Annotated in this window: 87 protein-coding genes and 1 pseudogene (2 of these 88 only partly in view); 64 read left to right on the forward strand and 24 right to left on the reverse strand. The window is 40.9% G+C overall.

Annotated features, from left to right (window positions below; all coding sequences use genetic code 11):
• The 4 genes from PP2015_RS19450 to PP2015_RS19465 all read left to right on the forward strand — a co-directional run.
• Positions 1-177, forward strand: partial view of a sugar MFS transporter gene (locus PP2015_RS19450; RefSeq protein WP_058032158.1) — the final stretch only. It extends 1032 nt beyond the left edge of the window; the window shows 177 of its 1209 coding nt (coding positions 1033-1209); its start codon lies off the left edge, out of view; its stop codon occupies positions 175-177.
• Positions 174-1172: a carbohydrate kinase family protein gene (locus PP2015_RS19455; RefSeq protein ID WP_058032159.1), complete on the forward strand. Its 999-nt coding sequence runs from the start codon at positions 174-176 to the stop codon at positions 1170-1172. Before PP2015_RS19450 ends, PP2015_RS19455 begins: the two co-directional genes overlap by 4 nt.
• A 7-nt stretch (positions 1173-1179) precedes the next feature.
• A complete protein-coding gene (locus PP2015_RS19460; protein ID WP_058032160.1) occupies positions 1180-2376 on the forward strand; it encodes an AGE family epimerase/isomerase in 1197 nt (398 codons plus the stop codon).
• A gap of 358 nt (positions 2377-2734) precedes the next feature.
• The gene (locus PP2015_RS19465) at positions 2735-3199 is read left to right on the forward strand and encodes a hypothetical protein (RefSeq protein ID WP_058032161.1); all 465 of its coding nucleotides are present in this window, start codon (positions 2735-2737) and stop codon (positions 3197-3199) included.
• A gap of 84 nt (positions 3200-3283) precedes the next feature.
• On the opposite strand, the gene PP2015_RS19470 is transcribed toward PP2015_RS19465, so the two are convergent.
• From PP2015_RS19470 to PP2015_RS19505, 8 genes are all read right to left on the reverse strand, one after another.
• Complete coding sequence (locus tag PP2015_RS19470; RefSeq protein ID WP_058032162.1) at positions 3284-3904, reverse strand: hypothetical protein; 621 nt, start codon at positions 3902-3904, stop codon at positions 3284-3286.
• Positions 3905-3998: 94 nt separating this feature from the next.
• Positions 3999-4817: a lamin tail domain-containing protein gene (locus tag PP2015_RS19475; RefSeq protein ID WP_058032163.1), complete on the reverse strand. Its 819-nt coding sequence runs from the start codon at positions 4815-4817 to the stop codon at positions 3999-4001.
• 348 nt (positions 4818-5165) lie between these two features.
• Entirely contained in the window at positions 5166-6485 is a 1320-nt protein-coding gene (locus PP2015_RS19480; protein ID WP_058032164.1) for a sensor histidine kinase, read from the reverse strand.
• A complete protein-coding gene (locus tag PP2015_RS19485; RefSeq protein ID WP_058032165.1) occupies positions 6485-7819 on the reverse strand; it encodes a sigma-54-dependent transcriptional regulator in 1335 nt (444 codons plus the stop codon). Before PP2015_RS19485 ends, PP2015_RS19480 begins: the two co-directional genes overlap by 1 nt.
• Positions 7820-7892: 73 nt before the next feature.
• Positions 7893-9116 (reverse strand): ABC transporter permease, encoded by a 1224-nt coding sequence (locus PP2015_RS19490; protein WP_058032166.1) that lies wholly within the window; start codon positions 9114-9116, stop codon positions 7893-7895.
• Positions 9117-9118: 2 nt separating this feature from the next.
• The gene (locus PP2015_RS19495; protein ID WP_058032167.1) at positions 9119-10477 is read right to left on the reverse strand and encodes an ABC transporter permease; all 1359 of its coding nucleotides are present in this window, start codon (positions 10475-10477) and stop codon (positions 9119-9121) included.
• A gap of 14 nt (positions 10478-10491) precedes the next feature.
• Entirely contained in the window at positions 10492-11187 is a 696-nt protein-coding gene (locus PP2015_RS19500) for an ABC transporter ATP-binding protein (protein ID WP_058032168.1), read from the reverse strand.
• A 35-nt stretch (positions 11188-11222) separates the two neighbouring features.
• On the reverse strand, positions 11223-12491 hold the full coding sequence (locus tag PP2015_RS19505) for an efflux RND transporter periplasmic adaptor subunit (RefSeq protein WP_058032169.1): 1269 nt from the start codon (positions 12489-12491) through the stop codon (positions 11223-11225).
• Between the two features lie 178 nt (positions 12492-12669).
• Between PP2015_RS19505 and PP2015_RS19510 the strand changes: the two genes are divergently transcribed.
• Positions 12670-13044 (forward strand): hypothetical protein, encoded by a 375-nt coding sequence (locus tag PP2015_RS19510; RefSeq protein ID WP_405127350.1) that lies wholly within the window; start codon positions 12670-12672, stop codon positions 13042-13044.
• A gap of 68 nt (positions 13045-13112) precedes the next feature.
• On the opposite strand, the gene PP2015_RS19515 is transcribed toward PP2015_RS19510, so the two are convergent.
• The gene (locus PP2015_RS19515) at positions 13113-13643 is read right to left on the reverse strand and encodes a GNAT family N-acetyltransferase (protein ID WP_058032170.1); all 531 of its coding nucleotides are present in this window, start codon (positions 13641-13643) and stop codon (positions 13113-13115) included.
• 6 nt (positions 13644-13649) lie between these two features.
• Positions 13650-14816: an MFS transporter gene (locus PP2015_RS19520; protein WP_058032171.1), complete on the reverse strand. Its 1167-nt coding sequence runs from the start codon at positions 14814-14816 to the stop codon at positions 13650-13652.
• Between the two features lie 102 nt (positions 14817-14918).
• Between PP2015_RS19520 and PP2015_RS19525 the strand changes: the two genes are divergently transcribed.
• From PP2015_RS19525 to PP2015_RS19560, 8 genes are all read left to right on the forward strand, one after another.
• Positions 14919-15809: a LysR family transcriptional regulator gene (locus tag PP2015_RS19525; protein ID WP_058032172.1), complete on the forward strand. Its 891-nt coding sequence runs from the start codon at positions 14919-14921 to the stop codon at positions 15807-15809.
• A 549-nt stretch (positions 15810-16358) separates the two neighbouring features.
• Positions 16359-19517: a glycosyl hydrolase family 18 protein gene (locus PP2015_RS19530; RefSeq protein WP_058032173.1), complete on the forward strand. Its 3159-nt coding sequence runs from the start codon at positions 16359-16361 to the stop codon at positions 19515-19517.
• A 70-nt stretch (positions 19518-19587) separates the two neighbouring features.
• Entirely contained in the window at positions 19588-21039 is a 1452-nt protein-coding gene (locus PP2015_RS19535) for a lytic polysaccharide monooxygenase (protein ID WP_319593342.1), read from the forward strand.
• A 277-nt stretch (positions 21040-21316) separates the two neighbouring features.
• Positions 21317-23782, forward strand: a complete 2466-nt coding sequence (locus PP2015_RS19540) for a glycosyl hydrolase family 18 protein (protein ID WP_058032174.1) — start codon at positions 21317-21319, stop codon at positions 23780-23782.
• 924 nt (positions 23783-24706) lie between these two features.
• Complete coding sequence (locus PP2015_RS19545) at positions 24707-27895, forward strand: glycosyl hydrolase family 18 protein (RefSeq protein ID WP_058032175.1); 3189 nt, start codon at positions 24707-24709, stop codon at positions 27893-27895.
• Between the two features lie 155 nt (positions 27896-28050).
• Positions 28051-29652, forward strand: coding sequence for a lytic polysaccharide monooxygenase (locus PP2015_RS19550; protein WP_058032176.1), 1602 nt, complete (start codon positions 28051-28053; stop codon positions 29650-29652).
• 25 nt (positions 29653-29677) lie between these two features.
• Positions 29678-32320 carry a glycosyl hydrolase family 18 protein gene (locus tag PP2015_RS19555; protein ID WP_058032177.1) on the forward strand — a complete coding sequence of 881 codons (2643 nt, stop codon included), beginning with the start codon at positions 29678-29680 and terminating at the stop codon, positions 32318-32320.
• Between the two features lie 112 nt (positions 32321-32432).
• Positions 32433-35207 (forward strand): Ig-like domain-containing protein, encoded by a 2775-nt coding sequence (locus PP2015_RS19560; protein ID WP_058032178.1) that lies wholly within the window; start codon positions 32433-32435, stop codon positions 35205-35207.
• A 114-nt stretch (positions 35208-35321) separates the two neighbouring features.
• On the opposite strand, the gene PP2015_RS19565 is transcribed toward PP2015_RS19560, so the two are convergent.
• Entirely contained in the window at positions 35322-36293 is a 972-nt protein-coding gene (locus PP2015_RS19565) for an integron integrase (protein ID WP_058032179.1), read from the reverse strand.
• A gap of 707 nt (positions 36294-37000) precedes the next feature.
• Here PP2015_RS19565 and PP2015_RS19575 point away from each other — a divergent pair.
• The 29 genes from PP2015_RS19575 (at position 37001) to PP2015_RS19730 (ending at position 55154) form a co-directional block, all read left to right on the forward strand.
• Positions 37001-37348 carry a hypothetical protein gene (locus PP2015_RS19575; RefSeq protein ID WP_157599119.1) on the forward strand — a complete coding sequence of 116 codons (348 nt, stop codon included), beginning with the start codon at positions 37001-37003 and terminating at the stop codon, positions 37346-37348.
• Between the two features lie 98 nt (positions 37349-37446).
• The gene (locus PP2015_RS19580) at positions 37447-37722 is read left to right on the forward strand and encodes a hypothetical protein (protein ID WP_157599120.1); all 276 of its coding nucleotides are present in this window, start codon (positions 37447-37449) and stop codon (positions 37720-37722) included.
• A gap of 121 nt (positions 37723-37843) precedes the next feature.
• Positions 37844-38146 carry a hypothetical protein gene (locus PP2015_RS19585; protein ID WP_058032182.1) on the forward strand — a complete coding sequence of 101 codons (303 nt, stop codon included), beginning with the start codon at positions 37844-37846 and terminating at the stop codon, positions 38144-38146.
• A 480-nt stretch (positions 38147-38626) separates the two neighbouring features.
• Entirely contained in the window at positions 38627-38890 is a 264-nt protein-coding gene (locus PP2015_RS19595; protein ID WP_058032184.1) for a hypothetical protein, read from the forward strand.
• Positions 38891-38995: 105 nt separating this feature from the next.
• The gene (locus tag PP2015_RS19600; RefSeq protein WP_058032185.1) at positions 38996-39253 is read left to right on the forward strand and encodes an Imm32 family immunity protein; all 258 of its coding nucleotides are present in this window, start codon (positions 38996-38998) and stop codon (positions 39251-39253) included.
• Between the two features lie 113 nt (positions 39254-39366).
• The gene (locus PP2015_RS19605) at positions 39367-39798 is read left to right on the forward strand and encodes a ribonuclease E inhibitor RraB (protein ID WP_237113209.1); all 432 of its coding nucleotides are present in this window, start codon (positions 39367-39369) and stop codon (positions 39796-39798) included.
• 123 nt (positions 39799-39921) lie between these two features.
• Complete coding sequence (locus tag PP2015_RS19610; protein WP_058032186.1) at positions 39922-40413, forward strand: hypothetical protein; 492 nt, start codon at positions 39922-39924, stop codon at positions 40411-40413.
• Between the two features lie 541 nt (positions 40414-40954).
• Positions 40955-41461, forward strand: coding sequence for a hypothetical protein (locus PP2015_RS19620; protein ID WP_058032188.1), 507 nt, complete (start codon positions 40955-40957; stop codon positions 41459-41461).
• Positions 41462-41890: 429 nt separating this feature from the next.
• Positions 41891-42331, forward strand: coding sequence for a hypothetical protein (locus PP2015_RS19625; protein ID WP_058032189.1), 441 nt, complete (start codon positions 41891-41893; stop codon positions 42329-42331).
• Between the two features lie 111 nt (positions 42332-42442).
• Entirely contained in the window at positions 42443-42874 is a 432-nt protein-coding gene (locus PP2015_RS19630; RefSeq protein WP_227009259.1) for a ribonuclease E inhibitor RraB, read from the forward strand.
• A gap of 120 nt (positions 42875-42994) precedes the next feature.
• Positions 42995-43525 carry a hypothetical protein gene (locus PP2015_RS19635; protein ID WP_058032190.1) on the forward strand — a complete coding sequence of 177 codons (531 nt, stop codon included), beginning with the start codon at positions 42995-42997 and terminating at the stop codon, positions 43523-43525.
• A 123-nt stretch (positions 43526-43648) separates the two neighbouring features.
• Positions 43649-44038, forward strand: a complete 390-nt coding sequence (locus tag PP2015_RS19640) for a hypothetical protein (RefSeq protein ID WP_058032191.1) — start codon at positions 43649-43651, stop codon at positions 44036-44038.
• Positions 44039-44155: 117 nt separating this feature from the next.
• Positions 44156-44377 (forward strand): hypothetical protein, encoded by a 222-nt coding sequence (locus PP2015_RS19645; RefSeq protein ID WP_058032192.1) that lies wholly within the window; start codon positions 44156-44158, stop codon positions 44375-44377.
• A 117-nt stretch (positions 44378-44494) separates the two neighbouring features.
• Positions 44495-44884 carry a hypothetical protein gene (locus tag PP2015_RS19650; RefSeq protein WP_058032193.1) on the forward strand — a complete coding sequence of 130 codons (390 nt, stop codon included), beginning with the start codon at positions 44495-44497 and terminating at the stop codon, positions 44882-44884.
• Between the two features lie 105 nt (positions 44885-44989).
• On the forward strand, positions 44990-45655 hold the full coding sequence (locus tag PP2015_RS19655; RefSeq protein ID WP_058032194.1) for a hypothetical protein: 666 nt from the start codon (positions 44990-44992) through the stop codon (positions 45653-45655).
• A gap of 116 nt (positions 45656-45771) precedes the next feature.
• Entirely contained in the window at positions 45772-46128 is a 357-nt protein-coding gene (locus tag PP2015_RS19660; protein WP_058032195.1) for a hypothetical protein, read from the forward strand.
• 108 nt (positions 46129-46236) lie between these two features.
• Positions 46237-46752, forward strand: coding sequence for a hypothetical protein (locus PP2015_RS19665; protein ID WP_058032196.1), 516 nt, complete (start codon positions 46237-46239; stop codon positions 46750-46752).
• Positions 46753-46878: 126 nt separating this feature from the next.
• On the forward strand, positions 46879-47442 hold the full coding sequence (locus PP2015_RS19670) for a GNAT family N-acetyltransferase (protein ID WP_058032197.1): 564 nt from the start codon (positions 46879-46881) through the stop codon (positions 47440-47442).
• 513 nt (positions 47443-47955) lie between these two features.
• Positions 47956-49710, forward strand: coding sequence for an ATP-dependent nuclease (locus PP2015_RS19680; protein WP_058032199.1), 1755 nt, complete (start codon positions 47956-47958; stop codon positions 49708-49710).
• Positions 49711-49834: 124 nt separating this feature from the next.
• Complete coding sequence (locus PP2015_RS19685) at positions 49835-50290, forward strand: hypothetical protein (RefSeq protein ID WP_128724213.1); 456 nt, start codon at positions 49835-49837, stop codon at positions 50288-50290.
• 108 nt (positions 50291-50398) lie between these two features.
• Positions 50399-50821, forward strand: a complete 423-nt coding sequence (locus PP2015_RS19690; RefSeq protein ID WP_058032201.1) for a hypothetical protein — start codon at positions 50399-50401, stop codon at positions 50819-50821.
• A gap of 102 nt (positions 50822-50923) precedes the next feature.
• A complete protein-coding gene (locus tag PP2015_RS19695) occupies positions 50924-51409 on the forward strand; it encodes a hypothetical protein (protein WP_058032202.1) in 486 nt (161 codons plus the stop codon).
• 126 nt (positions 51410-51535) lie between these two features.
• Entirely contained in the window at positions 51536-51967 is a 432-nt protein-coding gene (locus PP2015_RS19700; protein WP_058032203.1) for a hypothetical protein, read from the forward strand.
• Positions 51968-52081: 114 nt separating this feature from the next.
• Positions 52082-52462 carry a hypothetical protein gene (locus PP2015_RS19705; protein ID WP_058032204.1) on the forward strand — a complete coding sequence of 127 codons (381 nt, stop codon included), beginning with the start codon at positions 52082-52084 and terminating at the stop codon, positions 52460-52462.
• 124 nt (positions 52463-52586) lie between these two features.
• Positions 52587-52844: an Imm32 family immunity protein gene (locus PP2015_RS19710; RefSeq protein ID WP_058032185.1), complete on the forward strand. Its 258-nt coding sequence runs from the start codon at positions 52587-52589 to the stop codon at positions 52842-52844.
• Positions 52845-52960: 116 nt separating this feature from the next.
• Positions 52961-53323 (forward strand): S1 RNA-binding domain-containing protein, encoded by a 363-nt coding sequence (locus PP2015_RS22175; protein WP_058032205.1) that lies wholly within the window; start codon positions 52961-52963, stop codon positions 53321-53323.
• A gap of 111 nt (positions 53324-53434) precedes the next feature.
• Positions 53435-53830 carry a hypothetical protein gene (locus PP2015_RS19720; RefSeq protein WP_058032206.1) on the forward strand — a complete coding sequence of 132 codons (396 nt, stop codon included), beginning with the start codon at positions 53435-53437 and terminating at the stop codon, positions 53828-53830.
• Between the two features lie 67 nt (positions 53831-53897).
• Entirely contained in the window at positions 53898-54317 is a 420-nt protein-coding gene (locus tag PP2015_RS19725) for a hypothetical protein (protein WP_058032207.1), read from the forward strand.
• 120 nt (positions 54318-54437) lie between these two features.
• Positions 54438-55154 carry an SDR family NAD(P)-dependent oxidoreductase gene (locus tag PP2015_RS19730; protein ID WP_083496694.1) on the forward strand — a complete coding sequence of 239 codons (717 nt, stop codon included), beginning with the start codon at positions 54438-54440 and terminating at the stop codon, positions 55152-55154.
• A 103-nt stretch (positions 55155-55257) separates the two neighbouring features.
• Here PP2015_RS19730 and PP2015_RS21745 read toward each other — a convergent pair.
• Positions 55258-55862 (reverse strand): annotated as a pseudogene (locus tag PP2015_RS21745) (IS110 family transposase); the annotation flags it as partial.
• A gap of 124 nt (positions 55863-55986) precedes the next feature.
• On the opposite strand from PP2015_RS21745, the gene PP2015_RS19735 reads away from it, so the two are divergent.
• The 7 genes from PP2015_RS19735 to PP2015_RS19765 all read left to right on the forward strand — a co-directional run bounded on the left by PP2015_RS19735 (position 55987) and on the right by PP2015_RS19765 (position 59520).
• A complete protein-coding gene (locus PP2015_RS19735; protein WP_058032208.1) occupies positions 55987-56274 on the forward strand; it encodes a hypothetical protein in 288 nt (95 codons plus the stop codon).
• A gap of 120 nt (positions 56275-56394) precedes the next feature.
• On the forward strand, positions 56395-56847 hold the full coding sequence (locus tag PP2015_RS19740) for a hypothetical protein (protein ID WP_058032209.1): 453 nt from the start codon (positions 56395-56397) through the stop codon (positions 56845-56847).
• Between the two features lie 377 nt (positions 56848-57224).
• Positions 57225-57527, forward strand: coding sequence for a hypothetical protein (locus tag PP2015_RS19745; protein WP_058032210.1), 303 nt, complete (start codon positions 57225-57227; stop codon positions 57525-57527).
• Between the two features lie 124 nt (positions 57528-57651).
• The gene (locus PP2015_RS19750; RefSeq protein WP_058032211.1) at positions 57652-58257 is read left to right on the forward strand and encodes a hypothetical protein; all 606 of its coding nucleotides are present in this window, start codon (positions 57652-57654) and stop codon (positions 58255-58257) included.
• A gap of 73 nt (positions 58258-58330) precedes the next feature.
• A complete protein-coding gene (locus tag PP2015_RS19755) occupies positions 58331-58555 on the forward strand; it encodes a hypothetical protein (protein ID WP_058032212.1) in 225 nt (74 codons plus the stop codon).
• Between the two features lie 121 nt (positions 58556-58676).
• Complete coding sequence (locus PP2015_RS19760) at positions 58677-59075, forward strand: hypothetical protein (RefSeq protein WP_058032213.1); 399 nt, start codon at positions 58677-58679, stop codon at positions 59073-59075.
• An 88-nt stretch (positions 59076-59163) separates the two neighbouring features.
• Positions 59164-59520, forward strand: a complete 357-nt coding sequence (locus PP2015_RS19765; RefSeq protein WP_227009260.1) for a hypothetical protein — start codon at positions 59164-59166, stop codon at positions 59518-59520.
• Between the two features lie 907 nt (positions 59521-60427).
• Here PP2015_RS19765 and PP2015_RS21975 read toward each other — a convergent pair.
• The 4 genes from PP2015_RS21975 to PP2015_RS19785 all read right to left on the reverse strand — a co-directional run bounded on the left by PP2015_RS21975 (position 60428) and on the right by PP2015_RS19785 (position 85068).
• Complete coding sequence (locus PP2015_RS21975) at positions 60428-80545, reverse strand: non-ribosomal peptide synthetase (protein WP_058032214.1); 20118 nt, start codon at positions 80543-80545, stop codon at positions 60428-60430.
• A 106-nt stretch (positions 80546-80651) separates the two neighbouring features.
• Positions 80652-82394: a carbamoyltransferase family protein gene (locus tag PP2015_RS19775; protein ID WP_058032215.1), complete on the reverse strand. Its 1743-nt coding sequence runs from the start codon at positions 82392-82394 to the stop codon at positions 80652-80654.
• Positions 82395-82471: 77 nt separating this feature from the next.
• A complete protein-coding gene (gene fabD, locus PP2015_RS19780; protein WP_058032216.1) occupies positions 82472-83584 on the reverse strand; it encodes an ACP S-malonyltransferase in 1113 nt (370 codons plus the stop codon).
• Positions 83585-83598: 14 nt separating this feature from the next.
• Entirely contained in the window at positions 83599-85068 is a 1470-nt protein-coding gene (locus PP2015_RS19785; protein WP_083496695.1) for a PfaD family polyunsaturated fatty acid/polyketide biosynthesis protein, read from the reverse strand.
• Positions 85069-85346: 278 nt separating this feature from the next.
• On the opposite strand from PP2015_RS19785, the gene PP2015_RS19790 reads away from it, so the two are divergent.
• The 3 genes from PP2015_RS19790 to PP2015_RS19800 all read left to right on the forward strand — a co-directional run bounded on the left by PP2015_RS19790 (position 85347) and on the right by PP2015_RS19800 (position 88021).
• Positions 85347-86111 carry an alpha/beta hydrolase gene (locus PP2015_RS19790; protein WP_171041644.1) on the forward strand — a complete coding sequence of 255 codons (765 nt, stop codon included), beginning with the start codon at positions 85347-85349 and terminating at the stop codon, positions 86109-86111.
• A 255-nt stretch (positions 86112-86366) separates the two neighbouring features.
• Complete coding sequence (locus tag PP2015_RS19795) at positions 86367-87230, forward strand: GNAT family N-acetyltransferase (protein WP_058032217.1); 864 nt, start codon at positions 86367-86369, stop codon at positions 87228-87230.
• 347 nt (positions 87231-87577) lie between these two features.
• Positions 87578-88021: a DUF3291 domain-containing protein gene (locus PP2015_RS19800; protein ID WP_058032218.1), complete on the forward strand. Its 444-nt coding sequence runs from the start codon at positions 87578-87580 to the stop codon at positions 88019-88021.
• Between the two features lie 4 nt (positions 88022-88025).
• Here PP2015_RS19800 and PP2015_RS19805 read toward each other — a convergent pair whose 3' ends face one another.
• Complete coding sequence (locus PP2015_RS19805; RefSeq protein ID WP_058032219.1) at positions 88026-89546, reverse strand: tetratricopeptide repeat-containing sulfotransferase family protein; 1521 nt, start codon at positions 89544-89546, stop codon at positions 88026-88028.
• The gene (locus PP2015_RS19810; RefSeq protein WP_227009284.1) at positions 89547-91991 is read right to left on the reverse strand and encodes a TonB-dependent receptor; all 2445 of its coding nucleotides are present in this window, start codon (positions 91989-91991) and stop codon (positions 89547-89549) included.
• Between the two features lie 344 nt (positions 91992-92335).
• Between PP2015_RS19810 and PP2015_RS19815 the strand changes: the two genes are divergently transcribed.
• From PP2015_RS19815 to PP2015_RS19825, 3 genes are all read left to right on the forward strand, one after another.
• A complete protein-coding gene (locus PP2015_RS19815; RefSeq protein WP_058032573.1) occupies positions 92336-92875 on the forward strand; it encodes a manganese efflux pump MntP in 540 nt (179 codons plus the stop codon).
• Positions 92876-93003: 128 nt separating this feature from the next.
• Positions 93004-94227: a glycerophosphodiester phosphodiesterase family protein gene (locus PP2015_RS19820; RefSeq protein ID WP_058032220.1), complete on the forward strand. Its 1224-nt coding sequence runs from the start codon at positions 93004-93006 to the stop codon at positions 94225-94227.
• 75 nt (positions 94228-94302) lie between these two features.
• The gene (locus PP2015_RS19825) at positions 94303-94578 is read left to right on the forward strand and encodes a hypothetical protein (RefSeq protein ID WP_058032221.1); all 276 of its coding nucleotides are present in this window, start codon (positions 94303-94305) and stop codon (positions 94576-94578) included.
• Between the two features lie 61 nt (positions 94579-94639).
• Here the strand turns inward: PP2015_RS19825 and PP2015_RS19830 are convergent, their stop codons facing one another.
• Positions 94640-97276 carry a TonB-dependent receptor plug domain-containing protein gene (locus tag PP2015_RS19830; protein WP_405127379.1) on the reverse strand — a complete coding sequence of 879 codons (2637 nt, stop codon included), beginning with the start codon at positions 97274-97276 and terminating at the stop codon, positions 94640-94642.
• 315 nt (positions 97277-97591) lie between these two features.
• Here PP2015_RS19830 and PP2015_RS19835 point away from each other — a divergent pair, with 315 nt between their 5' ends.
• Positions 97592-99952, forward strand: coding sequence for a type III PLP-dependent enzyme domain-containing protein (locus PP2015_RS19835; protein ID WP_058032223.1), 2361 nt, complete (start codon positions 97592-97594; stop codon positions 99950-99952).
• 58 nt (positions 99953-100010) lie between these two features.
• Here the strand turns inward: PP2015_RS19835 and PP2015_RS19840 are convergent, their stop codons facing one another.
• Positions 100011-100592, reverse strand: a complete 582-nt coding sequence (locus PP2015_RS19840; protein ID WP_058032224.1) for a TetR/AcrR family transcriptional regulator — start codon at positions 100590-100592, stop codon at positions 100011-100013.
• A gap of 133 nt (positions 100593-100725) precedes the next feature.
• Here PP2015_RS19840 and PP2015_RS19845 point away from each other — a divergent pair, with 133 nt between their 5' ends.
• Complete coding sequence (locus tag PP2015_RS19845) at positions 100726-101769, forward strand: alkene reductase (RefSeq protein WP_058032225.1); 1044 nt, start codon at positions 100726-100728, stop codon at positions 101767-101769.
• 104 nt (positions 101770-101873) lie between these two features.
• Here PP2015_RS19845 and PP2015_RS19850 read toward each other — a convergent pair whose 3' ends face one another.
• The 4 genes from PP2015_RS19850 to PP2015_RS19865 form a co-directional block, all read right to left on the reverse strand.
• Positions 101874-103331, reverse strand: a complete 1458-nt coding sequence (locus PP2015_RS19850; RefSeq protein WP_058032226.1) for a serine hydrolase domain-containing protein — start codon at positions 103329-103331, stop codon at positions 101874-101876.
• Positions 103332-103487: 156 nt separating this feature from the next.
• Complete coding sequence (locus PP2015_RS19855) at positions 103488-104540, reverse strand: hypothetical protein (protein ID WP_058032227.1); 1053 nt, start codon at positions 104538-104540, stop codon at positions 103488-103490.
• A 227-nt stretch (positions 104541-104767) separates the two neighbouring features.
• Positions 104768-105955, reverse strand: coding sequence for an NO-inducible flavohemoprotein (hmpA, locus tag PP2015_RS19860; protein WP_058032228.1), 1188 nt, complete (start codon positions 105953-105955; stop codon positions 104768-104770).
• 14 nt (positions 105956-105969) lie between these two features.
• Positions 105970-106218, reverse strand: a complete 249-nt coding sequence (locus PP2015_RS19865; RefSeq protein WP_058032229.1) for a hypothetical protein — start codon at positions 106216-106218, stop codon at positions 105970-105972.
• A 240-nt stretch (positions 106219-106458) separates the two neighbouring features.
• On the opposite strand from PP2015_RS19865, the gene PP2015_RS19870 reads away from it, so the two are divergent.
• From PP2015_RS19870 to PP2015_RS19890, 7 genes are all read left to right on the forward strand, one after another.
• Complete coding sequence (locus PP2015_RS19870; RefSeq protein WP_058032230.1) at positions 106459-108621, forward strand: ATP-binding protein; 2163 nt, start codon at positions 106459-106461, stop codon at positions 108619-108621.
• Between the two features lie 175 nt (positions 108622-108796).
• Positions 108797-108967 carry a hypothetical protein gene (locus PP2015_RS21980; protein ID WP_157599122.1) on the forward strand — a complete coding sequence of 57 codons (171 nt, stop codon included), beginning with the start codon at positions 108797-108799 and terminating at the stop codon, positions 108965-108967.
• A 15-nt stretch (positions 108968-108982) separates the two neighbouring features.
• Complete coding sequence (locus PP2015_RS21985) at positions 108983-109135, forward strand: hypothetical protein (protein ID WP_157599123.1); 153 nt, start codon at positions 108983-108985, stop codon at positions 109133-109135.
• 236 nt (positions 109136-109371) lie between these two features.
• Positions 109372-112161: a collagenase gene (locus tag PP2015_RS19875; RefSeq protein ID WP_058032231.1), complete on the forward strand. Its 2790-nt coding sequence runs from the start codon at positions 109372-109374 to the stop codon at positions 112159-112161.
• A 215-nt stretch (positions 112162-112376) separates the two neighbouring features.
• On the forward strand, positions 112377-113030 hold the full coding sequence (locus tag PP2015_RS19880; RefSeq protein WP_058032232.1) for a DUF5034 domain-containing protein: 654 nt from the start codon (positions 112377-112379) through the stop codon (positions 113028-113030).
• A gap of 165 nt (positions 113031-113195) precedes the next feature.
• Entirely contained in the window at positions 113196-113807 is a 612-nt protein-coding gene (locus tag PP2015_RS19885) for an FMN-binding negative transcriptional regulator (RefSeq protein ID WP_058032233.1), read from the forward strand.
• A gap of 243 nt (positions 113808-114050) precedes the next feature.
• Positions 114051-115343 carry the 5' portion of a prolyl oligopeptidase family serine peptidase gene (locus tag PP2015_RS19890; protein WP_058032234.1) on the forward strand. 888 nt of this gene lie beyond the right edge of the window, so 1293 of the gene's 2181 nt are visible here — the first part of the coding sequence; the start codon lies at positions 114051-114053; its stop codon lies beyond the right edge, outside the window.

Here is a 115343-nt window from a genome sequence, read left to right on the forward strand (position 1 = left end):
GGCTTATTATGCCAAGCCATCGTTGGCGGTGCGGTTTTCCCACTGCTTCAAGCGGTTGTCGCTGATAAGTTCTCTGTACAACTGAGCTTTTTAGTGCCTGTATTCGCTTATGTCTACATCCTATTTTTTGCTATGAGCCAATATAAGGGTCGAGCGCAAGAGGTAAGTGCAGCATGAGCGGAGTGTTATGTTATGGCGAAGCGCTGATCGATTTTTTACAGTTTCAAAGTCAAGAACAAGATGGCTTAACCATTAACGATTATCGACAATTTCCCGGTGGTGCGCCTGCCAATGCTGCGGTGGCTTTGGCCAAACTTGGTGGGCGGGCGCAATTTGCCGGGCAAGTGGGGAGCGATCAGTTTGGTGAGTTTTTAATTCACAGCCTTACGCATTACGGTGTTGATACTCAGTTTACTTTAAAGCACGAGACTGCACCGACGCCTCTGGCCTTTGTGCATCTAGACGCAAGTGGTGACAGAAGCTTTACCTTTATGCGAAAAGATAGCGCTGACCTTTTGCTCACACCCGAGCAAGTCACTGAGGCGTGGTTTGCAAATAACCGAATTGTGCATTTATGTAGTAATACTTTGACTGAGTCAGGTGCTGCGGTAACCACGCAAACTGTGCTTGAACAAGCAAAAGCGTTGAACTTACAGGTATGTTTTGATGTGAACCTGCGCGCCAACCTTTGGAAAGATCAGCACATTGATATTGCGTTGGTGAACCATTTGGTGAAACAAGCCGATATCGTCAAGTTTGCCAAAGAAGAGTTTGAGCTGTTATCTCAAGGTAACCCTGAGCAGTATTTATCTGATTGTTTAGCAGCAAATTGTCAGCTTATTTTGATCACTAATGGCGGTGATGAGATTGAGTATGTGAGCACACAATTCCGCGGTTTTGTGACTCCAGCGAAAACGCAGGTAGTTGATACCACAGCAGGTGGCGATGGATTTATTGGCGCGATTTTATACTTGCTCAGCGAAACCATCCAACTTGAAAGCTTATTGCATAGCGAAGCACAAATTCAAGCCGCTGTGGCTTTTGCCAGTTGCGCAGGCGCCATTGCTGTTTCTACGCAAGGTGCTTTTCCTGCATTGCCAAGCTTCACACAAGTCAGCGATTTATTTAACGAACAATTTAGTGGCACATACGATGCTGCCTTTTTAGAGTAAAACACACGTGAATTTTTATAACTCAGAATTTTTAACAACACACAGTCAATCGATCGTCGACTTTTATAAAGACCGTTGTGTCGACAACGACCTTGGTGGCTATTTTCAAAACTACTTAGACGATGGCACAACATTTAACAATGGATTTCGCCAGCTTGTCAGTAGCACACGTATGGTTGTGAACTTTTGTCGTGCGGCAAAGCTGTTAAACAACGACGAATACTTAGCCATTGCAAAGCATGGATTGGACTATGTGGAGCAACAACATTGGCGTGAATCGTCAAAAGCTTATGCATGGACTTTGCAAGACAACCAACCGCAAGACATGACACAACAAGCCTACGGTTATGCGTTCGTATTGCTGTGTTACGCCCATTGTTATAAAGCCGGTGTCATTGACTCTGATGCAAAGATAAATGAAACATTCGAATTACTAGAGTCGCGCTTTTGGCAAGCAGAAGAGGGGATCTACGCCGATACCATTTATGATGATGGCAGATTGTGTGATTACCGTGGTCAGAACGCCAATATGCATATTTGTGAAGCGTTAATCGCAGCTTATGGTGCGACTCATTCACCTGTATACCTTGAAAAAGCACAACATTTGGCCAATCGTTTTTGCTTTGAGCTCTCAGCACAAAGCTTAGGTTTAGTGTACGAGCACTTTACACCTGAGTTAGAACCAGATCTTGAATACAACAAAGACGACCCGAAAAACCTATATCGTCCATGGGGTTTCCAGCCTGGTCACCAAACAGAGTGGGCTAAGTTACTGATGCAACTCAATGCCTTTGAAGCACGCCCTGAGTTTGTTGAAAAAGCACAATACTTATTTGATGTGGCATACAGCAAAGCATGGGATACCTTTCACGGTGGTTTGGTGTATGGTTTTGATACTGAATACCAAACCTGCGACAGCGACAAATACTTCTGGGTACAAGCCGAAAGCTTTGCAGCGGCGGCTATGTTGTTTGGTGAGACTAAACAGCCACAGTATCTAGAGCAATACACTGCACTTTGGGATTATTGTTGGCAGCACTTTGTAGATCATGAGTTCGGTGCTTGGTTCAGAGTACTGACTGGTACAAATCAAAAATACAGTAATCAAAAGAGTGAAGCGGGTGCTAAATGTGATTACCACACGCTGGGTGCTTGTTTTGATGTGCTGGAGTTTTCTTTTATACCAATCCGCTTAAGTAAGTGATCTATTTTGAGGCAAGAAAACCTCGTTGATAGCAAGGCAAATATTTCGTTATTTAGTTGTTCTAAATGAGAAATCTTTAACGCCGCTATCATCAGGCTTAATCCCTTAAAATGATTAAGTGTTATTGCGGATTGATATTAATTAAAAAAGTAAGACTATTTATCTAAATTCTCCTTGAAATAGGGTTTTGCGCTTTTGCGTCGTGCAGACTCCTACTCGAAGCATCTTTGCTTTTGATTGCAACATCTTCGGTGTTCATTAAAGGCTTAGGTGCTTTTTTACTCTGTTTTACATTCGTGACTTGCACACTAAAACACCATCGGATACCGTGTATATAAAAATAAGCGGGGGGACTATTGTGAAATTTTCAGAATTAAAAGTGTCAGATAAATCACTTATGGGGCTGGTACTCAGTCTGACTGGCTTACTCTTGATAGGACATTTTAGTATCGAAGAGCCCGTATTGCCCGATTATCTCGTGATTTGTATGGCAATTTTGTTAGCAGGTCAATGCTATCGTTTTCATCCTAAGTATAAACAAGATAACGCTTTAACCAATCAGATCCGTCGTGATGACGACGTGCTTAAAATAAAGAATAAATCGTTACACACAGTTATTAGCACTCAAAAAAGCCAAAGTATTAAGATTGCACGTATCTCAAAAGTTACTGTAATTGATGAAGGGCTTTCCATTATTATTGATGGCAATGGTGCAGGCTTTGATTTTTTCTTGAATGACAATGCCAAAGACATTGCTGAGCATCTTAAAGCCTTGCTATCGCCACAAGAGCAAGCGAAGATTGAGTTTGAAGTGATTAGTTAAAATTCTTGAGAAACGAAAAACGAAGCTTCAATGTAGGCGAGGGTTTACCCCTCGCTTTGTTATTTTTATATGGTTGAAAACAGCTTAAAGACTAGAGTTCTTCACTTTATCCAAAGCTAAATTAAATTTTCTATCGTTACTGTCTATAGCTTTTTCTAATTCGGGCAGTGACTTTTCACCTTTTTGATAGTCAATTTCTAGACGCAGTGCCTCAATCGTATACGTTAATAAAACAAGATAAATTTGCGGTTGATTGCCATTGCTTATTTTCTGTAAATTAAATTTATACTCGTTTAAATCTATCAGAGTTTCTTCTGAAAGCGTTCTGTTTACCAGACTTTGCCTCATAAACGTGTTTAGGTAATCAGGAAATGGTAAAGGGTTTTTATCAAAAAAGTGTGTACGTGTTTCATCTTCCTCTGGCAGGTCTAAGTAAAACTCATACAGATCTTCAGAGTAATCATGAGAACTCTCAATGGCGGCGATGGTGGCTTGCATGAGCTTAATCACATGATCTTTTTCTTTTTGCTCTTCTTCTATATTGGCAAATGCCATTGCTAATAGCACACCAAATAAGGTGGCAATTAAGGTAAGGAAAAAATTTATACCTGTAGAAAAACGGTTGATGGTATCTTGGTACTTGGGCACAAATGTGAGCATGCCAAGTACAATCAGTAGAATGGTTAAAAAGGTGTATAAAATCATATCCCTGAGCTCGATTTTTATTATGTGCTTGCATCATAACATGGTAAAAAAAAGGGGGCTAATGCCCCCCAAAATCACTATGAAGCTTAGGGAGTTATGCAAAGTGATATTCGTTAACACGCTGCTTATTTTTATCTAATAATGCAACGGTGCTTGTTGATTGTTGAAAAATAGGAGTTGAGCTGTCAAATGAGTAACAACCAGGTTCATTATGGTTAGCATAAATTTTTAGTTCAGAGCAGGGCTCCATTTTTGACATTTGACCAAAAGTAAATTCAGGCCCATCTTTTACACAAATGCTCCAACCTGATAAATCTACCCAAGAAGTACTTAAGTTGATTAACTCAATGTGATCTTTGTCTTTATTTCGGTTTATGTTTGTATCATGACTGATGTGAGAAATAATGATTGACTCATGCGCTTTGCGACCATTTATCCAAGAGCTCACTACACTGCCTTCTGCATCTATTAATTTGATATGGCAGCCAAGATGATTGAAAACAGGACTAAGCTTGTTAAACATAAAAGTGCTTTGCTGCTGCTCAACTTTGATTATTTGACTTGGTTTTATGTAGCTGTTACGTGGAAATGTGAATAAAGTCTCACCAGTTTCAGCTACTTCTAAACGCCAGCTCTCGAGATCGATAATAGCTGGGCCTGTATTCTTTAATTCAATACTTTCATTTGAGCTGGAAGAGTTCACATATTCAATTTGAACTTGAAGTGGTGCCATTAGTTTAAAGCAACTATGCCAATAGGATTGGATCGCCCCATGCGCGTGTCGCTGGTTTTGAAGATTAGGCAAAGAATTTAATGTATTGGATTTGATTTTTTGATGCACTTTGTCGAGCGCCGAGCGAGCATCTATTTGCCAAATTTCATTGGCCATATTTTGTCTGGTTTCAAAATTCACAGTTAGCTCCTTTAATCGCTTATGAATATTTTCATAAGCCGTAATACATTAAAACTAAGCACTACACTTATCCGGCGGTAGTTTTGCTTTGATTCTGGTTGCTTCCTTTTCGATTAATTAATACGTGAAGTTAGTTAATTTATCAGAACAATCTAATTGTTGTTTCAGTCGTCTTCAAACGCATTATGGGGACTAATTTATCCTAGATTGAAACAGATTTATACTACTTAATGAGATTTTTATGCTTAATTTTATTACATCCCATTACAAATTTGCTTACATTGCTTTATGAATATATTCATATTTTGATGTTTATCAAAGAGTTATAAATTTTTTAATATTTTGCTTCTAAAATCTTAATGGAATGTCAAATTCAACCATAATTCCACCGTTTGTACGATTTTTAATCTTCAATTGACCTCGGTGTGCATTGATCACTTCCGAGCAAATACTCAAACCTAGTCCACTTCCTCCCTGTTTTGTTGAAAAAAACGGTAAAGTTACTTGGCTAATTTTGCCCTGAGTGATCCCTTGGCCCCTATCGACCACCGCAAAGCGAACTCGGTTATAATCTTTAACGACTTTAATACCAATATCAGACACTTTTGAACCAGATTCGTGGGCATTCTTAAGTAGATTTATTAACACTTGCTCTAGTTGTAATACATCGAAATAAGCGTGTTTGCATGGTAAGTCTGCTAATAGTTCAAAAGCATATAGCTTTTGCACGCTTTGAAGCGTTGCAGCTAGGTTTTGTTTGCTGATATTAGGTTTTGGCAAACGAGCAAATTCGGCATATTTTGCAATGAATGCGTTGAGGTTGGAGGCTCTTTGGTTAATAGTTTGCAAAATATCAGGGAGTAAATCTAGGTGCGTATTTTTTTCTAAAATGGCTTCTGCAGATGATGTTAGCGAAGAAATTGGAGCCAATGAGTTGTTTAGCTCATGGCTAATTAAACGAATGGCATTTTTCCATAGTTGTAGCTCTTCTTTGCCAATTTCTAAAGATAGGTCTTTACATAAAACTAGCTGGTGGAGCTGATGGTTATAGGTGACGGTTTGGTTGGCAATATAATAGCTTTGTTTTAAATCATTGTGTTCAAAACTGACAATGCCAGAGCCTTGTTCAAGTAAAAATGAACGTATTGGTGAACTGACGTTTTCAAGTAAGCCATATAGCTCTTTACCTTTGAGCGAACCTGCAACTTGTAATAGCTCGTTTGCTTGTTGGTTGTGATAGACCACTTGTTTAAACGGGTTAAAAAGCACAATAGCCATAGGCGATGCTTGAACAATACTGTCTAGTAAGTGCTCTTTTTGGCTTAAAGTTTGCCTCTGTTCAGTAAGGTTACGAGCAAGATCATTATATAAATCTAGTATTGGCGCGAGGTGTTTATCGCCATCAGGGTGAATACGAATTGAAAAGTCGCCATCTTTGAAGCTCTTGATACCATCGTGTAATGCATCCAATTGTTTTTGTTGAAAGCTGACAAAATAAAACAGAGAAGTTGATAAGCATATAAAAGATAAGGCAAACGCTAAACCCGTCAGCCAAATGCCTTGATACCCGAATTGTTCGCCCGCTGCATAAATGAACCAAAACAATACAAAACAGCCCAGCAGAGAGTAGCCAGTTTTGTGTAATAAACTTATCTCATTATGCTGCATTATTTTAATCCGAATTTTTCCATGCGACGATAAAATGCCTGACGGCTCAATCCTAAGCTTCGTGCCGCTTTAGCTATAATGCCCTGATGTTTGTCCAGTGCACTTTGGATATCTTGCAAACTATATTCTACTTTTTCTTGAATCGGTACTTTTAAAAGTGTAATCCCTAAGTCTTTACTTTCAATAGTGTTGTTTTGACACAGTAGTGCAGCTCTACCTAGCACATTTTGTAGCTCTCGCACGTTGCCAGGCCACGAGTGTGCCATCAATGTGTGTTCTGCGCTGGTACTGAGCGTTTTATCTGAATTAAGGAATGATTGTACTAACAAGGGAATATCGTCTTTTCTTTGGGAAAGAGGCGGGAGTTTTAACTCAATCATATTGAGTCGATAGTATAAGTCTTCTCTAAACTCACCGTTGGTGATGGCTTGAGGCAGGTTGGTATTAGTGGCACTGATAATACGCACTGAGACTTTACGAGTTTTGGTACTGCCTACACGTTCAAATTCGCCACTTTGTAATACCCTAAGTAATTTTTGCTGCCCTGATAGTGGTAAGTTGCCAATTTCGTCTAAAAATAAAGTCCCACCATTGGCTGCTTCAAAACGACCTTCTCTGGCTTTGGTTGCACCAGTATATGCGCCAGCTTCTGCACCAAATAATTCTGCTTCGATTAAATCAGCAGGTAATGCACCCGCGTTTACTTTTATGAATGGAGCATCTTTGTATTGGCTATTGGCAACGATAAGTTCAGCGACCTTTTCTTTACCCGCACCATTTGGTCCAGTAATTAAAATGGGTGCATCTGAATGGGCGACTTGAGTGGCCATTTCAACGAGGTTGATCATGCTGTTATCAGCGAATACCATGCCAGCCAGGTCAAAGTTGTCGTGTAGGTGTTGTAAGCGGGCTCTTTGTTTGACGTGACTATTTAGTTGCTGTTGTTGTAATTGATAGCTTTCTCGTAAATTTTGCACGGTTGTAAGAAGCTTTTGATCTTCCCAAGGTTTGGCAATGTAATCGGCAGCGCCATCTTTTATTAGCGCAACTGCCATTTCAAGGTTAGTCCAAGCAGTGAGTAGAATGATAGGGAGGTCAGGATCAAAATGTCGAATTCGGTGGTAGAGTGCTTCGCCTTCTTCACCAGAAGTGGTATCTCGTGTGAAGTTCATGTCTTGGATCACGAGATCAAAACCACCTTGTTGCAGTTTTGTTATGCCTTCTTCTGGGCAAGTTGCACCATCGCATTCAATGTCATTAATTAAAAATAAAACCCTGAGTGCTTTTACTACATCAGGGTTGTCGTCGATGATCAGAACCTTGCTTTGCTGCATACTTTTATACTTTTTATTTTGATGTAAAAGAGAGACATTGAGTCTCTCTTTTTACGTTTAATCTTTTACTGAATTAATTGGCTTTCGTCACTTGCGCAGGTGCAATTAACGTTGCTTTTCTGGCTGGTAAGTAAGCCGCAAAGCAAGTTAATAACCAGACAAACAGGGTAACAGCTATACCCACCATTACGTTAGGTGTTCCTTGTACCCCAAGTGTTTGTAATAATGCCATATTTAGCCACAAAGATAAAAAGAAGCCTATTACCAAACCAACCAGTGCCAGTAGCGAGTTTTCGATGAGCAGGCTTTTGAGTACCATGCTTTTACTCGCGCCAAGAGCTCTTAAAATCCCTAAGTTTTTATGACGCATTTTGACCGAGAAGGTAACGAGCGCGATAATTCCTAATGAAGTGATAAGTAAAGCGACCGCACTGATAGCAAACATCACAAATGCAAAGCTACTTCTGCCATCCCATAAACGTTTTTTGGCACGCGCTGAGAATTCGACACGCGATACAATGCGTCCCGGCTCTTGATAAAGTAATGACTCAATTGTTTCTAAGACTTTCTCTGAAGTATTCGGTACAACACGAATAATGTAGTTTATTTCGTTGTTACGGCCGTAAATGGCTTCAGGAATAACCATACCGTGATACCAAACTTGCTCGTAAGTCGCGCTTTCTCCCAGCATTTTATCTTCGAACGTTCCCACTACTTGATATGGTGTTTTTGAACCATTCAAATAGACGGTTTGACCCAAAGGCGAAGCTCCTTCGAAGAGCGTTTTTGCTAAATCATCGCTGATAAGTGCAACGCTTGCTGGCGTAGTTGCGGCATCACCAGTGACAAACTCGTTTGCGTAGAAGTCACGACCACTGTTGATATTGAGCATTAAAGAATCAACGCCTTGTTGGTCTACACCAAATAGCGCAATGGAATGATCTTTGGCATTTTCGTCAAGATTATCGCTATACACAACATTGCTCGAGCGACGCGTATCAATAACGTTTTCTTCACCGCTATACGTTGCTGATACAACTTCAGGGAGTGCTCGAATGGCGGTTAAGTCGCGTTCAATTAATTGGCCTTTATCGATCTGTTCATCATAAGCATGGGTAACCACATTTAAGATTTGTTTTTCTTCAAGCTTTGATGGAATTAACCAGTTTTGTAGTGTTGCATAACTAATGAAAGCACTATTACTGACGATCATGAGTGTAATGGCAACTTGGAAAACAATCAGTATCGAAATGCTTTTTTGTTTTAGAATTAATTTTAAAATATGTTTTAAAGACATGACTACCCCCTAAGCTGCGATGCTGGTGAAATACCGCTGATACGGTAAACTGGATATAAACCTGCAATTAAGATAGCGGCATAAATGAATGCACCGGACGTCAATGCAAAGCTGTAATCCATACTGAAAAAGTGTTTAACCAAGCTCGGATCGGCTGAGTAGTCCATCTGATACATGTTAACTTGGAACATCAGCTCAAGGCCTAAATGGGCGAATAGAACCCCCGCAATTATGGCTGCAAAGGCAATTAAACTTATTTCAATAAGGTGTATTTTTACGATATACCAACGGCTAGCACCAAGCGCACGATAGAGCGAAACCAGTTTGTTTTTAGATTGGTATTTCGCAAGCAAAATGCCAACGGTATTCACTAAGCAAATCGCAAATAGTAAATAAGAAAACTGAAGGTAGACCTTTTCCCAACGCATGAATTGCCCAAATTCATTCAGTAGTAACTGTAAATCGTTCAACTTGTACTTATCTTCGTGCGGAAAACGGCCAAGTTTTGCTTGTTGTTGTGTGTAATTACGTGCCCACAAAGTTGCTGCAGCGAGTTGTTGCTGGTGGTTTTGCTTATCGAACTCAATCCATGTGTGAAGGTAGCCGCATTCAGCCGACTTAAGTGCCGAAATATTATGTTGGCGATATTCACTGCGTTGGTTTTCTTCTTTTGTCTGACAAGGCATGTAACCTGCTCGAGGCAAGTTCATTCTCTCTGCTGTTGCCAAAGGCACAATCGCTAAATCGTTATAGCGGTTGCTAAAGCGCATGTTTGAAATACGACGCTTGTGCTGAGATAAATCCATTACACCGACAATCTTTAAAGATTGTTTATCGATTTTGATAAATTGGCCTACCGAGTTTTCTCCTGAGAAAAAGTGGTCATTGACTTTTTTATCGATCACGATAACGTCACTCTCCGATTGTGCTTCTAACCAAGGTGCACCGAAAATAAAAGGCACATTAAAAACACTAAAGTAATCGATATCAGAAGCAGAGGCCGTGGCTATCATGGGTCGTGCGCTATCGAGTTGCTCTGATTCTAAAATAAAGCGCGTGTCATAGTTAAATGACAAGTGCTTATATTCAAGAGATGCATTTTTAAGTGCTTGAGCATCTTGAAACGTCAATGGCGGATAGCGAAACTGGTTTCGAATCTCAAAATCGCTATCCATATAGTTGAGGCTAAAGTGATGCATCTGCGGCGCTTTGTCGGTTAGCACACTGTTGCCGCTTAACTTCACTGTGGTACTCATGGTGAGAAGTAATGTAATACCGATCACCAAATTGACTATCATTAAAATAGTGAGTTTACCTTTTTGTTTAACGCCTTGCAGGGCGAGTTGAAATAAGTCTTTCATGTCGCACCTATGCTCTAAACAGCTAAATCAGTAAGTTGGCTTTTGTTGATGTCGGTTAACTGGCCATCGAGTATTTGAATGTTGCGATGTGCGCGTTGGGCCAGTTCATTATCGTGCGTTACCATCAGTAAGGTTGTTCCTTGCTGATTAATCTCTTGCAGTAAATCCATCACTTGGCGCGCCATATGGGTATCAAGGTTGCCTGTTGGCTCATCGGCTAATAAGAATCTCGGTTGTCCTGCAAGTGCACGTGCTATCGCAACACGCTGCTGCTGACCACCACTTAATTGCGCAGGAAAGTGCTTCCCGCGACTAGCAAGACCGACCATTTCAAGGGCGTTTTCGATGCGTTGCTTACGCTCATGGCTTGGTAAGCCTCTAAAAATTAAAGGCACTTCAATGTTGTCGTAAAGGTTTAATTCGCTGATCAGGTTAAAACCTTGGAAGATAAAGCCAATTTTTTCGTTTCTGATTTTAGACAGCTGGCTGTCGTTTAATGTACTGACATCCTGTCCGTCCAAAAAGTATTGGCCTTTATCAAAAGGTTCGAGCAAACCGGTTAAGTTTAAGAAAGTGGTTTTACCTGAACCTGAAGGGCCTGTGACAGCGATGAAGTCCCCTTCATTTACCTCAAAGTTGACATCAACCAAGGCGTGGGTTTCGATAAGCTCGGTGCGATAAATTTTGCTGATGTTCTGCATTGATAACATGATATTTTCCTTTTTATTAATTATCCAGGCTCAGGTTAATTACTAAGCATGACGTTTTGTTGGTTTTGAAACGCAGCAAGACTTGAGATGATGAGCTTATCTCCGGCTTTCACGCCCGATGTTAACTCAACTTCGTGAATACTTTTAGCGCCAATGCTGATTGATTGACGTTGTGCTTGTCCTTCGTTTATTAAGTAGGCAATTTTGCCAGCGCCAGTTTCGACAAAGGCGCCACGTTTGATTTTTAGGACATCTTGTTTTTGTGACAAAATAAGTTGTGCACTGACACGTTGATTTTGTCTAAGTTTTTCTGGTTGTTGGTCAAAGCGAATGCGACCTGCGACACGTCCTTGTTCAACTTCGGGAGAAATAGCGACCAGAGTTGCAGGGTAAGTTTGTTGATTAATTTGAATGTTTGCAGCTAAGCCAATCGCCAGTTCATCCGCTAAGTTCTCTGGAATAAAGGCTTCGACTTCTAGTTCTGATAAATCAACCAAAGACATCAACTCAGCATCTCGTTGCACATGCTGCTTCTGTTGTACGTTTACAGTACCCACTATGCCACTTAGGGGTGATTGTATAGTTAAAGCCGCCACTTGACGCTCTAGCTCTTGTGTTAAGTGCTGTTGACGCGTCAATGCTAATTCGGCAATTTTAAGCTCAAAGTTAAGGCTTTTTTGCTCTAAATCGAGTGCTTCAATCGCATGTTTTTTATTAAGCTCTGCACGCTTTAGCGCAACGATTTTTTCTTCGAGCTCTAATTTTGAAATGATCTGTTTTTTAATACTAGCATTAGCACGCTCCATGGCACTCGATGCAGCTTCTAGGTCAACACGTGTTAGTTCAGCACGCTGCTGGGTATCGAGTAAGCGTTGCTCAGTGGTGATTTTCTGACGATTAAACTCTGTCTCTAATCGCGCCAAAGTTGCTTGTTCTTGCAGTAACTGATTTCTTAGTTCAGGGCTGTTTATACTCAGTAAGTCTTGCCCTTTATTAATTTTATCGCCGGCTTTGACATGTAAAGTGACCGTACCCGGTGCAATGGCATACACTGCTGGATTAATTGCTGCCAGTGTTTTACCTTCTACTCGAATGTCTTCGAGCATGTCGCCGCGTTCAACGATAGCAGTTTGAATAACTGATTGTGAAACAACTAAATCAGTGCTTAAAAGTTGACTAAATTTCGGCACTGAATAAGCCGTTAATGCTGTTGTGGCCAGTAAGCCTGATGCAAGCAATAACCATTTTTTACCATTTCGACGTGGTGCTACTTGCTTGTCTTGTCCTTGGGTGTCTCTTATCACAGCTGTCCGCCTTAAAAATAATACCTGAATGATAGTTAGGTATTACAAACAATGTGCCAACAGTTAAATCTTTGAAATTAATGGGTTTTTTTGTTTTATGTATATTCAAATTTAATATCGGACGGTCAGTCGGACAGATTTCGGACGGGTGTTAAACTGTCCGCACACATTTATGGACATGCGTTATGATCAAGACAGCCCTCAAAGCCGTACTTTGATGGCTAAGTATTTAAAATTAATATTATTCAGTGACGAAGTGATGAGAAATAGAGTGAGACGTGCTCCAAAACCACAAGACAATGCTTATATTCAAGAGGTACTAAGTGCCTTGAAAGCCAATCCTGAAAAAATAGAGATATTGGCGCGTAATTGTGATGAGTATAAGCAGCAAATGCATTTGAAACGCGGGTTTTTAAGGGCAATTGAGCGACTTGAATGGGTGATCCATGCCAGTAAAGATATCGAACAATTTGAAAAATCGATACTGGCAGATGACTATATCGGCGAAGTGATCAGACGCTATCCGCTCTTGTTTAAGGGGATAAAGAGTTAAAGTTATAAAGAGTTAAATGCTAAGGGCATAAAGCGGCAAAGGAAATAACGGTGATATAAGCCAGAGGCCTACATCACTTCATGCTTTAACACGCCATAGGTAAAGCAGTCCGTTGTACCAGAAGGAAGGGTCATATAACTTCTGAGTCTTCCTTCTCTTTTCATCCCCAGCTTTTCCATTAACTTCCAAGAGGCAATATTATCAACGGCGCAAATCGCATTAAGCTTGTTAAGTTCAAACTGAGTAAATACTTCTTTGATTAAGGCGCTTGAGGCTTCAAACGCATAGCCTTTACCATGATGTTGACTGGCTAAACGGTATCCAATCTCGCCACATTGATGATCTACAGAAACAAACTTGAACATCAACTCACCAATCAATTTAGCACTTTCTTTACACTCAATCGCAAGTATGAGTCTTTCACCTTCCTTGCCAGCCCAAGGCAGTTGAGCTTGCGCGATCCGCGCTTGTGCATCAGCAAGGGTCGCGGGCTTGCCAATATAGCGAGAGGTATAGGGGTCACTTCTATGCGCTAATACCGCCTCTAAATCAGAGACTTTAAGTCGGCGGATAATCAGTCTTTTTGTTGTGAATTCCATTTCTTTTTATCTCTCACATAGGGTTAGGTTTAATGATAGTTTTTTCCAGCAAAACCATAAGACCATTGAACAAGTTAGCACGATAAGGGGCAATATGTGTTGGCTGCTAAATAAAATAACATTAGTTAACCAAGCTATAGCCGTAAAAAATAGTAACTCTATCGCGCCTACTAGTGCATTGGCTGAGCCGGCTTTTTCTGGTTGTAGTAAGCCAATGATGTGCATGTAACTCGGAAAATATGCACCAAATACCATCATAACTAGCGTGTAAGCAAATAGCATAACTAACGCACTGATATGGCTAAACTCGAAAATAAACGCAGCTATTGGCAGCGCAGGCCATAACAATTTGACGATTTTCATATAGCTCATACGCTTTTGCATTATTTTTGCCAAAGAAGATCCTACTAGCAACCCCGCCATGGGTAACATCATCGCATAGCCAATTTGCTCGGTATTAAATTGAAACTGTGCCTGTAAATAAAAAGGTAAATACAGCTGAATGGTTAAATATAAGTAAGTAGGTAACCACTTAAAATTTGCCAGTAAGATTAAATTTTTATCTTGTAACAGTGATTTATATAAACTTGCCAACGCTCGAGGTCTAATAGAATGAGCATCGTTTTTTTGTGATTTAGGAAGGATCACAAAGCCTAACCACAACACCAGTGCAAAATGCAGCACCATGATAAAAGAGAGGCCTTGCCAATTAATAAGCTGCGCGAGTGTACCTGCTATCATGGGCGAAAGTATTGCAGTGATCGACGCTGCCATTGCAAGGCTTGCCATCGCACTTTTTAATTTTGCACCAGTTAAATACTGCGCTAACAAGGTTCGACTGATCAAAACTGGTGAGGCTGAACCTATTCCTTGTAAAACTCGGCCTAGCAAAAATTGCCAATTTGACTCTGCAAAACCACATATTAACGTGCCTGCTACTAAGATGAGCTGCCCAGCGATTAGAATGTGTCTGTCACCATATTTATCTCTTAGAGGTCCAGCAATTAACTGAGTTAGCCCAAGCGTGATGAAAAAGCTGACTATCACTGCTTGGCTGGCGCTGGAGCTTAACGCCAGATCTTTAGCTATGTCTGGCAAAACAGGCATATAAAGTTGGCTTGCAAACTGAGAGCAAGACATCAATAGAACCGCTAGAAATACAATTGAAGACATAACTTTTCTTAAAAAAATGAACAGACGCACAAAATACTGAGTTTTTACTTTCTTAAAAATAGGGTAATAATAAAAATACTAGTTCCTGATAGGAAACAATAAATGGATTGGTTATCTGCAGTAAAAAGTTTCGAACTCGTCGCCAACACTAAAAGCTTTACATCGGCTGCCGAGCAACAAGGTATTTCGGCCTCAGCGGTAAGTAAACGGATTGATTGGTTGGAAAAACAATTAGCAACCAGCTTATTTGTGAGAACTACTCGGCAAGTGAGCCTAACCGAATCAGGACATGGCTTTTTACAAAAGGCTTCACCTTGGCTTGAGCAATTTGATGCCATGCTGGAGTCAGTAAAAAGTGCCCATGAAGCGCCTCAAGGCGTGCTAAAAGTCGCTGCAACCCAAGCGGTTGGCAGTTCGTTGTTAATGCCAAATATAGAAAGGTTCTTACAAAAATACCCTAAAATGTCGGTGCAATTAAACGTGCTTATTCCAGGTAATGATCCTGATTTAAGTCATGATTTAGTGATCACTCGCTATCATGAAGAGTTCGATTCTGTGTCTCATAAAGGCACGCACTTAATTGATTATCAAATGAGTGTGTTTGCTGCACCAAGCTATTTAGAAAAACACCCACCTATTAATACAGTAGAAGACCTAGCTCAGCATAAGATGTTGCTCAATAATTATTACCAGCAAAAGGGCGGCATTTTACTAGAAAATGGCGAGTTCGTTTCTTTTACCAACTATAATTTTGTGTCAGAAAATCTTGATGCAATTCTGAAAGCTGCCATACAAGGTATGGGCCTAATATTCATTTCTCCAGATTATGTTGAGAGAGAACTAGATATGGGCGTGTTAGCACCTGTTTTACCCAACGTAAAAAGCGAAGTGAATCGTTTGTGGGCTTATTATCCAAAGACAAGCTTTACACCTTTGAAGACAAGGTTGTTTATCGATAATTTGAAGCAGCAAATGAAAGGGTTTAGGTTGTAAAATGAATTTTTTACCAAAGGTATATTCCTTTCATTGTTAAATTTACAACTAAAAAGATATTAATCTTTAAAATAGTCCATATTTAGATTTATTGCACTAATATTAACGAACTGTGAAAAGTGAAAATGTGACTATTTTTAACTCTCTTTTCTAACTTTATTTATCATGTAGAGTGTAATTTATTGATAATATTAATTCTTTATCTTTGTTGTTAAATTATACCTACCTGGTAGGATGAGTTTATTCTGTAAACAATTCTATTCGATTTGGATTGTTTCTGTTTATGGTAATTTCATTTTACCTATTTCTCACCTCAATATATCTATCTGTAAAATATAGGAAATTTCATATAACTTTCATATTTGAACGCTTTTTGTGCAGTTTTAACTCTAGTGTAGAATATTTTTTGAGCGTTCAGGTTGCCTAATGTTAAAACTTTGTAATTTTAAATTTATGTTCTAGACTGATTTCGATCCGTTAACGGGTACATCTGTAACTTATAAGTTAACTTAGTTAAAAAAATACAACAGATTTAATCAGGAACAAGTTATGAAGGATTTGAATTTAATGCGAAAAGGTTTTAAACCTTCGGCATTGGTTTTAGCGATACTCAGCGCACCTGCCTTTGCAAGTGTGGATTGTACAAATATTCCTCAGTGGGAAGCTGGTAAAGCTTACTCTGAAGGCATGCAAGCTCAGCAAGATAAAGTAGCTTATAAGTCTAATTGGTGGAACAAAGCAGAACCTAAATTACGCTCAGGCGATTGGCAGGAGTGGACTAAATTAGGTAACTGCCAAACCGATGTACCTGTTAATGAAGCCCCAAAGGTGACTTTATTAAGCCCTGCGAATGGTAATTTGCTGAATGAAAATGACAGCGTTGCCATTTTGGCGGAAGCCAGTGATACCGACGGTCAAGTTAAGCAAGTTGAAGTCTATTTAGACGGTCAATTATTAACTACGCTCAATACTGCACCGTTCGAATTTAATTGGACGGCAGTGGTTGGTGAGCATGTATTTTATGCGATTGCACAGGATGATGACGGTGCGCGAACGGAGTCGGCACGTCACTCTGTGACAGTTCAGAAGAAATCAAACGAGAACCGAGCTCCAGTTGTCAGTTTAGCGGCGACTCTCCCATCAGAGTTAGAAGTCGGCTCGCAAGTAACATTTAATCTGAGTGTGTCAGATGCTGATGGTCATGCCGTTTCGCAAACACTGACAGTTAACAATGAGGTGGTTGTAAATAGCACAAAAGGGACTGAGCAATATGTTTGGACACCAACAGTTGCGGGCACATACACATTCACGTTGACTGCTAAAGATGAGTTGGGCCTTGCAGCAACACCCATTGAGCGTGTTTACATTGTGAAAGAAAAAGGTGACCCGATTACAGGTCATGAAAATTGTCGTCCAGCAGGTCTATATCAAGCGCAAGGTGTACAACCTGCTTACTGTGATATTTATGACACAGAAGGCCGAGAAAAAATGGGTGCAGATCACCCTCGTCGTGTTATTGGTTACTTCACAAGTTGGAGAAATGGTGCGAACGGACAACCAAGCTATTTAGTAAAAGACATTCCTTGGGATAAGATCACCCACATCAACTACGCGTTTGCACACGTAAATGCCGCGAATGAACTAAGCATCGGCGATCCAAATGCAGCCGGAAACGCGGCTACCAACATGACTTGGCCGGGTGTTGAAGGTGCAGAGATGGATCCAAGCCTGCCGTACAAAGGTCATTTCAACTTATTAAATAAATACAAAAAGCTACACCCTGATGTGAAGACGATGATCTCTGTTGGTGGTTGGGCTGAAACAGGTGGTTTCTTCGATTCAAATGGTAATCGTGTAAACAGTGGTGGTTTCTATACTATGACTACGAATGCTGATGGCAGTGTAAACCATGCTGGTATCGACGCATTCGTAGCAAGTGCGGTTAAATTCATCCGCGAGTATGGCTTTGATGGTGTAGATATTGACTACGAATATCCTTCATCAATGAAAGACTCAGGCCACCCTGATGACTTCCCAATTAGTAATGCCCGTCGTGCAGGCTTAAATGCTTCTTACGATGTGTTAATGCGTAAACTTCGTGAAGCATTAGATGCGGCCAGTGCGCAAGACAATACTCACTATATGCTCACCATTGCATCACCATCTTCTGGTTACTTACTGCGTGGTATGGAAACATTCCAAACTGCTAAATACCTAGATTTTGTGAACATCATGTCTTATGACTTACACGGTGCATGGAACGATCATGTTGGTCATAACGCAGCGCTTTACGATACAGGTAAAGATTCTGAGCTGGCGCAGTGGAATGTGTATGGCACTAAAGAATTCGAAGGTATTGGTTACTTAAACACTGATTGGGCTGCGACTTACTTCAGAGGTGCGTTACCAGCAGGTCGTATCAATATCGGTCTACCTTATTACACCCGTGGTTTTAGAGACGTTCAAGGTGGTGAAAATGGCCTTTGGGGTCGTGCTGCGTTACCAAACCAAGCTGATTGTGCGCCAGGCACAGGTGTTGGTGAGAAGAACAAATGCGGTAATGGTGCGGTTGGTATCGATAACTTATGGCATGACACCGTTGATGGCATTGAAGTACCAGCGGGTAGTAACCCTCTTTGGCATGTTAAAAACTTACAAAATGGCATTACGCCAAGCTACTTAGGTGTTTATGGTCTAGATCCGGTAAATAACCCTGAAGACAAAATGGTGGGTACTTATACGCGTCACTATGACAGCGTTGCCATTGCGCCTTGGCTATTCAATGCAGAAAAGAAAGTGTTCTTATCGATTGAAGACGAAGAGTCAATGAAGACCAAGCTTGATTATGTGGTCAATAAAGAGCTTGGCGGTGTAATGTTCTGGGAACTTGCGGGTGACTTTGACTACGATACGCAAAAAGGCGAGTACTTCATGGGTAGTACTATGACGCGTCTTGCTTATGACACTTTCAACCAAGCATCAACTCCATACGGTGCACACTTAGGTGATGGTGCATTTGTACCGGCAGCCAAAGCCGTTGATATTAAGTTTGAGGCGAAGAACTTCCCTGTTGGCGATGATAACTACCCAATTCGTCCAACGTTCGCGTTCACTAACAACTCACAAATTGATTTAACTGGTGCAACGATTTCATTCAATATTCCAGTATCTACCTCTGCAATCTTTAAGTCAGATTGGAATGCGCAGAAGAAGTTAGGTATCAAGATTGATACGAATAACTCCAATGCTGCGGGTAATAATATTGGTGGGTTTGAGAATGAATTCCACCGAGCTTCAATCACACTAACCAATGAGTGGGGCGGTGCAGCTGAATCATTTAAGCCGGGTGAAACCGTGAATGCGCAAGTACTTTACTACATACCTATTACCGGTCCGGTTAACTTCACGATTGAAAAAGATGGTGCTTCGTATGCGTTTGCTAGCGAGTATCCAAAACTACCAATCGCGACAAAGCCAGATACAGGTAACCCAGGTAACGGTGACCCAGGAAATGGTACGTGTAATGGGGTAGATGTTACTACCATTAACACTTATCCGAACTGGCCGCGCACTGATTGGGCGGGTAACCCAAGCCACGCCAACGCAGGCGATTACATCATACACAACCAAGTCGTTTTCCAAGCAAATTGGTGGACATCGAAAGAGCCTGTTGAAGGCGGCGATTGGAAAAAAGTGTGTGCTTTGTAAGCCAAACCTTTAACTAGAAATTATTTAACCAGAAATCTAAGGGGCTGCTTGCCAGCCCCAAGGAACTATCATGAAAAAAATAATGTTATCGGCTATTGCTGTTGCAATGGGCCTAGGGTTTGCTGACTCTGTTTCAGCCCACGGTTACATGGACAGCCCTAAAGCCAGGCAAGCAATCTGTGAAGAACAAGGCGGGTTTTGGTGGCCAAAAGACGGCAGTAATATTCCAAATACTGCCTGTCGTGCAGCTTACTTAAAAAGTGGGCAAGTGCAGTTTATACAATTACATGAGTTTGCAGCTAATGTGCCTGACTACTTAAATCAAGCGGCAGTTGAAGCGGCTGTGCCTGATGGTGAATTATGCTCAGGTGGCGATGTAAATAAAATCGGCATCAACACACCTTCTGTAGATTGGCAGCGAACTGTTGTTAAACCTAATGCAAACGGCACCATTAAAATTCGCTACCGCGCTACGACACCTCACAACCCAAGTTTTTGGAAATTTTATATTTCAAAACCTGGCGTTGATATTCATGCGCAGCCATTAAATTGGGCTGATGTGGAGCTTGTTCAAGAGCATGGCAATGTGGATTTCTTTGTTGCACCAGATGGAAAGCGATATTACGAAATGGATGTGGCTATTCCAGAGAAGTTCAATGGTGAAGCCATTTTATTCAGTCGCTGGCAGCGTAACGATGTAGTGGGTGAGGGTTTTTATAACTGCTCAGACATTACAATTGAACGAGTGACAGATCCTAATCCAATTGAATGGCATGTGGCGGGTTACTTCATTAAACAAGGGCAAGAAGCCAATGCTGGCGATACAGTTTGGTTGCGTTTATTTGATGTGAACGGCCAAGAGCTTATTCAGCAACAATTAAAAGTTGCCGCTGATATGCCTAATTGGCAGCAGCAATTGGCAGAGCAAGTCAGCCTAGACTTTGCCCAATTGATCCAAATTGGTATCAAAGATGCGCAAGGAAATGTGCAATTTGATGGTCAAAACCTGCTTTCAAACCAAGTGTTTGTGACGGATAAAAACCACACCTTTAACTTATCCATTGTCGCGGCACCTAAAAATACACCGCCTACAGTACATACTCCGTCGGCACTGACGCTGGACGAAAATACCAGTGCCCATCTTCATGTGCATGCCTTTGATGATGAGCAGCCAACACTTAGTTTTGTTTGGGAATTACCTGCGCCGCTAACGTTCACAGGCAGTGGCTCAACCATCACAGTGAATGCGCCAGAAGTGACTGCCGATCAGCAATTTACAGGTTCAGTCAGCGTATCAGATGGTGAGTTAAGTAAAACAGTGCCATTGACTGTCAATGTGACAAATAAAGTCACGACACCACCTGATGGTTCAAAAGACACATGGCGCGCTGACAAGGTCTATACCGCAGGTCAAACCGCTATTTATAAAGGTAAAACATATCGTGCCAAATGGTGGGTAAGAGGGCAAAAACCTGATAGCTCTCAAGCGTGGGAGCTACTTACAAAGTCGGGTGGTAATTAAGAAGTTTGTGAGAAATACAGTTTTCTTAGGCAAAACCACAGAGAGTTATGAAAGAAAAATTATAAAGCATGTTGTTAGACGCAAGGGCAACGCCCGAGCTCAAACAACATAAGGAAACAACTTTAATAACCATTAGAACGACCCAAAGCGCTGAGATGCTCGTTTTTGACAAGCAAATATGAATGAGAGATGTGCGAGCGCATCACTACTTTAGTGCTTGTTAACTAATTCAGTGTTGAAACGTGGCGGGAAACACAACAATTGAAGGAACTAAACTATGTTTAAAATTTTAACTTCAGCAGTCGCAGTCGCGGCAGCCATGAGCGCAGCAACAGCGATGGCGGCACCGGCAACACCAAGTCTTAATTGGGAGCCGCAAAACTATTCGTTTGTTGAAATTAACCTCGATGGTCGCGGTTCATACAAACAGCTGGTTAAAACCAAAAAAGAAGTCCAAATCAACATAAAATGGAATGCATGGTCTGGCTCTGCAGGCGACACTTATAAAGTTTACTTTGACGATCAAGTTGTTCATCAAGGCCCAGTTGCTGCAGGCGCAAATGGTGGCACAATTTCATTCCCTTACACAAAGTCTGGTCGTCACGATTTACGTGTTGAGCTTTGTGACGCAACAGGATGTTCTAAGTCAGCTGCAAAACCGATTGTCATTGCAGATACAGATGGTGGTCACCTTGCGCCATTGGCGATGAATGTTGATCCAAATAACAAAACGTATCCGAAACAAACAGACACTGTGGTTGGTGCTTACTTTGTAGAGTGGGGTATCTACGGTCGTGACTATGATGTAACTAAGATCCCTGTCGATAACCTAACGCACATTCTTTATGGTTTCATTCCAATCTGTGGTGAGAATAGCTCACTAGGTGAAATTGAAAATGGTAACAGCTTACGTGCGCTTCAGCTTGCATGTGGCGACTCAAAAGATTACGAAGTCGTAATTCATGATCCATGGGCTGCAATACAAAAAGCATTGCCTGGTATCAACAGTAAAGACCCAATTCGTGGTACTTATGCACAGTTAATGGCGCTTAAGCAACGTAATCCTGATCTTAAAATCCTTCCTTCTGTAGGTGGCTGGACACTTTCAGACCCTTTCCATGGCTTTACGGTTAAAGCAAACCGTGACGTATTCGTTAACTCAATGAAAGAGTTCTTAACAACGTGGAAATTCTACGACGGTATCGACATTGACTGGGAATTCCCAGGTGGTGGCGGTCCTAATGCTAACCTAGGTAGCCCTGAAGATGGTGCCGCTTATGTTGCACTTATGAAAGAGCTACGTGCCATGCTTGATGGTCTAGAGGCCGAAACAGGTCGTAAATATGAGTTATCTTCAGCGATTGGTACAGGTTACGACAAGATTGAAGACGTTGATTACAAGCAAGCTGCTCAGTACATGGATTACATCTTCGCGATGACCTATGACTTCTTTGGTGGTTGGAATAACGTAACAGGTCACCAAACTGCACTTTACTGTGGCTCACATCTAAGCGCGGGCGAGTGTAATGGTACAGGTGTTGATGACCAAGGTAATCCTCGTAAAGGCCCTGCTTACACAATTGATAATGCAATCAAGTTATTGCTTCAACAAGGTGTACCAAGTAAGAAGCTAGTCGTAGGTACGGCCATGTACGGTCGTGGTTGGGAAGGTGTTTATCCACAAAATGCGACGATTGCTGATAACCCAATGACAGCACCGGGTAATGGCAAATTAACAGGCACCAAAGCGCAGGGCGTTTGGGAGGCAGGCGTCATTGACTATAAAGGTGTTAAGTCTTACATGATTGGTGCCAACGAGCAGGGCGTGAATGGCTTTGAAGTAGGCTATGACGAGCAAGCACAAGGCGCATACGTGTGGAACCGTAGTACAGGTAAATTAATCACTTATGATAGCCCACGCTCTGTAAAGGCAAAAGGCCAATACGTTCGCGCTAACAACCTAGGTGGTTTATTTGCATGGGAAATCGATGCAGATAACGGCGATATCTTAAATGCAATGCACGAAGGCTTAGGTGCAAGTGATACGCCAGTAGATCGCGCACCTGTGGTTGACCTTGTTTCTGAAGTGACAATCGACTCTGGTAAATCTGCTACTGTTTCAGCGACAGCGACTGATCCAGAAGGTAAAGCGGTGTCTTTCCAATGGTCTGCAGATCCAGCATTAACGCTAACTGGGAATGGCGCAAGTGTGTCTGTTGCTGCCCCAACAGTCACAGTAGACAGCGTTTATACCCTAAGCCTTAAAGTGTCAGACGGTAAAAACGAAGTAAACCGTCAAGTTAAAGTGATTGTTAAAGCACCAGCTTCAGATAACAAAGCACCAGTAGTGGGCACTGTTGCTGATGTCACTGTTGATGAAAAAGCATCGACTTCACTTTCTGTAACTGCCAATGACCCTGAGAACCAAGCACTGACATACACTTGGTCAGTACCAGGTCATACAGTAACGGGTTCTGGTAGCTCAGTAACATTAACGGCTAACGAAGTGACTGCAACTGAAACAGTACAAGGCACAGTGAGTGTGAGCGATGGTGTTAATACGGTTTCTCGTACTTTCAACGTCACAGTCAATAACCTTGCAGATACAGGTAAAACAACTTGGGATGCCAATACAGTTTATGTTGGCGGCGACTTAGTTTGGTACGAAGGTACACAATACAAAGCGCGCTGGTGGACTCGTGGCGAAAACCCAAGCACTAGCTCTGTATGGACAAAGCTGTAACTTTATTACCAATCCTCTTTATTTAGTCATTTATTTTGAGGGTTGGTATGGCATATAGCTAACGCATAGATTTATCTTTTGGCAAGGACGCCTTTTTTATTTTGAATCAACACTCCATGCTCTGCTTAATCTGTAAAAACCTCAGATTAAGCAGGCATTTTTTTTCTTATACTTTCTGTGTTTCTTAACATATCCAAACGAGGATATGGTTTCGCCTTCTACAAATAGCGCCCGAACATTATTCTTCATTTTTCTTATCCCACCTTAATTTCTTGGCTGAAATATAGACACTTTAAAATTTGAATATTAGAGGGAGTAAGTATAAAGAATTGTTTTTCAATTCTGCCAGAACTGGAAAAACTCAATTACTTTAAAGAGTATTGTTATCTCTTATTTATTTTTGCGAAATTTTTAACAATAAAAAGATAGTGAAAATGTATTAAAACCAGCTTTTTAAATAAGAATCAATATCAAATTTTTAACAGTTTTGGCTAAGCCCTTCTTTTCAAAACATTTAGTCAAATTACTAGTTTATGGTTTAAGTTGAACTAAAAGTATTAAAATAATTTATTTTAATAGTCTTTTTATATTATTTGTTGCTGGTATGCTCAGTGAGTTTCGTAAAGTAAAGGTAACGATTTTTTGTAGTTTTTAATCAGTTATTTCTTCAGCGTATAACTTCAAGAAAAATTATATCTATATGTTATATATGACTATTTTAACAGTATTGTCATTTTTGATTGTTTTTTGACTCATCCTTTATTGCTAATCACTGCTTTTTTAAAATTCAAAAAATCACAAATGTTAAAGTTTTGTGATTCAAAAATTGTGTTCTAGACTTTTTTTGCCCCTCAAATGGGTAAATTAGTGATTTTCAAATTAGTTGATTGTGTAAATCACAATAATTAAAGTCAGGAACAAAATATGAAACATTTCAATTTAGTGCGCAGGGGATTCAAGCCTTCAGCCTTGGTGTTAGCCATGCTGAGTGCACCCGCTTTTGCCGCTGTAGATTGTACAAATATCCCTCTATGGGGATCAGGTAAAGTTTACACTGGTGGTCAGCAAGTTCAGCAAGATGATGTTGCCTACAAAGCTAATTGGTGGAACCGCTCTTCACCAAAAGCACGTTCAGGTCAGTGGCAAGAGTGGACTAAGCTAGGTGCTTGTGGTTCTGCTGAGCCAGAAAACCAAGCGCCATCGGTGAAGCTTTTAAAGCCTGCGGCAGATCTCTCTGTGCAAGAAAACGAAGAAGTCACGCTCGACTTTAGTGCACAAGACAGTGACGGTGTAATTAAACATGTTGCGATTTACCACAATGACTCATTGGTCACGGTATTAAGTAATGCACCATATACTTTCTTTTGGAAAGCCAAAGCGGGTACTCATGAATTTCATGGCGTAGCACTAGACGATGACGGTGCAACGGCGCGCTCTGTTAGCCGTAAGATCACGGTGACGGCAGAACCACCAAAAGACAAAAACAATGTGCCTGTTGCAAGGCTTGCCGCTCAGTTACCGAGTGAGTTAGAAGTCGGCAGTGAGATTGTGTTCACCCTGGTAGCCAGCGACTCAGATGGTGACAAGTTTACACAAACGCTCAAACTAAACGGTGAAGTGCTTGCAACAAGCACTGAAAATGAACACCAAGTTGTGTGGAAAGCCACCTCGGCTGGCCGCCAAGTATTTAGCCTAGTTGCTGAAGACGAACACGGTTTAGCGTCTGACATCATCAGCCGTACCTTTGTGGTGAAAGACACCACCGACGGTGATGTGTCTCATGAAGACTGTCGTCCAGCCGGTTTATATCAAACACCAGGTGTGACGCCTGCATACTGTGATATTTACGACACAGAAGGCCGTGAACAAATGGGTGCCGATCACCCAAGACGTGTGATTGGTTACTTTACAAGCTGGCGTCATGGTAAAAACGGCCAACCAAGTTACCTAGTTGATGATATTCCGTGGGACAAGATCACCCATATTAACTACGCGTTTGCCCATGTGAATGACAAAAACGAAATCAGCATTGGTAACCCAAATGCCGAAGGCAATGCTGCCACTAATATGACGTGGCCGGGTGTTGAAGGTGCAGAAATGGACCCATCTCTGCCATACAAAGGTCACTTTAACTTACTGAGCAAATACAAGAAAAAACACAAGCATGTGAAAACGCTTATCTCGGTAGGTGGTTGGGCTGAAACCGGCGGTTACTTTGACGAAACGGGTAAACGCGTTAACAACGGCGGTTTTTACACCATGACCACCAATGAAGATGGCAGTGTTAACCAAGCTGGTATCGATGCGTTTGTTAAAAGCTCAGTTGAGTTCTTAAGAACCTATGACTTTGATGGTCTAGACGTGGATTATGAATACCCGTCATCAATGAAAGACACAGGTCACCCAGAAGACTTTGCGATCAGTAACGCACGTCGTGCAGGTTTAAACAACTCGTACCAAGTACTGATGAAAGACCTACGTGAAGCCCTTGATAAAGCAGGTGAGCAAGACGGTAAACACTACATGTTAACCATTGCTGCACCGTCATCAGGTTATCTTCTACGCGGTATGGAAACATTCCAAACGGCTCAGTATTTAGACTTTGTAAACATCATGACGTACGACCTTCACGGTGCGTGGAATGATCATGTTGGCCACAATGCGCCACTGTACGACACAGGTAAAGACACAGAGCTTAAAACCTGGAATGTATATAACACCAAAGAATTTGGTGGCATCGGTTATTTAAATACTGACTGGGCGGTGAATTACTTCCGCGGCACTATGCCAGCGGGACGCATTAACATTGGTATTCCTTACTATACCCGTGGCTTTAAAGACGTACGCGGTGGCGAAAATGGCCTGTGGGGTCGTGCCCCTCTACCTAACCAAAGTGATTGCCCGAAGGGCACTGGCATTGGTGAAAAGAACAAGTGTGGTAACGGCGCCATTGGTATTGATAACTTATGGCACGACATTGAAAACGGCCAAGAAGTTGCAGCAGGCTCTAACCCACTTTGGCATGCTAAAAACCTAGAGCATGGCATTAATCCAAGCTACCTAGGGGTTTATGGTCTAACGCCTGAGTCAGATCCAGATGATGTGTTTAAAGGTGACTATGTGCGTCATTATGACGACGTTGCGGTGGCACCTTGGTTATACAACGCTGAGAAAAAAGTATTCCTTTCAATGGAAGACACGGAGTCGATGAAAACCAAACTCGACTATGTAGTTGAAAAGGGCCTCGGCGGGGTGATGTTCTGGGAGCTGGCAGGTGACTTTGATTACCACGCTGACAAAGGCGAATACTTCATGGGGTCAACCATGACGTCTTTAGCGTATAACACCTTTAATCAAAGTGGTGTGGCATATAGCACCAACCTGGGTGACAACGAGTTTGCTGCGCCAGATAAAGCTGTCGACATTCGTTTTGTCGCCAAAGACTTCCCTGTTGGCGACCAAAACTACCCAATTCGTCCAACTTTTGCGTTTACCAATAACTCAGAGCTGGATCTGACTGGTGCAACGATTACATTTAACGTCCCGACGTCGACGTCACCGATTTTCAAATCGAACTGGAATGCACGCAAAAAGCTGGGCATGGCAGTAGAGCACGATGCGTCAAATAGCACGGGCAATAACATTGGCGGCTTTGAGAACGAATTCCACCGTTTCTCAATTACCTTCAAAAACCAATGGGGCGGTCAGCTTGAGTCATTTAAGCCGGGCGAAACGGTCAATGCACAAGTGATGTACTACATGCCAATTACAGGCCCTGTGAACTTTGTGGTTGAAAAAGACGGCAGTAAGTATGCCTTCACCTCTGAATACCCAGAGTTACCTATTGCGACTAAGCCTGACACAGGCAATGGCGGCGGTAACGGTGGTGGCAGTGATGACAACACCCCGCCAGATGGCAAAACCTGTGAAGGTGTCAATGTAAACAACATTAATACATACCCGAATTGGCCTCGCACAAATTGGGCGGGTCAGCCAAGTCATGCAGTCGGGGGCGATCTTCTGATCCACAACGGCGCAGTTTACAAAGCCAAGTGGTGGACCAACGGCACGCCAAGTGACGGTGGCGCATGGCAAAAAGTATGTAGCCTTTAACCCGTTAGGGTTCCCAACGGGGAGTGGCCGTTAGGCCGCTCCTTTATCAAACGTTTTCAACATGAATGATTGACAGGTTGCGACTGAATAGAGTCTGCGACGTGAGCAAAGTCATGTTTAAAGCAATTGGAATCGACAACAAAAACGAGTAAACCATGAAAAAACAACTCACCTTATGCGCCGTTGGCGTCGCTTTAGGGGCGGGGCTCATTGGCAAAGTCAATGCGCACGGTTATATGGATTTTCCTAAAGCCAGACAAACAATTTGTCACGAGCAAGGTGGATATTGGTGGCCAGAAGATGGCTCTAATATTCCAAATGCTGCTTGTCGCGTAGCATATTTACAGTCAAAACATGAGCCGCTTATTCAGCGCCATGAGTTTTCTGTTAACACTGCGGATTACAACAACCAAAGCGCGGTTGAAGCCAATGTGCCTGACGGCACGCTATGTGCGGCAGGTAATGCCAGCAAGGCGGGCATTAATATTCCCTCTGCAGATTGGCAAAAAACCGAAGTGGTACCCAATGGCGAAGGCAAAATTAAGATCCGCTACCGTGCAACCACGCCACATAATCCAAGTTTTTGGCAGTTTTATTTAACTAAACCGGGCGTGGACTTTAAAAATAAGCCACTGGCATGGGGCGACTTAGAGCTGGTGCAAGCGCACGGCAATGTTGACTTCTTTATGGCACCAGATGGACATCGTTACTACGAAATGGACGTTGCTATACCAGAACGTTTTGAGGGCGATGCTATTTTGTATAGCCGTTGGCAACGTGACGATGTGGTCGGTGAAGGTTTCTACAACTGTAGCGATATAACCATAAAGCGCGATGATGCCTCAACACCAGCCCCTGATACTTGGTTTGCCTTTGACTACTTTGTAAAACAAGGGCAAGAAGCACAAAACGGTGACACCATTTGGGCACGTCTATTTGACGAAAATGGCCGAGAGCTAATTCAAGAAAAGTTCGATGTGACTGCTGCGAATGCCAACCAGTGGCAGGCTGAATTTGCCAACAAGCTGGTATCTGGCTTTGACAGCTTGCTCCGCATTGGTGTGCAAAATGCCAGTGGTGAGATTGTATTTGATGCTGAAAACATCAAGAGCAATCAAGTTTTCTTAAGCAATAAGACACACAGCTTTAATCTTAAAGTACACAAAAAGCCAACCAATACCGCACCGACTGTGCATACGCCAGCACCGCTGACGCTAGAAGAAGGGCAAAGTAAGCATCTGCATGTGCATGCTTTTGATGACGAGCAAGCAATACTGAAGTTTGACTGGCAGCTACCTGCTGCTGTGCGTTTTACAGGTCAAGGCTCAACCATCACAGTGACTGTGCCGCAAGTGGATGCAGACACGCGTTTTGACGGCAAAGTAACGGTTTCAGACGGCATTATCAGTAAAACCGTGCCGCTGGTGATTAACGTTACGAACAAAGTAGACAAGCCAGAACCTACACCACCAACAGGTAAAGACACATGGGATGCGAACAAGGTTTATACCGCAGGTAATACAGCCGTTTATAAAGGCAAAACTTACCGCGCCAAATGGTGGGTACGCGGCCAAACGCCAGATTCTAGCCAAGCTTGGGAATTAGTCCAAAGCGGTGGTGACGATACCAATTCATACAACTCCAACAAAGCCTACCAAGGTGGCGCCATTGTGACCTTTGAAGGTCAGCGTTATCAAGCTCGCTGGTGGACGCGCGGTCAAACACCGGGCCAAAGTTCTGTTTGGAAAAAACTCTAATAATACTCAGTAAGGTAAATACACTATGTTTAAATATTTAACCACAGCTGCCGCCGTAGGTGCAGCTTTAGCAAGTGCCGCATCATTTGCCGCACCATCGACGCCAAGCATTAACTGGAAGCCACAAAACTATTCGTTTGTCGATGTAAACATCTATGGTCGCGGTTCTTATAAGCAACTAATTCAAGCCAAAGACGTTGTTGACATCCAAATTGAATGGAACGCATGGTCTGGCAAAGGCGGTGACAGCTACAAAGTATACTTTGACGATAAAGTGGTGAACGAAGGCACCTTATCGGCAGGCACAACAGGCGGTACTATTCGCTTCCCGTATCATAAGTCTGGCCGCCACCAACTGCGTATTGCCCTATGTGATTCAAGCGGCTGTGCTATGTCTGCGTCTAAGCCAATTGTCATTGCCGACACAGACGGCGGTCACTTAGAGCCACTTAAACTCAACGTTAACCCTAACAATAAAAAGTTCGACACCGATCCAAATACGGTGGTTGGCGCTTACTTTGTAGAGTGGGGTATCTATGGTCGTAAATTCGATGTGACTCAGATCCCAGCTGACAACATTACTCACCTACTTTACGGCTTTATTCCTGTGTGTGGCCCAAATGACTCGCTCTCAGAAATTGAAAACGGCAACAGCTTACGTGCCCTTGAACTGGCATGTGGTGGCTCAAAAGATTACGAAGTCGTTATTCACGATCCGTGGGCGGCAGTACAAAAAGCACTACCGGGTGTGAGCAGCAAAGATCCAATTCGTGGTACTTACGCGCAGCTTATGGCACTGAAAAAGCGCAATCCTGATCTGAAGATTTTACCATCGGTAGGTGGTTGGACACTCTCTGATCCATTCTTCGATTTCGACAAAAAAGAAAACCGCGACACCTTTGTTAGCTCAATGCGCGAGTTCTTAAAAACGTGGAAGTTCTACGACGGTATCGACATCGACTGGGAATTCCCGGGTGGTGATGGTGCAAACCCAGATCTAGGCTCTGAAAAAGACGGCGAAGTGTACATCATTCTAATGAAAGAGCTACGAGAGATGCTTGATGAGTTAGAAATCGAAATGGGTCGTGAGTTTGAACTGACCTCTGCCATTGGTACAGGTTACGACAAAATTGAAGACGTAGACTACAAACAAGCTGCGCAGTACATGGACTACATTTTTGCCATGACCTACGACTTTGCAGGCGGCTGGAACAATGTAACGGGCCACCAAACTGCGATTTACTGTGGCTCTCACATGAGTGCAGACGAGTGTAACGGCACAGGTGTAGACGAAAACGGTGAGCCAAGAAAAGGCCCTGCCTACACGCTAGATAACGCAATCCAATTACTACTTAAGCAAGGTGTGCCAAGCGACAAGCTGGTAGTGGGCACTGCTATGTATGGCCGCGGTTGGGAAGGGGTTTACCCACAAAATGCTGAAATTGAAGGCAACCCAATGACCGCCCCTGCGAATGGCAAGCTGAAAGGCTCAACATCACAAGGCGTTTGGGAAGCGGGTGTGATTGATTATAAAGGCTTAAAAGCCCACATGATCGGTCAAGACGAGCAAGGTATTAACGGGTTTGAAGTAGGGTACGATGAACAAGCAGAAGCCGCTTATGTTTGGAACCGTCAAAAGGGCACATTGGTTACTTATGATAGCCCTCGCTCTGTGCGTGCCAAAGGTCGTTATGTACGTGAGCATAATTTAGCTGGTTTATTTGCATGGGAAATCGATGCAGATAACGGCGATATCTTAAACGCTATGCACGAAGGATTAGCGGGAGAGGTTGTGCCGCCTAAGCCGAAAAACAAAGCTCCAATTGTGACGCTTGTTGAGCAGATCACTTTAAACGCGGGGGATGTTCATGTTTTAACTGCTACCGCGACAGATCCAGAAGGGAAAGCCGTGACCTTTAGCTGGCAAGGCGATGCAGCGCTTAATCTTCAGTCTGAAAATGACAGCGTAATCATCGCGGCGCCTAAAGTAACCACAGACTCAGTTTACACCGTTAACCTAAGCGTAAGCGACGGCGTTAACACAGTTAATCGTTCAGTCAAAGTGACTGTAAAGGCTCCTGTTGTTGAAAACAAAGCACCTGTTGTGGGCTCAGTTGCCGCGCTAACGTTAGACGAAAACACGTCAAAAACACTGAGCGTAACGGCCAATGATCCTGAGGGCAAAGCGCTGTCTTATACATGGCGTGTACCGGGCCACACTGTGGTTGGTAATGGTGCAAGTGTGACACTTAAAGCGGGCGAAGTGGCTAAAACCACCACTGTAAAAGGCAGTGTTGCAGTGACTGATGGCAAGCACACAGTGACACGCGAATTCAACGTAACCATTAATAACGTTGAAGTAACTGAGCCAACTCCACCGGGTAACGATGACACAACATGGGATCCGAACAAGGTTTACACAGGCGGTAACACGGTTAAGTACAAAGGCGTTGAATATCGTGCACGTTGGTGGACTAAAGGTGCAATACCAAGTAATGGCGGTGTTTGGGCCGAGATCATCCCAGATGACGGTAAAGTACGCGCATGGCGTAGCGACCTAGTTTATACCGGTGGCGATAAGGTTGAGCATAATGGTGAAACCTACCAAGCTCGCTGGTGGACGCGCGGTCAAACTCCAGGCAACGGCGGCGTATGGCGCAAGCTTTAATCTTCCTTAATAAAATAATGATTAGTCAGAACTAAGTTCATTCTAGGTGCATGGATGCACCTAAATAACCTGAACTCAGGTTAAGTAATAAAGACATAAAAAGAGAATAAAAATGTTAAAAATGAGTAAGGTGGCCTTTTTTGTGGCTGCAAGCATGGGTGCAAGTGCATTAACCAGTGTGACTGCAATGGCCAGCGAGCCGGTAAGTCTTCATAACAATAAACAGTTACAAAACAGCTTAAAGTCTCAGTTATCGCAAAATGATAGTTTTTTTAGAGTAGCAAGCTCGTCGTCTCAGAGTGATTTTGAATTTAGAACACACACAAAATCTGCAGATGGTAAACATTTGCGCCGCAGCCAATATTATAAAGGTGTGCGTGTTTATGGTGGTGAAATTGTCACTCACCATGAAGAGAAAAATGTGTTCAGTGCTTGGTTTCAAACTGAGGGCGAAATAAAGTCAATTAGTGGCTCGGTGATCACAAAGCCAAGCATAGATACAGTTATTCCGAGCATCGACGCTGATAAAGCAATCGCGTTTGCTAAAGAGCAAATTAAAGCACTTATTTCATCATCTGATGAGCAAGCTGAGCTGATTATATTCCCGCATAACGGCGAGCTTAAACTGGCTTACTTAGTCACCATTTTGGCTGAAACACAAGATGCACCAACGCGCCCTGAGTTTACCATTGATGCGCATTCAGGTGCGGTATTAAATCGCATTGAAACCTTGCACCATACCAGAGTGGGCTCTGGACCCGGCGGTAATGAAAAGATCGGCCTACATCACTATGGAACTGATAAACCCCATTTTCATGCCAAAGAGTTAGGCAATGGCCAATGTGAGATGTCGCATACAGATATTCGAGTTATTGACATGGAGCACGGCACGACAAATACAGAAACGTTTCAGTTTCCTTGCTATGAAAACACCCATAAAAGCGTAAATGGTGCGTATTCACCACTCAATGACGCAATGTATTATGGCCAAGCCACCATAGATCTATTTAAAGATTGGCTTGATAGCCGCGCCCTAACTGGTGATTTGGTGATGCGTATTCATTATCGTGAAGATTATTTGAATGCCTTTTGGAATGGTAAAGAAGTGACCTTTGGTGACGGCGACTTAGCCAACTATGGTGTTTACCCATTCACATCATTAGGGGTTGTTGCCCACGAAATCGGCCACGGCGTGACGCATCAAAACTCAAAGTTGGTTTATAGCAATATGTCGGGCGGTGTGAATGAAGCCTTTTCTGATATGACCTCAGAAGCGCTGGAATGTTACATGAACCAAAAGCCGGATGGCAGCTGTGAAGTTGACTGGTTAATTGGCGCAAGTATTTTCAAAAACCGCACTGCACTGCGTTATATGGCGAACCCTGAAAAAGATGGTCACTCAATTGGTCATGCAGATAAATTCAAACCGGGCATGGGTGTGCACAGTAGTTCAGGTGTGTTTAATAAAGCATTCTATTTATTAGCAAATACGCCTGACTGGGGTGTAAAAAAAGCCTATGAAGTGATGTATAACGCCAACAAAAACTTTTGGGTTTATAACGGCAACTTTGAGTCACTTGCCTGTGGGGTAACGGCATCTGCAAAAGACTTAGGTTATGACACCAAAGCCATTGGTGAAGCCTTTAAGCAAGTGGGGGTTTTTGCTTGTACTGAAAACAAAGCGCCAACGATTACCCTGACTAGCCCTAAAGTAAACGAGCGCTTTATTGTGGGCACAGACGTGACCATTACTGCAAATGCACAAGACGATTATGGTCGTGTTGAAAAAGTAGAGTTTTTTGTAAACGGTCGACTACATGCAACTGACACTCAAGCGCCATTCGAAACCAAGTTTACTTCAAACAATACCGGTCAGTTCGTAGTGGCTGCTCGTGCAACAGACAACGATGGAGCCATGGCTGATGCGCAAACGGTTAGCTTTACTCTAATCGATCCGAGCCAATGTAATACTGCACCTTGGCAGGGCGGTCGCGTATATACGTCGGGCCAAAAAGTCTCATTTGATGGCTTTGAATACGAAGCCAAGTGGTGGAACCGAGACCAAAATCCGGGTAGCAACTCAGGGTCATGGGGCGTATGGAAAAAAGGCCTAGAGTGTGGCGGCGTTACTGACAAGCCAAATCAAGCGCCGAGCGTGCAATTCATCAGCCCACTAAACAATATTGAGGTTGAACAAGGGCAAAGCGTTAACTTTAACCTCGATGCAAAAGACAGTGACGGCGATGTTAAGTTGGTTGAAGTAACCATTAACGGCCAGTTGCTAACTCGTCTAAATAGCGCGCCTTATCAATTTAACTGGAAGGCAAACAAAGCAGGTAGCTACCGCTTTAGCGCCATTGCAAAAGACGACAAAGGTGCAACGACAACTGCCAAAGCTGTCACAGTGGTGGTAAATGAAAGCAAAGAGCCAACGCCAACGGCACCAGAGGTGATGCTGTTGTCACCAAGCCAAGGCCAAACGGTAAAACTTGGTGAGCGTTTATCACTCACTGTTAGCGCAAATGACAAAGATGGTGACCTTAAACAAGTTGCTTACTTTGTGAATGGAAAACAAGTGAGTGTAAGTACACAAGCGCCTTACGCGGCAAGCTTCACAGCCAACCAATTAGGTAATGTGAGCATTTACGCTGTGGCGACTGATGCAACGGGTTTAAGCACACAGTCAAAGGCAAACACCATCAATGTGGTTGATAGCAGCAGTGATTGTGCAGTCGCCGAGTGGAGCAATAACAAAGTGTATACCGCGGGAAATAAAGCAAGCTTAGACGGTGAGTTATATGAAGCCAAGTGGTGGACACGTGGTCAAAACCCTGCCCAATACTCAAGCCAATGGGCGGTTTGGAAAAAGTTAGGCGCGTGTAACTAAGCTTTACAGCGAATACAAATAACCTTTTTCAACTGAGTTTATTTTGGCCCGTGTTGGGCAAGCGCAACGGACTGCGCTTTTTTGCTATTAAAGACATCAAGTAATAAGTACAGACTACAAAATAGCTGATATGGGGCTTTCAACACTGTTCGCCCCTCTTTGCAGTACATGGGTATATATTTGCGTCGTTTTCACATCACTATGACCCAGTTGTTCTTGAACCGTTCTAATATCTGCCCCGCTCTGTAATAAATGGGTCGCAAATGAGTGGCGTAGTGTGTGACAACTGACATTCTTTTCTATTTTCGCTTTTCTAGTCGCAACTTTTATTCCCTTACGCAAACTCGACTCATCAATATGATGTCTTCTCAATGCAGATTGCTCATGAGGGTCATAACTTAGGCTGTTAGAAAAGAATAGATAATGCCACAACGGATCTTTAGGTGCATTGGGGTATTTTTTGGCAAGTGCATGTGGTAACCAAACCCCTTTGTATGCTTGATTAGTTATATCATTGTATGCTGTTTGCTTGGCTTTTTCTATTTGTGTTTTAAGCGCAGGAATAAGTGCTGGAGCAAGGGTGACTCGCCGATTTTTGGCGCCTTTACCTTGCCAAACTTTCACACTTAGATAATCGAAATCAATATCTTGTACACGTAATCTAACTGCTTCCATAACCCTTAAACCACTGCCATACATGAGCTGGCAAGGTAGTAAAATTGAAGGCGTGAGATTCGCAAGTAACCGTTTAATTTCATCTTGTGTGAGAACGACTGGTAATTTTCTGGGGCGCTCACTCATATTAAATTGCAATTGCCTTTCAAATGGTAACTTCAAAAACTCTCGATATAGAAAGACTAATGAGTTTAGTGCGGTTGCTTGTGTACTTGCGGCAACATTTCTGTCGTTCGACAAAAACTCTAAATATTGCTCAACGTGGCTTGCAGTAAGGTCTTTAGGATGTTGCTTTTTATGAAACAGAATGTAGTGATACACCCAATAAATATACGTTTTAATTGTACGCTTAGCATACCTGCGGGTAACCATGTAGCGCTCTAAAGCATTTAGAAACGGAGAGTTTGACATAGGGTTCAAAGTTTTTGATATGTATAAATAAACAGTAGTCAAAGGGTTGTAAGATGCAAGTTTATTTACAATGCCTGTTTATTCCGCAAGAAAAACGTAAGGTGTTGAGTCTGTTTCAGAAACAAGATATTGTTTGGCGAAATTAACAGGAATGATTCCCGATTTTGTACTGATAAATTAAGGAATTTTTCCTATGAAAAAGCTGTTAGTATTCAATGGAGATTGACATTAAATTTCACCAATATATTCCCAGAATAGAAAATTTAAATGAGCAACAAAGGTGTGACTTTTACCGTTGGTTGGCTCACTCCTTGACAGTTTCTATAAGGGTTATAATTTGTGATAAGACTCTGCCACAGAGTGAAATTCTTAATCGTGTGAAGTGGCTTAATGAAATTGAGCATAGGGCTATCACCAAAACTTATGTAAGACCATTCGATATAGAAGATACATTGGACTTCTTTGACATGATCAACGATTACGTAGATAAAAATAATAATATCAGCTCTCAGCTACATCATTGTTTTACAAAATCATTGAACCAGTTGAACAAATGAATACTAACAAGTTAATTAAACAGAGGACGCAAAACAGTAGGCTTGCGCTCCTTCGTCGCTTATTTTAGCCTACTATTTTTCGCCGTTTATTAAGGCGTTATCTTTCCTCAGAGGTTGCCTGTGAAATATGTCTTTTTGATTTTTTGTTTTATGAGTTTCGGAAGTCTTGCATGTAGTGAAGCTCGTAACGTCTCTCTGATTAGCCTTATCGCAAACCCTGAAAAGTTTGATCAAAAATGTATTTGGGTAAGTGGGTATCTTCATACGCAATTTGAAGATTCTAGATTGTATCTAAGTAAAGAGCATGCTGATCGATTATTTACTGAAAATTCGATTTGGGTTGATGGAACAGAAGGTGAACTGAATGCTAAATGGGTATCTCTCAGAGGAGTCTTTAACTTTAATGAGAAAAATAACTTTTTACCGTTAGTAGCCACATCTAAAGTCGTCTTATCTGAACAAGTATTTGATGGTTCTAAAAGACTAACGGAAAGATAACAAGTTAATTATTTGGGAAATGTTTACACTGTCGCTTCGCTCCAAAACGTGCAAAAATTCCCAATATTAAAGCGTTATATACCTTTAGAGTTATGCATTTGAAAATTGATATCTTGCGTAAAAATTACAATTTGGAAATCGAATCGCCATTTACCTTATTTATAGATGGTAATACCGTTGTTTTTGATGCTCTCATCAAAGGTTATGGTGCAAAAAACGGAATGGTAATTGATGCAGACGGTAGCAAATTAATCAATTTAAACTCTGAGTTATCTGCTTTAAACTATGGCTTTTCGTGTTTAAATCTAAATGCTTCCGATATCGCTGATGGTTTTGATGAAATCCTCGGTGATTGGGGTGCAAGCGGTATATAACAAGCAAATAAACAGGGACAAATAACAGCTTGGCTTTTGTTCACTACGTTCACTATTTTAGCCAAGCATTATTTGCCCGTTATTAGGGCGTTATACGTTCCTATAGCTCGGTGTTAATTAAATGTCTGAAGATGCAATCAAAATCGCAAAGAATTTGCTAGAAAGCGATGAAAACTACTTAGATAACGTAATTGCTCTTTGGCGTATTGGTAACGAAAAATATGGGCAATGTTGGGATACTGAATATCATGTATTCGGTGTTATTGAGTCAGAAACAGACCATTTGCCTTTAAAGCATGTTCGCCCTAATTGCTCAGCTGATTTTCTTATAAAAGCAGACGAGGAGCTAGCTGAGACAATACGATATTATCGTTCCGATGTGGCTAATGCCTGTCGTAAAATAATCAGTAGTAAAAACGTATAACAAATTAATTAAACAGTGGACGCAAAACAGCAGGCTTGCGCTCATTCTTCGCTTATTTTAGCCTGCTATTTTCCGCCGTTTATTAAGGCGTTATATAACAATTGGAGTTGTGAGAAATGTTTAAAGCCTTATTTATAATCAGCATCGTTCTGATTTTTTCGGGCATAGCTCTATTTGTTTATGATACTTATCTGTACGAGGTAGTATTAACAGAAGTAGCTAAATCGGACGACCTCTACATGGTTGTTGTACCGAGTGATTCATTCTCTATTGTTGATTATTGGGCGCACTTTTTAATTTCTGGAAGTTGCTTATTTATTTTAATTAGAGTTAAAAGTGCTATGAGTAAGTAGTTTGTTATATAACAAACGCTTTAACCAAAGGACGCAAAACAGCAGGCTTGCGCTCCTTCGTCGCTAATTTTAGCCTGCTATTTTGCGCCGGTTAAGCGAGGCGTTAGGCTACATCAAGGTTGAATGCATGGACTGGAACTATTTAATCATTTTCTCAATTTGCTTGAGCCTATTTTTTATAATGGTCAAATTGTCAGAAATTGACGCAAAATTAAAAATTCTCTTATCTCAACAAGAGATCGATTGGTCTCAACAATTTAATGAAGAAATACATACTGCAATTTTAGGTGGAGACCTACCTAAAGCGGCAAAATTACTTAGAAGTGAAACAGGCTTATCTCTTGTTTACTGCTTAGATATAGTCAAAAAACACGGTAAAAGTTCTGCCTAACAAGCAATTAAACAGGGATAAAAAACTTGCGGGCTATTCGCTTCGCTCAATTTTAGCCACAATTTTTTACCCGTTAATCGGGCGTTATATGCCAAAAGGGTTCGGATGTTAACTTTAGAAAAAGACGAAAAAGCTGAACAAGTTTTCATTCATGCATCACCAGAAAAGCTTCGCTGGTTAGCATCTCGATTAGAGGCTATTGCAGCGCAAGCCGAAAAGTCTGGAAATGCACATGATCATCTAATGACAGAAGATTGGGGTGGTCATGAGTTAACCAATGAGTTAATTGGTAACCCCGAGTCTCGAGAGATTATTAATCACCTTGTTATTTACGGCCATAAAATAGAGACAACAGGCATATAACAAAGCAAATTAAAAAGGGCGGACAAAAGTCAGTTGGCTTTGTTCGTTCCTCACAATTTTAGCCAACTAATTTTTGCCGTTTATTTGCGGCGTTATAAGTTTAGGAGAGTTCAGTGCCAAAATTCATTATTGTACTTTTCTTATTAAGTTTTAGTTTGAGTGCTCAAGAGAAAGTTATGGATAACATACCAAATAAAAATATCACGATTGAACAGCTTGATGAGATGTTCAGTAATATCGCCGAACAAGGTCAATGGGATTTATCGCAGCCATTACTTTGGGGTTACTTTTTCACTGATAATGATCTGAACAAATTAGAATTAGCTATGCCTAAAATACAGGCTATGGGTTACTCAGTCGTCGGAATATTTCAGGCTGAAAAAGAAGATGTGAATGAACCAGACTTATTTTTCCTTCATGTTGAAAAGCCAGAAATCCATGATAGTAAATCACTAGATAAAAGAAACGATGAGTTTTACATATTTGCTTATCAAAACGGCTTAGATTCATACGATGGAATGGATGTTGGGCCTGTTGCGCAATAAACTTATAACAAGTGCCTAAACCAAAGGACGCAAAACAGCAGGCTTGCGCTCCTTCGTCGCTAATTTTAGCCTGCTATTTTTCGCCGGTTAGGCAAGCGTTATACAACACTTTAAATCACCAGTATGAATCAAATTCTTAAATATTTAGCTCTACTCGTAAGTACATTAAGTTTAGTGAGTTTGTTCCAACAATTTTTTACGGTTGGTCTTTCTGGAGTGTTCTCAAGTATCTTGGAGTATTATCGGTTAGTTGCATCAGGGATATTTAAAATCTTTAATATTGATGTGCCTCAAATTCTTTTGGATTTGTGGACACTCTCTTTCATTACTTCGGCTGCATATATTAGAACTGAGAATATAGAAAAAAGCCGTCTGCTTCATAAAATAGATACAACTTCACTATATAAGCACTGGAAAATAATTTACTTTTTTATCTTAGGCTTTACTTTCATAGGTTTGGCAATTTTGTTCTCAATGTTAAACCCCCAAACTTACGTAGACGAAATGAATGAGTCACCTAACGATCTTATAAAAGGAGCTGTTTTAAACTTGGCTTTAGTTGCTAGTGCATTAGTGTTATTTTTCGCGCTGAATGCTTATGCACCATCTTTGTAGGTGTTGTATAACAATCGCATTAAGGGTGGACGCAAAAAGCTTGGCTGCGCTCATTCTTCGCTTAGTATAGCCAAGCTTTATTGCGCCACTTATGCGGGCGTTAGGTTTACATGAAAGTTGAGAGCTCAGCAAAAATTTATCAACAAAAGCGAGTTAAATTTTTACCTGTTTTAAAAACTTGTACTGCAGTTTTTATATTTGTTCTGGTGTTTCACTTCGTTTCTGACACTGAGCATATTTGGATGTTTGGACTAGCTTTTATATCGGTTGTAGTCGCGATATTCGTACAAATGTTTCTAAACACTTGCCCTAAATGTGGTGCGGCTCAATTTAAATATCTAAACTTCAATGGTAAGTTGGTTAGAAGTCAGAGTTGGGATTTAAATCCTTGCGAATGCCCTTTGTGTAAAGAAAAGCTTAAGTAAACCTAACAAACGCTTTAACCAAAGGACGCAAAACAGCGGGCTTGCGCTCCTTCGTCGCTAATTTTAGCCTGCTATTTTGCGCCGGTTAAGCTAGGCGTTAACTTCCTCGGTGGATTATGCGTAAAATTTTAATACTGTTGTTATTTTTCACTGCTGGAACAATTGCAAAAGAGGCTCCGTATAAGCATTCGATTGCTGGCTTTGAATCAGAATCAGAGCTAAAACCATTCTATTTGAAAGTAAAAGCCGCAATACTCTCAAAGAATTACGAGGCAATCGCCGCAATGCTTTCATTTCCTACTTCGCTTTATGTTGACGGTGTTCCTACGAGGGCTATATCAAAGGAAGAATTCATTATAAATGGCGATAAAATTATCAATGAAAGAATTTTGCGGGCTGTCTATTGCTCAACGTACGAAACTCTTTGGTCAAATTACAGTGGTGTAATGCTCGGACAGGGTGAGCTATGGTTCAATAAAATCAAAGAGAAAGATGAAGACCCATGGCAAACTGTAATTTGGAAAATTAATAACAAACCCAGCTTTGGTAGCAGCTCCCGTAGTGATTCTGAGTGCTTTTTCTCAGAGGAAGTTAACAAGCAGTTTAATAGTGGACAAAATTAAGTTGGCTTGGTTTCGCTCCGCTTCACATTTTAGCCAACATAATTTTGCCCATTAACAGGGCGTTATGCGTCACTTTAAATCACTGTCTTTGAAACGGTTTTTGCTTCAAGTCTTTTCTTCAAATCAGCTTTTAGGTACAGTGGCGTAATTAAGTTTTAAGTTGGTCTTGGCTTTTCGTTTTTCAATTTTAGCTGTGACCAGAAAGGTCATTCACCAGTCGAACGCTTCTTTGCAATTTCGGGTTTGGTGGGTGTTTTTTGATTTTAAGTTTGGCTTATTGGTGCAGGCGCAAGCGCTTCTAAATTTGAGTGTCAACGCATAACAAAGTCGTCAACGCGGACAAAAAAACTGTTGGCTGTTACGCTTCGCTTCACATTTTAGCCAACAATTTTTTGCCGGTTACAACGGCGTTAGTTGCCTAGGAAAATTTTGAGAATACTTTTACTTTTATTGAGCCCATTTGCTTCTTTAGCGTCACAAGAAAGCGAGGCTCCTGAAACAGTATGGGTTGAGTCACCTAAGCATTTTAACTGCAATCCTAGTGAAATCAGCTTCAAAGATAGTATTTCTATTTCTCTGGGTGAGAGCTCATTTGATGAGTTAGCTATATTTCGAGAATCAGATAAGACGTGGTTATTTTTGGTAGTTGGTGGTGCTCCTGCGGAAATGAATAGTTTAATGTCACCTTCTGAGCTGAAATCAACAAAAGTGTTGAGCTTAAACTCCGAAACCACAGGTTTTCGCTGGGAGTATAATGGTTACAATGAAAAAATATTCACAGTTTCTGGTAAATATACAGTATATAACAGTGATACTTTAGAGAGTGAAGTTGGCGGCTATAAGTGCGACATTGTTGTAACCGGCAACTAACAAGTTAATTAAACCGTGGACGCAAAACAGCAGGCTTGCGCTCATTCTTCGCTTAGTTTAGCCTGCTATTTTTCGCCGTTTATTAAGGCGTTATAAGTTTAGGAGAGTTCAGTGCCAAAATTCATTATTGTACTTTTCTTATTAAGTTTTAGTTTGAGTGCTCAAGAGAAAGTTATGGATAACATACCAAATAAAAATATCACGATTGAACAGCTTGATGAGATGTTCAGTAATATCGCCGAGCAAGGTCAATGGGATTTATCGCAGCCATTACTTTGGGGCTACTTTTTCACTGATAATGATCCGAGTAAATTAGAATTAGCTATGCCTAAAATACAGGCTATGGGTTACTCAGTCGTCGGAATATTTCAGGCTGAAAAAGAAGATGCGAATGAACCAGACTTATTCTTCCTTCATGTTGAAAAGCCAGAAATCCATGATAGTAAATCACTAGATAAAAGAAACGATGAGTTTTACATATTTGCTTATCAAAACGGCTTAGATTCATACGATGGAATGGATGTTGGGCCTGTTGCGCAATGAACTTATAACAAGTGCCTAAACCAAAGGACGCAAAACAGCAGGCTTGCGCTCCTTCGTCGCTAATTTTAGCCTGCTATTTTTCGCCGGTTAGGCAAGCGTTAGTTTTCAAAGGAGCTTTGTTTGCACCTAAAGGATAAAATTGCAATTTGGTTCTCTGCCGTTGCTATTATAATTTCTGTATTCACTAGTTATTTTCAATTTTTCCATGAGAAAAGCGAGTTGGTAATACACTCTTCGATGCTTGGTTTTATTCCTAACAAAAGTATTGAGTATGATCTTACTTTTACTAATACAGGTACTCTTCCAATTGCTATAACAAGAATTTGGGGAGTTGACTCCATAACCTCAGATTTTGAAAAATGGACTTATGATTTAGATTTAGTGAAACCCTTTGTTATTCCTCCGCAATCAATAGTACAAAAAAGAGTTACACATGAGCCGCATGTTAACCGCCATAGAAATCAATTTCATACTGGATTAAGTGTGACTATCATCGAGTCTGACAGCATAGAAACTCACAAAATAATTTGGCAAAACTCTCCAATTCCAAACAATTGGAATTTAATGGGCAAAGGTGTTTTTAACGGTAAAGTTGTCTTAACGGACAATAAAAAAGAAGTAGTTGTTAAGCCTGAAAAAATTGAAAACTAACAAGTTACTTAAAAGGACGCAAAACGCTTGGCTTGCGCTCCTTCGTCGCTAATATTAGCCAAGCATTTATGCGCCCATTAGTAAGGCGTTATACGACTATTTAGTTTGGCGTAAATTTAGAAAATGGATTTAAAAAAATTAGAATGTAATTTAAAAGGCTGTGCCAAAATTTATGGCTATGCATTAACTATTGTTGTACCTATGGCAATAGTAAAAGCTTTCTTCAATGGTGCTAATGATTTAGCTTTCATATTTGGGCTTATTTTGGGATATATCCCAATATTGGCAATCAAAGTGTTTTTCTATACGTTTGTTGAAGGGTTGCCTTTTCATAAATTTTCAAAAGGCATTCTTTGGTCTTTTTTAAGTGCAATTGCACTTGTTTCAGGTATTGGAATTTTTAGTGCAATTGAGCCTCCCATTTTTTCTTTTGGCGAATTTACAACATATATTGCGCTGTTCACAGTTTTACTTTTTTTCAACTATTTTATGTTACCTTGGAAAAAAGAGTAGTCATCGTATAACAAGCAATTAAACAGGGATTAAAAACAGCGGGCTCTTCGCTTCGCTCAATTTTAGCCCACTATTTTTAACCCGTTAATCGAGCGTTATGTGCCTCGGAGAGTGGCTGTGCTAACTATCCAAATTGAAAATTTCGAAAACTTGAAAAAAGTGTCAATGACGAAGGCGATTAATAAAAATACTCCATTAACTCTCAGAGAGTCAAAGGCGATAACTGATAAATTACTATTGGATGGTTCAGTAAAAATTAGGGTAGAGCCTTCGTATAACTTAGTTGGTTTAACTTCAGATTTAGCTATGGCAAATATTCGTTTTACCTTAATTGAGTAAGCGGCACATAACAAGGAAAATCAAAAGTGCGGACAAAAAACAGTTGGCTTTGTTCGTGCCTCACAAATTATAGCCAACTAATTTTTGCCGTTTATTTGCGGCGTTAGGTTTACTAGTTTGAATATAATTATCAAAGGGTTAAGAAATGCAATCCTTACAGGTTGGGGGTTGTCTTTTGCATATTTTTGGTACTTAGCAGATTTTAATGTGCTTTTCTTTCATTTACTTTTCGCTTCAGTTCTAGGTGGTTTAGTAAGTGTATCAGCGTTAGTCTTTTATGTGCTGCCTATACACCTTTGGTTGAGCCGTAACGAACTTGTTGGTTTACATCACTATTTAATGGTCGGTCTTGTTCCTTCTATTATATTTGTATTTATACCTTCTTTTACGGACGCAACGGGCAGGTTAATTATTGAATCAATAATAACTTATGCAGTTTTCGGTGTTACTTTAACAACAGTTTTCTGGTTTTCTGTATGTTATCGTAAACCTAACAAAGCAAATTAAAAGTGCGGACAAAAAACAGTTGGCTTTGTTCGTGCCTCACAAATTATAGCCAACTAATTTTTGCCGTTTATTTGCGGCGTTATGTTGCAAAAGGAGTCTCCAGCATTGGAAGCTATATCAACTAAAAATTTAAACTCAATGCCAGAAGTATTGCAGTTAAAAAAGCTACTTCAATCACTCGCAATGCTAGATGCAATTATGTCCCCTGAATGGGATGAACGTTTTTATTCATTCAATTCAAATTGGGACGTTAATGAGCAAATGGGTTCGATGAGGAATGGTTGTGGTGATGACTTCTATGTACTATTCAATCAAGAGGGCTGCTTTATTAAAGGTTTTGACCATGAATCTTCAATGTCATCTTGGGGTACTGATGGGCAAGTTCCATGGCCTGGTTTATTAAAAGGATTGCCTTCTGAATTCGTTACTGCCTCTAAAGAACCTGCTTTCTCAATGGATAATATTTCATTTTGTATTTGGAAACTTCATTCGGCAGACTATTGGGGTAAAGGTGACTTCGAATTTGCAGATGACGAAGATCCTGATGGTTCAGAAAATCTTTTAGAAATCTTTGACTGTAACCCTGAAACATATAGGGTATTTGCTCAAGATTATTATGAATTAGATCTGGATGTTACAACTATTGCAAAGATTTATAACCATTTACCTTTAACCGAAGAATTGGTTAAAGAATTAAATCCTGAAGTATCAATAAAACAGCTAAAAAAAGATATTTCAGAAATTGGCTACCCTTGTGTTAATGCAACATAACAAGGCAAATCAAAAAGTGCGGACAAAAAACAGTTGGCTTTGTTCGTACCTCACAAATTTTAGCCAACTATTTTTTGCCGTTTATTTGTGGCGTTATGTTGCATAAGAAAGTGTCGATGAATAATCAACTTTGCCAGAATTATCGAAAGAAAACTTTGGATACTTTAAAGTTGATCTCGTCTAGAACTGAACAACTCGACTATCAAAACAAAGTTCCAATTGCTCACGTATCGGCAGAGCTATTTTGTTCTTGGGAGTCATGCTACCAAGATGTAAAAGATCGAGATTGGTATCAGAGCACTTTCTCCAAAACAGAATTTGAAGTTTTAAAACGTTTTGACGTAATCTTCGAACAAGTTTGCTCTGAAACTGAACAAAATGTTCCTTACATTACAGAGTTTATTCAAACAAAGCAGTGGCTTACTTTATCAAAAGCGGCTAAATTGGCTCTTACGGAGTTGGCTGCAACATAATAAGTTAATTAAACAATGGACGTAAAACAGTAGGCTTGCGCTCCTTTGTCGCTTATTTTAGCCTACTATTTTTCGCCGTTTATTTAGGCGTTAGGCATATCTTTAAATATGAGAGTCATCTTTTTAATATTTTTATCCTTGTTAACTTCAAATGTTAGTGCATCTAGCTCTGAAAGGTTTCATTTTAAAGAGTGCAGATATTCGATTGCGTTGAGTAATGATTGGCGTTTCAGTAAAAAGCCTAGCTCTAAAAATAATTGTGAGTTAGAAGTTGTTAACTCAAATATAAATGCAAGTATATCAATATCAATCGGCTATAAAGAGTATTTAATTTTACTTAGTGAGCAAGGATTTGACTATTTCAATAATGAATGGGTTACAGTAGGGCGACAAGGCTCAAAGGAGAGAGCAGAAAAGGTAACTCTAAAGCATTGGCATGGTTTCAAAGGTATTGTCGCTTCGGGATGCCATAACGCAAAAGGTTATATAGGTATTTGCTCGAGAGAAATATTAGTACTGCGTGAATCCGATATCGTTGATGGTAATTCTCTAATTGTAAGCAGTTCATTTGAAAACTCCGTTGATCTAACAAAAGTTTATAATAGTATTCAGCCCGAGTATTAATATGCCTAACAAGTTAATTAAACCGTGGACGCAAAACAGTAGGCTTGCGCTCCTTCGTCGCTTATTTTAGCCTACTATTTTTCGCCGTTTATTAAGGCGTTAGGCAACACAAGGAGAGCTCTCTGTATGATTCAGATTATTGAGCCCAAAACAGAGCGACTAAAGCTTCGTCAGTGGGTTGCCAGTGACCTAGAACCATTTTTTGCTATGTCCTCAGATCCCCAAGTAATGCAATACTTTCCAAATTCACTAAGCAAGGCAGAGAGCGACTCCATCGCAGAAAAGTGTCAATCACTAATTACTGAAAACGGATGGGGTGTTTGGGCTGTTGAACTCATCGAAACCAAAGAGTTCATAGGCATTGTCGGTCTGCATGTACCATCCGAAGAATTACCGTCCTCACCATGCGTAGAAGTTCTTTGGAGGCTTGCGCAACCGCATTGGGGACGAGGATATGCCACTGAAGCAGCAACGGCTGCTCTTAAAGTAGGTTTTGAAGAACTTGAATTACAAGAAATCGTTTCTTTCGCAGTTCTGAATAATACTTCCTCCCGCGCGGTAATGGAGAGGATTAACATGATTGATACTGGCGTGACATTCAATCATCCAGATGTTCCAGCTCCTGCACATTTGAGAAAGCATTGCTTATACAAAATTTCTCGAGATAGTTGGGTGAAAAATGTTGCCTAACAAAGGTTTTCAAGTCGGACTCGTAACAGTTTTCTCTGTTCAACTTCGTTTCACATTTTAGCAAACTGTTTCTCGCCACTTAAAACGGCGTTAGTGTTCTTGGAGTTTTAGTTGAGAATTAGAGCTAGCCGACAACTCAGAGAGGAAATGTTCAAAAGAGTGCTCATCGCATTAACTTTGTTCGGCGTGGCAATATATATTTTGTCATCACCGGATGGAGTTTGCTTTGAAATATTCTTTAAAGAGTTGTGTAATTCTGAAGATAAGTCGGTTGTTCTCACATGGATTCTAGTTGCTGATTCTGTGTTGCTTGCTTATGTCATGTCGCCATTTGTTAAGTATGGCGCACTGAAATTCTTGATAAAGTCAAAAAACGAACACTAACAAAGCAAATTAAAGGTGCGGACAAAAAACAGTTGGCTTTGTTCGTACCTCACAAATTTTAGCCAACTAATTTTTGCCGTTTATTTGCGGCGTTAGCACTCTCTCAAATTTTTGGCATAAGGATAATGAATGAAGCTTGTATCTCTAAAAATGAATAACTTTCGCGCCATTAATGGCGAAGGAAATGTAATCGAATTCAAAGATAATAATATTGTTTTTCTTTTCGGAAAAAATAATATTGGGAAATCTAGCGTGTTACATGCCTACAAGTACTTTACATCACCTTCTCAAAAAGCCTTGATTACAGATTTTTATGAACAAGATACAACCAAGGAAATCGTAATAGAAGCTACTTTTCTTAAAGAAGGTAGTGATATTGATAATTTCAATGAAAAGGGTTTGGATAAATGGGTGGATGCTAATGGTTTAGTCAAGTTTAGAAAAGTGTGGAGCGAAGTTGATAAAGCTGCAACTAAAATGACTTATAGCATTGAGGAAAGTGATTTTGTTGCCGGTGGGTTTGGAGGATTAGAACCTATTCTGACAAACGCTACGCCGAATATTATTTTTATTGAGGCTATGCCGAGTGTCAAATCATTAACTGATTGGTTAGAAAAAGAAATAAAAAATAAGTTACTGAAAAAATTAAAAGATAATCATCAAGCTGAATATAGTAGTGCTCTTACGGCTATCAAGTCGTTGCAAGAAAAAGTTGAGAATGAAGGTTATCTTGGAGAAATAAGCCAGAAAGCTAATCGATACTTTAGTGAAACATTTCCCGAGCTTCAGTTAAATATACAATCAACGCCTTATAAGGAAGCAGATTTAAGCAAGGCTTTTGAAAAAGATTTCAGTGTCACTATCGGCGATAAGAAAGATGAAGAAATTAAACTTGCCGAAGCTGTTGAAGCCGCTGAAGAGCTATTAGGTGGCGATGAAAACGTTTCTAAATTAGATCGTAAATTTGATCTGCATGGTCATGGGTTAATTAGACAGGCAATAATTAATATATTGTCTTTGTTTAAAGATACTAAAGATGGTGAAAAACACATTATTTTGTTTGAAGAGCCAGAGTTGTACTTGCATCCAAGTAATAAAAGGAAGTTCAGGAATACCCTATACCAAATAGCAGAACAAGATGATTATCAAATAATTTGTGTGTCTCATGACCCTCAATTAATTGATATGAGCAGAGAGCATACCTCTTTAGCTCGGTTTGTGAAGAAAGAGAATGGTGAAACAATTATTTATCAAGCAGGCGATAATGTTTTCTCAAAAGATGAGGAAACGAAAGATCGAGTTCTAATGCTTAATCGTTTTAACCCTCACATCTGTGAAACATTTTTTTCTGATGAAGTGATTTTGGTTGAAGGTGATACAGAAGCAATAGTTTTGCGTGGCTTAATATATGAGCATTACCCAAATAGTGATTTGTTTGTGCTAAACACGGGGACAAAGAATAACATCCCATTTTTCATCGAAGTATTAAGCCATTTTAAAATAAACCAACACGTAATACATGATTCTGATGAAAGGTATCTTTACACAGAAGGACAACGGAGGTTGAAAAAAGATGGAGATCCCAAAGTTAATAGTGCTTGGACATTAAATGCTAAGATTTGGGATGCTATGGAAGCAGCAAAATCAAATGGTTCATCTGTTAAGCGCTATGTATCAGTCAGAAATTTTGAGCATAGTCATGATTATTCTCACGATCCCGATAAGGGAAAACCTTTGTCAGCATATGAGTTTTCCCAAACTCTAGATATTAGTGATGAGGAAAAAAGCATTGTGAATTTCTTAAAACAGGTTGCTGGTGATAAGCCTTATGACAATGAATATACGCAAGAGCACCTCGAAGAGATTGTTGAGGAACCGTTTTAAATAGTGCTAACAAGCCAATTCAAAGGACAAAAAATAGCAGGTTTTTGCTCCTTCGTCGCCAATTTTAGCCAGCTATTTTATTGCCTCCGATTGGGGCGTTAGGCGTACTATGAGTTTGAGTTTCGTGAAACTATTTATAATTCTAATTGGATTCTGTTGTACTCCTGTTTTTTCCGAAGAGGATGATTTTTGGGATCGTAATTATCAGCAATGTTTTCAATCTGCAGATGTTGTTGTGGAGGGAAAAGTTACGGATTTCAAAAAAATTGGGTATAACGGAAATGAGAAGTTTGGTTATACACATTACCTTATATCAATCGAAGTCTTCAAACCCATAAAAGGCTTTGAGGGTGAAAAGCTTCAATACCATGTGTGGTATGAAGGAAAAGAGCACGATATCAACGGTAGTAGTTTGTTTTGCTTATGTGCAAACAAAGATGGAGAATATGGAGATCCAGAAGGCTTTGGTCGCATGTCTTTGGGGAAGCACTATCAAAACTACTTAAATAAACGTGACTCTGGCAGTATTAAACCTATCGATGTAAATGGTAAATACTATGTCCCATATTGTAGCGCCTAACAAGTCATTTCAGCAGGACAAAAAACAGTTGGTTTTTGCTCCTTCGTCGCTAATTTTAACCAACTATTTTATTGCTTCTGAATGAGTCGTTATGTTTTAAGGAAGTCTATGCGTAAATTTTTACCTTTAGCATCGTTAATAGTGCTAATCGGATGCGCTGAAAAAGAATGGACTGAGGGTGTTTCTATTGGAGGCTTTAAGAGAGGTCTTTCTACTCAAGTTAAGTATGATATTGGTGGTAAAACTAGTTTTAAGGTATTTCTCGAAAGTGACATTTATCAAAAGCTAGAGTACCCAATAGAGATCACCATTTTTTTGAACAACGAGGTTTGTGATACTTCAGTTACAAAAGAGGCTAAATCACAAACTATTGCAAAAGTTGAATGTACCGATGATTTAGGTGCAGGATTACATACTTATGAAGTCAAGGTCACTTCAAAAAGTGGTTTGGAATACATTAGCAACGAAGATGATTTGCAATACAATCGTATCGAAGGTTCAATAACTTATACGCTAGAAAGTAGCAATTAAAACATAACAAACGCTTAAACCAAAGGACGCAAAACAGCAGGCTTGCGCTCCTTCGTCGCTAATTTTAGCCTGCTATTTTGCGCCGGTTAAGCGAGGCGTTATATGGCTCGGAAGCTCATGTATAAAATTCTAACTTTGTTATTTCTATTGAGTACAAATGTTTGTGCTGAATCGATCATATCTAAAGAAGAAGTAAATAAATTACTTCCAACTTATACTGATGGAAAAGTTGGTACTGATATTCTTTCTAAATCTCTAATTATTGGCGACGGTGTAAAGGTGTCATATGAGTTCGAGATTACATCTAAAGGTAATGGGGCGGTAATTTTACCGGGCATTCTATTAAGACTTTACGATTCATACGAAGATTTAAGTTACTTTAAAAATGGCTTGCTAAATAACGAGGTATTAGACGTAAACTCCGACGGCTACAAAGACATCCTTTTATGGGGAACTGCATTAACTTTTGACGATGATGGTAATAGCTTAGGTGAAAAGGAAGTTGTAGCCGTGTTAGTTTATTCTATTAAAGAACAAAAGTATGTTGTACTTAAAAAAAGCGAAGAAATTGATGTATTTCCTATTTGAGAAATAGCCATATAACAAGCCATTCAGGCGGGACTGCTAAAGTTTAGCTCAGTTTCGCTTCGCTACACAATTTTAGCCAAACATTATCAGCCCCTTAATGGGGCGTTATATTTCAGGGAGAGATTGGTGAAAATTTTTACTGTCTTTATTCTTTTCTTTAGTTCCTTGCTGCAAGCAAATGATATTGTATTTCTGGGGTCACCTTTTTCAGTAGTCGAAAGCGAAAAGTCATGTGATAAATATGTAGAAAGCGGTATTTGTATGGATGTTGCTTTTGAATTGAAATATAACGTCTACGAATGGTACAACGAAAACCCTGAACCAGAAATTATTGAGTTTATAGGGTTCACTCATTCAAGTGGTTTACCTAAATTCACTTCGTTCAACTTCGCTTTGGTGCACTTGAAAAAGGTAAATGATCATTATTTGGTAAAAGACATCAAGCCTGTGGTTGAATTAAAAGACGAGTATATTATTTGTGTAGATAAGCAACTGCCATATTTTAGCGAGTGTAAAAATAGGCAATCAATTAAGAGCTACTTGGACCTCAGCAACTGAAATATAACAAGTTAATTAAACAATAGACGCAAAACAGCAGGCTTGCGCTCATCTTTCGCTTAGTTTAGCCTGCTTTTTCGCCGTTTATTAAGGCGTTATATTGCAGGAGAGTACATGAGAAAAATTCTAACAAGCATATTGTTTGTTGCTGTTATGCCTGCGGCGGCAAATGATTTTTGTCAAATTGTCGATGGTTCAGTGATTATCGCGCAGGACAGTAAGAATACATATCTTGGTAAAATCATAAATAGCTTCGATAGTGAATCTATCTTTAATGAGTTTGGAACCTACGGTAACGAGTTTAGCAGCGATTCTATATGGAACGAGTTTTCGACATTCGGTAATGAATTCAATTCGTACTCTCCATTTAACGAGTTTTCATCTTCGCCGCCTATGATCATTAAAAATCAGAAGGTTATTGGATACCTATCTGCTAATGATTCTATACAGGCATCTGTAAGCCCCAATATTTTGAAAGCAATGTGTGGAGGCTAATGCAATATAACAAAGCAAATTAAAAAGTGCGGACAAAAATCAGTTGGCTTTGTTCGTGCCTCACAAATTTTAGCCAACTAATTTTTGCCGTTTATTTGCGGCGTTATATGCCAAAAGGGTTCGGATGTTAACTTTAGAAAAAGACGAAAAAGCTGAACAAGTTTTCATTCATGCATCACCAGAAAAGCTTCGCTGGTTAGCATCTCGATTAGAGGCTATTGCAGCGCAAGCCGAAAAGTCTGGAAATGCACATGATCATCTAATGACAGAAGATTGGGGTGGTCATGAGTTAACCAATGAGTTAATTGGTAACCCCGAGTCTCGAGAGATTATTAATCATCTTGTTATTTATGGCCATAAAATAGAGACAACAGGCATATAACAAAGCAAATTAAAAAGGGCGGACAAAAAACAGTTGGCTTTGTTTGTACCTCACAAATTTTTGCCAACTATTTTTAGCCGTTTATTTTCGGCATTAGGTACACAGGCAGATCGTATATGAACCAATCTATATTCAAAGCAGGGAATTACTATAAGGCTAGAATTATTCGCGTTGAACCAACGCTCGAAGCTGCATTTGTAGATTATGGAGCTGAGCGCCATGGATTCTTACCGTTAAAAGATATTGATGGATATGATAAGTCACACCACAAAGAAGGTTCTATTCTAAACGTTTGCATGAGTAAAGCCGAAAAAGGGCAAAAAGGTGCTCAAATGTTTGCTCCTATAGAAGTATCTGAAGAAGTGACAGTTCATGATCTAATAAATAAGAATACGCAGAGCTCAGACAAGATAATTCAGTTTGCATTTATTTCTACCGTTTTAGTTATTGTCGCAATTGCAGTGTTTATGAGCACCTAACAAGCCATTGCAGTGTGGTACTTTTTACAGCTGGCTTTTCACATTGCGTTCGTTATTTAGCCAACAATAAAAAAACCTGAATGGGGCGTTAGGTAACTGTTATGGTCGAGCATGTATAAAATTTTTAAGATAATTGTATACGTAACAGTAATTCTACCGTTGTTGATTGTGGCATTTATTTTTATAGCGGCATTTATTCCACCTGACCCTGAGCCGTTGGAAGTTGTTTTTAAAAACTCATGTGGTGTTGAGCTACCTTACAGTCATATTGTTATAGAAAGAGAGCCTTCTCGGGGTTTTGCCCCTCAAGGAGCCTCATACTCTGAAAAGGGGGTAGTTCAGGTTAACCTCGAAGACGCATCAGATATCCTAAGCTCTTTAGAAGGCAATACTGATTATAAATTACAAGAAGGTGTATTTGAGAAATTTCAAATTGGTAAAAAGCTTGGTACATGCAAGGTTTCAACACTGTCTGGTTATGTAGATTATCAATATGCTGTTTGGTAATGTTACCTAACAAGACCGTTGAACCAAGGGCACAAAACAGCAGGCTTGTGCTCCTTCGTCACTAATTTTGCCTGCTAAGCAAGTGTTAGTTTTATATACTGAAAAAATGACTTTTTTTACAATTGTGTCTGCCTTCTTCACCCCTTTGATAGTTGCTGAGTTTTATTCCAGCAGAGAATATGAATTGATTTTTATTGACCATTTTGAAAAGTGGGGAAAAGGAAAACTTGTAGCTTTAATCGTATCTGTTTTTTTTGTGGTCGCGCACATTATTTGGGATGGGAATGATATAGATTCAATAATATCTGTTCTGTTTGCCGGAATCTGGCTGTCTTTGGTACTTTACTCAAAACCTTTTGGTGAGTTGTTCTTAGGTAATGCTGAAATATTTAAAAAGGCAGGCTTACTCGAAGATGCGGCTTTTTTTATAGGTTGGGTCGGTATTATTCATCAAAGTATTACCTATTTTATATATTGGTATAACTAACAAGTTGCTGAATTTGGAATCCTTAAACTGCTCCGCTTTTTGCATTCCTGCTTTACAGGCAAAAAGGGGAACAGTTTATTAGACCGTTTAGCAAAGCGTTAATTTCATAATGAGGTATTTGTGAAAGCAGTAATAATTGGTGCTACATCAGGGGTTGGCCGAGAGCTTGCTAAGCTGATGTCAGCCAGTGGTTACGTCGTTGGAATAACTGGACGTCGTTCTAATTTATTAGACTCATTGGAAAAAGAGTTGCCCTCTAAATGTTTCAAATCAACAATGGATTTAACCAATATTTCTGAATCTGTCAGGGCTTTGGAGGAATTACTTGGTCGAATGGACGGCGTTGATATTATCGTGATCAATGCTGGGGTTGGCAGTATAAATCCAGAGTTTCCACTTTCTGAGGAGCTTGATACTGTGGCGGTAAATGTATCTGGTTTTACCGCAATGGCAAATATAGCCTATCACCACTTTGTTGAAAAAAAGGGAGGCCATATTGTAGGAGTATCCTCAATCGCAGCAATAAAAGGTGGGCCAGCTGCAGCTTATAATGCTTCAAAAGCCTATATGTCTATTTATCTTGAAGGTTTATCTTGTAGGACTTTATCTAAAGAAAACAATATTTATGTTACCGACATTCGTCCTGGTTTTGTTGATACCGCTATGGCGAAAGGTGAGGGAATATTCTGGAAAGCCCCGGTGGAAAAAGCCGCAAAGCAAATATTCAGTTCGATTCAAAAAAAACGTAGAGTTGCCTATATTACAAAAAGGTGGTGGTTCATTGGGCTGCTATTGTCTTGTTTACCCTTTAGCTTTTATCGCAAGATTATCAGCTAACAAGTCAAGGCTGACGGATGCTTCATGCCGCAGCTTCAAGCGTTAGGTTTAAATGATACTGATAAAGTATTCTAAACAATGAAGAGTGTTAAAGCATATAACAAACACCTCGCATAGCTTGAATGGTTTTAACAATGAATAGTATCGCCATTGATAAATATGGTGAGACAGTTTGTTGTCGAGTCGCTCCCATTTGTGATTCTCTCGTTGGTAGTTTGGATAAACTCTTGTAAAACGATTTGCTGTGCTTTTAGCTGGTATTTGGCATCTTTTAAGTCTTTCATTGCGGTTTCTCGAGCAAGAGATAAATCTCGAATAGCTTCAACTTCTGGCTCAGGTACATAAATAAGGGTTAAGTCTTCAGATTTAAGTAATTTGGCCAGTTTAAGGGCATCACGCTTGTCGGTTTTACATGCTCTCCAGATTTTTTAGGAATAAGCGAAGGAGCAACCACGTAACAACAATGCCTAGGAGAAGTGATTAAGCGATAAATCTAGTATCCACAGGGAGCAGCTTCATAAAAACATGAAGAGTTGCGTTGGGGGGGGAGATTTTGAACTGACGAATGAGCTTCTTTATAGCTAACTTGGCTGAAGATATACGTCTAAAGTGAATAGGTTCTACGTCCCAACTATCTTCAACGTAAGTGACTCCAACAAACTATTTATGTGTACCTAAGTTAATGAAAAGTATGTTATGTTTAATCAAGCTAACTACGGTTATCTAGTTATTTGACGAACTAATTATGGCTCTGGTTTTAAGTTAACCACGAAAATGCGGAGCCTAGCACCGTGTGAAAGTCATTATGTCTATACATAGCGAGGAACGTTGGTTGAAACTTTCAAATAATGGTAAACACAAGTATTTAAAGTTCTTTGGAGTTTTGTGCATCGTTTTTGGAGTTGTGAATGGAATTGACGCAATAAATTTTTTCAATGACCCACATGCGTATATTAATATTAACGGTGTTGATAGAAATGATAACGAAGCAAAATTACTCGCATTTTTCTTTCCACTTTTAATGTTAATAGTTGGCATTTTCCTTAATTTAGTATCTTTTGAAGGTGTATCAAAAGCAAACAAGGCAAGAGATAATTTTTGGTTACCATTCAGAAAATAATGGTGTGTATAACAAGCTGTTAAAATGGACGTCTTACTGCTTGGCTGAGGCTCATTCTTCGCTAATTTTAGTCATGCGTAATCCGCCCATTAACTGGGCGTTAGTTTTTAAATGAGACCGATGAAATATTTAGCTATTTTATTTTTATTTCCTTTTTCAATTTGGGCTTGTTCAGATAGCTCAGATGTTAATGAATTAGTTGCTTATGCTTCAATCTTGGAGCCAACTCCATTTCCTAAACAGGTTGAAGCGATCGGTATTTTCATACCAAGTGAGATCGACAAAGCTCATGCCTCTTTAATGAACATAAATTATGTTAATGGGGATAAATTGATGCTTCAGACAACTATAAGCGTAAGTAAGGCAAGTGATTGGGATCTACAAACTAATCCAGCTCTGGATGGGTATAGTATTTCATATTTCTACTTAAACCTGAGTCAGGTAAATAATATTCAAATTACTGTTTATTATCATTATCCGAAGACAAAAGATGGGAGTATTGCTATGTGTGGTCCAGTACGAAATCATAAGCTTTCTGACTTAATGGCAGTAAAACCTAGCAAGACAAATTAAAAGTTCGAACAAAAAATAGTGGGGAACACCAGTTGCCTGGTAGGTATAGAGTTCTCTTTTTATTTTAAAGCAGGTGTGATTTATGGAAGTAATGGCGTTTATATTTGGTGCGATCGGTATGACATTTGGAATTTCAGGTTATACCTTCGCTCTTTTAACAAGGAAAAGGTTAGATAAACTAGAGAGCAAATTTAACGATTTAAAAACTTTAAGTAGTGAGTGTAAATCTAGTAAATAATTTCTTCTATAAATGTGTGATGGCAATATAACAAAGTCGTAAACGCGGACAAAAAAAAGCAGGTTTATGCTCCTTCGTGGCTAATTTTAGTCTGCTATTTGTGTCGTTTACGGCAAGCGTTATGTGAATTAGGAGAACTATGGAAAACTGGCCAATCTTTCTAGTATCATTATTGGTACATTTAGTTATGTTCTCATCTGCTGCTTATTCGGTCTTGAGTTGCCAGATTAGAACTGCTTCTGAAAAATCGAATCTAGTGTTGTTGGCACTATTTTTACCAATTCTTGGTCCTGCCATAGTGCACCATATATTAAAGAGATTTGTGAAACATAAAGGGCAATGGCTCGATATGAGTGGAGGTTCAAATTTTGAAACATCTGGTTCTATAGATAATTCAGCATCCTCTGACTCTGGTGGAGATTCTGGAAGCGGTGGTGATTGAGTTTTTAAGCTATTCACACAACAAGGCAAATTAAAAAAGGCGGACAAAACGCAGTTGGTTTGTTCATGCCTGACAAATTATAACCAATTATATTTTGCCCATTAAAAGGGTGTTAGCTGTAATTATGGAACCTTTAGATAAACTAGCAGAAAAGAACACAAAGTACGCAGCAATAAAGAGAAAAGAACGGTTAGAAGTATTAGGTCATATTCCCTTAGCTCTTATCTCTTTGGCTGCTTATATATTTATAGTTATATTTTTTGGTACTGATACTTACGATCCTGATGAAGCAAATCTATGGGGCATGTCTAAACAAGTTTGGTTAGTCGCAATGGTTCTGAGTGCTGGGTTTGGTGGGATTTTTTTTGTTTCTAGCCTATCGTTTATAGTGTGGGTACAACTGATTGCTCGAAATTTAAAAACAAAAGTATCCATATTAAAATTATCTGTTTTCTCAGTAATTTCTCTAAGTATTAGTCTTGTGCTTTTGTTACTTGGCAAATACTTAGATTGGTTAATACACCATAATTCACTTTTAATAGCTAAATTTATGAGGTTTGGCTTTGAAACGACGCCTTTTCTAATCGAAATGGCAATTAACTTTTTAATATTATGTATCGCTATTTTTCTGTTACAAATTGCTATGTTTGTAGCTTCGGTTCCATTTAAAGCCAAAAGACACGCGAGAGAAATTACAGCTATCAAGTCGGATGCAAAACAGCAGGCTTGAGTTCCTTTGTTGCTAATTTTAGCCTGCTATTTTATGGTATATACGGCAAGCGTTATGTTCAGGAGAATTGAGCATGAATATCAATGCAACAGTAGTTGGAGAAATAATATTTATCTCTGTAATTGTTATTGGCATCTTAAGTTACTATTTAGGAAAACGTAAAACTAATACACCTAAAATTGCCACTTTAATTGGTGCTTTATTATCATTTATTCCTCCACTGGGTTTAATTTACCTTGTCATTTTGGTTTTAAAAAATGATATTAATCAAAACAACACAGGTGATCGTGTTGTGTAATTTACATAAGCCAATTTACTTAAGTTCACACATTTCGCTCGTTGGGACAATTAACAGTTGGCTGGCCACTTTATGTCAGGCTAGCCGTTTGTCGATTGAGACTAAGTACAGCTAAGTTTCTATGAAGAAAATCATTGCCAATATTTTTACTAGTGCTGTTTACTCCTCGTTTTTGGGAAGTGTGGTGGTCTTCATTGGCATGGTTGTTTCGTTCATAGGTGATGGTTGGGATGTTCTCAGTGATGCAATTGCTGGGGCAATACTGTTTTACTTTATTACAGCCATTACTTCATGCTTGATATCAATAGTTGTCGTTGGGCCAGTCTATGCTGTTCTTTTCAAATATAATCTCGCTAACTATTACCTGGCATTTTCACTTGGTTTGGCGGTCACATTCGTTTGTTTCGGGTTCTCTACCTCTCTAGAGAATTTATATTGGAATTTGGCTGGAGGTATAACTGGTTTGCTGTTCCATTATCACTATGTCAATAAATCTATTTGGGTGGGAAGTCAGCATTAAACAAGGCAATCAAAATGACGGCTTTTTTGTCGCTTGTTTTGTGGCTTTACATTACCTTACCAAAATAATTCAATAGGTTATAAACTTGATGAAATTTATGCATTCGGTTTTGTTTACTTGCTTTATTTTTCTACTTGGCTGCTCTCCAAACTGGAGAGAGGCACCTTATGAGGTGTATATCATTGATGGAACTAAAAGCCTAGGCTATGCGCTTGGTAATGGCGGTTATATCGGTCGCATTGACGAGCCGGTAAATATAGCCTCTGATGAGACTTTCTTATCGGTTTACGCTTGCCCAAAAAATGTATGCGGCTTTTATTACATAGACAAAAGAAATGACCACAAATATGCTGAAGCGCAAGATGTTGTATTTGGTCCGTTATCTGAAGAACAGTTCTTGTCTTTGCATATAGAATTGGGTGTTCCTCACTTACAGTCTGATTAAACTGCTTTTACAAGTCATATACCTTGAATTGTCAGGTTCTTTTTGCAGATAATGATCAAATTAAGCAAGCAAAACTTAGAGAAGAGCGGAGTGCTTTAATCTTATTAATTACACTCATGGCAACGCAAGATAGTCGGAAAATTCTATTCTAGGAATCGAGCTTATATATTTTCTATTTATTTGCATTTCTTAAATTTTTTGATTCAGAGTATAAATCTATTTGTCACGTTAAATAAGGAGTTGAATATGACAGCGACGAAGAAGTTTTCATTTGATAGAGGGTTTATTGCAGGAACGTTATGGGGCGCAAGTGCCGTTTTTTTATTTGCTCAGGCTATTTATTGAGTGAATTCAACGGTGATAATTTTAGTCCTTTAAGTTTTTTTATTACCCTAATAATGGGTATTGTACTTTCAATCGGCTCTTTTAAAACTTAATTCATTTTTTCAAGCAGTTGATGGTGATTATACAAAATAAGACAACTGCTTTTGATTTTGTAGCGCTTTACTATTCGTCGACAAAAACACAATGAAACCCAAGCGCCAAACAAGTTCGGCAAGTACGATTATCACTAACTCTGTTTGTTTTGAGAATTATCGGCAGTCTTTGCCTCTCTTCTTTTAACCTCCTTATTTATCGTAGATGTGAACGCTGGTGTAAGTGCTATAAAAGCATTGTATTAAAACGTATATTGAAGTGCTTGGTGATAAAGCTAAAAAAGAGGGACGAAAGTTAATTTTGGTGATGGAAAATGGCATAGAGGTGCCCGTTTCTCAGACTTATTTAGCCGAAACTAAAGCAGGCTTGGAGTTAAAGTAAGTGTTAATTATTGAATCCATTCATTTAACCACGTAAAAAACCAAGCAAGCATTTAACTAGAATTAACTTGCTTGGTGTTTTGTGTGAATTATTCGCTTTCTATTTCGTGTTTATAGGGCCATATTTCTTTAAAGTGCTCATCTTGTTTCCAGTAATCAAAATAAGTTGAGTAAAGTGTTTTCCAAGGCGTTAACTCGATACCATATCGACTTAATAATTGATTAAAGTTGTCTTTATCATAAGGCGACATTGGCATGAGATACGTCTCAAATAGATACTCATCGTAGCCAGGCCTTTGTGTAAGTAATCCTTCCATGATTACTTGCGTATTGCCTTCAGTTTTTTGTTCAATGTAGTCTCTACACGCTGCTATAAATGCGCTTTTGTCACTTTGCTGAAAAGTTAACTGCTCCTTTTTGACAAACTCATAAAACTCATAAAACTCATTAATCGGTAATGGCGAAGAGTTTGATACATGAAAAACGGTGTTTCGCTTCTCTTTATCATTCATGCCTTTGGCTACAGAGCTGGCTGCTTTATCGACCGGGATGATATCTAGCAAATACGGCATATTCTTCGGTTGGATCGACGTTGACATCATCATTTTTAAAATACGATGGAAGATGTCGTCAGTGTTACCGATGCCAGTTTTTGAAGAGCCTGAAATTTGAGCAAATCTGTAGATGGTGTAGGGGACGCCTAATTCAGAGGCTTGACGAATATTCTCTTCTTGTACCCACTTAGACTGCCCATAGCCACTACAAATGAGTTTTGCGTCTTCTTCGTCAATAAAATCTTCAATTGGATTCACAGAGAAATGTGAATTTTGTACTTGTGTGCTCGCCGTGGTGCTTGATACAAAATGCATCATTTTAAGTGTATGCGAAGTTGCGATGTTTAACAGTTGGGTGGTTCCTGCAACCGACTTTTTAAATGCAAAATAAGGTTGAATATGATTAACATAAGACGCTGTATGAACAATGTGCTGAACCTGCTCACATAAGTGTTGCCAGTTTTTCTCAGATAAGCCAAGTTGTGGCTTTTCCATGTCTCCAAGCATCGGCTCAATACGTGTAAGGTCAAGTTTTAACTTATACTTTTGTGCTGTATCTTGAATACGCTGCTTGGCTTGTTTTAGAGAGTGTGCTCTCACGATACAGAAAACTATGGCGTCAGTTTCGTCTAAAAGTTGTTGTAAAATATGACATCCTAAGAAACCAGTGGCTCCGGTGAGTAGAATCGAGCTTATCTCACTTTCATAAACATGCTTTAATGTCGTTGTATCTTCATTGGTTTTGAAACCCGCATCTAGAATGAAATCAGGCGTTATATTTAAGTTGGACTGATTATTACTATTGCTATGTTGAGAGTAGGCTTTCTCTATGTCGTCAATAAATGCAGATATGGTGTTCATGTTTTTAAATAGATCGGCTTGTAATTCAATGTTGAGCTGATCTTTAAGCTGCTGAAATGTTTTCAATAGAGAAATAGAATCAAAGCCATAATCGTAAAGATCACAGTCCAGATCTAACTCCTCTGCTGAAATGCCAATAACATTACTGACGATTTTGATCACAGCGCCTCGAATGTCAGAACTAGTCGTAATTTCTATAGGTATGTTTTTAGAATATGTTGCTTTTTGAATTGGTGTAGTTCTGCGAGACATTAAATGCATCGTATTTTGATAAATTTTATCAGGTGTTTGGCTAAGTAAAGCCCCTATATTAGTAGCTTCTGAACCTAATAAACTTTGCATTAAGTCAAAAGCGTCTGGCATGGTGATTAGCTGATAGCCTTTTTTCTCGGCAAAACTATTTTCGATGCTTTTAACTGGGTCGTTCGAGTGCCAGTAACCCCAATTAATGGCTAATGTTTGACCATGTCTTTCACCTTTCAGCACTTGTTGTTGACGGGTGCGAGCAAATGCATTTTGAAAGCCATTACCATATGAATAAGACAGATGGTTCAAACTGCCAAATACTGCCATGGATGAAAACATCACAAACAGATCAAGGTCGGTCTGTGAAAATACCTTGTCAAGATTGATTGAGCCTTGCATTTTGACTTGTATGGCATGCTCAAAGTCAGCCCAACTGTTTTCATCTTCTTTAAAGTCGGTACCTAAATGCAGTATGCCATTTAGCTGCAAGCCTTGTTCATCCAAATACTTGTGAACCTCTTCAAGACTTTGCTCGCAAACGATATCTGTACTTAAGTAATGGACCTGACCTTGTTTAGATGCTTTTAGTTGTTCGAGTGAGTCACTACATTGTGTCTCTTTGCGTCGGCCAAGCAAAATAAGGGTGGCGTTAAACTGCGTTAATAACTGCTCACACAGTGCCATGCCTAGTTCACCCAGTGCGCCAGCAATCAAATACACACCCTGTTGCTTAAAGGTGTTTGCACGAAGGGCTGAGTTATTTGCAGGTAAAGCCGCTTTAGTCAGGATTGAGCCAAAACGAGATTGACCTTGGTATTTCACATGGTTAGGTTGGGTGGCATCGTTGTTTAAGCTCGGGCATACTAGCTCTTGTAGTAGTTTGTTTGCCCATTCAGAGCAGTTATCAGCAAATTCAATGAGGTTCCATATATGGTCAGGATTACGCATAGTGTAACTTCTGAGTAAAGCGCTAATGTCTTCATTGCTGGTATTCTCATCGCTATATGGCAAAGCGTAAAACAACTGCATAGTGTGTTTATCAAACTTGGAAATGGCTTGTATAAACTCGTATAGAGGCTTTATTTGCTCAGATTTTTTTTCTGTATGATCGGCAATGAAGTAAACAAAGCTAGGTAAAGTATCTTGAGTGAATATCAGTTGTTCTAGCTCTGCAAAGTTTACTATTTTAACGTCACAGTCAGAGAGCATAGTGTAAAGTGGCTCAACACTTTGCATATCTTTTGCGACGACGAGGCCTTTTTTACTGCCAAGCAAAAGCCTTAATTGTGCTTGCCAGTCGATCGGGCAGCTCAGAGACACGGCTTGCCACTGGTTTTCAAGAAGCAACCAAGGTGCGGTTGATTTTTTAGAGATTAAAAACGGTGTACTTGGCAAGCTGACTTTTTGCACCGGATTTTTATACAATGCAGACCAATTAATTGGATGCCCTTCAAGCCAAAAGCGCATTAAAGCCGCTGGATTGTTTACAAGCTTTAGCACATCGTCATCTGCAATCGCCTCAACTTTTGTACTCGGCACCTTTTTTATCTTCAAGGTGTTGCTTTCAAGCTCTGTGCTTATTTTTTGCTTTAAATCCGCAACAGAAGAAGCTGTCCAGCCAGTACGGTACTTGTGGGCTGTTCTACCTATTTGGAGCGTATAAATGAGGGACTCGTAAGGCACATTCGGTTGCTGCATGAGATAAGTATTGAGTGCTTTAATTTTCTGTTCTAGCGCTAATTGACTTGTAGCTGAAAGCACGATTGCAGATTCAGCGTCGGGTTTTTTAGTCTCAGTAGTCGGCTTTTTGCAGTATTCTTCGAGTACGATATGGGCGTTAACACCACTGATACCAAAAGAGCTGACACCAGCACGACGAGGTTGCTCGCTTTGCCAAGGTGACATTTCTGTTTGCACTTTGAATGGTGAGTTTTCAAGGCCCAAATATGGGTTGAGCTCATCTACGTGTAGTGACGGCACTAGTGTTTGGTGTTTAAGTTGCAACAATACCTTGATCACCCCAGCAATGCCTGCGGCAATTTCAAGGTGGCCGATGTTACTTTTCACAGACCCCAGAGAGCAACTAAGGGCGCTCTCGGAAGGTGTGTTCAGGTTTTTATATGCAGCCTTGAGCGCATCTAACTCAACAGGGTCGCCAAGCGATGTGCCAGTTCCATGGCACTCTATATAGCTGAGTGAGCTTGGTTCAATACCAGCGTTTTGCCATGCTTTGTCTAAAAGACGGGTTTGTGCTTTTGCATTTGGCACAGTAAACCCTTGAGATTTACCGCCGTGATTAATGGCTGAGCCTAAAATTGTTGCGTAAATATGATCTTTATCTTGTTCTGATTTAGAAAGCTTTTTAATAAAAATCATGCCTACACCTTCACCGCGTACAATGCCATCTGCATTTGCTGAAAATGTTCGACAGCGTCCCGTAGGTGAAAGCGCCCCAATATCGTGCATTGCTATTGATGCACTTGGAGAGTCAATGATATTCACACCGCCTACGATGGCCTGATCACATTCACCATTTTGAATGGCTTGCACAGCCTTGTGGATGGCAACTAAAGAAGACGAGCAGGTGGTGTCAACGCCTTCACTCGGACCGTGTAAATCCAAAAAGTAGCTCATGCGATTTGGCGCGTAGGCAGAAGAGGTGATTAATCCCTCATAATAGCCAGCCTGACATCCAATAAATAAGCCCGTATTACTACCACCAAGAGATTTAGGGTCGTAGCCTGCATCTTCAATACATTGCCATACGTGTGTCATTAGCAAGCTTTCTTGTAAGGTGATGCGGTCACTTTCAGCTGGAGCAATATTGAAAAATAAAGGATCAAAGTCCTGGTTTCGCTCAAGTCGACCCAACCAGTTGATATCATTCGGCAGTTGCTGTGAAGTGCTTAGTTCAGAATCTATGTGTGTCCAATCAAAGTTGTTAACACAGTCTTTGCTCTCAACTAGGTTTTGCCAAAATATGTCAAGGTTATCAGCCTGCGGGAATTGACCACTCATACCAATAACTGCGATTAATTCATCTTTCTTAGCTGCTCGTTTGATGGTGTTTTCGACTTCAGCTTTATCTGGGCCTATTGGTTTATTGTTTAGCAGAACTTCACTGTGCTCTTCTATTATGTGGGCTAGTATGCTGTTAATTGTCGAATGCATGAATAGGATACTAGGAGACAGTTTCAGATCAAATTTTGCATTTACTTGATTTATGAAAGTAATGAAGGCGATTGAATCAGCGCCTAAGTCGCCCAGATCTGTATCTGCATCTAATGTATCAGGTTGAATACCTAAAATTTTTGCGGCCATAGCTACAAGATTGGCTTTTAATGTTGCTTGCATTATTTCAATGCTTTCAAACAGTGCCGTTGTTTGAGTACGAGATTGATTATGTTTGTCGCTATCCGCATTTTGAACAAACTCTACTAATGTCTGAGGTTTTTCTAAAGCATGATAAAAAGCGCTAATCCCGGCTGATGTTGGCATTGGGTAAAGACCATTGAGATTCATGATTTCAACGAAGTCTGGATTTATTTTCATCCCCCCATCCTGCCAATATGGCCAGTCAATACTTGCACTTATACCATGGCGCTTACCATGTTGAGATAGCGTATGACGATAGTGCATATAACTGTCTAAAAAGGCATTTGCAGTTGCATAATCGCATTGCGTTGCCGCACCATTGACGCCACTAAGTCCTGCAAAGCAAACAAAAAAGTCGAGTTTGATGTTTTGAGTTGCTTCATCAAGTGCAACGACGCCGTTTACTTTGGGTGCTAAAACTTGGTTGAATGCGAGCGCTTCTTTTTTGTTAAGTAATGTGTCTTTAACTAGTCCTGCTGTATGAAGGACACCTGATAATGCGCCATGTTTTGCGACAATATCTCTAACAAGGAGAAGAACGTCCATCTTATTTGATACGTCAATACTCTGGTAGTGCAGTTGAATGCTGGATGTTTTTAGTTCATTGAGTTGTTTTTTTACTTCTGGATGATCTTCAGCCTTGCGGCCCACCACAATAATCGTTTTATTAAAGTTATGTTTGCTTAGCTCATTGATGAAATGTTTGCCAATACCACCAAAACCGCCTGTGATTAAATAAACACCCTGAGCTTTAAAAGGCATTGATGTTCTTGACTTTGCGACTTTCTGATAACTCAATACCTCTCGTTGATCATGTTTGTAACGAACAAATGGGTCTCTAAAATCATCTAATTCAGTATGCAGTATTGTGTCTAAATCATTTTGAATGGTTGATTCATTGAGTATCAATATTTGTGTTTCTAAAGCGCTATGCTCAATGCTCGCGGTTTTTAATAGTGCATGGAAACAAGTATAAAAATTATCTAATGTGTCGGTAGAGCTATTGTCATTAATGACCAATTGTAATTTTACTGGCTTCTTATTCGCGACTATTTTTTGTATTAGTTGGACTAATTTAAAGCCCAAATCTGAGACTTTTTGTTCAATGGCAAAGTGAGGTGATTGAAGTAAGTGTACCGTATTTTTAGGTTGCTTATTGTTAAATACAGCCGTTGTAAAGTCACATAAAATAAGGTGGTTTTCAGTCTTATCACATTGTGATGTTTGTTGATGTTTAGCCAAACTTTTTTTAATCCACACTGGGATTTTCAATGTCGTCTCTGAGTTAACTTCACGACTTGTATTTGGCGTTTTTACTGGCTGTTGGTTACCTAGAGGTATTGCTTTAAGCGCAAATGGATAAGTAGGTAGGCTAAGCTTTGGCAGCTTAACACCTTGATAAATAAACTCCCAGTTTGTAAAACCAGTCTCTACCCAATGGGCTAAGATCTCTTGATGATCTAAAAGTTTTATCGCACGCTCTAAATCAATTGAGTGTGTTGGCTTTGTTGTAGCTGTTGGCACGTACTCCGCAAGTTTTGTTTTTAGCTCAGCAATGGAACTGACGACAAAGCCTGTGCGAATTGGCATAACCGTGCGGCCAATTTGTAAGGTATAAGCGAGTCTTCTTAGGTCTTGCTCAGTTAAGTTGTTAGCAGACAAATAGTCGTGTAATTGCGCGACTTGCTTGTCTAATACAGTGTGCGTGTGTGCTGAGAGCACAATGATGGCCGGTGTATTTATCAGCTGGTTTTCAAGCTCGTGATGCTCGATGTCATTGGCTTCTTCTAGTACCGCATGGGCATTGGTGCCGCCAATACCAAAAGAGCTCACAGCTGCGCGTCTTGGTAGTAGCGGTGTGTGCCAATCTCGTGTGCTATCGACTACATAAAAGGGGGAATTTGCTAAATCTATGTGCGGATTAGCGTTATTGAAATGCAATGAGGCTGGCAGCTTTTTGTGATAAAGCGCCAACGATGTTTTGATTAAGCCAGTGAGGCCCGCTAACGTATCGGTATGACCTAGGTTAGATTTAACCGCGCCTAAGCCGCAAAACTGTTTGTCGCCGCTATATTGCTGATAGACCTGCTGCAAAGATGAAAACTCAATAGGGTCACCAAGAGCAGTGCCAGTACCATGGGCTTCCACATAACTGATAGAAGCAGGGGAGATGTCTGACGCTTTTAAAGTTTCCTCTATGACGTGCATTTGGCCTTTGGTGCCCGGAGCGAAAAAGCCAGCTTTGTCTTTGCCGTCGTTATTTACCTTGATACCACGAATGAGGCTGTAGATGTTATCAGCGTCATTGACTGCATCATCGGCGCGTTTTAATACAATCACAGACACGCCGCTGCCGCCAATCATACCGTCGGCTTGTTCATCAAACACCTTACAGCGTGCATCGCCTGCAAAGTTGAGCCCTTTTTCGTACTCATATCCGGTGAAGCGCTGTGGGTAAAGACAAGCTGCGCCGACAATGGCGTAATCAATCTCGCCAGCTTTTAGTGCGCTGCATGCCAGCGATATGGCAGACATAGACGATGAGCAGTTTGAGTGCACAAACAAACTTGGGCCAGTAAAGCCAAGATGATATGAAATAGTGGTTGGCAGTGTACCGGGTTGATTAATGGTCGAAGCCACATAGTCTTGTGCATTTAAAATAAACTGACCATCTTTAAACTTGTCTTGCAGGTTTAAATCTGGGTTATCCGCACCAGAGGAAGACACATACACGCCCGTATTTGGCATGTTTTCAACGCAGTAGCCAGCATCTTCAATGGCTTTCCATGCATGTAGTAGCAATTGACGTTGCGAGTAGCTCATCGTCTTGGCGTTCTTTTCAGAGATATTGAAAAACTCTGGATCAAATTGATCTTGGCCTTCAACCCAAGAGTCGAGCCAGGTAATGTCGCCTTGTTCAGTAGACTCGCTGAGTCGTTTGAGTAAGTCTTTTTCGTTGACCAAATTATGCCAAAATTCAGTGTGGTTCTGCGAATCAGGGTACTGGCAAGACAGGCCGATCAGTGCGATATCTTGAGTGCGATTATCTTGATTGTGAGAATCGCTATTAGCTGCGTCGCTCGTTATCACTTGAGCAGGCGCTTGGGTATGGGTACTTTGCGCTCGGGCGATAAAGTCTGTCATCGCTTCTATGGTGCTGGATTGAAAAATTTGCGTGAGCGGAAATTCAACATCTAACTGTGACTTAAACTTAGCAGTGAGCACATTGGCCAGCAGTGAATCACCGCCAGCTTCAAAAAAAGGCACGTTGGAGGCGACGTGGTCGACTTCTAAAACTTGCTGCCAAATTTGCGCAACCGTTGCTTTGAGCTCTGATTGCTCGTTTAGTTTTAGCGTTGCTGTGCTGATGCGAGCGTTAGGTTTTGCTTCTAACATTGCCGTTTGTGACGGCACAAATGGTAACTGCTTTGATAATGTCTGCTTATCTATTTTACCGTTTGAAGTAATTGGGAAATGGGGCACCAATACAAAATAAGCAGGTATCATGTATTCAGGCAATTTGCTCAATAAATCAGAACGGATCTTCGCAGTTGATGGCGCATCGGGGGCAATGATATAGGCCACTAATACTTGGCCACGTTGCTTTTGTGCGCTAGTGACATAGGCGTCTGTGATGTAGATCAATGATTGCAGTGCGTGTTGTACTTCGCCAAACTCAATGCGGTGACCACGGATCTGAACTTGGTCATCAGCTCGGCCCATGTACTCCAGTAAGCCAGACTCATTGAAACGGGCTAAATCACCTGAACGGTAAAGGCGTTTGCCGGTGCTGTGAGTAATAAAGCGCGTGTCAGTCAGTGCGGGCTGATTGTGATAGCCTCGAGTCACGCCACAACCTGCGACAAAAATCTCACCAACTTGCCCTACTTGAACTGGGTTAAATTGCTCATCTAACAACAACACGTCGTAGCCGGGTAAGGCACGACCTATGATACTGTGTGCTTGTGCGCCATATACCATGCTCGCATCTATGGTGACTTCGGTCACATGTACCGTGGTTTCAGTAATGCCATACATGTTTACAAGTTCAGCGTGTGGTTGTGTTTGCTCAAACCAAGGAGCCAGCTTGCTCACATCGAGTGCTTCACCACCAAATATCACTTTACGCAGTGCATTGTGTGGGCTTGCCAACAAGTTGTCCATCAGTGGGTAAAATGCCGATGGCGTTTGGTTTAAAATAGTCACTTGGTTATCAATAACAAACTTGGCAAAACGCACGGATTCTTTGCGAGTAAGCTCATCAGGGATCAAAAGCTTGCCACCGTGCAGTAGCGCGCCCCAAATTTCCCACACCGAAAAATCAAAGGCATAAGAGTGGAACAAGCACCAAGTGTCTTGCTCATTGAACTCAAATAATGATTGGGTGTTATTAAACAAGCTGCATACATTGCGATGCTCAACCAAAACGCCTTTTGGCTTGCCCGTTGAGCCCGATGTATAAATGATGTAAGCCAAGTTGGATGCAGATGAACGATTGATATTGGCAACCTGAACAGTCGTTGCAAGGGCAGCTTGCAAGTTAATCACTTGATGATGTTGGTTGGCCTCTGCATGTGGCATCTCTTCGCCAAGTACTAAAATGCTTGGTTTGGCGTCTGCTAAAATATGTTGAATGCGTGCCGCAGGTGAGTTGGGATCAAGGGGCACATAGGCTGCACCTGATTTTAAAATACCCAGTATCGCGACGATTAATTCAATAGAAGGTTTGGCACATAGCGCAATAAGGTTTTCAGTGCCTAGCTTAAATTCAGGGTGATTTAAGAGCGTGTGTGCAAATTGATTGGCTTTGTCGTTAAGCTGACGATAATTGATTGATTGCATACCAAAGCCAATTGCAATGTGTTCAGGGTGCGTAGTGGCTTGTGCTTCAAACAAATCGATTAAGGTCTGTTGAGCTCCTGGCTTTGTTTGCAAGTTAGCAAAGATTGGTAAGCTGCCAAGTGCTTGCTTGGCAGCAAACATCACATCATCAATCAAAGTTGCATAGTCTTTAGCCAGTGCATCTATCACGGCTGATGGATAGACGGCTTCATCAAATTTAAATGCGATCTTAAAAGTATTCGATAAAGGCGTGACATCCAAACTTAAATCTAGTTCAGGCTCTTGCAAACATTCAGGCCAAATGGCATTCATCAAGTCTTGATTGGACTCAACCCAATCTTGTTTTAAGAAGTTATGGTAGGCAAACCCGATCTGGAAAATCGGATGGCTGTGCATCGCGCGTTTCGCACCCATTGCGCGGACGATTTCTGCAAATGGATAGCCGCTGTGTTTTATGAGTTCGCTAAGCTGGTGTTGGTTTTGTGATGCCAATTGCGAGAATGAGTGTGTTTGGATTACTGAAGCGCTAAGTGGCAGCTGGTTTACAAACAAGCCTAATGAGTTGGCCATCTCATTGGTTGGGCGGTGCAGCACTGGCACGCCCAAAGTGATGTCATCACGTTGCGTTTTGGCACTCAACAGGGTTTGAAACGCAGATAAGAAAAACGCAGCAGGGTTTATCTTATTGCTACTGCAAAATTGGTGAATACGCTGCACTTGGTTGTTATTTATCGCCAGCTCAAGTCGCTTTGCTTGCTTGTTCGCACTTTGCTTTTCTTGCTTGCCAACTAATGTCAGCTCAGACTCAATACCTTGCAATTGTGTTAGCCAATAATGTTTTAGCTGTGTGCTTTGCTCGCTGTTAAGCATCTTCTTTTCCCACTCAAGGTAGGTGAAAAAGCCAGTATCTGGTTGAGCTTGCTCTAGCGGTTCATTGGCGACGAGGTTGTGGTAAGTTTGCCATAATTGTTCAAGCAATAGAGTCGCAGAGACACCGTCAATGATGAGGTGGTGGAATACTAAAGCCACTACATCGAGCTGGCCGTTGATTTGCCAATGTGTTGCGCGCCACAGCAGCGGGCTGTGTGCTGAGTGAGATTGTTTCAGTGCGAATGGCTGCTTGATGTCAGCTTGGATCAAATCAATCAAGGCTGATTTTGATGCCACTGGCGTGTGATTTTGCTCTAGTGTGGGTGTAAGCCCTGTGATTTGTTGTTGAGGCAAGCCTTCCACTTCAGCAAGCTGCACAGACAAAATGGGGTGTTTTTGGCTAAGCCAGTTAAGCGCAGCCTGCATGCAGTCCACATTCAAGTCATTGACTTCAAAAACCATTGGTACGTGGTAAGTGCTTAGTTGCGGGTTTTGCTTGTGTAGTAACCACAGACCTTGCTGGGCTTTTGACAGTGGCATAGGCCTATGTAAATTTGCACTGTCTGGTGTGCTTTTAACTAAGGGCTCATCCACTTGTGTTGGCAATTGGTGTGCAGCCAAATAGTCGCATAACTCATTGATGGTACTTATCTCAAAAAGCAGTGCGGGTGGTAAAGCTTCAATGTTTAAAAACGTATCAGACTCAAGCTGTTGTACCACTGACATCAGCATGATGGAGTCAAAGCCCATGTCCTTAAAGTCAACCTCATCGTCTAAATCTTGCACATCGATTTTAGTGATGTCGGTAATAATAGATTTAACGTGGTCGCGGATCTGGGCGTGGCTTTTTCCACCCTCTACAGAGCCGGTGTTGATGCGCTGAGTTGTGGTGCTAGGCTTGTGCCAAAGCTGTGTTAATTTGCTGGCATCGCCGTATAAAAAACAGTGCTGAGTAGGGGGGGTGTGCAAGGTGAAAATACGATAAAACGCGTCGATACCGACTTCATTCGGCATGACTTCAATGCCTTGAGATTGCAAAATAGACGTGGTTAATGAGTCAACCTGCATGCCGCCTTCTGACCACAATGGCCAGTTAATTGACAGGCTTAAACCGCTTCGCATGCCTTGTGATACTTGCGTTTGACGAGCTGCCATAAAACGGTCCATAAAGGCGTTAACACAGGCATAATCTGCCTGTCCCATATTGCCAAATACACCTGCAATGGAAGAGAAGCAGACAAAAAAGTCTAAATCACATGTTTTACTTGCTTCATCTAAAGCGATTAAGCCAGCCACTTTTGGTGCAAACACCTGCGCGACTTCTTGCGGCGTTTTATTGCTTATCAGTTGGTCTTTGATCACCCCAGCACTGTGAATTATGCCTGTGATACCACCATGCTTGGCTTTGAGGCTTGTAAACAGGGCGTTAACGTCATCATGATTGGCAATATTCAACGATACATAGCTCAATCTTGAAGGCTCGTCACCAAGTGCATCTAGGTGTGTTTGAATCTCATTGTTATGTGCACGGCGGCCAACGAACACAATATGTGCTTGTTGAGTATGTTGGATGATTTCTTTGGCAAAGGTTTGGCCAAGCTGACCAAGGCCGCCTGTTATGACATACACACCATCTTCTTTCCAAGGCAAAGTGGTGGTGTCAACTTGCTGATAGGCTTGCAAATCAAAGGTTAAAACTTGTCGCTGCCCTTGTTGATAGCGTATACAGGCGTCTTGTTTTTTTGCTTCATTCTCAACAAGGTGCTCAAAATTATTTGTATCATCAACGGCAATAAGCTGAGTCTCAATGTTACTGTATTCGATAGCGGCTGTTTTCAGCACACCATTGAGTGCAGATAAAAGTGTGGTTTGGTCTTTCACTACAACTTGAACAAGTAACTTGCTCGGTGTCTTTTTGGTGATGGTGCCTTGCTGCAGTTCGAGCTGCTTAAAATAGTCGATAAGACCATTTGTATAGACTTCTAATTGCGCTTGAGTTTCAGTAGCTGTGCAGCTTAGACGCGTGCTTGATACCGAGTATATTTCCGGTAAGTCATCACCAAGCAATACAACTTGACGATGATATGTCGCAGGCTCAGTAGAAGTTAACGGCTTGTCTGCCCAGTTTGCAGTGTAATGGAGCAGTGCGGACGGTGCAGTGGATGATTGTGCAGTTGGTGTGTGTGGTACAGGTTCAAACGTTTGCGTGTTTTGCTCGTTTGCGCTTGGACTATTAAAGTTGAGTGCAGAACTTGGCTCGCATTTTTCAGCTGGCTTATGTGTACTTTTTTCTGGCAGCCAAAATGACGTTTTCGCGAACGGATAAGTGGGTAAACGCAATAGCGCTGGCGTTTGCTGTGCGTACAATAAAGGCCAATCGATGTCAGCACCAACAACCCAAAGCGCCAGCAACTTATTCAAGTCGCCTTGCTCTATCCAGCGCATAAAATCACTGCTATCCAGTGCGCTTAAAATCTCTTTACCTTGTTTGACTTCCCCTTGCTTGTAGTGACCACGTGCCTTGTTTATAAATTGCGTCAGGCCATCTTGCACATCTGCAATGGTGCTTGCGGTAAATGCCATACGATAGCCCATCTCTTCACGGGCGCTTTGTAGCGTGAAGGCAAGGCTAGTTAGGGCGCTGTCTTGTATATTTTTGCGTGTCAGCCATGACTTCAAGGCGTGCGCTTTGTCATTGAGTGACTCTTTGCTTTTGGCGCTAAGCGTGATGATCACCGGATGAGAAACGGTGTTTTGCTGCTTGATTGATTGAGGCTGATATTCTTCAAGTACAACATGGGCGTTGGTGCCACTAAAGCCAAAGGAGCTCACCGCAGCACGGCGTTTTTGCCCGTTGTCGCTTTGCCATGCGATGGCTTCTTGGTTGACAAAAAATGGCGTGTTATGCCAATTGATGTGGCTGTTGCCTTGCTCATAGTGAAGCGAGGCAGGAATTGTGCGGTGTTTCATGGCAAGTAGTGCTTTGATCACCCCAGCAACGCCGGCTGCGGTCAGGCAGTGGCCGATGTTGGTTTTGACCGAGCCCAGCGCACAAAACTCGTTGCTGTCGGTGTGGGCTCTAAATGCCCGAGTCAGCGCTTGAAACTCAATGGGGTCGCCCAGTTTTGTGCCTGTACCATGGGCTTCTATCATTTGAATTGAGTCGGGTGCAATATCAAAGCGTGTGTAAATATCGCGGTGCAATTGCTCTTGTGATAAAGAACTTGGCGCGGTGATCCCGCTGGTGGTACCGTCTTGATTGGTGGCAGAGCCTAGGATCACACCGTAAATGTGGTCGTCATCGCGCTCGGCATCTTCAAGTTTTTTCAGTACGAGCACACCTGCGCCTTCACCGGGCACAAAGCCATTGGCGCGATCGTCAAAGGTATAGCAGGTGCCATCTGGGCTCAGCATGCCTGCTTTACCCGCATGGATTGAAAATTTGGGTGTACATAACGTGGCAACACCGCCGACAAGGGCGCTGCTGATCTCATTGTTATTTAAAGCCTGACACGCACTGTGAAGGGCAACCAAAGAGGAAGAACACGCGGTGTCTATGGCAAGAGCAGGGCCTTTTAAGTTTAAAAAGTAAGAGACTCGAGCTGGGATAACCGATCCTGCAGTGCCCCAAAACACTTGTGCAGGCGCGTCTTCTTCGGCTAATCCTGCATAATCACTTTGCGCACAACCCAAGTACACGCCGACATTTTGGCCTGCGACTTTGGTGATCATATTGGCATCTTCTAATGCTTTATACGCCTCTTGCAAAAAGAGTCTTTGCTGTGGGTCCATGTACATGGCTTCTTGCGGTGTAATCGAGAAAAAGGGCGCATCAAACAGACTGATGTCATTCAGCAAGCTGGCATATTTACTCCAGCTTTGCTGATTTTCAGTAAGGCATGATAAATCCCATCGCGTTTGTGCCTTGACCGAGGTACGTTTTTCCGCCAGCATGGACCAAAATTCTTCGAGATTGTCTGCATCACCGAATTGACCACTCATGCCTACAATGGCGATTTTACCACTGTGCGCAGTTGCTTGTGTTGTTAAGTTTTCTTGCTCTGCTTGCACCGCTTTGGTGTGTGAGCTGTGCTTGCGCAAGTTGTGCGTGCTATCAGAGTTTGTATTGGTTTTAACAGCGTGTTCAGATGCATTACTGTTGATTTGTGATGGCATTATCGCTAAAACCTGCTCTTTGTGTTCTGCGATTATATAAGCACTCAATGTGTCAATTGATGGGTAGTCAAATAGCAAGGTTGCTGCCAAGTTTACGTTAAACTTGGCATTGATCTCATCCAGCATTTGAATGGCTAAAATAGAGTCTACCCCATAATCTGCAAAGGACTCATCTGCGTCTAGCTCGTTAGGAGCCATGTCTAGGGCGGCACTTGCAATGTCAAATAGCGCATTGTGGACAAATTCAGTCAGCGCGGAGGGATCTGCATTGTGTTGTGGCTGTTGTATTGATGTACTGCTCATACTCTGTGTTGCTTTGTGATTGTCTTTTTTCTTGGTGTGTGTTGGCGTTTTTGCTTGTAAAGAAAACCCATCGCTCTGGGCGCAAAAAACTTGCTGAGGCGCGTTGGTATCGCCAGCGGCAAAGGCGTTTACAAATCCAGTTTCAATAAGGGCTTGTTGCCAGTTTTCGATAGACAACATTGGCGAGCCTGCTAAGCGCAAGTGCTGATCTTGGCTTAGCCACCACCCCTCTAACAAGCCAAATGTCAGATGTGTAAATAAGGAGGTGTGTACCACTTCATTGATAAGTAAAACACCGCCTTGCTTTAAGCAAGCTTTGGCATTTTGCAGGGTGTTTTTAATGTCCGCTGTGGCATGAAGAACGTTAGTGGCAATCACCACATCATAGCTGCCGATATCAATATTTTGCCCTGCAAGAGGCTTGCTGATATCTAGGTATTTGGTGTCAACAAATGGGTAATCAGTCTGATACTGCGCCTTGGCATGGTTAAAGAATGCTTTAGATAAATCAGTATATGCGTATTCTTCAACTTGCCACGGCTTAAGCGCTGGCAAGACCGAGCGAGTCGTGCCGCCAGTACCTGCGCCAATTTCAAGCACGCGTATTGATTCCAAGTTGGCTGTCGCCAAGTAGGTTCTCAGCTGCTCAATCAATACCGAATTTGCATAATCCGCAACTGGGTTATTTTGATAAACCGCTTCGACTAAGGCCATGGATGCATTGGGAAAGAGCGCATCTGTGGCTTTGATCTCGCCATTTAAAATGGCAGGCAAATTCGCCAAGCAATTATCTTGTAGATTCTCCGATGAGTTTGAGTTATGGGCTGCTTCAACATCTTGAATAACACCATTTTTCATTAGCTGGTGTGCTTCTAAATGGCGCTCGGTCTCTGTCCACCACTTACTGAAGTACTCAGGCAAAGTGGTGAGGGCATGTTCACGCTGGGCTGGCTGTTGCCAACCCGCTTGGTAGAGCGCCGCGCAAAGTTGGTTTAGGTCAACCTGCGCTTTGCTATCTTGTTTAGGCGCTTGATGTTGATAGCTTTGCTTTGCGATTGTATGCTGTGCGCCTTGTGCACTATAGCTTTGTAACTTAAAGGTATCGGATAATGCGGCTTGCGTGATTTTAAGCACGCCCGCTTGCGTTAAGTTTGAGCCCATCAAGGTCGCAAGTGCTTGCATGCCTTGCTCTGCCTCGATAGAGCCAATGCTCATAGCCTGCATTTTCTTTTGGTAGTACTCGTCTTGGACTACGCCCACTGAGCCCCAGTATCCCCAATTGATGATTTTAACTGGGCACTTATGCTGGTAAGTGCGGGCAAGTGAATCTAGATACATACACCCTGCGGCATAGTTACTTTGCCCCGCAGCAGGAGAAAACGACTGCATGGATGAAAAGAACAAGAAAAAGTCTAAATCTGCTTGGCTGAATACCTCCAGTGCGACTTCTCCGGTTTGCTGTTTGGCGTGATAGCTGCGGTTAAATTGCGCTTCATCCATGTTTGCCAGCGTTTGGTCTTCTAGGTGTAAAATTGAATGCACCACACCATTTAAACTACCAAATTGACGGGCGATGTCTTTAGATGCACTTTCCATTGCATCTTTGTCACTGGCATCACATTGAATGTATAGAGGGGCTTTACCAAGCTTTGCTAAACGGTCAATATCGCTTTGAATATCCGCGTTTAGTTCACGGCGGCCAAGCCAGATGATTTGCGCATCGAGGTGCTTTATCATCCACTCGCTCCATACTTGGCCAAGACCGCCAGCCCCGCCCAGTACGAGATAGGTGCCTTGTTTTTGCAGACTCGCATTGTTAGCTACCGCGTCTAGAAAGGTGTGCTGCGCCAGCTCAAAGCTAAAATATTGCCCGGTACGATGCGCGTACAACCCCGCAGGCAGCGCTGTGAATTCACTTGGGATAGAATCTAATTGCTCCGCATCTATGATACGCACTGTCCAGCTAGGGTATTCCTGTGCAACACTTTGCAGTAAGCCAATTAGGCCAGCACCTTCGCAGTTAACTTGTTCATTTTGGCCAAAAACGGCTTGTGTTTGTTTTGTCACTAAGGTGATTGATAGTGGCTTACTAACAAACCCGTCTGCCAACATGCGCTTGAGTTGTTGGAATAAAGCCAGCGGCTGTGCGTACTCATCTTTTGCCAGCCAAACCAGCTGATTGTTGTCTGTACTTTCAGTTAACCAATCTGGTTTTAATGCCTGTGGCCCAACATAAGCTGCGTGCAGTTCAGGAGACGTTGCAAAGTCGGGTTTGACTGCTTGCCAGCAAGGTGTGAGCGTGAGCAAGTCTTGTGTGCTTGGTTTGACAGCATCTAATGATACTTTTCGAGTTGAAAAACCTTTAATACCCATAAGTAAATTGCCATCGAGATCACAAATATCCAAATCAAACTTTTGTGTGTTATCTGTGTTGTTGCTTGTTTGTGTCGCTTTGACCCAGACTTCATTGTGCTGTGCTGCACTTAATTGCTGCGCGTTGTAAAAACACACTTGCTCGGTTGCAAATGGCAGGGCTGCGTGTGATTGGTCGGCAAATATGATTAAGGATTGCAGCGCCGCGTCGACAAGGGCTGGTGTTAAGCCAAAGCCTTGGCAGCACGATGAAGGTACGGCCACTTTGGCGGTTGCTGTTGTACCTTGTTTACTTAACTGCTGTAGGCCTTGAAAGCGGGGGCCGTAGTCTATGCCTATGTTTTTAAAGGTCGCGTAAGCGTCACTTGGTGAAAGCAGCTGATCAGACTCGGTGGTTAATTCAAATAAGGTGACGGGTGCGCTTTGTTGCGACACTTGCACCTCTCCTGAGGCACAGACTTGTTGGGCGCCTTCGTGCTTTTGCCACACTTCAAACTGCATTGCACTATCTGACTGCCAAAGGGATAGATAAACGGTGTTTTGCTCAGTGGATGTCCCTTGCTCAATGCTAATCGGGCACAGCCATTTGACGTTTTTAATTTGAATGGCATGAGACGCATCTAAATTGTGGGATAATGCGATGGCTGCACGGACCATTTCTAACGTGCAAACCCCAGGTAACATACGCTCGCCATTGACTTGGTGGTCAGCCAAAAAGAATTCGTCGCCAGTAAAAGTCGAGCTAAATAGCAGTTCATCAAAAGCAGGTAGTGCTTTATGCAGTAGTGGGTGTAAAACTTCGGCTTTAGGCGCGTCTTTTTTTGAGGTTATCCAGTATGGTTTTGGGTTAAACGGGTAGCCGGGCAGGGCAAGTCGCTGCGGTTTAGCATCAGGATAGAGTGCCGACCAATCAACAGTTACACCTGATAGCCATTGGCTTAGCGCATCTGAGGCGTTTTGATTATCTGCTGTTATACAGGTACTCGCGTTGTCTTTGTCTGCTTTACCTTGCTGCCAAGCGCCGCTTTTGCCTTCAATAAACAAATTAAGCTGTTTTGTTACTTCTGCCATTGCACTGGCACTAAAAGCCAAGCGTTGGCTCATGTCTTCTCGGCCAACTTGTAGGGTAAATGCCAAGTCTGCCAAGCTATCATCGGTTAAGTTTTGTGCTTCAATAAACGCTGTGAGTGCTTTGGCGCGCGCCCTTAAGGCCTCAGGCTTTTTGGCGGAGAGCACAATCACGGCTGGCGTATCTAAACTAACGGTATTTGCTATTTTGGCTGGTGGTGATTGCAAAATCACATGGGCGTTTACGCCTGCAAAGCCAAATGATGAAATACCCGCAAGCACATGATTTTGCTCTAAGGGGACACAGTCAGTTGCTAAGGCAAACGGTGATTTATCCAGCGTGATTTTGGGGTTCAACGTCTCGAAGTTTTGTAGCGGCGGTACTTGCTGGTGTTTAAAACTCAAAAGCACCTTGATGATACCTGCTATGCCCGCAGCGGACTCTAAGTGTCCGATATTGGTTTTTACCGTGCTGAGATAACAAGTAGAGTCTCCGTCTGACTTTTTAGATTTGGTAGAACGAAAAGCGCGTTTTAGACCTTGAATTTCGATTGGGTCGCCAAGTCGAGTGCCTGTCCCATGTAGCTCAATGTAAGATAAATCATCACTATGGATCCCCGCATTATCGATGGCCTCTTGAATGACACGAGATTGAGAAAAAGGACTGGGTGAGGTGAGAGTATTGGTGTGACCTGAATGACCGACGCTGCTGCCTTTGACCACACCGTATACCGTGAGGTTTTCTTTTAAAGCTCGCTCTAATGGCATCAGTAGTACCATGCCCACGCCCTCGCCACGCACATAGCCATCGGCGTTGGCATCTAGGGTTTTGCAACGGCCATTTGGCGATAACACCCCGAGCTTACTGAATGACACATAGCGACTTTTGGTGATTAGCAGGTTAACACCGCCAACTAAAGCTGCGTTAATTTCACCGGCATTAAAGTCGTTCATGGCTTTGTGCAATGCAACCAAAGATGATGAACACGCGGTATCGACGGTTTCGCTGGGGCCTTGGAAATTAAAATAATGGGAGATGCGATTGGCAAAAACCCCAGTCGACATGCCCGTTAAAAAATGCGGGTCGATATTGCCCGTGGCAAGCTCTTGATAATCGGTATTGCTGCAACCTAAGTACACACCCGTTTTGGTATTTTTGAAGGTGCTTGGAGACAAACCCGCATCTTCAAAACATTGCCATGCCAGCTCCATGCTTAGGCGTTGTTGTGGGTCCATGCTTTGCGCTTCTTTAGGTGAAATGGCAAAAAATCCGGCATCAAAACCGTCAATATTGTCGATAAATCCGCCCCATTTACTCACGATTTTTTGTTCGTCTTTTTTCGGAGCAGGGTCAAAGTCATCTTGCCATCGAAAGCGCGCCGCTGGGATCTCACTGATACTACTTACTTTGTTTGCTAAGTTGTGCCAAAACTGCGCTTTGCTGCTAGCGCCGGGAAAGCGCAGCGATATACCAACAATGGCAATCTCTTGTTGAGCTGATGTGCGTTTGTTAGCCGTAGTATCTTGCTTGTTTTTCATGGTTTGTCTCAGTAAAACGGGTGTAACTAATAATGTGCAAAGCAAATAAAGTGACCGCCTACCTTGGCGGTCGCCCTAAATCACTATTGATTTAGGGCGCTTGCTGTTAGCTCTTTTCGTAAATAGTGTTGTTAATCACCAACACATCGATGCCTGACATCAGGAACACCGCGAGCATGTCTTCAACAGAATGCACAATGGGCTTACCCATAATGTTGAAGCTGGTGTTTAGTAGAACAGGCACGCCTGTAATCTCTTTAAAGCTGCTGATCAAGTTGTAGTAAGGTTCGTTCCACTCTTTTTTCACTGACTGCAAACGACCTGTGTTATCGACGTGTACAACCGCAGGCACCTTGTCTCGTACTTCTTCTCTAAAGACTAAAGTACGCTCCATATAAGGCGACTCTTGGTAGTTTTCAAAATATTCATCGCCGTGCTCGTGCAAGATAGACGGTGCAAACGGTCTGAACTCTTCACGGAATTTAACGCGGGCATTGATGGTGTCTTTCATATCTGGCAAACATGGGTTTGCGAGGATTGAGCGGTTACCTAAAGAGCGCGGACCAAATTCGGCGCGGCCTTGTGCCCACCCGATGATTTTGCCTTGTGCTAAAAACTCTGCGGTCTTTTTGAAGACCTCATCGCCGTAATCTGTGGCTTTTAAGTGGCCGTATTGCGCCAGCTTTTGCAGTGACTTTTCTTTGACTGTCGAGCCTGTGTATGGCGATTGCACGGTTTTACTTGGCTGCCAACTTGGGTTGTCTTGTTGGTAACTTAAAAATGCAGCGCCAATGGCATTGCCGTCATCAGCTGGGGCTGAAGGTACAAAAATGTTGTCAAATTTAGAGCGCTCAAGGGCGGTGCCCATAAATGAGGAGTTCAGTGAACAGCCGCCTGAAATACATAGGTTTTTAGACGGTGCATACTCGTACGCGGCGTTGATTAAATCCATGAAGATTTCACCAAACACCAACTGGCCTGTGTAAGCAAAGTCTTTGTAGCGTTCAACCGACTCACCTGGTTCTCTTGCCATGCTTTTGATTTCTTTCATGATGGCATTCAGGTTTTTCGGAACTGCAAAGTTACCGTTTTTAACCTGCAAAGATGAGCGCAGTAAATCATAGACTTTTTGGTCTTTTTTACCGTACGGGGCAAGACCCATCACTTTCCACTCTTCACCTTTGAGCGGATCAAAGCCGAGGTTTTCGCAGATAATGGTGTAGAACAAACCTAAACTCTTAAATGAGCGTTTTACTTTGATCGGCGCAGGTTTAATCTTGCCATGTTTGTAGGTGTAATAGGCAATACTGCTTTTCTCGCCCATGCCATCTACCACGATACAGGTCGCGTCATCATATGGGCTGTTAAAACAGGCATTGGCAGCGTGGGTTAAATGGTGATCGTGATAGCGTACATCCGTTGGTTTTTTGGTTCGGTAGTTACCGACGATAAAGTTGCGGCAACCTGCTTCAAAAAAGCGTGATAGGGTTCTGCCAGCTGCTGCTTGAGAGGCACGAGCAAAGTAGAACTGATCTTTAATATCACGGGTGTTGACGTCAATATTAAATGAGAAAGTCTCTAAAATACTCAAAACCACATTTTCTAAAATGTTGGTGCTTTTTTCGCGGCCCTTACTCCATGTTTTGGCAATCACCAGTTCAGAGCAATCGGCGCAGTGGGTTTTAAGTACTTCTTCAATGTAGTAAGGGTTGTCAGGCATACAATAAAGGCCACGTTTATAGCCTAAAAATCGCTCTGCGTCTTCTGCGAAAATGAGTTCGCCTTTTGCGTTAACGATTGCAATAGCAGGGTCGTGAAATGAGGTAGCTAAGCCAATGTAATATTTCATCTCTGTAGTCCAAAAATATTGTTAAGTTTTATTCTGTTGATGGCCTTATTTGGGCCTGTGACTGTATTCATATGGATTTAAGCCGTCACTGGAATGGGTGCGAGCTGCTTGGCAGGGCGTAAATCAGTTAAATGGAAGTACCCACCGAAACCGTGCAAATAAAGTGTAGGACGGTGGCCAAATTGTAATGTTGCTTGAGTACGGGTTTTATAGGGGGTTATTTGTCCCTTGATAAACACCTCTGTGCCTACTGGATAGGTGCTATTCCAGTGTGCAACCTGCTGCTGCGGCGTAATGCCTGCTTGAATATTTGATGGTGTTGTTACGTCACTGTGTTGCACTGGCATCACAAACTGCTTTTCAATGGTTTGTACTAACTTAGTGAGCACCTTTTTTGGCCCAATCTCTAAAAACTCCATATCACCTTGCGAGAGCAAATATTCAACGCTTTTAGTCCACTGCACAGGTTGGGTAATTTGCGCTATTAAGTGTTGAGCGATATCTGCATGGTGATAAGGCTGTGCTGTGACATTAGCAATGACAGGTGTTTGTAGAGTTTTAAACTCAAAGCCTTGAATAAATTCAGCAAACTCAGTTTGCGCAGGGGCCATATAGCGAGAATGAAAGGCACCACTGGTATTGAGTTTGATAAAGAGGCCACCTAGCTGTTCAATAAAAGCTTGGCTTTGGTTAATGTCTTCTGCAAGCCCTGAGATCACGATTTGGTCTGGCGCATTCAAATTGGCAATATCAATGGCGTTTAAGTTGCTCTCAGCCAGTGCGCCTTTTAAATTGGATTCACTAATATTTAGCGCCGCGGCCATGGCGCCGGGGGCTGCTTTGCTCATGAGCTCACCGCGCTTTTGTACCAGCTTTAATCCAGTTTCAAAACTGATTGCACCTGCGGCAAATAACGCCGCGTATTCACCCAAGCTGTGACCTGCTAAATAGTCCGCAGCTCCTTGTTGTTTTTGCTGTTGTAAAAAGGCGAGGGCACTGACGACATAAAGCGCAGGCTGAGTAAATTGGGTGTGATTAAGCTGCTTGTTGGGATCTGCCAAGCACAGCTCGCTGATTGAGTAGCCAAGCAACTCACTGGCTTGCTCAACATACGCAGGAAACTCAGCAAAAAGCGGTTTGCCCATACCGACGTATTGTGATCCTTGTCCCGGAAATATGTATGTTTTCATATCTACTCCGTTTTTTATTTGTAAACGAGGTTAGCTGCTAGCAGTTGTTGCACTTTGGCATTCATCAAGTCAGCGGTGTTTTGCATCAGTTTGTCGGCAATTTTGTCAACGTGACGGTTTTGCCATGGTTCAAGCTCTGTGCCTTTGACCCACTGATTAAATGCCCCAAGAGCAGGGCCGGTATGTACTTGAAAGTTCACTCGCATTTGCTCATCGCCCCTAAAGGCCAGCTTCATGCTGTGGGCAAAGTACCAGCGAAACACGCGGGCCATTTTATATTTACCGTCTTTTTCAGCGCGCTCGACGTCATGTGGGCGCTTAGATGCAAGCAAGTAGTCTTTGGTTTGTTGCCAGATCTCGTCAAAGCTCATGTTGAAGTACTTGTCTTGTAACTGCGCTTGTATTCTTTGCGGTAGGGCATCGAGCGAGTCATATTGCTGATAAAGTTGAAATAACTTGTTGGCACGCGCAGCAAAAAAGCTGCCTTTTTTTAGTACCTGCACCTTGGCACCGGATTCAAACATATCACCAGCGGGCGCATATTCAGTGTCTTGCACATTGATGTGTTGCAGCATGTGTTTAACGGTATCGGATGTACCGGCTTCGACGGTACACTGGTTGATAGAGCCCGTGAGAATAAAGTCTGCGCCCATCATGAAAGCGGCTGCGGCAGCATTTGGCGTACCAATGCCGCCACCTAGCCCAACTCTAGGAGAGTACAAAAAGCCGAACTCAGCGACTTTTTGGTCCCGTAAGCTTTGGATTGCGGGTAGTAAAACAGCGGGCTGACCTCTGTCTGTATGGCCGCCTGAGTCAGCTTCGACGCAAATGTCGTCACACATAAAAATAGATTGGCTCAACCTTGCTTGCTCGGCTGTGATTTTGTGCTCATCAAGCAGTTGTTGGACGATTTGCTGAGGTGCTGGGCATAAAAAGTTATTGGCGACTTCTGGGCGAGAGAGTTTAGCGATCAGTTTATTGTGGGAGCGCACATTGCCTTGCTCATCTTGGTATAAACCCTGTAAGCGATACAGTACCAGAGCAGGTGTAATGTGAATAAACGCGGCGGCTTCAATACACTTAATCCCATACTTGAGATAGAGCTCGATGGTTGCAAGTTCGGTATCTGGCGAGTCTAAATTTGCCACCATATTCATTCCATATGCTTGGCCATGTGTGAGCTTGCTTTGAATATGAACTATGTCTTGTTCAATGTCTTTTAGTTGCTTGCCGCCTGTGCCTAAAAAGCCCATCACGCCAGCGTTTGCAAGTGAAATGACTAACTCTTTAGAGGCGATACCACGATACATACCGCCAGCAATATATGCGTATTTAAGACCATACTCTTTTTTGAATTGTGCGTTACCTAAGGCAGAAGGTTGAATTGACCCCGTACAGCTTAGAAATGAGTTCGAGCTTTTTAAATGCTCATTTTCTAAATGCAAATTGCTTGCTTGAGTAAGTGGACTTATGGTCTTTTGCATTTGTTATGATGCTAATTTGGCTATATTAATCGTCATCTTCTTTGAGAAATATGGAAAGAAAATGAATATGAATAAAAAGAGATAAAAACAAAGTTATGAAAAACTGGTGCAAAGTTTTCTTAGTTTGTGCAAAACAAGTTACGTATTAGGTAATTCAGTATCCAATAAAAAGAAGCTTTATCCTCAATAGGTAAACTTTTCTTTATGATAAACAAAGAATTACTTTATTATATGGAGCAATAATAAAAGATAAGCAGTTAAAAAGGATTAATTAATCGATGAAGTATTTGATGAAGGGGCTAGTGTTATTAGGAGCTAGTTTTAGTTTTTCGGTGCTAGCAGATGTGATTTTTGACAAATCTCGTGATCGTTACATACCCATTGAAATCTCTTATCCAGTTCAAACTGGCGCATGTAAAGCTGAATCGCCTTGTAAGGTCGCTTTTGTAAGCGCTGGTTATGGTGTGTCGCACTCAAATTATCAATTCATTGGTAACTTGTTTGAACAAAGAGGTTATATGGTTGTGGCAATCGGCCATGAGTTACCAAATGACCCTCCTTTATCTGTGTCAGGTAATTTATATGAAACGCGCAGTGAAAATTGGTCTCGAGGGGCTGTGACTCTTGATTTCATTCGTAATAACTTGAAGCCGCGCTTTAAAAACTATGACTTCGATAATCTTACTTTAGTTGGACATTCGAACGGTGGTGATATCTCAGCTTGGCTTGCAAATGAAGGCAAAGATTATATTCAAGATATTATTACCCTAGATCACCGCCGTGTGCCTCTGCCTAGAAGAGACGATGTTAAAGTGTTATCTATCAGAGCCAGTGACTTTCCTGCGGATAAGGGCGTTTTACCTAGCACTACTGAGCAGAAAAAGTTTGCCAGTTGCGTGGTGACCATACCGAAAGCGCGTCACAATGATATGGAAGATGAAGGACCTGAATGGCTCAAAACCAAAATAAACACTTTGATTGCGGGTTTCTTAGAAGAAGATAGCTGTGCTCAGCTTGCGAGTAATCTCAATTCTCTTAATTAAGCGATTTATTTTTAGGTAAGGAAAATTTGTCGATAATACTTACGCTTCCTACTATCGCTGAGGTACCTACATCCATGATGGTAAGGCGAAAATTTTGCCATTTAGTTGTTCTAAATAGCAAGATTTTCAACGAGGTTAGCGTCAGTTTTAAGCCCTCAAAATGATTGAGTATTATTGAGGATTGGTATAAAACCAGTCATAGAGAACACTTGTAAGTATTAAAACGTAACTAACGCACAAAGCGAAGGAAAAACAATGTCAGAGCAAAAATTCTCGATAAAAGTCGCAAGCTTTGAAGATGTGGAACTCGCCACAAAATGGGCTGAATACGAGGGTTGGAACCCTGGGTTACATGATGCGAAGCTGTACTATCAAGTAGATACCAGTGGCTTTTACATGGGTTACTTAGGCGATGAACCGATAGCCAGTATTTCAGTAGTGAAATACGACGAGGGTTTTGGTTTTTTAGGGTTTTATATCGTTAAGCCTGAATATCGTGGTCAAGGCTATGGTTATCAACTTTGGCAACATGCGCTTATGCATTTGGATGGCTGTAATGTTGGTTTAGATGGCGTGGTTGATCAACAAGGTAACTATAAAAAGTCAGGGTTCAAGTTGGCTCATCGTAATATTCGCTTTGTTCGAAAAGGTGGTGTTATTGAAAGCATAGAACAAGCTGATGCAGAAAATATTAAGCCTTTATCGTCACTTGAGTTTAACGACATTAAAAAGTATTGTGCTGCATTTTTTCCAGCAGATAGACACGCGTTTCTAAAAGGCTGGATCACGCAAAGTGATAGCGTGGCTTTAGGTTACGTTGAAAATGGCGAACTTAAAGGCATAGGTGCAATTCGTCAGTGTGCGTCGGGTTATAAAATTGGCCCTCTGTTCGCAGATTCGGCTGATATTGCTAGTGCACTTTATCTGCAGCTAATTTGTCATGTATCTGAAAATGACGATATATTCCTAGATGTGCCCCAAGTTAATGATGATGCGGTTAAATTGGCTGAGCAGTTTGCAATGACCCAATGTTTTGAAACCGCCAGAATGTATACGCAAACTGAGCCTGATATTCAGTTGCAAAGAACTTTTGGTATCACCTCATTTGAAATTGGTTAGAGAAGGGTTCGCAATCAGGAGGCGATTGAAGATAGTGTGCCTTCTGACTGCGCTTACTTTTCAACATTAATTTTTAATAACTAGATCCTCGTTATTAAACGTCTACATGTAAACTTTACTTTTTTAGTCATAACCTCCCCCTACAATGAAGATTTCTTTAGGATATAGGTAAGAATTGTTGTGCTAGCTTGTTTGAGCTAGGGACTTATTATTGTTTATTTTTAAACAAGTTATTGTATAAACATTGAACTAAAGCGTTTTGGCCTTATCTATTAAGAAGATAAGCAAGTTGTTGAGCGGGTTTGATTGTGATGCAACTTAGCCTTTTAACTTTCATGGAGAGAGTCATGCATTTAGCACAATTAAATATAGCCCGAGCAAAATATCCTTTAGATGCCCCAGAAATTAAAGACTTTGTCGATAATCTCGATGTGGTAAATGCCACAGCGGAACAAAGTGAAGGCTTTGTATGGCGCTTAAAGGATGAATCGGGTGATGCGACGAGCATTCAAGCGTTTGATGATCCGAGTTTGTTAATCAATATGTCAGTATGGACAAGCCCTGACTCCCTTAAAGACTTTATGTTTCGCACTCATCACCGTGATTTTATGCGACGTAAAAGGGAGTGGTTCGAGAAGCTAAATGATGATTCTTATGTATTATGGTGGATTGAAGAGGGGCACATTCCCACAGCTGAAGAAGCAAAAGTGCGTTTACAACACCTCAGAGAGCATGGTGACTCGCCTTATGCGTTTACTTTTAAAGCCAATTTCACACCAGATGATTTATAACGGTTTATGCAGTATAAATACCTTTAAACTTATTGATGGAACGCGTGTTCAGGGGCTTTCTTATTTGCAACTTGCTGGCGGTTGCTGAGAAGTAATTATGTTGATGAAATTCAAGAGGGTCACCTTCGACTTCGATATTTAGAAATTTGAATAAATCTGCAAGCTGAGAGTGTGGTTCGCTCACTAAATTTTCATAATCGACACGCATAAAACTTTCACTAAATGTTTGCTGCCAATGGGTACCTAACTTCATAAAGTCGTCATAGCAGGCGTTGATGTGTTGCCAATCAAAACTGTAATGGTGGAATGGGCTGTTTACTTGGTAGGTTTGTCTAAAGTTACCAACACAAGCATCGAATTTATTACGTACTAGCCAAATAATTTTCGTATTGGGAAACAATTTCAAAATCACGTCGACAAAGTAGAGATTAAACGGTTGTTTATCTATGCCTCTTATATTGTTTTGTCGCAAGTTTGCTTGCTTGTTGTCTTGGCTAAGTATTTGAGTGTATTGCTTAAGTAGTAATTCAGGAGTATCCGAAAGGGTTAATTCTGTTTGTTTATAAAACCCCGATTTTATGTTTAGTATCTGAGGTAAAAAACTCAATTCGCCGAGTGCTTTGAGTTGTGGTTGCGTTGCTAAAAGCTGCTCTAACAAGCTGGTGCCAGAACGGGGCATGCCAACAATAAAAATTGGGGCTACAGCTTGGTTAAAGGTTTTGGACGTGTTTGTAAGAAACGCATCAAGCTTTTCGCTATTAGAGCTTTGAATGCGATTTAAACAGAACTGCTGGTGGGCATTTGCGTCAAATTGAACGTTTTGCGCAGCAGTTCCTTTACTTAATTTAAAGCTATGCCATGCTGCTTCGTAGTCTTTATATGCTTCTAAATATAAGGCTTTGGCATGGTTTAAATATTGGCTTTGAGGCTTCTTTTCGAGGGCCTTTTCTAAAGCAATGGGAATAGTATACGATTTGTCTGCTTTGAGCTCAGCGAGTGATAAGTGCGCTAATTCGCTTAGAGGCTGTTGCTTTATTACAGACTCAAATAACTGTTCAGCGTCTTGTATTTTGCCTGACATTTTTAAGCATATCGCGTAATTTAAACTAATGTTTGCGTTCAAATCATCCAGTGAATAGGCTTGCTCGAATAAACTGAGTGCGCGATATGGTTGGTTGAGGCGAAGCCATAAATTAGCAGCTAAATCTAGTTCTATTGCAGAAGCTTGATGCGCTGTACTTAAGGTTAAGTCTTTGAGTATATTTTCGCATTGTTGGTGATCGCCCGCCAACAATGCCGTTTTAGCAAGTTGAAGTGAAATTGGCAATGACGGCGCTAAACTCAACGCTTTGCTAATAATTTTAAGGGCCTTGCTTTTATCGCCAGCGAGTAAATTCAGCTCAGCCAGGAACCCCCAAGCCTGCGGGTTGTTGGGCTCATGTTGTAACCAAGACACCAATAAAGGATGCGCTTTGGTAAGCGCGCCCTTTGTAAGGTATTCTTTAACTTGACTGGCTAGGGTCATTTATAACTCAAACTGGTAGTTAAATTTAAGGCCAATAGTACGAGGTGTGGTTACATAGTGCCCGTACACACGTTGTAATTCTGGCAGTGCTTTTGAAAGCTCTGGATATTTACCTTCGCCCGCCCAAGACTTATCACGACGCACTGACGTTTGCGCGTATTTATCGAATAAGTTGTTCACGTATAGGGTTGTTGACCAAGCTTCACCGGCAAGTCTGAAGCTTAAATTGCTCATAGCGTAACCCGCTAAAGTTTCGCCGTCAGCTTTTAAACCTACTTTGGTGATCACATCACTTTGTGCCGTTAAACCATAGTTGATTGTCAGCAGTTTATCTTCCAATACGTCGGTGTTGTAGGTTACGCCGAATGACAACTGATGTTTAGGCGCACCCGGTAATCTATCGCCTTTTTCACCATCGTAGTAAGGTTGATATTCGGCGATTTCTTCGCTGCTGTAGTCGTCTTCAGAGAAAACTGCAAACAGGGCTGGTGCGTCTTGTGTTAACTTTGCATCGGCATATGAATAGGTTAAATAGGTACTTACGTTATCGGTTAATATTGCACGAGTCGCAAATTCAATACCTTTACTCTGTGCTTCACCGGCATTTGACGTAATGATGGCTTTACCATTCACCGTGGTTGCTTGAATTTGCGCATCATTCCACAGCACATTAAAGGCTGCGATGTTCAAATGTAGCTTGTTCTTAAACCAAGTCGATTTTAGACCTAATTCATAGTTGGTGGTGGTATCTGGCTTATAATCAACTTCGTGTGGCAACGCACAGATTATCTGTTGATCAGGTAATACGTCAGGACATGACATTACGCCATTACCGCCGCCTAATCTAAAGCCTTCACTGATAGTGAAGTAGGTCAGGATGTTGTTGTCCCACTTATAATCAACATTAAATTTAAATAGTGAGCCATTGTCGCTGGCTTCAACCAGCTCCATTGGTACTTGGCTGATGCTGCTGATACCTCCTGAATATAACGGTGTCACAGCACCAGACAGCGACTTTACTTCGTACTCATAAAAACGTGCACCGACAGTGGCATTTAGCTTATCGCTAAACGCATAGCCAACTTCACCAAAAATAGCTTGCTCTTTGTTGTCGTATTCACCGAGTGCTAAATACTCTAAGTCTTTTTCGATATTGGTGATATTACCGCCCCAAAAATCGCTAAGACCCGGCGTGTATTCACGGTCGTCTGAGCTGCCTTCGGTTTTGTTGTAATAGACACCGGCGATCCAATTTAACGCAGTGTCGGTTTTCGATACTAAACGAATTTCTTGTGTGAGGTTTTTTACTTCACTGGTATCGTCAGTTAACGCCGTAAAACTAGGGAAGTCAGCGTAACCCGGCCAAATATCATAAAGCAGATCGGTTTGGTCACGTTGACCCACTTGTTCGTAATCGGTTAAACCCGTAGCAGAAACAAGCTCTGCAAAATCTAAATCTACTTTTAATTCAAGGCTGAGTAGCTCATCTTCTTGGGTATTTGGCTCTAATACACGGTATGCCGACTCGTACTTACCGACTTTGTCAGCAAGCGGATTGCTGCTCGCCAAACTTTGATATTGGCTAATGCTGTTCGCGCCATTTTCTTGTTTTTGATAAAAGTAGTTTAGCGTCGCTTCAAACACATCAGATGGCTGATAGCGTAAAGACACACGAGCTGTGGTGATGCTTTCGTCGTTTGCGTCTTTATGTTGTGTGATGTTTTGTGCGACTTCTTCTGGGTTGTTCCAGTCAATATCTGGCTTGCTAACACCCGGAGTTTTAACAACATAGTTGTAATCGATATAGCCTGGGTTAGTGTAATGATTAAAGCTCGTTCTCAGTGCCAATGTATTTTCAATCAATGGCAAGTTTAAAACCGCACCAAACTCGCCACCATTATCGTCGCTTTCAGATAGGGCAAACACGTCGCCGCTCACTTGTACCTCAGTGAAATCAAGTTCAGGTGCCTTTAGCATATAGCGAATAGCACCGCCTAATGTGCCCGCACCATAAAGCGTGCCTTGTGGGCCAATCAGTACCTCCACACGTTCGATGTCGGTTAAACGTAGATTAACACTCAATGGGATTTCGCCTAAATAAGTGGCAACTGTGCCAGAATCAGAGGCGCGCTCAGATGAATTTGTATTCAAACCACGAACAATGATGGGTGAGCTTTCACGGCCGCCCTGATCTGTAATGGTTAAACCCGGCACCCAGCGTGATACAGATTCAAGATCAGTGATGTTTTGCTGCTTCATCACATCATTGTCGACCGCTGTAATATTGAGTGGTGCTTCTTGTACAGTGCCTTTTCGTCGTGTTGCCGTTACCTGAATGGTCTCAATCTCTTTAGATAATTGCGCTTTAAACTCAGTATTAGGCTGAGTTTGCGCGTGTGCGAATGTGCTTGGTAAAACCGCAGTAGAGACTGCAAGGGCAATCATTGTAGGACGAAAAAGCGTGAACACGTAAAACCTCATAGTTAATTTGAACGTCATTTTGAGAACGGTGATTCTACTCATGTTTATTCAAAAATAAAGAATTAATATTCATTCTTTGTGGTTTTTTATTAAGTTTTCTTTTTCTTGTTGCTTTATTTTCTAATTATTATTCTGTTGTTTACAAACTTTACGTTTTTAACCTTTTTGGAGACTGAGTGGGTAATTGTAATTAAAGTTTATAGGTGTAATTAAATTGCAGTGTTTAGGTGAAAATCAACTTAAGTGCTTTTCCAATGTAGAGAATGCGCATACTATGCCAGCCACATAAATGTAGCTTGTATAAAAAGATGTTAGAAGTTTTGATATTGGCCGTCGCGCTCAGTATGGATGCCTTTGCAGTATCGGTTGGGCTTGGTGCAAAAAAGCAAGATAATTTAAGTAAACTTGCTCTAATGTGTGCGATTTATTTTGGTGCATTTCAGGGGGCGATGCCACTAATTGGGTACTTGGGTGGAGTAGGTTTACTGAATTGGCTTGGTGACTTCAAACAATCTATTGCATTCATAATACTCTGTGGAATTGGCGCAAAGATGATATACGAAGGGGTTGACTCTGAGCAGGAGGCTGAATTTAAACAGTTAACGCAGAAAGTAATGTGCTTATTGGCTATTGCTACCAGTATTGATGCGATGGCTGCAGGGTTCACTTTAAACTTAATACCAGTAAACCCTATTTTTTCCTGTTTTATTATTGGTGTTATTACCGCTGTGTTTAGTTATGTCGGTGTTTTGGTTGGCAATAAATCTGGTACTTGGCTGGAAAATAAAGCTGAGATACTGGGTGGCGTGGTTTTAATCTTGATTGGATTTAAGTTTTTGCTGCTTTAACATATAAACACTTTTCTTGTTTTAATTTAAGGCTTACTTGTTGTTCCACTACCTAATATGACAACGTCCATTTTATTGTCATTTTTGAGTGCTTTAATTGTCATAAATGAACAAATACAAAGCTTGTTATGAAAAGATTTCTAGGACTAGGACTAATATTTCTCGTAGGGTGCAGTACCAAGCAACCTTCACTATTGAATGAGGAAGTGCAAGTCGGTGTGCGACCCTATTATTTACTAGAACAACTACCAGATTCTGAACTAAAGAGCCGACTTAGCGCGTGTGAAGGTTCGAGCTTTAAAAAAACTGATTTCTCTATAGGCCATCGAGGCGCGCCTCTGCAATTTCCTGAACATACGAAAGAGTCATATATTGCAGCAGCTAGAATGGGGGCTGGTATATTAGAGTGCGATGTGGCTTTTACTAAGGACGAGGCCTTGGTGTGTCGTCATTCTCAGTGCGACCTGCATACCACGACAAACATATTAGCCATGCCTGAACTTGCGAATAAATGTCGTATTCCTTTTCAAGCAGGCGATATCAACAAAGGGATTAAGGCTCAGGTCCAGTGCTGTACTTCAGATTTAACCCTAGATGAATTTTTGCAGCTCAAAGGCAAGATGGACGGTGCCAACGAATTTGCTAGAACAAAACAAGAGTATATGCAGGGCACACCTAAGTGGCGCACTGATTTATATGCAGCAAGTGGTACATTAATGACGCATAAACAAAGTATTGCGTTATTCAAACGGCTAGGCGTAAAAATGACGCCTGAGCTTAAGACACCACAAGTTGAGATGCCATTCAACGGCTTTACTCAGCAAGATTATGCGACAAAACTGATTGCAGAATATAAGCAAGCAGATGTGCCGGCGAAGGATGTGTTTCCTCAATCGTTTTTACTCTCAGACGTACAATATTGGATTAAACATCATCCTGATTATGCTCAGCAAGCGGTTTACTTAGATGATAGCTATGAAATTGCTGGGTTTGATCACAATGAACCGAGTACTTGGCTACATACGATGGATGAACTGAAAGCCATGGGAGTGAATATCATAGCGCCACCGCTTTGGATGCTTGTGAAAGTCAATGATAAAGGGGAGCTTTCACAATCAACTTATGCGATAGAAGCTAAACAGGCAGGGTTAAACATCATAGCCTGGTCACTAGAAAGATCTGGGCCGCTCAATAATGATGGTGGTTTTTATTATCAATCAGTGAAAGAGTTAGCTAAAGATGATGGATTTACGTTAACGCTTTTAGATTTTCTAGCCCAAGATGTGGGTGTAATTGGTGTATTCAGTGATTGGCCCGCAACAACAACGTTTTATGATAACTGTATAAATTAATTTGAATAAAAACTACACAATCAGTAGTTTTTTGTGTAGCTTTATTCTGTACAGATCAGACAACAAGGAATAATTATGAAAAGTTTTACACTGAGTGCCTCATTAATCGCGATGATTTTTTTAGCTGGCTGTAATTCTACTAATAACAATCTTCAGGCTAACAATGCAGAAATAAATGAAGAAGATATGGTGTGTTATACAGAGCCGAAGCTGGGTAGTCGATTTGTAAAGAAAAAATGTGTGACTAAAGAAGAAGATGCATATCGTAAGGCATTTGCTGAGCGTGATGCGGAAAAGTTTGAAAGGTCAATTGCTACTCGAGGCGGAGCCGGTACAAGAAGTGGTAAGTAATTAAAAACCTGAATTAATAAAAAGCCCTAGAAAATTCTCTAGGGCTTTTTGCTTTTATGTCTTAGAAGTTGTACTTGAATTTCGCGTACATCTGACGACCAAGCGCATTATGGGTTTTGTTATCAATCCCCATTGATTCAGATGGTGCTTGCGGCGCTTCTTCATTCATGAGGTTTGCTGCACCGGCTGTTAAGATTAGATTATCAAAACCTGTGTAGCTCACTGAAGCATCCAGCGTGGTCCAAGAATCAATCTTAAACTTATCACCATTAGCATCTTCTAAATCATTGTAAGCGTCGATGTGGCTGAAGCTTAGCGTAGTGAGTACATTATCTAATTCCCAATCAATGCTTGCAGTCCATCTGAACTGAGGATGCTGATATTCACCATTTAGATCTTCAGCAGCAATTGAGGTGTTACCATTTGCATCACTCTCAAAAGATTGCTCTTCGAAGTTCAGTGCATAACTAAGTTTATAGTCAAACTTGAAGAAGCCCATGTCATTGGTATCAAGCTTATAAGCAAGGTTTAAATCAAAACCATCTGTCTCACGACCACCAATGTTCACGAAGGTATCATAGATAGTTTGAATACGACCTGGAGTACTGCCTTCGTTCGGGCCCCGTACAACCAGGTTTGCATCAGTACCACAACAATCAACTAGCTTTTGCGCACCGATTTTTTTGATAAGATCTTCTTGGTCGTAGTTCCAATAGTCCACGCCCACAGAGAAATCTTCCGTCGCTTGCCAAACAACACCTAAATTGTAGTTAGTTGATGTCTCAGGTTGTAGGTTTTTGTTACCAGCAACAACGGCTGTGTACTCGTACGGTTCACAGTCAAGTTCGGAGCCTGTAATTTTACAGCGCTCTTTGTCGATGACGCTTGGCGATTCGTCAGTACGCCCTAAGTGAAGTTGAACCAAAGAAGGTGCTCTAAACGCAGTACCCCATGAACCACGAACAACTAAATCTTCAGAAGGTGCCCAGCGGAAGGCAACTTTAGGATCAGTGGTATTACCAAAGTCACTGTAGTTTTCATAACGAAGAGCTAATTGCAGCTCTAATGTTTCAAGCACTGGCACACTGAATTCAGCAAATAGGGCGGTGTTATCGCGATCACCGTTAGCCTGCGTTGCTTCCGTACCAAAGATCTCACCACGTAGGTATTGGCTATCTGGATTATCTTCGATTTTCTCGTATCTGTGTTCTAAACCAAATGCAGCAGCCACCGCGCCTGCTTCTAGTTCAAATACTTCACCTGATACAGTCGCATCAAAAGACTGCATGCTTGAGCTACCATACCGTGTTGTTGTTGTTTCAATGAAAGCTAAACCTTCAGGGGTATTGGTACTTGGTTCAAACGGATTCCAATAACCTTTATCGATCGCTTCTTGAGCACGTAGTTTGTTCGGGAAGCCATCAAAGCCTTTTTCTACTGCACTTGAACGAATAGCTGAGTAAGCTGTTTCCCAATCCCAATCGTTAAATGAACCACGGGCGCCGATCACGGCACGATAATACTCAGAGTCGACGTCTTTCTTACGGTTGCCAATATCATATGTACGACGGCGCATTGAAATATCAACACCATGTAGGAAATGATCAGCGTCATCGGCAAGTGGATGATTTGGGTTATCGCCGCTCATGAATAATTCTGTGAAGCTTGGACTACCTGCACCTTGAATGAATGTAGAAGCGTGTTGCGCTGAAAACTCCATGAAGCCTTCAATGTCATCGGTAATTTCTTGCACGCCGTTGTAGTTAAAACTGATACGTTCAGTTGAAGGCACTAAGCTCATATGTGGTGCATAGTCATATCGGCAAATATCGCCAATGATCAATGACTCATCACATTTATCATTGCCCCAAACGTCTGCAAAAATAGTCTGCTTAACTGGTGTGCCGTCATCGGCAATGCTCTTAGTTGGCAGGGCATTCCATTGTGCGTCAGTTAGCATGCTTCTAACAACTTCTATGCTTCCCGGGATACCTGAAGAGCTCAGCGAATTATTACCACCACGGAAACGTTGATCGGCTGTTGAGGCATAATCACGGTCAGCATAAAATACGTCGCCGCGTTTAAAATAGTCTAGAGAGAAGTTGTGATAACCTTTATCACTTGTAGAACCCCAAAGTAGGGTGAAGTTTTGCTCTTCACCACCGCCGTCAGCGGTATCTGAGATTTTACCAGCGACTTCAAATCCATCGATGTCGTCACGCATAATAATATTGATTACACCAGCTACAGCGTCAGAACCGTAAGTTGCAGAGGCACCGTCTTTAAGAATATCGATACGTTTTACAGCTGAAACTGGGATAGTATTTAAGTCAACAAAAGAGGTTTCGATGTCTTTTGCGAATGGACTTACAGCAACACGACGACCATTAATTAATACCAATGTTGACGAAGCACCTAAGCCTCGAAGTGCAACACTTGAACCACCGTTGGCGGTATCATCACTTGAGTTACCCTGAGTACTAAAAGTACCTGCGCCTGATACTGGTAATTTTTGTAATGCGCCAATTAGATCTGTTGAACCTGTCGCAGCTAGGTCTGCTGCAGAGAGAGACTGTATTGGTGAAGGGCCTTCCATATCAGTGCGTTTAATATGTGAACCAGTAACTTCGATGCGTTCTACTTCTTCGGTATTTTCAGCAGCATATATTGAAGTTGAATTAGCAACGATCACAGCCATTGCTACAGCAGATAGTTTATTGATTACTTTCATGATTTCCCTGTTAATCTATGTTGTCATTGTTATGGTGAAATGTTTTTTTAACATAGTGGCAACCTTATGTGAATAGCCTATCTACTTATATTTGAAACAATATATGGCTGTTGTTACATTTTGCATTAATGTACCCGTTGAGTTTTCTGAAATGTTCCTGAAATGGCAATAATTAAAATAAAATTAATTACTTACAATTTAATACATTTATTTTAGTGCAGTTGCTCAAAGTTCAGTGTAAGTTCCAAATTGAGGAATTTAATCCAAATAAGGAACATTGAAATGCGTAACCTATCAATATTTATTTTTTGTGTTTTGTTAACAGCCTGTGGTGGTGGCGGGGGAAATAAAAGCGAGCCTGTAAATCCACAGCCAGTAGGTCAAAATAAAGCACCTGAAGTCACTATTTCAGGTGACACAGAAACGTCTGCTCTAACGGCAATTCGATTAAGTACATCAATCTATGACCCTGAAAATGAGGCTGTTACTATAAATTGGACCAGCTCGTTGAGTGGCGTGAACTTTATGGAATCATCTGATACGGGAGTATTAGTGCAATTTCCCGCTGTTACAACTGATCAAGAAGTAACGCTAACTCTTGAAGTGACAGACAGTGCCAATAACAAAGTAAAGAAAACTTTTACAGTTATGGTGAAAGCCACAGATAGCCAAGTTGATATTGATTTACAAAATAACTACGAATTTTTCTCTGGTGATTCAATCAATATCACAGCAAAGTTCTCTTCAAATGAAGAAATTACGGACATTGCATGGCAAACAGATGAGTTAGAGCTTTCTAATATGAAAGTTACTACGCAAGAATCGAATAATAGTGGCTCATCAACGCTTACTTTCACAGCGCCAACATTAACTAGCCAGTATTCTTATACTTTGAACTTTGTTGTAACTACGGATCATGATGAATACCGTAAGCCCTTCGAACTAACTATTTTACCAAAAAGTGACGAAGGTTTGACCGTTAATCTTGACGCAAGTTATGAGCTAAACGAACAAGATTATTTGCTGATAGAGCCTAAAATTCAATCATCTGAGCGCATTGTCTCTTATCAATGGCGCTGGTTGGATACTTCATTAGGAGAACTAACCAATGCCCAAAATAAAACCGTGACTATCAAAGCAAATGAGGTATCTGATGACGCTAGTGCAATATTAATGTTGGATGTTGAAGCGCAAAGTGGCGAGAAAAAGTCAGTCCAAACTGAAGTTAAAGTGAAAAATGTTGTACAAATAGGCAAATTATCGTTATCGGTCAATAGAGTTTATGCTGCGCCAGGGCAAGAAGTGGTGGTGAGCGTTGATACTGATAGTGCTGAGGATATCCAGTCTTTTGAGTGGATCGTAAGTTCAGAGCTAATTACTGATAAAACCGAAACAGCAACAAGCCTCAAAATGATAATTCCAGAGCAGACTAGTTTAGTTGCAAACACATTAGTGACTTATAAAGTGACGTTTAAAGATGGAAGAGAGTTTAGTAAGAATGCGACATTTGACATGCTGAGTAAGTCATCTGTTTCATCAGTTTTAAAGGTAATTGAACCTGAAACAACACCGCAGTTATATAAAAATGAAGAGTTAATATTTACAGCGCAGATACAAGATAATGCGAGCATACTCGACAATATTTCTCTAGATGTGTCAGATGTTACATATGCTGATTTAGAAATAGCTGAGTTGACTTACCTTGGTGATGCGATACAAATTAAGCTTAAGGCAAGTGAGATTAAGTTAGCAGCTAATATGATGCTACGAATTGTGATGCAGGCAGGCACAGTTTCTACGATTGAGTATGTTGATGTGAAATTAAATCGAAGTCATCTGAAGCTATTTACAGGCAGTCGTAAAACTTACCTCTCTGGCAGTGATTATTATGTTTTCGGTTACGCTCAGGACTATTATGGACAAGAAAATCATGATTTGACTTGGTCAACGACTTCATCTGATTTAGAGGTTGAGGTAGTAGACTCTACAGTCGCTAAAGTTACGAATAATTCGACGAGTACATACCCTAAGGTTGTTTTAAATGCCGTCGATAAAGATGGACAAAACATCTCTGAAGATGGGTATAGCAATATGACATCGGTGATCAACAAGACTGGTGAAAAGTACAATTGCTACTTCAGAGTTGATGAGGTGCTTTGTAGAGATAGCAATAACTTTTTATTTAATGTTGGAGAAATAACGGTACCGATTAAACAAGGGATCGCGAGAGGAAACTATTTCTGTTTGTTGAATAACCAAGGCGAGGTTAGCTGTTTTGGTAGTGTCTATGAAAAAGTGACCAGAGTGCCTGAGATGGGTTTAGTATCTGATATTGTCGCGGTCTCAAAAGAAGACGCTTGTGCAAAATTAATCTCTGGCGCGTGGAGTTGTTGGGGTGAAAATGAGTCACATTTCAATGATTTGCTAAAAGATAAAGCGAATGTTGATACTATTGTTTCAACTGAAAAATCGGTTTGCTTGGTTAATAATGGTTACATTGAATGCTATGACTTAAATAATAACCTGATTTATAAAGACCAGAATGCGTTTATTGAAACTATTGAAGTGAGCAGGCTTCTTAAAAGGCTATGTTATAGAACAACTGAACAAAGTTTAAATACATGCCCAACAGAGATTGAGTAAATAATTTAGTATCTAAATGAAGTGAAAAAAGAGCCGACTAGGCTCTTTTTTGTTTTTATTAAGCGCAAACGTCTTTGAACAGTTGCTTTGCTAACTTTTTCAATGTGTCAGGTTCAGGGTGCGTATTCGCAAATGTACGTAAGCCATAAATACCCATTACAAAATATCGTCCTCTACATTCCGCTGAGCGCTCATCAGAAATATCGCCCTCATTTTGTGCGCGAGCAAATTTATCGGTAATTGCTGCCTGCCATGCTTCTAGTTGCTGGCTGATTAAGGTTTGTACTTCACTATCTTGTTCTGCAAGTTCATTAAGTGCCTTTGTGAGCAAGCAGGCTTTACTGGTATCACAGCTTAAACACTCTGCAACAATATGCCCTAAGTAGTCTTCTAGACCTTGTTTACTTGAGTCGCTATTGATGAAGAAAGCACAAAATTCATCGCTTCTATCTTGGTTATATTGCGAAATTGCAGCCAGCAGTAAGCCTCGTTTATTCTCGAAAGCACAGTAAATAGACCCAGGGTGAAGACCCGTTGCTTGCTTGAGATCTTGCATACTGGTTTTAGTGTAACCCTTATTTAAAAAGGCCTGCATGGCAGCTCGAAGTACTGCAACTTTGTCGAATTCGGCACTACGCATTGTATTTGTCTTGAAGTGTTAATGAGACAAGTTTAAATCAATTTGAATGTTTGTTCAAAAAAGTTCTTGAACGATCATTCAAATAGGGCTATCTTGAATAAACGTTCAAGAATATTACTTAAAGAGATATCCCATGACTGACAACCTATTTCAACCATTTGCATTAAACAGCACCATAGAACTAAAGAATCGTATCTTAATGGCACCGCTTACGCGTTGTATGGCCGATGATAATTTGGTACCAACTCAAGCGATGGCTGATTATTATGCTCGTCGAGCAGGTGCAGGCCTCATCATCACAGAGGCAACACAAATTCGTGAAGACGGCCAAGGTTATCCAAATACACCGGGTTTATTTACGCCTGAGCAAATTGATGGTTGGCGCGTTGTCACAGATGCAGTGCATAAAAATGGCGGAAAAATCTTTGCACAAATTTGGCATACAGGGCGAGTATCTCACCCGTATTTTTACAAAGGCGATGAGGTACTTGCGCCAAGTGCTGTAAAGGTTGAAGGTACTGTGCCGAGAATGCGTGAACTTGAATATCAAACGCCAACCCCTATGACGCAAGCTCAGATCCAACAAATGGTTGATGATTTTGCACAAGCTGCATCGAATGCCATTGATGCTGGATTTGATGGTGTAGAGATCCACGGTGCTAATGGCTATCTTGTTGACCAGTTTTTGCATTACTCAAGTAATACCCGTGAAGATGAATTTGGTCAGACTCCAGAGAATATGGCACGTTTTCCACTGCAAGTAGTAGATGCCATCAGTGACCGAATTGGCTCAGATAGAACCGCGTTACGTTTATCTCCTGGGGCATATTTCAATATGGAAGCTGACAGCAGAGACAAAGCTGTGTTTGATTATTTGTTAGATCAATTGTCTGAGCGCCAATTAGCGTATCTGCATGTAGGTATCTTCGACGATGCCATGGAATTCGATTATTTAGGCGGTACTGTGAGTAGATATATCCGCCAAAATTATCCACATACACTGGTGGGTGTGGGTGGCTTTTCGGCAGAGACTGGCAGCCATGCAATAGCTGAAGATAAATTCGATTTACTGGCAATTGGCCGACCTTTCATTGCTAACCCAAATTATGTTGAGCGTGTTCAAGCAGGTGAAACAGTGGTTGAATACTCAGAAGAAATGCTAACACAACTTGTTTAGAGCTGAGGTTTTAGCAAAATAAAAAAGTTTCCGATTTAAAATTCACTTAGACCAAAGTGCTTACTCTTTAGTAAGCACTTTTTTATATTTTTTAATTATTTTCTTTATTTTATCTTTTGTAATTCAAATCGACCGGCAACAGTTAGTCCTGTCACGATTTTACCATCGAATTTAAAAACAAACTCATTGCCAGAAACAGCACTGATGAATTTCGAGGTGTTTTCCGGCACGAGCCTAGACGGCATTACGTCCCCCGGATTTTGAATTGCCACCTTACCTTCGTTCACGCTAATTTTAGAGATGAAGTCGCCGTTATAACCAATGTCAGTAAGTAGCAGGTATTCACCTTTATAGGCGTCTAGTTGTTGGGGGGTTAATGTGACAGGCTGAATGACAGTTTGCTCTAAGAATGCAACATCATAATGCTTAGATAATGTTGCCATAATTTCGTTGTTCAGTGTATTTGCGTTGTCACCGTTGGACATCACGACAAAAGCATCGCCTTTATTTACTAACGCTTTAAAGTCATTTGTGAAACCAAGGTTTTTTCCTCCGTGTCCGAATGCAAGTTGTCCATCAACGTCCATTAATGCAGGGCCTAGGCCCCAATCATTTTTATGTTTGGTAAACATGGCTTGTACGGTTTCTTTTTGCAAAATACCATCTTTCTTACCGTTCATAATGGCTTGCATATGAGCGGCATACTTTAAAATATCAGTTGGGGTTGTCCAAAGACCAGCTGCTGGTTTTTCAGGGTAATCATTGAATACTGCTGAATGCATATTGCCACCACCATCAAATGCAGCGCTGGCTCGTGTCTTAAGATCATTTGGTAATGTATGTGCATAGGTGCTGTTCAGCATCCCCATAGGTTTTAAGATGTTTGCATCGGTAAACTCAGCAAATGTCTGTCCGCTAATTTGCTCAACCAGTAACTGCATAACCGTGTAGCCACCACCAGAATAACGCCATTCAGAACCTGGCGTTAATACAACTTCGACTTTAGCCGTGTTACCTTTACCATCTAAGACATCGATAGTTGAAGGAACGTTATCACCTGTTGAATAGCCGGGGAACCCGTGCACTGATAACCCTGCGGTATGAGTGAGTAGCTGTCTAAGGGTGACAGGTGTTTCTTTAGATAGCTTAGCGCCAGTTAATTGATAACCTTTTAGGTATTTGTTTACATCTTCGTCTAAAGACAGCTTTCCTTGCTCAACTAATTTTAACGCGGCTAATGCACCTATGGGTTTACTAATTGAGCCTGCCTGAAACAACGTATGTTCGCTTACTAGTTGTTTTGTCTTACTGTTAGCTATGCCAAATCCTTTAGCCCAAACAATCTCACCATTTTTTAATACTGCGATGCTTAAACCCGGCACATTCTCTTCAGCCATTCTTTGAATCAAGCTAGTATTAGGTTGTGATTCTCCAGCAATAACAATGCTTTTTTGAATATGTTGCTCGATTGTGTCTGCAGCATGGATTGGTTGGCTAAGCGTGCCTGCGACGAGTACCAAGCTACCAGCAATGGCAATACTAACGGATTTCCTTGTAAACATAACGGTTCCTCAATTATTCGAGATAGGGGAGTTTAATCTTTAAGCTATCAAAGTTGTTGATTGGTGACTACTGAATTGAAATGCTTGTTTACAAATAAAAAAACGGCGAGTCATAAGCTCGCCGTTTTGTTTGGGGGATCTTCGTCAAATAAAAATTTATTGAAAGTACTGAGTCAATGCTTGTTTTAAGTGTTCAGCCATCGCGTCGCGGTGATATTTTCTGACACCATAACTTTGCTCTAGGTGAATAAAGCGTTTTGCTGAAGCATCAGCGCTTTTGTGGCAACTATCTACAGAGCCATTTGAGTGGCGACCTTGCACATTCCACGTACCACCAAGACTTTTTGTATCGTTACCATAAACACAGGCTTTAATTTTGCCACCCGCTTCTACGTTTTTTCTGAGCAGTTGCATAATGCTGTGTTCATCATCGTTGGTTGCGTAGCGCACACCTTCACTTAAGTTAAGCATTAGGTCGTTATCAGTCCCACATTGAGATTGTAATTTGGCGCGAGTTGTAGAGCCGAAACCATGGTATTGAATAAATACGGTAGCGTCATCGTAGTTACTAGCTTGCTCGTGAGCGACTTGAAAATAAGACTCGGTTTGGTGAGCAACGTCACTTGCAGAATAGTTAGTCCCTGTACACTCACTAATATCATGACTGCTGTCGCGTCTTGTACCAGCAAGCATCAGCAATTTGCTCTGCGTATGTAAAAAAGCGTCAATTGATTGGGTTCCTGTGAAAGAGTCGCGCTTTGGGTGAGGTGCTTGAAGAACTGCGTTTAGACCATTTGGGTTTAGCACATATGTACCACCACCTTTAAAATCGCTACTTGGTAGTTGGTTTTTCTCTTGTAATAAGTAGTAAGTATTACCTGTGTCTACATCTGAAAATTGTATGACTAGGTAGTCAATTTGTTGCGCGTATTCTTCTGCCAGCGGCCAGTTTTGTTGATAAAAAGCTTCAAACATTTTTTCGAATGTTAGTTGGTCGTGTGCTGATGGCATCACCCAGCGGTTATCAGCTTTGGTGCCATAGTTATATGACTTTAAATGTCTATCTAATTCACCTGACATGATTGTGAGCGCTTTAGAAGGAAAACTGAAAAAGGTAATTAGAAAAAGTAAGCAAGTGATGATGACATAAAACACGAGAGGACGTGCGCCGTTTGATGTATTGGTTGTTTCAGATCCGAATAAATGCATATTGCACCCCAAATATGTTGAAAACTGACCCAGTACATCCTTGGTAATACTTAAAAAGTATTAGTCTGCTTTTTTAAATTACTAAAGTTGTATTATTAATATCAGGGTTTGCAAAAAAGTACTAGTATGTGGATTTAAAATGAGTAAATAGTATTGGTTTTTAGTGTGCTATGTGGGGCACCATCAAAATGACATGCATAGTCACTTTGATGGAGATGACTTTCAAATTATAGTTGGGCGTGAGGGCCGAATACTTCATAATGAATTCGACTGCTGCAGACCCCCAAGTTTTCTAGCTCGGTTTTAGCAAATCTCATAAACTCAATCGGCCCGCAAATATAGAAGTTACCAGTTTGTTTAGGCAATTCTATTTGCGAAAAATTAATCAATCCATTTGATTGGTTTTGCTCTAACTGAGTCTCTTTCGTTTCTCTTAGCCAAGTATGGTGTGCCCATTGGTTTTGCTCACATATAGTTGCAGTCTGAAGTGCAAACGAATGCTGTTCTTGGTTTTCACACGCATGTAAGAATGTAACAGGGTGTGGGTATTTAATATCAGACTTAAATTCAAGCATAGATTGCATTGGCGTGATGCCAACCCCTGCCGAAATAAGCACAACTGGAGATTGTTTATCTGAGAAATAGAAATCTCCGACAGGAGCATGTAAGTCAACAACATCACCAACATTTAAATGATCGTGCAGGAAGTTTGAAACAATCCCATTATGCTGGCCCAATTCCCGTTTTACCGAGATACGATAGCTGCGCCCATTAGGCTTAGCAGATAGCGAGTATTGACGTATTTCTGTGTGTTCAAAATGCTCACTGCTGATTTCAATACCTAAGTATTGGCCAGGTTTAAAGTCAGCAACGGCTTGCTCATCGACAGGAACGAATACAAAGCTAGTAACCAATTTTGACTCTGGTGTTTTACTTACGAGTCTAAATGCACGTTTGCCTTGCCAACCTCCAAGCTTATTGGCGTTTTCTGTATAAATTGAGTTTTCCTTATTGATAAAAATATCAGCAAGTACGCCATAAGCTGTGGTCCAAGCATCTTCAATTTCTTGAGTGAAGTCTGAACCTAATAATTCTCTAAACGTCTCAATTAAATGCAGACCAACAATGTCATAGTGATGCGCTTGAATATAAAAGCTAGCGTGTTTGTTTGCAATTCGCTCTACTGCACTTTTTAATGCACTTAGGTTGTCTATGTTTTTTGCATAGGCCAATATTGCTTCAAATAATGCGACTTTTTGACGACCAGTATGCTGGTTACTCATGTTGAAAATGTGTTTAAGCTCAGGGTTTTCTCTAAACATACGATTATAGAAATGATCAGTGATGGCACTACCACTTTGTTCAATAATGACTGATGTACTTTTAACAATATCTATGTGCTGTTTGGTTAACATGATTTTCCTCAGGATTAAAAACTTGTGTGACCTAAGTGATAAGCGCCGATACAGCGAACCACATAAGCAACTTTGAATAACGCGCTAAAAATGATTGTTGCGATATGGCTAGCAATCTGAACAGATAAAGAGAAATGTTCTGCTAGTGAAAAACTAATAATGAGCGAGCAGAGCGTCAGTAATAACAAAATCACCATGGCACGGCTGCCGAACTTTAAGCAGTATTGATAAAGGGGTTGCTCTGATAAGGATTTTGGTTGCATAAAGCTTACTCTTAATTAAACGCGACGAGCTATACAAATCAACATTAGTGCCAGTTTTTATCTTATTGATATTATTGGGTTAAATTTAATTTCTTATTGTTTTTTGAGTCATTGTGACCTTGTTGTGAGTGAGTCTTTTTGACTTGTATGTGTGAAATTGTATTGGGCTTTAGTTGGAATCGTTTTCGATTACGCGCTAGACTTTCATTTTGGTTGTTAATCAAGTGTTTAATCTAGAATATGAAAATTGCTTTTTTTGTGTTTTTTGCATTTTTTAGTGCGGCAGCTTTCAGCTCTGCTAACGTGAAGTTTGATGAATTTAAAGTGCAAGCTGAAAGCACTAAATCATCTAAAGAACGGCAGGTTTTGCTTAAAAAAGCGGATGATTTATTAAATAGTAGTCTATTGTCACAAGCGCAAACCGCTTATGTGCTTCATAGAGCTGCTCTTGTGTGTATACGCGAGGGGTGTTTTGATCAAACAATCATTTATTTGGCGAAATTAGAAACCCTACTTGAGTCATTTGAGAGCTTAGAATACTCAGGTAAGTTAAACCTTTCACGCGGAAATATGGCTATTACTCGAGGTAATCATTTCGATGCAGTCCCTTATTTAAAAGCTGCCGCGAACTTTTTTGAGCAAGCTGAGTTACATACTCTATCATCACATGCTAATCGATTTTTAGCTCATGCTTTTCAGCAGTTAAACAAATATTCTGATGCCGTTATCGCATTAGATGCTTCTCTTGATGCCGCTGTAAAAGCAGAAAATGTGCAGCTTGAAATGGCAGTTGCAAGACAGAAAAGTGCCATTTATACCAGCCTAGATTTAGTTGAAAAATCACTAGAGATTCAGTTGCAGCAATTGCAAAAAATTCCATATTTGCCCAAAAAATCTCAAGAATTTTGGATGAGCGACACGCTGTGGGGGTTAGCTGAGAGCTATGCTGCGCTTGAAGAGCATGCAAAAAGCTATGACTACTTTAAGAAGGTTTACGAGTTAGATAAAAGGCTTAATGGAAAGCAAGATCAGGCTGTAACTCTAAGGCGAATGGGTGAACAAAAAGTCGCCTTAAAACAATTTGTTGAAGCTTCTGAGCATTTTAATCTTTCGTTAGAAATATTGAATGAGCTAGATATTCCATTAGCTGTTTTAGATACGCAAACTTACATCAGTGAAATGCATCTTCGCCAAGGAAAACTTCAGTTAGCGAAAGACTCACTAGAAACAATCATTGAGCATTTAGATATAAACAAGAATGTGAAATCATATTCACGAGTAAGTTACCTTTTAATTGATGCTTACTTACAAAGTGAATTGTATGAACAAGCGCACAGTCAACTTAGGTTAATTGAGCGGCTTAAAAGCAATGACATAGCTAAGTATTATGGCTTTTTAGCGCAAGCATTACAGGGGATGGGGGATTTAGCTGGCGCGTTTGAGGCACAAAATCAAATGCACATGGCCTACAAAAATAAAATGAAAGAGCAAGGAAGTTTGAAAACGCTTGTTTTAGCATCAGAATCAGAATATGTCACAGGTCAGTTTGAATTGAAGCAGGCAAAAGCTGAACAAGCCTTGTTAAAAGCTGAGCAAACGCTTACGCATTACATTGGCTTTTCAATTGTCGCCGTGCTTTTGTCTATCATTGGATTTGTTTTAGTCTTTACTCGGCAAAGAAGGGCTCGCCTAGAGCAAGAAGCCAAGCATTTAAATCAAGCATTAGAACTTAAAAAGCAACTGCTTGCTGATGTGTCTCATGAGTTACGTACACCGCTGGCCGTTTTGAAGCTTCATTTAGAGGCGCTTGAGCATAATCTTGTGTCAGACCCTCAAGCAACTTACAAGGTATTAAACCAAAGGTTAGATAACTTAAATCTTTTGATTTCAGATATTTATGAGCTGGCTCAGGCTGATACAGGTACGTTCAACTTAAATTTAGAAAAGCATGATGCGAGTGAGCTATTCGATGACTTAGCTGGGCAAATTGAAGATGTACTTTGCGATCATGATTTGCATCTTGAAGTGAAAAAGTCACCTCTCGATAAAGTTTTACTTGAAGTAGACGCGGCAAGGTTACATCAAGTAGTTGCTAATTTGAGTCGAAATTCTATCCATTACACAGATAAACCTGGGGAAGTGTGCTTTGAAATCTCACATAATGAACAGGTTGTAATTTTGTCTTTCTCGGATTCAAGCCCGGGCGTATCTGAACAAGATTTGCCGCATTTATTTGAACGTTTATTCCGCTGTGATAAGTCGCGAAGTCGTGATCTAGGTGGGTCGGGATTAGGGTTATCTATTTGTGAAAAGGTAGTAGAAGCCCATGGTGGTGAAATTAGTGCTTTTCACAGTGAATTAGGTGGTTTAAAAATAGAAATTACATTACCTAAAGTGTTATAGGGCGCAATTATGCCAATCCTAATAATAGATCGCTGAATTAGGAGGATTGGTATTGTATATTCAATTCTAGATAGTTTTTAAGGTGTTTAATATTTATTCATTCTAACTGTTTTCTAACACGTTTCAGAAAGGGATGTTAATTTAATGTTTCATCAACTGTCTAAGGAGAAGAACGATGAAACTTTCACTTAAAAAGAAAAACCTTAAAACACTTAAACAACCTTTAGCTAATAAACAGTTAGGCGCAGCTGCGACACCTCAGATTGGTGGCGGAGCAAAGCCGATTGATGATGACACATTTACCCATCCGTTCATTTGTACATCGTTTGTTGGTTTTACTTGCTAATCAGAAGGAATTAACATGTTGAAATTAAATAAAAAGAAGTTAAAAAACTTATCTAAAACGCAAAAGCAATTAGATGAAAAGCAAACGCCAGCTGTTGCAGGTGGTGTAACCACCTCTCGAGTATGGTGTGTCACTACCGGTCTTTGTACTGATACACAACTTTGCTAAGCCACATTAAATTTTTTACGTTCTAAATAAAAAAGAGGCTTAGCCTCTTTTTCAAACCATAAACTCCAGTCTTTTAAAACGCTTACAATTAAATCGACAACCTGAGTATTTGTAAATTTATTGTTTATTTTAATAATAATTGCATACAATATATTGCATTCTTGTTAATGTGCTGCTTTAATGTTTTGCGTTTGAGCGAGCTGTTCAAATAAAATACAACAAGTAAGGAAAAATAAATGAAATTAACAAAACTCGCTGTACTGGTAGCTGGCTCATTTTATGGTATGACCGCTTTTGCAATGACTGCACCGCAAATTCAGCAAGCAAATACAATTAATACAGCGCATCACCATCATCACCATGGCGTAGAAAATCAAACGCATGTTGAAAATGCCCCAACTGCTGAATCTCAATATGTTGATCAACCAGTCATGATGCAAATGAATGCATTCTCAATGTCTAATTTACAGGCTGTGGCAGTGTGTAATGTAAATGCGCTTGCTACCACAAATAGCTCGACTTTGATCAATGAAATTAAGTCTCAAGGTGTGCAATGTGTAAACGATTTATTCTCAGCCTCGAGCAATATTCAAGCAACCGCATTTGACTCTAACAATATGTATGCAGTGGCAAATCACGTAAAAACACTGAGCCAAAACTACCAAGGTGGCGGGGATGCTAACATTGAAGCGATGTTCTTGTTCTTGCGAGCGGGTTATTTTGCAGAGTTTTATAACGATCAAGTTACATTTGCGACTTGGGTCACGCCTGCAGTTAAAGGCGCGATAGATGCATTCGTAAATAATAGCCATTTCTATGACGACAATGATGCGCACGGTAAGACCTTATCTGAAGTCATCATTACGATGGATAGCTCAGAGCAGCAAGATGTTTACCTACCTGTTGTAACTCAGTGGCTAAACCGCTGGAACGAAAGCTATGCATCAAAATGGAACATGCGTGGTGCGGTAAATGGCGTTTTCACTTTGCTTTTCCGCGGTCAGTGGAATAACGAATTTAAAGCTAAAATTGGTACTCAAACAGATCTTGTTGCAGCACTGAGAAAGTTCACAACCAGCACATATATGATTAACTCTGATGCTGAGTTTATGTTTGCAAACGCAGCGCGAGAGCTAGGTAGACTTAAGCAATATACAGGTACGGCAATTCAGGCTTCGGTTGATGCAGGGTTAAAAGACATCTTTAGTCGTTATGAAATGGTTGGTTACGGTGATGTCGCTTGGTTAGGTGCAGCAGAAACAGCAAGCTACCATGGTGACTGTAACGATTATGGTATTTGTAACTATGGTGAGCAGCTTGAGAATCAAGTACTTTCACAAACTTATACATGTAGTAGCACGATTAAAATTCGCTCGCAGAATATGACAACGGCCCAGCATCAAGCGGCATGTAGCAAAATGGGCTATGAAGAAGGGTATTTTCATACCAAATTAGATACTAATAATGTGCCTGTTGCTGACGATAACAACATTCAATTACAAGTTAATATTTTTGATTCAAGCACAGATTACGGTAAATATGGCGGCCCAATTTTTGGTATTAATACCAATAATGGCGGTATGTATTTAGAAGGCGATCCTTCAAAGCCAGGTAATATCCCGAACTTCGTTGCATATGAAGCAAGTTATGCGAACCCTGACCACTATGTCTGGAACTTAGAGCATGAATATGTTCACTACCTCGATGGTCGCTTTGACTTATATGGTGATTTTAATGCGCCAACTGAAGCAATTGTGTGGTGGAGTGAAGGTGTTGCTGAATATGTTGCCAATGAAGATAACAACCAAGCAGCAATTGATACTATTAAAGATGGCTCAACCTACACGTTAGGTACAATCTTCAACACAACCTATGATGGCTTTGATCAAGACCGTATTTATCGTTGGGGCTATTTGGCTGTTCGATTTATGTTTGAGCGCCATATTGATGAAGTAAAGCTCATGCTTAACTCGACTCGTACAGGTGATTGGGCGGCGTATAAAGCGCGTTTAAACAATTGGGCAGTTGATTACGATGCCGAATTTACACAGTGGACACAACAACTAGCTAATGGTGGCGGTACAGTAAATGAAGCGCCAGTCGTTGCGATTAACGGCCCTTATACGGCAAACAAAGCTGAGCTTATTAACTTTTCTAGCCAAGGCTCATTTGATAAAGAAAGTAGCATTGCTAGTTATACTTGGAATTTTGGTGATGGCACGTCAAGTTCTGAAGCGAACCCTGCACATAGCTATGCGCAGGCGGGTGAATATACAGTGTCACTGACAGCAACTGACACAGAAGGCGCGAGCAGAACAGAGTCAACAACTGCGACTATTTTAGGTGATACTACGCCAACAAACCAATTGAAAAATGGTGAATCGAAAACCATTTCTGGCGCGCAAGACAGCGTATTAAAATTCACGTTTGTGGTACCTGCAGGAGCAAGTAATCTAAACTTTGCATTAAACGGTGGCACTGGTGATGCCGATCTGTACGTGAAGTTTGGCTCAGAGCCGACCATGTCTGACTATGATTGCCGTCCTTATATCGGCGGTAACAACGAAACATGTGAGATCAGTAATGTACAAGCTGGGACTTACCATGTGATGGTTTATGGTTACAACAGCTTTGATACGTCGATTATGGCGAGCTTCAACGCGGGTTCAGGCTTCAATGTCCCTGATGCGTGTGCGACAAGTGGTCCTGTAACAGGTGGTCGTTTATATGACGGTCAAGTGAGATGTCTAGCTGAGCAAGACACAATCTGGTTAAGCTTAGAAAATGTGAGCGGCCAAAACAGCATCGCAATCACAACAGCAAATGGTTCGGGCGATTTAAGCCTTGAATATAGCAACCAAGGCTGGCCTACCAGCACAAATGTAGACGCTTCTTCTACCAATAGTGGGAATGGTGAGTGTATTTATATAAACAACCAAAGCCAATATTGGGGTTACCTGAAAGTATCGGGTAATGCAAAAGGGGCTTCTATTGTGGTTGATTACAACACACCAGGTTGTCGTTAAAAAAGTTTTAAAGATAGGAAGTTCTTTCTTGTTTTTATAAACAACCCCCAGAGTGAAAGGCCAAAACCATCTTAGGTTTTGGCCTTTTTATTGAACGATTACATTAATTTACAAACAAGATCAGAATGAAACTAAAAAGTGATGCTACAGGCTTTGCAGAAATATGATTTGGAGTCAGAATAGAAACACTTATTTAAACTAGAAAGGATGCATCTATGAAACGCAGTACCATATTTACTTCAGCTTTTCTTGCCTTATTAATTGTAGGTTGTAGTAATGATGAAGAACCTGATAACCCTTGTGGAAGTTTTAGTAATCCTGAGTATGTTATTAATGATTATACTCTGAGTGTATTTAATTCGGATCTGAGAGGTGAGCATGTTAGTGGAGATGTTTATGAAAGTGTTGACGCCATTGACTTTAAGAACTTTATTATAAAACTTGAGATAGAGAAAAATTCGCTCGCTAAACGATTTGATTCAGTCTTTGACTTTTCACTTATGGGTAAAGCATATGCATGCTCACCTGTGTTACCTTTCACAGAGCAGCGCATTTCGAGTATTAAAATTACTTCTAGTGCCGCTTTCAATGATGATTTACCCGCAGGAAGCAGTTTGAATGATGTTTTTGATGTGGTGTACCTAGATTACGTACCTACTCCTTATTACAGTGAAAAAAATGGCGATGTAGACTATTTTTCTGTGGCAGAGTTCATTGCGCAGCCAGACAATATGCCTGCTGAAATCACCCAATTGGCGCTCAATACAGAACCCAAATATAAACAAAATCATATTTTCTATATAGAAATTAATTTTCACTCAGGAGAGCAATTCTTATTGGAGTCTAGAGAGATTAGTTTTAATCAATAAGCATGATGAGTTGTGGCACCTTGTATTCATATAGCTTGGCATGCGTTAAAAAGATGACTATAAACGACTTTTGATTTCTCTGGTCTAGTACTCAATTCGTTTTTGGTTGAATATTTATAGACCAAACTTGATTAGTGTTACTTCTAAATAAATAGGAGTAACACTATGCACATACCAAAAAATCAAAAAATGTCCGACGCTGTTGCCGTCCAATTTATCCATGACTTTGGCTTTGGTTGCTTAGTCTCAGATGATCTAGTTGGCTCACACCTACCATTTATTTTCAATGAAGATAGCAACACACTTCTCACACATTTAGCCAAAGCAAATCCACACCACAAAATCTTAGATGCAAAAGAAGTGCTGATTATCTTTTCAGGGCCTCATGCATATATTTCACCCAGTTGGTATGAAAAAGGGCCTGCCGTACCGACATGGAACTATGCTGCGGTACACGTTAAAGGAAGAGTAAAACTTCTCGATGGGCAAGAGACGATGTCTGTAGTGACTCAAACAGTTGAAAAATACGAAGCGGACTTATTCAATCAAGTTGATATTTATAATCATGAATTTAATGCGCGTTTGTCTAGAGCTATCATTGGTGTTGAAATAGAAATTTTAAGCATTGAAGGTAAGTTAAAGCTAGGGCAGCATCGAAGTGTTAACGACCAACAAGGTGTTTTTGATGGTTTATATTCAAAAGACCATGAGTCTCAGATGCTTGCACAGTACATGAAGAAAATAAATGTCGGTATTGGTTGTATAGAGGCAAGTTAAATGTACAGCTTATTTTGGTTTGGCAGCTTCACATATAATTTATAGAGCGATCATAAGGGTTTATGTTTTCAGGCCATTTGAACAGAGTTTTGATTTATCATTCACCCACTTAATTTATGGTTTCTAGGCACTTTGTAGGTATTAGGTTGTACTCTATATTCAACTGAAAGGCTGGAGATTAATTCTCAAGGAAGATTAAAGTTCAACCTTATGATTTATAAGCATTAATGTTTGACGGTGAAAATGTTATTAAGTATCCTCGCTTGGGATTTAATTTTTACTTATAAAACTCTCAAAGGATATGTTTTGAAATACCTATTTATTATAATTTCTATAGCCGTTTTGGCTGCTTGCTCCAATCATGACGCATCAAGCGACGCTTCAATTAATAAGCCACCTAAAAAAATACCAATAAAAGAAACCGTTTTTGGTTATGAAATAAATGATCCATATCGTTGGATGGAAAAAGAAGAAGATGGACTGAAAGCTTGGATGTTAAGTTCAGCTAAACAAACAGATGAACTGCTTGGGTCTCAAGTCGGTAGACACCGTTTGGAAGAGGCGACTGCAAAGCTATTTAGCGCACAATCTAGTTTCTCTCAAGCCAAGTTGTCAGGCGATAAACTTTTTTATTTGCATAAGATGCCTAGTGACTCCGTAGCAAAATTATATGTTCGCATAAAAGGAGAAGAGCGCTTAATTGTCGATCCTGCTAAGTACAACAATAATGATGGCAGTTCGGCAGCAATACATAGTTATTCTGTTTCTCCAAGCGGTAAATATATTGCTTTTCACATTTCTCCAGACGGTTCTGAAGTTGGTACAGTAAGAATTATTGACACAGATTCTTTGCGAATCTTAGACACAGAAGTATCTCCTGTATGGGGTGAGTTTGTTGCTAGTTGGAAAAGCGACACAGAATTTTCTATCACTAAAATGACATATGCAATAGACAACGATCCCATTCAAGGCATGGTTGTTGAGAATGTTAAATTAGGAAGCGATGAGCGTAATCTGGAACTAGGGTTTGGAATAGACAACGGGGCTAATTTTAATTCTGCTGAATTTCCTGTTGTAATTTACCCTAAAAATAGCCGTTGGGTATTAGGTTGGGGCACTGGAGCTAGACCTGATCAAAGAGTGTTAATTAAAGAGCAAGGTAAGTCAGAATGGAAGATTGTAGCTGACTATAAAGATAGAATAACGAGCAGTGCGCTAATTGGTAATGACTTGTATGTTCTATCTAAGAAAACGGCACCTGATGGCGAGGTATTGAAACTTGATTTAAATAAGTCACAAAACCTCAATGATGCTACGCCAGTTTTAGAGGAAGGTGATGAAGTCATCACTTCAATTACTGCAGTAAATGGTGGTTTGTTTGTTGTCAGCATGAAAGATGGCTTTGATAGCGTAAGCTTCATTGATCTCAGCAAAAAGATCACTGATATTTCTCTTCCATTTGATGGCGTAGTTACATCTCTTTCAAGTGACAACGCTTCAGACGCAATTATATTTTCTGTTGAGAATCCAATGCAT

Source organism: Pseudoalteromonas phenolica, assembly GCF_001444405.1.
Lineage (GTDB): Bacteria > Pseudomonadota > Gammaproteobacteria > Enterobacterales > Alteromonadaceae > Pseudoalteromonas > Pseudoalteromonas phenolica.

Bases quoted from the DNA above. Each gene is read 5' to 3' on its own strand.
- PP2015_RS19640 (WP_058032191.1), top strand. From the start codon at position 43,649: ATGGATTTAAAAAAATTAGAATGTAATTTAAAAGGCTGTGCCAAAATT.
- PP2015_RS19870 (WP_058032230.1), top strand. From the start codon at position 106,459: ATGAAAATTGCTTTTTTTGTGTTTTTTGCATTTTTTAGTGCGGCAGCT.
- PP2015_RS19750 (WP_058032211.1), top strand. From the start codon at position 57,652: ATGGAACCTTTAGATAAACTAGCAGAAAAGAACACAAAGTACGCAGCA.
- PP2015_RS19525 (WP_058032172.1), top strand. From the start codon at position 14,919: ATGGATTGGTTATCTGCAGTAAAAAGTTTCGAACTCGTCGCCAACACT.
- PP2015_RS19815 (WP_058032573.1), top strand. From the start codon at position 92,336: ATGTTAGAAGTTTTGATATTGGCCGTCGCGCTCAGTATGGATGCCTTT.
- PP2015_RS19830 (WP_405127379.1), bottom strand. From the start codon at position 97,276: ATGGCTGTGATCGTTGCTAATTCAACTTCAATATATGCTGCTGAAAAT.
- PP2015_RS19455 (WP_058032159.1), top strand. From the start codon at position 174: ATGAGCGGAGTGTTATGTTATGGCGAAGCGCTGATCGATTTTTTACAG.
- PP2015_RS19515 (WP_058032170.1), bottom strand. From the start codon at position 13,643: ATGGAATTCACAACAAAAAGACTGATTATCCGCCGACTTAAAGTCTCT.
- PP2015_RS19545 (WP_058032175.1), top strand. From the start codon at position 24,707: ATGAAACATTTCAATTTAGTGCGCAGGGGATTCAAGCCTTCAGCCTTG.
- PP2015_RS19665 (WP_058032196.1), top strand. From the start codon at position 46,237: ATGAGAGTCATCTTTTTAATATTTTTATCCTTGTTAACTTCAAATGTT.
- PP2015_RS19835 (WP_058032223.1), top strand. From the start codon at position 97,592: ATGCGTAACCTATCAATATTTATTTTTTGTGTTTTGTTAACAGCCTGT.
- PP2015_RS19840 (WP_058032224.1), bottom strand. From the start codon at position 100,592: ATGCGTAGTGCCGAATTCGACAAAGTTGCAGTACTTCGAGCTGCCATG.
- PP2015_RS19795 (WP_058032217.1), top strand. From the start codon at position 86,367: ATGTCAGAGCAAAAATTCTCGATAAAAGTCGCAAGCTTTGAAGATGTG.
- PP2015_RS19880 (WP_058032232.1), top strand. From the start codon at position 112,377: ATGAAACGCAGTACCATATTTACTTCAGCTTTTCTTGCCTTATTAATT.
- PP2015_RS19755 (WP_058032212.1), top strand. From the start codon at position 58,331: ATGAATATCAATGCAACAGTAGTTGGAGAAATAATATTTATCTCTGTA.
- PP2015_RS19800 (WP_058032218.1), top strand. From the start codon at position 87,578: ATGCATTTAGCACAATTAAATATAGCCCGAGCAAAATATCCTTTAGAT.
- PP2015_RS19560 (WP_058032178.1), top strand. From the start codon at position 32,433: ATGTTAAAAATGAGTAAGGTGGCCTTTTTTGTGGCTGCAAGCATGGGT.
- PP2015_RS21980 (WP_157599122.1), top strand. From the start codon at position 108,797: ATGAAACTTTCACTTAAAAAGAAAAACCTTAAAACACTTAAACAACCT.
- PP2015_RS19495 (WP_058032167.1), bottom strand. From the start codon at position 10,477: ATGAAAGACTTATTTCAACTCGCCCTGCAAGGCGTTAAACAAAAAGGT.
- PP2015_RS19720 (WP_058032206.1), top strand. From the start codon at position 53,435: ATGTATAAAATTTTTAAGATAATTGTATACGTAACAGTAATTCTACCG.
- PP2015_RS19855 (WP_058032227.1), bottom strand. From the start codon at position 104,540: ATGCATTTATTCGGATCTGAAACAACCAATACATCAAACGGCGCACGT.
- PP2015_RS19540 (WP_058032174.1), top strand. From the start codon at position 21,317: ATGTTTAAAATTTTAACTTCAGCAGTCGCAGTCGCGGCAGCCATGAGC.
- hmpA (WP_058032228.1), bottom strand. From the start codon at position 105,955: ATGTTAACCAAACAGCACATAGATATTGTTAAAAGTACATCAGTCATT.
- PP2015_RS19775 (WP_058032215.1), bottom strand. From the start codon at position 82,394: ATGAAATATTACATTGGCTTAGCTACCTCATTTCACGACCCTGCTATT.
- PP2015_RS19470 (WP_058032162.1), bottom strand. From the start codon at position 3,904: ATGATTTTATACACCTTTTTAACCATTCTACTGATTGTACTTGGCATG.
- PP2015_RS19785 (WP_083496695.1), bottom strand. From the start codon at position 85,068: ATGCAAAAGACCATAAGTCCACTTACTCAAGCAAGCAATTTGCATTTA.
- PP2015_RS19680 (WP_058032199.1), top strand. From the start codon at position 47,956: ATGAAGCTTGTATCTCTAAAAATGAATAACTTTCGCGCCATTAATGGC.
- PP2015_RS19825 (WP_058032221.1), top strand. From the start codon at position 94,303: ATGAAAAGTTTTACACTGAGTGCCTCATTAATCGCGATGATTTTTTTA.
- PP2015_RS19610 (WP_058032186.1), top strand. From the start codon at position 39,922: ATGAATCAAATTCTTAAATATTTAGCTCTACTCGTAAGTACATTAAGT.
- PP2015_RS19845 (WP_058032225.1), top strand. From the start codon at position 100,726: ATGACTGACAACCTATTTCAACCATTTGCATTAAACAGCACCATAGAA.
- PP2015_RS19820 (WP_058032220.1), top strand. From the start codon at position 93,004: ATGAAAAGATTTCTAGGACTAGGACTAATATTTCTCGTAGGGTGCAGT.
- PP2015_RS19490 (WP_058032166.1), bottom strand. From the start codon at position 9,116: ATGTCTTTAAAACATATTTTAAAATTAATTCTAAAACAAAAAAGCATT.
- PP2015_RS19575 (WP_157599119.1), top strand. From the start codon at position 37,001: ATGAGTTTCGGAAGTCTTGCATGTAGTGAAGCTCGTAACGTCTCTCTG.
- PP2015_RS19695 (WP_058032202.1), top strand. From the start codon at position 50,924: ATGGCTCGGAAGCTCATGTATAAAATTCTAACTTTGTTATTTCTATTG.
- PP2015_RS19510 (WP_405127350.1), top strand. From the start codon at position 12,670: ATGCGTTATGATCAAGACAGCCCTCAAAGCCGTACTTTGATGGCTAAG.
- PP2015_RS19740 (WP_058032209.1), top strand. From the start codon at position 56,395: ATGAAATATTTAGCTATTTTATTTTTATTTCCTTTTTCAATTTGGGCT.
- PP2015_RS19810 (WP_227009284.1), bottom strand. From the start codon at position 91,991: ATGATTGCCCTTGCAGTCTCTACTGCGGTTTTACCAAGCACATTCGCA.
- PP2015_RS19705 (WP_058032204.1), top strand. From the start codon at position 52,082: ATGAGAAAAATTCTAACAAGCATATTGTTTGTTGCTGTTATGCCTGCG.
- PP2015_RS19765 (WP_227009260.1), top strand. From the start codon at position 59,164: ATGAAATTTATGCATTCGGTTTTGTTTACTTGCTTTATTTTTCTACTT.
- PP2015_RS19485 (WP_058032165.1), bottom strand. From the start codon at position 7,819: ATGCAGCAAAGCAAGGTTCTGATCATCGACGACAACCCTGATGTAGTA.
- PP2015_RS19885 (WP_058032233.1), top strand. From the start codon at position 113,196: ATGCACATACCAAAAAATCAAAAAATGTCCGACGCTGTTGCCGTCCAA.
- PP2015_RS19790 (WP_171041644.1), top strand. From the start codon at position 85,347: ATGAAGTATTTGATGAAGGGGCTAGTGTTATTAGGAGCTAGTTTTAGT.
- PP2015_RS19550 (WP_058032176.1), top strand. From the start codon at position 28,051: ATGAAAAAACAACTCACCTTATGCGCCGTTGGCGTCGCTTTAGGGGCG.
- PP2015_RS22175 (WP_058032205.1), top strand. From the start codon at position 52,961: ATGAACCAATCTATATTCAAAGCAGGGAATTACTATAAGGCTAGAATT.
- PP2015_RS19710 (WP_058032185.1), top strand. From the start codon at position 52,587: ATGTTAACTTTAGAAAAAGACGAAAAAGCTGAACAAGTTTTCATTCAT.
- PP2015_RS19530 (WP_058032173.1), top strand. From the start codon at position 16,359: ATGAAGGATTTGAATTTAATGCGAAAAGGTTTTAAACCTTCGGCATTG.
- PP2015_RS19805 (WP_058032219.1), bottom strand. From the start codon at position 89,546: ATGACCCTAGCCAGTCAAGTTAAAGAATACCTTACAAAGGGCGCGCTT.
- PP2015_RS19565 (WP_058032179.1), bottom strand. From the start codon at position 36,293: ATGTCAAACTCTCCGTTTCTAAATGCTTTAGAGCGCTACATGGTTACC.
- PP2015_RS19585 (WP_058032182.1), top strand. From the start codon at position 37,844: ATGTCTGAAGATGCAATCAAAATCGCAAAGAATTTGCTAGAAAGCGAT.
- PP2015_RS19670 (WP_058032197.1), top strand. From the start codon at position 46,879: ATGATTCAGATTATTGAGCCCAAAACAGAGCGACTAAAGCTTCGTCAG.
- PP2015_RS21985 (WP_157599123.1), top strand. From the start codon at position 108,983: ATGTTGAAATTAAATAAAAAGAAGTTAAAAAACTTATCTAAAACGCAA.
- PP2015_RS19520 (WP_058032171.1), bottom strand. From the start codon at position 14,816: ATGTCTTCAATTGTATTTCTAGCGGTTCTATTGATGTCTTGCTCTCAG.
- PP2015_RS19865 (WP_058032229.1), bottom strand. From the start codon at position 106,218: ATGCAACCAAAATCCTTATCAGAGCAACCCCTTTATCAATACTGCTTA.
- PP2015_RS19535 (WP_319593342.1), top strand. From the start codon at position 19,588: ATGAAAAAAATAATGTTATCGGCTATTGCTGTTGCAATGGGCCTAGGG.
- fabD (WP_058032216.1), bottom strand. From the start codon at position 83,584: ATGAAAACATACATATTTCCGGGACAAGGATCACAATACGTCGGTATG.
- PP2015_RS19875 (WP_058032231.1), top strand. From the start codon at position 109,372: ATGAAATTAACAAAACTCGCTGTACTGGTAGCTGGCTCATTTTATGGT.
- PP2015_RS21975 (WP_058032214.1), bottom strand. From the start codon at position 80,545: ATGAAAAACAAGCAAGATACTACGGCTAACAAACGCACATCAGCTCAA.
- PP2015_RS19500 (WP_058032168.1), bottom strand. From the start codon at position 11,187: ATGTTATCAATGCAGAACATCAGCAAAATTTATCGCACCGAGCTTATC.
- PP2015_RS19555 (WP_058032177.1), top strand. From the start codon at position 29,678: ATGTTTAAATATTTAACCACAGCTGCCGCCGTAGGTGCAGCTTTAGCA.
- PP2015_RS19480 (WP_058032164.1), bottom strand. From the start codon at position 6,485: ATGCAGCATAATGAGATAAGTTTATTACACAAAACTGGCTACTCTCTG.
- PP2015_RS19660 (WP_058032195.1), top strand. From the start codon at position 45,772: ATGAATAATCAACTTTGCCAGAATTATCGAAAGAAAACTTTGGATACT.
- PP2015_RS19690 (WP_058032201.1), top strand. From the start codon at position 50,399: ATGCGTAAATTTTTACCTTTAGCATCGTTAATAGTGCTAATCGGATGC.
- PP2015_RS19745 (WP_058032210.1), top strand. From the start codon at position 57,225: ATGGAAAACTGGCCAATCTTTCTAGTATCATTATTGGTACATTTAGTT.
- PP2015_RS19760 (WP_058032213.1), top strand. From the start codon at position 58,677: ATGAAGAAAATCATTGCCAATATTTTTACTAGTGCTGTTTACTCCTCG.
- PP2015_RS19620 (WP_058032188.1), top strand. From the start codon at position 40,955: ATGCGTAAAATTTTAATACTGTTGTTATTTTTCACTGCTGGAACAATT.
- PP2015_RS19600 (WP_058032185.1), top strand. From the start codon at position 38,996: ATGTTAACTTTAGAAAAAGACGAAAAAGCTGAACAAGTTTTCATTCAT.
- PP2015_RS19595 (WP_058032184.1), top strand. From the start codon at position 38,627: ATGGACTGGAACTATTTAATCATTTTCTCAATTTGCTTGAGCCTATTT.
- PP2015_RS19850 (WP_058032226.1), bottom strand. From the start codon at position 103,331: ATGTTTACAAGGAAATCCGTTAGTATTGCCATTGCTGGTAGCTTGGTA.